The 115,343-nt window shown below is 43.4% G+C and carries 99 protein-coding genes, 1 pseudogene and 2 riboswitches (2 of these 102 running past the window's edge); of the genes and pseudogenes, 46 read left to right on the forward strand and 54 right to left on the reverse strand.

All coding sequences use genetic code 11. From position 1 onward, the window contains the following. On the forward strand, positions 1-233 hold the final stretch of the coding sequence (locus CXF80_RS09320; protein WP_101032614.1) for a substrate-binding periplasmic protein. It extends 577 nt beyond the left edge of the window; the window shows 233 of its 810 coding nt (coding positions 578-810); its start codon lies off the left edge, out of view; its stop codon occupies positions 231-233. 64 nt (positions 234-297) lie between these two features. Here CXF80_RS09320 and cobO read toward each other — a convergent pair whose 3' ends face one another. From cobO to CXF80_RS09380, 13 genes are all read right to left on the reverse strand, one after another. Further along, positions 298-936: a cob(I)yrinic acid a,c-diamide adenosyltransferase gene (gene cobO, locus CXF80_RS09325; RefSeq protein ID WP_101032615.1), complete on the reverse strand. Its 639-nt coding sequence runs from the start codon at positions 934-936 to the stop codon at positions 298-300. Further along, positions 933-2,504, reverse strand: coding sequence for a cobyric acid synthase (locus CXF80_RS09330; protein WP_101032616.1), 1,572 nt, complete (start codon positions 2,502-2,504; stop codon positions 933-935). Before CXF80_RS09330 ends, cobO begins: the two co-directional genes overlap by 4 nt. Then, positions 2,504-3,034, reverse strand: a complete 531-nt coding sequence (cobU, locus tag CXF80_RS09335; protein ID WP_101032617.1) for a bifunctional adenosylcobinamide kinase/adenosylcobinamide-phosphate guanylyltransferase — start codon at positions 3,032-3,034, stop codon at positions 2,504-2,506. The genes CXF80_RS09330 and cobU overlap by 1 nt, the downstream gene beginning before the upstream one ends. Beyond that, a complete protein-coding gene (locus CXF80_RS09340) occupies positions 3,034-3,819 on the reverse strand; it encodes an adenosylcobinamide-GDP ribazoletransferase (protein ID WP_101032618.1) in 786 nt (261 codons plus the stop codon). The genes cobU and CXF80_RS09340 overlap by 1 nt, the downstream gene beginning before the upstream one ends. A 9-nt stretch (positions 3,820-3,828) precedes the next feature. Continuing rightward, positions 3,829-3,954: a nicotinate-nucleotide--dimethylbenzimidazole phosphoribosyltransferase gene (locus CXF80_RS20675; RefSeq protein ID WP_332871102.1), complete on the reverse strand. Its 126-nt coding sequence runs from the start codon at positions 3,952-3,954 to the stop codon at positions 3,829-3,831. Positions 3,955-4,224: 270 nt separating this feature from the next. Then, positions 4,225-4,374, reverse strand: coding sequence for a hypothetical protein (locus CXF80_RS20425; RefSeq protein WP_232772073.1), 150 nt, complete (start codon positions 4,372-4,374; stop codon positions 4,225-4,227). 11 nt (positions 4,375-4,385) lie between these two features. Continuing rightward, on the reverse strand, positions 4,386-4,637 hold the full coding sequence (locus CXF80_RS09350; protein ID WP_101032619.1) for a nicotinate-nucleotide--dimethylbenzimidazole phosphoribosyltransferase: 252 nt from the start codon (positions 4,635-4,637) through the stop codon (positions 4,386-4,388). Positions 4,638-4,693: 56 nt separating this feature from the next. Beyond that, on the reverse strand, positions 4,694-5,800 hold the full coding sequence (locus CXF80_RS09355; protein WP_101032620.1) for a FecCD family ABC transporter permease: 1,107 nt from the start codon (positions 5,798-5,800) through the stop codon (positions 4,694-4,696). Then, entirely contained in the window at positions 5,793-6,602 is an 810-nt protein-coding gene (locus CXF80_RS09360; protein WP_101032621.1) for an ABC transporter ATP-binding protein, read from the reverse strand. The genes CXF80_RS09355 and CXF80_RS09360 overlap by 8 nt, the downstream gene beginning before the upstream one ends. 79 nt (positions 6,603-6,681) lie before the next feature. Next, a riboswitch (cobalamin riboswitch) is annotated at positions 6,682-6,802 on the reverse strand. A gap of 174 nt (positions 6,803-6,976) precedes the next feature. Beyond that, complete coding sequence (locus tag CXF80_RS09365; RefSeq protein WP_157822206.1) at positions 6,977-7,180, reverse strand: hypothetical protein; 204 nt, start codon at positions 7,178-7,180, stop codon at positions 6,977-6,979. 348 nt (positions 7,181-7,528) lie between these two features. Continuing rightward, complete coding sequence (locus tag CXF80_RS09370) at positions 7,529-10,636, reverse strand: efflux RND transporter permease subunit (RefSeq protein WP_101032623.1); 3,108 nt, start codon at positions 10,634-10,636, stop codon at positions 7,529-7,531. After that, a complete protein-coding gene (locus CXF80_RS09375; RefSeq protein WP_101032624.1) occupies positions 10,633-11,982 on the reverse strand; it encodes an efflux RND transporter periplasmic adaptor subunit in 1,350 nt (449 codons plus the stop codon). The genes CXF80_RS09370 and CXF80_RS09375 overlap by 4 nt, the downstream gene beginning before the upstream one ends. Next, positions 11,972-12,628 carry a TetR/AcrR family transcriptional regulator gene (locus CXF80_RS09380; RefSeq protein WP_101032625.1) on the reverse strand — a complete coding sequence of 219 codons (657 nt, stop codon included), beginning with the start codon at positions 12,626-12,628 and terminating at the stop codon, positions 11,972-11,974. Before CXF80_RS09380 ends, CXF80_RS09375 begins: the two co-directional genes overlap by 11 nt. Before the next feature lie 172 nt (positions 12,629-12,800). Between CXF80_RS09380 and CXF80_RS20105 the strand changes: the two genes are divergently transcribed. Both CXF80_RS20105 and metH read left to right on the forward strand, forming a co-directional pair. After that, positions 12,801-12,980, forward strand: a complete 180-nt coding sequence (locus CXF80_RS20105) for a hypothetical protein (protein ID WP_157822207.1) — start codon at positions 12,801-12,803, stop codon at positions 12,978-12,980. Between the two features lie 497 nt (positions 12,981-13,477). Then, positions 13,478-17,194, forward strand: a complete 3,717-nt coding sequence (metH, locus tag CXF80_RS09385) for a methionine synthase (protein WP_101032626.1) — start codon at positions 13,478-13,480, stop codon at positions 17,192-17,194. Between the two features lie 422 nt (positions 17,195-17,616). On the opposite strand, the gene CXF80_RS09390 is transcribed toward metH, so the two are convergent. From CXF80_RS09390 to CXF80_RS09400, 3 genes are all read right to left on the reverse strand, one after another. Continuing rightward, complete coding sequence (locus tag CXF80_RS09390; protein ID WP_101032627.1) at positions 17,617-18,063, reverse strand: DUF3465 domain-containing protein; 447 nt, start codon at positions 18,061-18,063, stop codon at positions 17,617-17,619. 110 nt (positions 18,064-18,173) lie between these two features. Then, on the reverse strand, positions 18,174-18,596 hold the full coding sequence (gene trxC, locus CXF80_RS09395) for a thioredoxin TrxC (protein ID WP_101032628.1): 423 nt from the start codon (positions 18,594-18,596) through the stop codon (positions 18,174-18,176). Between the two features lie 637 nt (positions 18,597-19,233). Next, the gene (locus CXF80_RS09400) at positions 19,234-19,752 is read right to left on the reverse strand and encodes a hypothetical protein (RefSeq protein WP_101032629.1); all 519 of its coding nucleotides are present in this window, start codon (positions 19,750-19,752) and stop codon (positions 19,234-19,236) included. A 189-nt stretch (positions 19,753-19,941) separates the two neighbouring features. Here CXF80_RS09400 and CXF80_RS09405 point away from each other — a divergent pair, with 189 nt between their 5' ends. Both CXF80_RS09405 and CXF80_RS09410 read left to right on the forward strand, forming a co-directional pair. After that, a complete protein-coding gene (locus CXF80_RS09405) occupies positions 19,942-20,952 on the forward strand; it encodes a substrate-binding domain-containing protein (protein ID WP_101032630.1) in 1,011 nt (336 codons plus the stop codon). 542 nt (positions 20,953-21,494) lie between these two features. Beyond that, positions 21,495-21,833: a cytosolic protein gene (locus CXF80_RS09410; protein ID WP_101034730.1), complete on the forward strand. Its 339-nt coding sequence runs from the start codon at positions 21,495-21,497 to the stop codon at positions 21,831-21,833. 714 nt (positions 21,834-22,547) lie between these two features. Here the strand turns inward: CXF80_RS09410 and CXF80_RS09415 are convergent. From CXF80_RS09415 to CXF80_RS09430, 4 genes are all read right to left on the reverse strand, one after another. Next, entirely contained in the window at positions 22,548-24,254 is a 1,707-nt protein-coding gene (locus CXF80_RS09415) for an amidase (protein WP_101034731.1), read from the reverse strand. 79 nt (positions 24,255-24,333) lie between these two features. Next, positions 24,334-25,446, reverse strand: coding sequence for an agmatine deiminase (aguA, locus tag CXF80_RS09420; RefSeq protein ID WP_101032631.1), 1,113 nt, complete (start codon positions 25,444-25,446; stop codon positions 24,334-24,336). A 986-nt stretch (positions 25,447-26,432) separates the two neighbouring features. Beyond that, positions 26,433-27,719: an acetyl-CoA hydrolase/transferase family protein gene (locus CXF80_RS09425; RefSeq protein WP_101032632.1), complete on the reverse strand. Its 1,287-nt coding sequence runs from the start codon at positions 27,717-27,719 to the stop codon at positions 26,433-26,435. Between the two features lie 517 nt (positions 27,720-28,236). Continuing rightward, positions 28,237-28,878 carry a YitT family protein gene (locus CXF80_RS09430; RefSeq protein ID WP_101032633.1) on the reverse strand — a complete coding sequence of 214 codons (642 nt, stop codon included), beginning with the start codon at positions 28,876-28,878 and terminating at the stop codon, positions 28,237-28,239. A 1,383-nt stretch (positions 28,879-30,261) separates the two neighbouring features. Between CXF80_RS09430 and CXF80_RS09435 the strand changes: the two genes are divergently transcribed. From CXF80_RS09435 to CXF80_RS09445, 3 genes are read left to right on the forward strand one after another with little or no spacing between them, the layout of a single operon-like run. After that, on the forward strand, positions 30,262-33,135 hold the full coding sequence (locus tag CXF80_RS09435; RefSeq protein ID WP_101032634.1) for a xanthine dehydrogenase family protein molybdopterin-binding subunit: 2,874 nt from the start codon (positions 30,262-30,264) through the stop codon (positions 33,133-33,135). Continuing rightward, positions 33,132-33,668: a (2Fe-2S)-binding protein gene (locus CXF80_RS09440; protein WP_101032635.1), complete on the forward strand. Its 537-nt coding sequence runs from the start codon at positions 33,132-33,134 to the stop codon at positions 33,666-33,668. Before CXF80_RS09435 ends, CXF80_RS09440 begins: the two co-directional genes overlap by 4 nt. Further along, a complete protein-coding gene (locus CXF80_RS09445) occupies positions 33,665-34,936 on the forward strand; it encodes a cytochrome c (protein WP_101032636.1) in 1,272 nt (423 codons plus the stop codon). Before CXF80_RS09440 ends, CXF80_RS09445 begins: the two co-directional genes overlap by 4 nt. 217 nt (positions 34,937-35,153) lie before the next feature. On the opposite strand, the gene CXF80_RS09450 is transcribed toward CXF80_RS09445, so the two are convergent. From CXF80_RS09450 to pbpG, 6 genes are all read right to left on the reverse strand, one after another. Then, positions 35,154-35,630 (reverse strand): hypothetical protein, encoded by a 477-nt coding sequence (locus CXF80_RS09450; protein ID WP_101032637.1) that lies wholly within the window; start codon positions 35,628-35,630, stop codon positions 35,154-35,156. A 315-nt stretch (positions 35,631-35,945) separates the two neighbouring features. Further along, complete coding sequence (locus CXF80_RS09455; protein ID WP_101032638.1) at positions 35,946-36,296, reverse strand: HopJ type III effector protein; 351 nt, start codon at positions 36,294-36,296, stop codon at positions 35,946-35,948. A 365-nt stretch (positions 36,297-36,661) separates the two neighbouring features. Continuing rightward, positions 36,662-37,960, reverse strand: a complete 1,299-nt coding sequence (locus tag CXF80_RS09460; protein ID WP_101032639.1) for an MFS transporter — start codon at positions 37,958-37,960, stop codon at positions 36,662-36,664. Positions 37,961-38,065: 105 nt separating this feature from the next. Then, on the reverse strand, positions 38,066-38,683 hold the full coding sequence (locus CXF80_RS09465) for an FMN-binding negative transcriptional regulator (RefSeq protein WP_101032640.1): 618 nt from the start codon (positions 38,681-38,683) through the stop codon (positions 38,066-38,068). 87 nt (positions 38,684-38,770) lie between these two features. Then, positions 38,771-39,415, reverse strand: coding sequence for a cupin domain-containing protein (locus CXF80_RS09470; RefSeq protein ID WP_101032641.1), 645 nt, complete (start codon positions 39,413-39,415; stop codon positions 38,771-38,773). Between the two features lie 184 nt (positions 39,416-39,599). Next, positions 39,600-40,511, reverse strand: a complete 912-nt coding sequence (gene pbpG / locus CXF80_RS09475) for a D-alanyl-D-alanine endopeptidase (RefSeq protein ID WP_101032642.1) — start codon at positions 40,509-40,511, stop codon at positions 39,600-39,602. An 854-nt stretch (positions 40,512-41,365) separates the two neighbouring features. Between pbpG and rpiA the strand changes: the two genes are divergently transcribed. Then, positions 41,366-42,028 carry a ribose-5-phosphate isomerase RpiA gene (rpiA, locus tag CXF80_RS09485; protein WP_101032643.1) on the forward strand — a complete coding sequence of 221 codons (663 nt, stop codon included), beginning with the start codon at positions 41,366-41,368 and terminating at the stop codon, positions 42,026-42,028. A 554-nt stretch (positions 42,029-42,582) separates the two neighbouring features. Beyond that, positions 42,583-43,152: an RNA polymerase sigma factor gene (locus tag CXF80_RS09490; RefSeq protein WP_164839521.1), complete on the forward strand. Its 570-nt coding sequence runs from the start codon at positions 42,583-42,585 to the stop codon at positions 43,150-43,152. Between the two features lie 283 nt (positions 43,153-43,435). Here CXF80_RS09490 and rsuA read toward each other — a convergent pair whose 3' ends face one another. Beyond that, complete coding sequence (gene rsuA / locus CXF80_RS09495; RefSeq protein WP_101032644.1) at positions 43,436-44,125, reverse strand: 16S rRNA pseudouridine(516) synthase RsuA; 690 nt, start codon at positions 44,123-44,125, stop codon at positions 43,436-43,438. A 292-nt stretch (positions 44,126-44,417) separates the two neighbouring features. Between rsuA and CXF80_RS09500 the strand changes: the two genes are divergently transcribed. From CXF80_RS09500 to CXF80_RS09515, 4 genes are all read left to right on the forward strand, one after another. Beyond that, positions 44,418-46,505 carry a M13 family metallopeptidase gene (locus CXF80_RS09500; RefSeq protein WP_101032645.1) on the forward strand — a complete coding sequence of 696 codons (2,088 nt, stop codon included), beginning with the start codon at positions 44,418-44,420 and terminating at the stop codon, positions 46,503-46,505. A gap of 147 nt (positions 46,506-46,652) precedes the next feature. After that, a complete protein-coding gene (locus CXF80_RS09505) occupies positions 46,653-47,432 on the forward strand; it encodes a GTP pyrophosphokinase (protein ID WP_101032646.1) in 780 nt (259 codons plus the stop codon). A 115-nt stretch (positions 47,433-47,547) separates the two neighbouring features. Beyond that, entirely contained in the window at positions 47,548-47,949 is a 402-nt protein-coding gene (locus CXF80_RS09510; RefSeq protein ID WP_101032647.1) for an SMI1/KNR4 family protein, read from the forward strand. An 80-nt stretch (positions 47,950-48,029) separates the two neighbouring features. Continuing rightward, complete coding sequence (locus CXF80_RS09515) at positions 48,030-48,530, forward strand: DUF4447 family protein (RefSeq protein WP_101032648.1); 501 nt, start codon at positions 48,030-48,032, stop codon at positions 48,528-48,530. 60 nt (positions 48,531-48,590) lie between these two features. On the opposite strand, the gene CXF80_RS09520 is transcribed toward CXF80_RS09515, so the two are convergent. Together CXF80_RS09520 and CXF80_RS09525 are read right to left on the reverse strand one after the other, a co-directional pair. Continuing rightward, positions 48,591-49,223 (reverse strand): glutathione S-transferase family protein, encoded by a 633-nt coding sequence (locus CXF80_RS09520; RefSeq protein ID WP_101032649.1) that lies wholly within the window; start codon positions 49,221-49,223, stop codon positions 48,591-48,593. A gap of 96 nt (positions 49,224-49,319) precedes the next feature. Continuing rightward, the gene (locus CXF80_RS09525; protein WP_101032650.1) at positions 49,320-51,887 is read right to left on the reverse strand and encodes a TonB-dependent receptor; all 2,568 of its coding nucleotides are present in this window, start codon (positions 51,885-51,887) and stop codon (positions 49,320-49,322) included. 756 nt (positions 51,888-52,643) lie between these two features. Here CXF80_RS09525 and CXF80_RS09535 point away from each other — a divergent pair. From CXF80_RS09535 to CXF80_RS09545, 3 genes are all read left to right on the forward strand, one after another. Further along, on the forward strand, positions 52,644-53,909 hold the full coding sequence (locus CXF80_RS09535; RefSeq protein WP_101032652.1) for an NRAMP family divalent metal transporter: 1,266 nt from the start codon (positions 52,644-52,646) through the stop codon (positions 53,907-53,909). Between the two features lie 395 nt (positions 53,910-54,304). Next, positions 54,305-54,769 carry a DUF1456 family protein gene (locus tag CXF80_RS09540; RefSeq protein ID WP_101032653.1) on the forward strand — a complete coding sequence of 155 codons (465 nt, stop codon included), beginning with the start codon at positions 54,305-54,307 and terminating at the stop codon, positions 54,767-54,769. A gap of 228 nt (positions 54,770-54,997) precedes the next feature. Further along, the gene (locus CXF80_RS09545) at positions 54,998-56,686 is read left to right on the forward strand and encodes an NAD-dependent malic enzyme (RefSeq protein ID WP_101032654.1); all 1,689 of its coding nucleotides are present in this window, start codon (positions 54,998-55,000) and stop codon (positions 56,684-56,686) included. A gap of 147 nt (positions 56,687-56,833) precedes the next feature. Here the strand turns inward: CXF80_RS09545 and CXF80_RS09550 are convergent, their stop codons facing one another. Further along, a complete protein-coding gene (locus CXF80_RS09550) occupies positions 56,834-57,268 on the reverse strand; it encodes a DUF3069 domain-containing protein (protein ID WP_101032655.1) in 435 nt (144 codons plus the stop codon). 340 nt (positions 57,269-57,608) lie between these two features. Then, positions 57,609-57,758 (reverse strand): hypothetical protein, encoded by a 150-nt coding sequence (locus tag CXF80_RS20110; protein WP_157822208.1) that lies wholly within the window; start codon positions 57,756-57,758, stop codon positions 57,609-57,611. Between the two features lie 238 nt (positions 57,759-57,996). Between CXF80_RS20110 and CXF80_RS09555 the strand changes: the two genes are divergently transcribed. Then, a complete protein-coding gene (locus tag CXF80_RS09555; RefSeq protein ID WP_101032656.1) occupies positions 57,997-59,883 on the forward strand; it encodes a tetratricopeptide repeat-containing diguanylate cyclase in 1,887 nt (628 codons plus the stop codon). 40 nt (positions 59,884-59,923) lie between these two features. Continuing rightward, positions 59,924-61,159, forward strand: a complete 1,236-nt coding sequence (gene queG, locus CXF80_RS09560; RefSeq protein WP_101032657.1) for a tRNA epoxyqueuosine(34) reductase QueG — start codon at positions 59,924-59,926, stop codon at positions 61,157-61,159. 12 nt (positions 61,160-61,171) lie between these two features. On the opposite strand, the gene CXF80_RS09565 is transcribed toward queG, so the two are convergent. Together CXF80_RS09565 and metE are read right to left on the reverse strand one after the other, a co-directional pair. Continuing rightward, positions 61,172-61,384, reverse strand: coding sequence for a dodecin (locus CXF80_RS09565; protein ID WP_101032658.1), 213 nt, complete (start codon positions 61,382-61,384; stop codon positions 61,172-61,174). A 215-nt stretch (positions 61,385-61,599) separates the two neighbouring features. Continuing rightward, positions 61,600-63,891 carry a 5-methyltetrahydropteroyltriglutamate--homocysteine S-methyltransferase gene (metE, locus tag CXF80_RS09570; RefSeq protein WP_101032659.1) on the reverse strand — a complete coding sequence of 764 codons (2,292 nt, stop codon included), beginning with the start codon at positions 63,889-63,891 and terminating at the stop codon, positions 61,600-61,602. A 153-nt stretch (positions 63,892-64,044) separates the two neighbouring features. Between metE and CXF80_RS09575 the strand changes: the two genes are divergently transcribed. Next, positions 64,045-64,950, forward strand: coding sequence for a LysR family transcriptional regulator (locus tag CXF80_RS09575; protein ID WP_101032660.1), 906 nt, complete (start codon positions 64,045-64,047; stop codon positions 64,948-64,950). On the opposite strand, the gene CXF80_RS09580 is transcribed toward CXF80_RS09575, so the two are convergent. From CXF80_RS09580 to CXF80_RS09605, 6 genes are all read right to left on the reverse strand, one after another. Then, entirely contained in the window at positions 64,930-65,670 is a 741-nt protein-coding gene (locus tag CXF80_RS09580; protein WP_101032661.1) for an HDOD domain-containing protein, read from the reverse strand. The genes CXF80_RS09575 and CXF80_RS09580 overlap by 21 nt on opposite strands. A gap of 119 nt (positions 65,671-65,789) precedes the next feature. Then, the gene (locus CXF80_RS09585) at positions 65,790-67,769 is read right to left on the reverse strand and encodes a TonB-dependent receptor (protein ID WP_101032662.1); all 1,980 of its coding nucleotides are present in this window, start codon (positions 67,767-67,769) and stop codon (positions 65,790-65,792) included. A gap of 143 nt (positions 67,770-67,912) precedes the next feature. Continuing rightward, positions 67,913-68,127: riboswitch (cobalamin riboswitch) on the reverse strand. A gap of 302 nt (positions 68,128-68,429) precedes the next feature. Then, positions 68,430-69,095, reverse strand: a complete 666-nt coding sequence (locus CXF80_RS09590) for a hypothetical protein (RefSeq protein WP_101032663.1) — start codon at positions 69,093-69,095, stop codon at positions 68,430-68,432. A gap of 126 nt (positions 69,096-69,221) precedes the next feature. Beyond that, on the reverse strand, positions 69,222-69,545 hold the full coding sequence (locus CXF80_RS09595) for a DUF3622 domain-containing protein (RefSeq protein WP_101032664.1): 324 nt from the start codon (positions 69,543-69,545) through the stop codon (positions 69,222-69,224). 194 nt (positions 69,546-69,739) lie between these two features. After that, positions 69,740-71,653 carry a peptidase U32 family protein gene (locus tag CXF80_RS09600; RefSeq protein ID WP_101034733.1) on the reverse strand — a complete coding sequence of 638 codons (1,914 nt, stop codon included), beginning with the start codon at positions 71,651-71,653 and terminating at the stop codon, positions 69,740-69,742. A gap of 175 nt (positions 71,654-71,828) precedes the next feature. Next, positions 71,829-72,395, reverse strand: a complete 567-nt coding sequence (locus tag CXF80_RS09605; RefSeq protein ID WP_101032665.1) for a phosphoribosyltransferase — start codon at positions 72,393-72,395, stop codon at positions 71,829-71,831. 374 nt (positions 72,396-72,769) lie between these two features. Here CXF80_RS09605 and CXF80_RS09610 point away from each other — a divergent pair, with 374 nt between their 5' ends. Both CXF80_RS09610 and CXF80_RS09615 read left to right on the forward strand, forming a co-directional pair. Continuing rightward, complete coding sequence (locus tag CXF80_RS09610; protein ID WP_101032666.1) at positions 72,770-73,429, forward strand: DNA-J related domain-containing protein; 660 nt, start codon at positions 72,770-72,772, stop codon at positions 73,427-73,429. Positions 73,430-73,873: 444 nt separating this feature from the next. Continuing rightward, positions 73,874-74,530, forward strand: coding sequence for a thiol:disulfide interchange protein DsbA/DsbL (locus CXF80_RS09615; RefSeq protein WP_101032667.1), 657 nt, complete (start codon positions 73,874-73,876; stop codon positions 74,528-74,530). A gap of 383 nt (positions 74,531-74,913) precedes the next feature. Here the strand turns inward: CXF80_RS09615 and CXF80_RS09620 are convergent, their stop codons facing one another. The 3 genes and pseudogenes from CXF80_RS09620 to CXF80_RS09630 all read right to left on the reverse strand — a co-directional run. Then, the gene (locus tag CXF80_RS09620) at positions 74,914-75,444 is read right to left on the reverse strand and encodes a cytochrome b/b6 domain-containing protein (RefSeq protein WP_232772074.1); all 531 of its coding nucleotides are present in this window, start codon (positions 75,442-75,444) and stop codon (positions 74,914-74,916) included. Positions 75,445-75,447: 3 nt separating this feature from the next. Beyond that, positions 75,448-75,969, reverse strand: coding sequence for a menaquinone-dependent protoporphyrinogen IX dehydrogenase (gene hemG, locus CXF80_RS09625; protein ID WP_101032668.1), 522 nt, complete (start codon positions 75,967-75,969; stop codon positions 75,448-75,450). Between the two features lie 130 nt (positions 75,970-76,099). After that, positions 76,100-76,455, reverse strand: a pseudogene (locus CXF80_RS09630) (di-heme oxidoredictase family protein); the annotation flags it as partial. A 20-nt stretch (positions 76,456-76,475) separates the two neighbouring features. On the opposite strand from CXF80_RS09630, the gene CXF80_RS09635 reads away from it, so the two are divergent. Both CXF80_RS09635 and CXF80_RS09640 read left to right on the forward strand, forming a co-directional pair. Further along, positions 76,476-76,616, forward strand: coding sequence for a hypothetical protein (locus CXF80_RS09635; protein WP_198554748.1), 141 nt, complete (start codon positions 76,476-76,478; stop codon positions 76,614-76,616). 66 nt (positions 76,617-76,682) lie between these two features. Then, on the forward strand, positions 76,683-77,516 hold the full coding sequence (locus CXF80_RS09640) for a TIGR03899 family protein (protein ID WP_101034735.1): 834 nt from the start codon (positions 76,683-76,685) through the stop codon (positions 77,514-77,516). Here CXF80_RS09640 and CXF80_RS09645 read toward each other — a convergent pair. The 4 genes from CXF80_RS09645 to CXF80_RS09660 form a co-directional block, all read right to left on the reverse strand. Further along, the gene (locus tag CXF80_RS09645) at positions 77,506-78,105 is read right to left on the reverse strand and encodes a hypothetical protein (RefSeq protein ID WP_101032669.1); all 600 of its coding nucleotides are present in this window, start codon (positions 78,103-78,105) and stop codon (positions 77,506-77,508) included. The two genes, CXF80_RS09640 and CXF80_RS09645, sit on opposite strands and share 11 nt — an antisense overlap. A 320-nt stretch (positions 78,106-78,425) precedes the next feature. After that, positions 78,426-79,046, reverse strand: coding sequence for a glutathione S-transferase family protein (locus tag CXF80_RS09650; RefSeq protein WP_101032670.1), 621 nt, complete (start codon positions 79,044-79,046; stop codon positions 78,426-78,428). A gap of 123 nt (positions 79,047-79,169) precedes the next feature. Further along, the gene (locus CXF80_RS09655) at positions 79,170-79,847 is read right to left on the reverse strand and encodes a type 1 glutamine amidotransferase domain-containing protein (protein WP_101032671.1); all 678 of its coding nucleotides are present in this window, start codon (positions 79,845-79,847) and stop codon (positions 79,170-79,172) included. A gap of 43 nt (positions 79,848-79,890) precedes the next feature. Beyond that, positions 79,891-80,919: an NADP-dependent oxidoreductase gene (locus CXF80_RS09660; protein WP_101032672.1), complete on the reverse strand. Its 1,029-nt coding sequence runs from the start codon at positions 80,917-80,919 to the stop codon at positions 79,891-79,893. Positions 80,920-81,123: 204 nt separating this feature from the next. Between CXF80_RS09660 and CXF80_RS09665 the strand changes: the two genes are divergently transcribed. Next, positions 81,124-81,570 (forward strand): MarR family winged helix-turn-helix transcriptional regulator, encoded by a 447-nt coding sequence (locus tag CXF80_RS09665; RefSeq protein ID WP_101032673.1) that lies wholly within the window; start codon positions 81,124-81,126, stop codon positions 81,568-81,570. A gap of 214 nt (positions 81,571-81,784) precedes the next feature. Here the strand turns inward: CXF80_RS09665 and CXF80_RS09670 are convergent, their stop codons facing one another. Next, complete coding sequence (locus CXF80_RS09670) at positions 81,785-82,750, reverse strand: sensor domain-containing diguanylate cyclase (RefSeq protein WP_198554749.1); 966 nt, start codon at positions 82,748-82,750, stop codon at positions 81,785-81,787. Positions 82,751-83,416: 666 nt separating this feature from the next. Here CXF80_RS09670 and CXF80_RS09675 point away from each other — a divergent pair. The 5 genes from CXF80_RS09675 to CXF80_RS09695 all read left to right on the forward strand — a co-directional run bounded on the left by CXF80_RS09675 (position 83,417) and on the right by CXF80_RS09695 (position 90,226). Beyond that, entirely contained in the window at positions 83,417-84,382 is a 966-nt protein-coding gene (locus tag CXF80_RS09675) for a 2-dehydropantoate 2-reductase (protein ID WP_101032675.1), read from the forward strand. Between the two features lie 204 nt (positions 84,383-84,586). Next, a complete protein-coding gene (locus CXF80_RS09680; RefSeq protein ID WP_101032676.1) occupies positions 84,587-87,871 on the forward strand; it encodes an nSTAND1 domain-containing NTPase in 3,285 nt (1,094 codons plus the stop codon). A 28-nt stretch (positions 87,872-87,899) separates the two neighbouring features. Further along, positions 87,900-88,274, forward strand: a complete 375-nt coding sequence (locus CXF80_RS09685) for a DP-EP family protein (RefSeq protein WP_101032677.1) — start codon at positions 87,900-87,902, stop codon at positions 88,272-88,274. Positions 88,275-88,462: 188 nt separating this feature from the next. Continuing rightward, complete coding sequence (locus CXF80_RS09690; protein ID WP_101032678.1) at positions 88,463-88,645, forward strand: hypothetical protein; 183 nt, start codon at positions 88,463-88,465, stop codon at positions 88,643-88,645. A gap of 471 nt (positions 88,646-89,116) precedes the next feature. Further along, positions 89,117-90,226 carry a sensor domain-containing diguanylate cyclase gene (locus tag CXF80_RS09695; protein ID WP_198554750.1) on the forward strand — a complete coding sequence of 370 codons (1,110 nt, stop codon included), beginning with the start codon at positions 89,117-89,119 and terminating at the stop codon, positions 90,224-90,226. 63 nt (positions 90,227-90,289) lie between these two features. Here CXF80_RS09695 and CXF80_RS09700 read toward each other — a convergent pair whose 3' ends face one another. Next, on the reverse strand, positions 90,290-91,459 hold the full coding sequence (locus tag CXF80_RS09700; protein WP_101032679.1) for an alkane 1-monooxygenase: 1,170 nt from the start codon (positions 91,457-91,459) through the stop codon (positions 90,290-90,292). A 9-nt stretch (positions 91,460-91,468) separates the two neighbouring features. Continuing rightward, positions 91,469-91,798, reverse strand: a complete 330-nt coding sequence (locus CXF80_RS09705) for a 2Fe-2S iron-sulfur cluster binding domain-containing protein (protein ID WP_101032680.1) — start codon at positions 91,796-91,798, stop codon at positions 91,469-91,471. Between the two features lie 149 nt (positions 91,799-91,947). Between CXF80_RS09705 and CXF80_RS09710 the strand changes: the two genes are divergently transcribed. After that, positions 91,948-92,961: an AraC family transcriptional regulator gene (locus CXF80_RS09710; protein WP_101032681.1), complete on the forward strand. Its 1,014-nt coding sequence runs from the start codon at positions 91,948-91,950 to the stop codon at positions 92,959-92,961. A gap of 379 nt (positions 92,962-93,340) precedes the next feature. On the opposite strand, the gene CXF80_RS09715 is transcribed toward CXF80_RS09710, so the two are convergent. Then, complete coding sequence (locus CXF80_RS09715) at positions 93,341-94,168, reverse strand: class II aldolase/adducin family protein (protein ID WP_101032682.1); 828 nt, start codon at positions 94,166-94,168, stop codon at positions 93,341-93,343. Between the two features lie 91 nt (positions 94,169-94,259). Here CXF80_RS09715 and CXF80_RS09720 point away from each other — a divergent pair, with 91 nt between their 5' ends. From CXF80_RS09720 to fdhF, 3 genes are all read left to right on the forward strand, one after another. Beyond that, positions 94,260-95,165 (forward strand): LysR family transcriptional regulator, encoded by a 906-nt coding sequence (locus CXF80_RS09720; protein ID WP_101032683.1) that lies wholly within the window; start codon positions 94,260-94,262, stop codon positions 95,163-95,165. Positions 95,166-95,324: 159 nt separating this feature from the next. Further along, positions 95,325-96,041, forward strand: a complete 717-nt coding sequence (locus CXF80_RS09725) for an oxidative stress defense protein (RefSeq protein WP_101032684.1) — start codon at positions 95,325-95,327, stop codon at positions 96,039-96,041. Positions 96,042-96,638: 597 nt separating this feature from the next. Then, positions 96,639-100,844 (forward strand): formate dehydrogenase subunit alpha, encoded by a 4,206-nt coding sequence (fdhF, locus tag CXF80_RS09730; RefSeq protein ID WP_101032685.1) that lies wholly within the window; start codon positions 96,639-96,641, stop codon positions 100,842-100,844. 249 nt (positions 100,845-101,093) lie between these two features. On the opposite strand, the gene CXF80_RS09735 is transcribed toward fdhF, so the two are convergent. From CXF80_RS09735 to CXF80_RS09745, 3 genes are all read right to left on the reverse strand, one after another. Further along, entirely contained in the window at positions 101,094-101,951 is an 858-nt protein-coding gene (locus tag CXF80_RS09735; protein WP_232772075.1) for a universal stress protein, read from the reverse strand. Between the two features lie 29 nt (positions 101,952-101,980). Further along, entirely contained in the window at positions 101,981-103,471 is a 1,491-nt protein-coding gene (locus CXF80_RS09740) for a SulP family inorganic anion transporter (protein ID WP_101032687.1), read from the reverse strand. An 815-nt stretch (positions 103,472-104,286) separates the two neighbouring features. Next, complete coding sequence (locus CXF80_RS09745) at positions 104,287-104,574, reverse strand: hypothetical protein (RefSeq protein ID WP_101032688.1); 288 nt, start codon at positions 104,572-104,574, stop codon at positions 104,287-104,289. Positions 104,575-104,824: 250 nt separating this feature from the next. Here CXF80_RS09745 and CXF80_RS09750 point away from each other — a divergent pair, with 250 nt between their 5' ends. After that, positions 104,825-105,667 (forward strand): sulfotransferase domain-containing protein, encoded by an 843-nt coding sequence (locus CXF80_RS09750; protein WP_101032689.1) that lies wholly within the window; start codon positions 104,825-104,827, stop codon positions 105,665-105,667. Between the two features lie 156 nt (positions 105,668-105,823). Here CXF80_RS09750 and lgt read toward each other — a convergent pair whose 3' ends face one another. After that, positions 105,824-106,600 carry a prolipoprotein diacylglyceryl transferase gene (lgt, locus tag CXF80_RS09755; protein WP_101032690.1) on the reverse strand — a complete coding sequence of 259 codons (777 nt, stop codon included), beginning with the start codon at positions 106,598-106,600 and terminating at the stop codon, positions 105,824-105,826. A 180-nt stretch (positions 106,601-106,780) separates the two neighbouring features. On the opposite strand from lgt, the gene CXF80_RS09760 reads away from it, so the two are divergent. From CXF80_RS09760 to CXF80_RS09810, 11 genes are all read left to right on the forward strand, one after another. After that, on the forward strand, positions 106,781-107,626 hold the full coding sequence (locus CXF80_RS09760) for a pseudouridine synthase family protein (protein ID WP_101032691.1): 846 nt from the start codon (positions 106,781-106,783) through the stop codon (positions 107,624-107,626). A gap of 62 nt (positions 107,627-107,688) precedes the next feature. After that, positions 107,689-108,369 (forward strand): DUF2057 domain-containing protein, encoded by a 681-nt coding sequence (locus CXF80_RS09765; protein WP_157822209.1) that lies wholly within the window; start codon positions 107,689-107,691, stop codon positions 108,367-108,369. Positions 108,370-109,097: 728 nt separating this feature from the next. Then, entirely contained in the window at positions 109,098-110,003 is a 906-nt protein-coding gene (nhaR, locus tag CXF80_RS09770) for a transcriptional activator NhaR (RefSeq protein WP_101032693.1), read from the forward strand. A 157-nt stretch (positions 110,004-110,160) separates the two neighbouring features. Next, the gene (locus CXF80_RS09775; RefSeq protein WP_101032694.1) at positions 110,161-110,733 is read left to right on the forward strand and encodes a Na+/H+ antiporter subunit E; all 573 of its coding nucleotides are present in this window, start codon (positions 110,161-110,163) and stop codon (positions 110,731-110,733) included. Next, the gene (locus CXF80_RS09780) at positions 110,730-110,987 is read left to right on the forward strand and encodes a monovalent cation/H+ antiporter complex subunit F (protein ID WP_101032695.1); all 258 of its coding nucleotides are present in this window, start codon (positions 110,730-110,732) and stop codon (positions 110,985-110,987) included. The genes CXF80_RS09775 and CXF80_RS09780 overlap by 4 nt, the downstream gene beginning before the upstream one ends. Continuing rightward, positions 110,984-111,295 (forward strand): cation:proton antiporter, encoded by a 312-nt coding sequence (locus CXF80_RS09785; protein WP_101032696.1) that lies wholly within the window; start codon positions 110,984-110,986, stop codon positions 111,293-111,295. The genes CXF80_RS09780 and CXF80_RS09785 overlap by 4 nt, the downstream gene beginning before the upstream one ends. Further along, positions 111,292-111,603, forward strand: a complete 312-nt coding sequence (locus CXF80_RS09790; protein WP_101032697.1) for a hydrogenase subunit MbhD domain-containing protein — start codon at positions 111,292-111,294, stop codon at positions 111,601-111,603. The genes CXF80_RS09785 and CXF80_RS09790 overlap by 4 nt, the downstream gene beginning before the upstream one ends. Continuing rightward, positions 111,596-112,342, forward strand: coding sequence for a hydrogen gas-evolving membrane-bound hydrogenase subunit E (gene mbhE / locus CXF80_RS09795; protein WP_101032698.1), 747 nt, complete (start codon positions 111,596-111,598; stop codon positions 112,340-112,342). The genes CXF80_RS09790 and mbhE overlap by 8 nt, the downstream gene beginning before the upstream one ends. Next, a complete protein-coding gene (locus tag CXF80_RS09800) occupies positions 112,339-112,638 on the forward strand; it encodes an NADH-quinone oxidoreductase subunit K (RefSeq protein WP_101032699.1) in 300 nt (99 codons plus the stop codon). The genes mbhE and CXF80_RS09800 overlap by 4 nt, the downstream gene beginning before the upstream one ends. Continuing rightward, positions 112,635-114,149, forward strand: coding sequence for a complex I subunit 5 family protein (locus CXF80_RS09805; RefSeq protein WP_101032700.1), 1,515 nt, complete (start codon positions 112,635-112,637; stop codon positions 114,147-114,149). Before CXF80_RS09800 ends, CXF80_RS09805 begins: the two co-directional genes overlap by 4 nt. Then, a protein-coding gene (locus CXF80_RS09810) for a complex I subunit 5 family protein (RefSeq protein WP_101032701.1) crosses the window boundary here: on the forward strand, positions 114,146-115,343 show its 5' portion. It continues 1,958 nt past the right edge of the window; only the first 1,198 of its 3,156 coding nucleotides appear in the window; it begins with the start codon at positions 114,146-114,148; its stop codon lies off the right edge, out of view. The genes CXF80_RS09805 and CXF80_RS09810 overlap by 4 nt, the downstream gene beginning before the upstream one ends.

A 115,343-nucleotide genomic window follows, 5' to 3' on the forward strand; every position in this document is an offset into this window, starting at 1 on the left:
TTAATCATGCCGATTTTACTCCGGCATTTATTGTTAGCAAAATTTCATTAGGGCTAGCAACTCACAAAGACACCCGCATTGAGTTATTTAATCAAATGCAGCAAGCGTTTGACACCATCAAAGAAAACGGCGAATTTAACCATGTTGTTGCCAAGTGGTTTCCTGGCTCTGATACCAAAAAAGTTAACTTAAGTGCTACAGCAAGTATGGATATCCCGCCCAATCTTAACTAAACGATGAGTGAGCGGCTAAATCAAAAGACTAATTTGAATAGCCATCAACAAACCTACATTGTTGTTAGTAATCAAAACCCAACTGAGCTTTAATCCCATCATTAAACGCGTGTTTTATCGGTTGAACCTCACTAACTGTGTCGGCTAATTCAATGATGTCACGATGACAAGCGCGGCCAGTAATAATCACGTGTTGCATCGCAGGGCGATTTTTTAATGCCGTTAATACCCGCTCAAGCTCGATATAGTGATAACTGACCATGTAAGTCAGCTCATCAAGTAACACCATGTTAATCGATTCATCTTTAAGCAGTTTTTCTGCTTCTAGCCAAGCTTCCATTGCGGCTTGGGTGTCTTTTTCTTTGTCTTGGGTGTCCCAGGTAAACCCCGTGCCCATCACATGAAATGGCACCCCTGCGCCTTCTAATAAATTACGTTCGCCACAAGCCCAAGAACCTTTAATAAATTGCACTACCGCCGCTTTATGGCCATGGCCTACAGCACGAGCAACGGAGCCAAAACCTGATGTCGATTTACCTTTTCCGTTACCGGTTAGTACCAGCAAAATACCTTTTTCTTCTTGGGCTGCGGCAATTTTAGCATCAACACCCACTTTGACTTTCTGTTGGCGGGCTTTATGACGTTCAGCTTTGCTTGCATCAATAGCGCTAGCTTGTTCGTTGTCGTGGTGATCAGTTGTCATGAGATTATTCCTTTCAATGTATTCATATCCAAATGCGCTTCTAATACATCGGCAAGACGATTTAGTTGCTGCTCGCGGATCTGGTTAATATCGATAGCATGGTGACTCGCTAAGCCTGCCCATTGCAAAATAAGTTGGCATGCAGCGGGATGATCGAATAATCCATGCACATAGGTCGCTAAAATTTGTTGGTCATTGCTCACCATGCCATCGAGCTTGGTGATCGGCATTGTCTGCTGTGCATCTTGTTCAATCGATAGCGGCTGCGTTACATCACTTTGAGTGAATGAAGACTCACCACAATGGATCTCATACCCACTAAACTCTGCCCGCTGGTGTTGTAAGCGTAAGTGACCCCTTACTTGAGTTAAGGTTTTACTAACCGTTAATACGGTAGTAATAGGTAATAAGCCCAATCCTTTGCTGCAACCGGCAATGTCTTCAATGCCTAAAGGGTCATCAATTAGCTCACCGAGCATTTGATAACCGCCACAAATCCCGATGACTTTACCGCCGTAACGTAAATGGGTTTTGAGTTTAATATCCCAACCTTGTTGACGCATAAAAGCCAAATCTGCGCGGACATTTTTACTGCCTGGCAAAATGATGACATCGGCGTTAGGCCATACCGTCGAGCTTGCATCGCTTTGCATACTCACATAATGAAAATCAATATGCGGGTGTAAACGCAGCGGATCAAAGTCGGTATGATTACTGATCCTTGGATACACTAACACCAATACAGACATACGCTGGCTGGTAGATAATGCTGTCGGTAATGAGCTTTGATGATGATCAATTAACGCATCTTCAGCGTCTAAATGTAGGTCGTGTAAATAAGGTAATACGCCTAATACGGGTTTTTGGGTATAGGCTTCAAGCCAGTCAATACCCGGTTGCAACAAGCTGATGTCACCGCGAAAACGATTTATCACAAAGCCTTTTACCCGTGCTTGTTCAGACAGACTTAACAAGGCCAACGTGCCAACCAAATGGGCAAATACGCCGCCTTTATCAATATCGGCAATAATAATCACTGGGCAGTCGGCCACTTCTGCAAAACCCATATTAGCAATATCGCCATCACGTAAATTGATTTCTGCGGGACTGCCCGCCCCTTCTATGACCACCAGCGAGTATTGTTGCTGTAAGCGTCGGTATGATTGCATCACGGCCGCTAAGGCTAAGGTTTTATAACCTCGACTCTCAGGGCCGAAAAAAGCCTTCGCTTCTAATGTGGTTAACGCTTTACCGTGAATAATCACTTGCGCGCCAGTATCAGAGCTGGGTTTTAACAGCACGGGATTAAAATCGGTATGAGGGGGTAATTGACATGCGATGGCTTGCAGTGCTTGAGCGCGACCTATTTCACCCCCATCAATGGTTACCGCACTGTTTAATGCCATATTTTGTGGCTTAAAAGGCGCAACATTGACTCCTTGGCGGGCAAATAAGCGACATAGCCCTGCAACAAGAGTGCTTTTACCGGCATCAGATGTGGTGCCTTGCACCATTAATGCCCCGGACAATAGGTCAGCGGTTGGCAGGGTAAAATGCGGCAATGACATTATGCTTTTAAGGTCAAAGGCAGGCCCGCAACCACCAAAGTGACTTGGTCTGATATTGCCGCTATCGATTGGTTAAGCCAACCGGCTTCATCAACAAAACGGCGATTTAACTCGCCCATGGGAACAATACCCGAGCCCACTTCATTGCTGACTAATACCACTTCACTTTGCAACGCGGGCAGACTGTCGATGAGTAATGATTTTTGAGAAGCCCACGAGGCACCATCATCTAACAATAAATGATTGGTTAATAATAACGTCAAACAATCAAGCAATATCACTTGCTGGGGTTTATCGATTGCCACCAAGGTTTGTGCAATATCGTAAGCTTGTTCATGCAGTGTCCAGCCATGGGCGCTAGACACTCTATATTGATGATGTTGCTCAATACGCTGCGACATTTCATTGTCTAGCGCCGTTGCCGTGGCTAAATACACGCATTGGTAACCAATAGCAGCGTATTCGGCTACACATTGCTCTGCAAATTGACTCTTACCGCTGCGCGCACCACCCAACACCAAATGGATCATCAGCTTAATCCCACCGCTAAAATGACAAGATAACAACACACTTCGCTAATTTGCTGTGCTGCGCCTAATGTGTCACCAGTATAGCCTCCAATCTGTTTACGGAAGAATCCGCCTAACAAAATACGCACCAGCCATAAGGTGATAAACAGTACAAATGCCACTAGGCCATTAAGCCATAACAACACAAAAATACCGCTAGCAATTAATATAAGCAAGTCATTGAGCTGCTGATTTTGTGCTACAGGCATTGACTTACTGGTCTGTTCATTTCGGACATATTGTTCACTGAAAATTAAGCTCGCCGACACGACTCGACTTAAGGTGTGACCCACGACAAGTGCGCTGACCGCCGCCAGTGGGCTGTATAAAGCTAACTCTACCAATAATTGCCATTTAAGTAGTAACACCAATCCCAGAGATAACGCCCCATAACTGCCCAAGCGCGAATCTTTCATAATCCGCAGCTTATCTTCAATCGTTCTACCACCACCAAACCCATCGGCGGTGTCGGCTAAACCGTCTTCATGAAATGCACCAGTGACTAACACACCCGCCACCATCGCCAGTAAAATAGCGATACTCGCGGGTAAAATGAGTTGTGCTAACCAAAACAACAGCGCACAAATTAAGCCAATCACTAAGCCGACCACACCAAAATATCGGCTTGCCTTGCTCTGCTTATCATTGTCGATAACCACCCAAGGCGGCACCGGGATCCGAGTAAAAAAACTCATTGCCACAAAAAATAGATTCAACTGCCGTAACCACTTTATCTCGCCAGACATCTTGTACCCTTAAACCGCATTATTAACACCAGCACCATAGAGACTGGCCATTTTATTGTGAAATTTCAGTGTAGCTTGAATTAACGCCAATGCAGCGCCAGTGCCCTCTCCAAACCTTAATCCCAGCAACAACAATAGTGGGGTTAAGGCTGTTGTAATAGAAGCTTATGTCCTTGCTCTTGCCACTGATGAGCAAAGACTCAATAATCTCTTGATTGTGGAAATAATGTTACCGCAACTCATGCTGCAGCAGTAGCGATAAAACCATCAATCATCACTCATTTTTTTTGTTCCCTAGCCACTAAAATCGCCCCAATCATTGACACGATTCTAACGCCAGCTAAAGGGCTAAAATGGCCCATGAACAGACTTACTCATGACGATGTAAGTCTAACGCTTGGTTAATTAATCGGGGTTTAGTGACCAAGGTTGCATCATCAATTCCCGTGCATCGACCAATACACGGCTCAATAAATTGCTCAATACATTGCTCAATACATTGCTTAATACACTGCCTAACACATTACTCAATACACTGCTCAACATATTGCTCAACACACGGCACATTACGCAATAATGATATTCAGCATAGCTGACATTACCGCAGTTGCGGCACAAGTATTGCTTATAACCATTTTACCCAAAGCAATAACATTGCAACCAGCACCAACAAGACGTGCACCCGCTGACGAGTAAGCTCTATCCCTTAGGCGACTTTTCAAGCCCATTGCGGCCGCTAAATGTATCGCCTGAGTACCTGCGCCTAAACGTTGAAGATAACATTGGCTTGGCCCGTTAGCGGCTGTAATATCGGGCAATCAATTATCTCAAGCTCAAAACCGACTTAACGACACTTGTCAGTCAATGAGATCGTTTAACGGCGTTGACGCAAAATAAACAAGAAAAATACACTACCCAAAGCGGCAGTGATAATACCGACAGGCAATTCTTGGTTCGATAAAATACATCGCGCTATCACGTCAATCCACACCATAAATAATCCCCCCAACATCGCGGTTAAGATCAGCGGCTGACGTCCGGAAAACAATAGCCTAACCGTGTGCGGGATCATCAACCCCACAAAACCAATGCCCCCGCACGTCGCCACCAACATCGCGGTGATCAGTGAACACAGTAACAACATACTTAAACGCAATTTAGCGACATTAATGCCTAAGGTGTGAGCGGTTTCATCACCCGCTTTTAGCGCCATAATTTGCCGTCTAAACGCCAACATAATTAACAAACTAATACCAACTGTCACACTGGGTAATAGTAAATTAGACCAACTGGCTTTGGCAAAACTGCCTAAGCTCCAAAATAATACTGATGCCGCGGCCTGTGGGCTAGAGAAATACAACAGCAAACTAGTTAGTGCGCCGAACAGAAACGAGGTCGCCACACCAGACAACAACATACGTTCAACTTGACTACTTTGACCAGAAGCCGACAATATAAACACAATCAATACCGATAAACTGGCGCCAATAAATGCCCCAATCGGTATGCTTAACGTCGACCAAGACCACCAAGGTTGTGCCGTAAAGCTTGGTTTTATCGACAATGCGCCTGAAAATATCTCCGCAAACAAGCCTGTTTGGCTGAATAATGACACCACCAACACAGCACCAAATGACGCCCCAGAGCTAATGCCAAATAAGTAAGGGTCGGCTAGCGGATTACGGGTCACGGTTTGCAATACGCTGCCCGCGATAGACAAGCCAGCACCAGCCACAAAGGCTAACAAAATCCGCGGCAAGCGTAATTCAAGCACAATACGTTGGCTCAACTCGATAGCATGCTCACTGCCATCAATAGAACTCGGTATGTCATCCCCCCATAAAGTATTGAAAATGGTCAATACGTCATTAAGATCAATATTGGCTGCACCAAAACTGGCCGAAAAAATAGGGGTAAGTAGCGTGGCAAATATCAACAAACTGAAACACACATAATACCGACGTTGCGATGCATCAATCATGATCAGAGCATCCTTTCTTGCTTGCCCGGTAACCATAGAAATAACTGATGAGGGGGTTACCATGTTGTGGATGATCGTTGACGTGGCAGCAAACGCCAAACACCTCACTAATTTGCCGCTCGGTGAGTACTTCTGTTGGGGTACCTTTAGCAATTAACCGCCCTTGGTCGAGTAGCAGTAATTTATCGCACATCGCACTGGCTAAATTCAGGTCATGTATAGAAGCAATAACACTGATCCCTAGTGATACGACGAGTTCAAGGATTTGAATTTGATAACGAATATCTAAATGATTGGTAGGTTCATCTAATATAAGAATATGTGGCTGTTGCACAATGGCTCGGGCAATAAGTGCACGTTGTTTTTCACCACCAGATAATAGCTCATACTGTTGCTGCGCTTTTTGCTGCAATCCCACTTTGGTTAATGCACTTAAAATACGTTCTCGGTCTTGCGCTGTGTTGGGGTCAAACAAGTTTTTATGCGGTGTTAGCCCCATTGTCACTAACTGCTCAGTAGTCATATCAAAATAATGCGGGGTATCTTGTTGCACCACAGCAATACTCTGCGCTAACGATTTAGAGGAAAAACCACTGATGGGTTTGGAAAAAATTTCAATATTGCCGCTAGTTGGCTCAATATAACGATACAAGCAACGTAACAGACTCGACTTACCCGCACCATTGGGGCCAATGAGCCCTAGCATTTGGCCTCTAGGCAAACTGAAATCAATATCAGCTAGAATGGTTTTATTATCGACTGTCCAAAAGAGATGATTGACATCCAATACTGATTCAGACATGTAAATGACCTCGCCATGTCCAATTAATTAACACATACATCTATTTAATAACTCCCCTAAGTCACCCGCTTAGGCATGGATATTGAGGCAATTCAAAGCTGGTATCTGACTTGTGCACCAATGGTTAATTGGTCCATCTACAGTTGCGGGTACAGTTTGGGCTTATCCCAATTCCCAATACCTTGAAAGGCACTATGATTATGGCGCTATGGTTCTGATGAGTCGATTATAACGCTATGGTTATTAAGCTATTAATATGATGCTTCGATTATAACGCTATCAATATAAAACTATGATTATAACAATATGATTATTACGCTATTAATATGACGTTATAGTAATAATTCTATGACTATCAATATGACGCGTTAAGCCTATGTAATGCTCACTTTAGCTACCTTGCTATCTATTACAACAGATTGAAAACAGTCAAGCTTATCAATATCGTCAAGCCAATAGACATCGAGCACCATAATAGCAGCATAGGGGATCGCTAGGTTAGCGAATAATCCGCTACATTGGCCAGCCTTAAGCACATATTCCATTAAGCAACGCATCATGCCACCGTGAGTCACCAATAACGCACCGGGGCAATTGCCAACTTGAGCAGCTTATTTCATCTCAAACGGGTCATTTGTTTGACTAACAAGGCGCATTGACCCGTCAATAGCGAGCCTATTGCAAGTTAAGCAACGCAGTTAGCAGGATAAAGGATTGTTGGATAAGCCGTTATCTCCCGCCCTGAGGTTAACGAGTACGGCTATGTTACCAAGACCACCACAGAAGATGGCAATGTCGTTTATGCAGGAGTAATTAACGACCTTGAACGCAGTCACTTCTCGACATGCTGGCTCCTGCATGTCGAGGTCGTTTGGGTATGTGACCATTGCCATTACAAGATAATGGCAGTAATTTACTCCCTCTCGCTAAATTTTTTGATGTTTCTTCACCAAGCCAAAGTCAGCCAAAATCGCGTAGGCACAAGGAATAATAAATAACACCATCAAGGTAGAGGCAAAGATCCCGAATACGATTGAGACAACCAAGGGCTGTACTACTTGCGCCTGAAGACTCGTTTCGAGCAATAGGGGTAACAGACCTGCGGCCGTCGTCAGCGACGTTAAAAATACCGCCCTAAATCGTTCCCGACTGGCACTTACAACGGCTTCATGAACGCTATCACCTTCATCGACATGATGACGTATATATTGCACCAGCAAGATAGAGTCATTGACGACTATGCCTGCAAGGGAGATAAAGCCCATTATCGATGGCATAGATAGGTTATAGCCAAGTAGCACGTGCCCCCAAAGCACGCCTATCAAAGACAAGGGTATTGCCAACATCACCACCACAGGCTCGAGGTAACTCCTGAATTGAAAACTGAGTATGACAAAAAGTCCAAATATTCCGATAAGGAATCCCTTACCAAGAGAGGCGCCCGTCTTCGCCGTCTCTTTTGCCGAGCCTTCGAAGTCGACCTTAACCCCAGGATAATCTTCAGTGGCTTGCGGCAGCCAATCGGATTTTATCTTAGCTAATGTTTCGGTGGAATTACCCTTGCGGTTGTCAACATCGGCCATCACGGTAACCGAACGTTGGCTATTGATCCGCTGAATACGGACATAAGATCTTTGATGCTCTAATTTGGCGATCGCCGACAGAGGCAACTGCTCCCCATTGGCTAACATAATGGGAAAGTTAGCCAATGCATGAAGATCGCCTGCTTGCTCCTTATTCAGCCTAACTTCAATTTCGATATTCTCGGGCCCAATTTGGATCTCATCGGCCCGTTGGCCAAAGAAAGCACTTCGCAGTTGACTGGCGACCAACTGACCATCGATGCCGAAGACTTCCGCTCCGGGCCTCAGACTGACCTTAATTTCCTCTTTCCCCGGACGCATATCATCGAGAATACCGTTGATACCGTCAAACTGGGCAAGATAAGATTGCAGCGAAACCGAGGCCTGCTTTAGCATATCCAGATCATCACCTAGCAGGCGAACCTCGATATCACGACCCGCAGGCCCCATTGTTGGCTGCTTAAAGACCATAGACAAAGGGGCTGCTAGCTCAACCGTACCGTCGCGCCAATCTTCGATAAAATCTTCTATCAGCGTATTTCGAGTTTCGGCCGACAAGAGATCTAACCTAACCGTCGCCACATGAGGCCCTTTCTCGCCCGCATCGGCATTAAAATTAAACTGTGCGGTAATATCTTCAATAAGCTCAACGCCCTCTTCCACGTCTTGGGTATAGCGAGCAGCCGTCTCTTTAGCACTGAGGATCACTTGTTCGACAACCTCCTGAGTCGAGCTCAATGGGCTGCCAGGTGGCAGGATAATTCTCACTTCGGCGATATCACCATCAAGCTCCGGAAAGGGCAAGAATTTCAACACGCCACCTGCGACCAGCGCCACAGATGAGAGCAAGATACCTAAGGTTATGCCAACGCTGGCGTAGCGCCAATGCACCACAAACCTAACCGCATTGACGAGTGTCGTATTACGAAACGTTTCGAATGCGGCTAAAAAATCTCGCTTAAATTTAAGCTCAGGCCTAGGCGCTTTCTTGGGGACATGGCTTAATGAATGGTTTAAATGGTTGGGCAAAATTAAAAATGCCTCAATCAAACTGATACTGAGCACCATAATCAGCACCGTCGGGATAGCCGAGAGTACGGCGCCCATCTGACCATCGAGACCAAGTAAACTACTGAAGATTAAAATGGTGGTCAGAAACGAGGAGACCACGCCTGGGGCAACCTTTTTAACCCCTTGAACCACGGCATCATGTGGCGCTAAGCCCCGGTCGACATGGGAGGCGATAGACTCGGCGATAACGATGGCATCATCCATCATGATCCCGATGGCCATAAGCAAACCGACTAAACTCATGATGTTAATGGAGACGCCAAAGAGACTCATCAAATAGATGCCGCCTAAAAAGGCAACAGGAAGACCTGCCGATACCCAAAAAGAGTAACGCAAAGAGAAAAATAACCACATGCTAAAGAAGACTAGGATGATCCCTTGCCAGCCATTGGTTAACATCATATCCAGACGATCTTTAAGCAGCGACGAGAGATCGTTGGTCAAGGTCAAACTCACGCCATCGGGCACACGTAAACGCTCTTGCTCGATAAAACGGCTTACTTTCTGTTTTATTCTTAAGGCATCATCGGCTTTGTTCTTCTTCACCTTGAGTATGGCGGCGTGCTGCCCGTTGAAAAAGATGTGCTCTTCATCGAGTTCAAATCGGTCAGTCACGGTGGCAATATCGCCGAGTCGGACCACGCTGCCGTCGCTGGTAGAGGCCACGATGGTTTGCTTTAACGCCGCTGGCGTGACTTTGCGCTCATCGAATCTGAGCAGCAGATTTTTATCTTTTAACTCAATATTACCGGCAGGGATCTTCACATTTTGCCGACCCACTTCATCGGCAATGTCGGTTGCAGTCAGCCCCAAACGGCGCATATCGATTTGATTAAGCTCAACCCGCAGTTGATGATCGGAAAAGCCAACAACGGATACCAGACTCACTCCGGCATCGATTTTCAAGCGACGTTTGAGATCCTCGGCATAATGCTTCAGATGGGGCCAGCTGGCATCGGCCGAAATAGCGATATCAACAACAGGTTCGGCCCAATCGAGCTCTTTAACGATCGGCGGTTCAATTTGTGATGGAAAGTTTTTAATCCCATTGATCTGGGTTTGCACATCCACAATAGCGCGCCCAATATCGGCTTTACCGTCCAGCTTGATAGTCATGGACGCGACGCCTTCTTGTGCGTCACATTTTACTTCTTCGACATTGCCTAGCCCATCGACCGCATCTTCCATACGCAGACATAGACTTTCTTCCACTTCTATCGGCGACGCGCCGGGATAAACCACGGTAGCGGTAACATAGGGAGGCGCAAACTCTGGAAAAGTCTCACGTTTTATTGATCCCAAACTCAATAATCCGAGCAAGAGTAGGCTGAGCATCAACAAATTAGCTAAGGTCGGATGACGGGTGATATAAGCGATCACTGACCGGCCTCCTCTCGGTTCACCTGAGATTGCTCAGCAGCATTAACGTCGAGGTCTGATGAGATATCTCTTAAAGACATCCCCGGGATAGCGGGAATAAGATCGTTGAGCACAATGTTATCACCAACGATAACGTCTGCTTTAATAGCCACTTGATCTTGATTACGGAACAAAATGGTCACCGGTTTTATCATCAGTTTATTATCCGAGCTCATCAGATATAGCTTGTCACCGTGAAGCGCCTTCTCGGGGACGATAAAATGTGGCTTTGCCTGGCCGTATATCCGCGCTGAAACAAACATTCCCTTGGTCAGAGGAGGCCGACTGAATGGCTTAAGCTGACGAATATCCTGCTCAACCTCAAGATATAAGCCGATGGTAGCCTGATTCGGATTAACCGTTTCTGCCACCCGGGTGACTTTAGCTGGCCAAGTAAAACGATTGCTTCCTACCTGAAACTCTACATCGGCTTGTAATGCTAAGAGCTCAAAAGAAGGTAGACTATTTTGTTCAGGGATCATTTCAATACTGCTGACTAAAGTGCGCATGTCCTGCAGTGATATTTCAGCCATTATCTCCGCAGTACCGAGTTGGTGAGCGATCAACATAGTTGATCCCATGGCAACCACCTGATCTTGCTCAATGTTGATATCGGCCACTCTGGCATCGAAGGGCAGCACAACCTTGGTTTGTTTCAGTCTTCTGCGGGCATCTTTTAACTGTGCAACATCGACGCTTTGCTGTGCTTGGCTCACTTTTCTATCGTCGGGAAGGAGCTTAATTGAGTTTTGCAGATCTTCCACCAGCTTGGTTTGTACCAACAAGGACTGATGCTGACTTTCAAGTTCAGAAATCGACACCAAATTACGCTTTTTGAGGGTGAGCTTACGTTGATATTCCTGCTTAGCCAGATCCAGTTTCTGGTTCTCTATCTGCAGGCTGGTATTGAGATTTCGCTCCTGCTGATCGAGCCTTGTCAGTTGTGCCGACGTAGCATTGAGACTCGCTTGTGCCTGTGCCAGCTTCAACTCATATTCCAGAGGGTCTATCTCTAGCACCAAGGTATCCTTTGGTAACATTCGGCCCGTTTCAAGCTGAGGGTGGCGGTAGATAACTTTGCCACTCACTTCGGCGACGGCTTGCCATATATGCTTAGGTGTCACGCGACCAAACCCCTGTATTCTTGGGGCCAGCAAGGTTTTGTCCAGGGTGAGAATGTCAACCGCCCTGGCTTTATCATAACTCTGGACAACCGAGGGTGATGGTTTTAGGGCTATAGCTAAAAATAATATCAGCATTCCGCATAGGACACCGGGGAGCAGAAAACGTTTCTTATTACTGGTCATTATTTTTGTCCTTTGTCGGCATCAAGCCTCTTGCAAGCAGATTGGTATTTTGCTGTGCAAGTTTCATTAAAAATTCTGGGGTGATTTGTATACCGAGTCGACTCAAGAACCCTTCGGGCACAATAAATGGAAAGATCATCATCGAAAAAAAACTCAGTTGAGCGCAATGGATATCAACATCATCGTGCAACAGTCCCTTAGCTTCGAGTTTATCAAACATCATGATGTCATCCACATTGACAATTTCGTTAAACACCTTGGTTATCTCTTTATTTTCAGGAATACTTTGATCTAGGCCTGCCAGACGGAAAATTAATCTTGGGAAATGGGGATGCGCTGACATCACTTGATAGTAGGTCTGCATCAAGCTTGCCGGGCCATGGGCTTGTTTTTCTTTATTCACCTTGTAGAGCTCTTGTTTCACTGGAGCGGCCGTCTCTCGCAACATCGCGATAAACAGATTTTGTTTAGAGCCAAAGTAATAGCGAATAAGCCCGGGATCAGTGCCTGCAAGCGCCGCGACATCACGAACGGTAACCTGAGAGTAGTCACGTTCGACAAAAAGAGACCTTGCAGCCTGAATAAGCTTATCGCGATTTTGGGTCTCTCCACTGGGGCGTCCCACTTTATTCTTGGTATCAGGCATACAGAATTCCTCAGTTAAAGAATTATTTTAAGAGCAGAGCACATTAATTGGCAGTGAAATAATTCCACAAAATCAGCGGTAACGAAGAATACAGCTATTAACAAGTTGTTAAATATGAATAAAAAACTATAACAGCATGAGTATAACCCTTTATGTTTAGCGGGGAGGTGATTTGGTTAATGCTTTAGAACCTTTGTATAACCATGTAGGTTTTTTATCTAGTGCCTTCTGGCAGAAGACGGTATCTGTCATTAAACGTTTCTCCCTATGCTGCAATATTGGCTACATCGTAGGCTTTACCGCTTTTCAAGCTTGTGACAAAAATTGGCAATATGTTGCTGAAACAGCTTGAGTTCCGCCCTATAACTCAACTCGGTTTTAAAGCCATAGTATGTTGTAATTTGGATGCTCAGGTGTTCGGCCTCATTGGGCTTGTCATCCTCAACCTGTTTGACGACAAGCAGCCTGAAGCAATCGAATAAGATAATAAACATATATTGATAATAAATTTTTATTAAACATAGGCTTAGATCAATAAAAAACACCTACTATTATGTTGATTGGTTGAACATTTCTGCGGCTAACTGACGTCCCCCATCGCTTAACCCAAGTAGAAGTTAAATCAGCCTTGCTCTGGCGGTGAAAACTCGCGTAGTATAGACGTCTATACGTTTATATGTCCAAAAGGCTATCTTAAAAGGTAATCATTTAGAAGATGCGCATTGTAAGCAGCAATTGTAATCAACAGTTGTACACAGCAATGATGTTATCGCCCTATTATTGTAAAAATAAGGGTATGCTTATCTCAATCAAGGTATCAAGCAACATAGTGATCAAAAGGTAACTGTTATGGCTAAATCGACTTCTTACAGTCAAACACTTGAACAACTTAATGCATTGTTAGCGCAGCGTATTGTGATTTTAGATGGCGCCATGGGCACCATGATCCAAGACCATAAGTTGGAAGAAGAAGATTATCGTGGTGAGCGCTTTAAAGATTGGCATTGCGATGTTAAAGGCAACAATGACTTATTAGTACTCAGCCAAGCGCAAATCATTAAAGATATTCATACTCAGTACCTATTGAACGGTGCCGACATTATTGAAACCAATACCTTTAACGCTACCACCATTGCTATGGCCGACTACGACATGCAGTCACTGGCCGCCGAAATTAACTTAGCCGGTGCCAGAATTGCCCGCCAAGCTGCCGACGAAGTGGCTGCGCAAACAGGCTTGCCACGTTACGTTGCCGGCGTATTAGGGCCAACTAACCGCACCTGTTCTATCAGCCCAGACGTGAACGACCCAGGGTTTCGTAATGTCAGCTTTGATCAACTCGTCGAAGCCTATGTCGAATCGACCAGCGCCTTAATCGAAGGCGGCGCCGATATCATTATGGTTGAAACCATTTTTGATACCTTAAACGCCAAAGCCGCCCTATTTGCGATTGAAAAAGTATTTGATCAACTTGGCGATCGCTTACCGGTTATGATCTCCGGCACCATCACCGACGCATCGGGCCGCACCTTAACCGGCCAAACTACCGAAGCGTTTTATAATTCACTGCGCCACATTAAGCCGTTATCCATTGGCCTAAACTGCGCCCTTGGGCCAAAAGAGCTGCGTCCTTACGTTGAAGAATTATCGCGTATTGCCGAATGTTATGTCTCAGCCCACCCAAATGCGGGCTTACCCAACGAGTTTGGCGGCTACGATGAAACCCCAGAAGAGATGGCTGAAGTCATCAACCAATGGGCCCAAGAAGGCATGCTCAATATTGTCGGCGGTTGTTGCGGTAGCACCCCCGCCCACATTAATGCCATTCGTGAAGCAGTACTCAGACATGAACCAAGGCACATTCCAGACATTCCTGTGGCGTGTCGTTTGTCGGGGTTAGAGCCACTGACCATCGATAAAAACTCGCTATTCGTCAACGTCGGCGAGCGCGCCAATGTGACAGGCTCAGCCAAGTTTTTACGCTTAATTAAGCAAGAAAAGTTTGAAGAAGCCCTCGATGTGGTGCGCGAGCAAGTCGAAAACGGCGCCCAAATTATCGACGTCAACATGGACGAAGGCATGCTCGATGGCGTGGCTTCCATGGCGAAGTTTTTAAACTTAATTGCCTCTGAGCCAGATATTTCACGCGTGCCGATCATGATCGACTCGTCTAAATGGGAAGTGATTGAAGCGGGCCTTAAATGCGTCCAAGGCAAGTCGATTGTTAACTCGATTTCGATGAAAGAAGGCGAAGCCAAATTTATCGAACAAGCCACCTTAGTGAAACGCTATGGCGCCGCCGCCATTATAATGGCCTTTGACGAAGACGGCCAAGCCGACACGCGTGAACGTAAAACCCAAATCTGTACCCGTGCTTACCGTATTTTGGTTGATGTGGTCGGCTTTCCACCAGAAGATATTATTTTCGACCCCAACATCTTCGCCATTGCCACCGGTATTGATGAACACGACAACTATGCTGTCGACTTTATCGAAGCAATTAAAGACATCAAAACCACCTTGCCACATGCGATGATCTCCGGTGGTGTGTCTAACGTGTCATTCTCGTTTAGGGGTAACAACCCAGTACGCGAAGCGATTCATGCGGTATTTTTATACCATGCCATTCAAGCTGGCATGGACATGGGCATTGTCAACGCGGGTCAGTTAACCATATACGATGATATAGATCCCGAGCTTAAAAAACGGGTTGAAAACGTAGTACAAAACTTACCTTGCCCGGTTGCCGACTCAAGCAACACCGAACAGCTACTCGACATCGCCGAAACCTTTCGCGGCGATGGCTCCCAAGTGGCCAAAAAAGAAGATTTAGCCTGGCGTAGCTGGCCGGTGTCCAAGCGGTTGTCGCACGCCTTGGTCAAAGGCATTACTGAATTTATTGACCAAGACACCGAGGCTGCACGCCAAGAAGCCACCCGCCCACTTGATGTGATAGAAGGGGCATTAATGGACGGCATGAACGTAGTCGGTGACTTATTTGGCGCGGGCAAAATGTTCTTACCGCAAGTGGTTAAATCGGCTCGAGTGATGAAAAAAGCCGTTGCTTACCTTAATCCTTATATCGAACTAGAGAAGGTTGCGGGTCAGTCAAACGGACGAATTTTAATGGTCACCGTAAAAGGTGATGTGCACGACATCGGTAAAAATATCGTCGGCGTCGTGCTCGCTTGTAACGGCTACGAAGTGGTCGATCTTGGGGTGATGGTATCGGTTGATAAAATTCTCGATGCCGTTAAAGAGCATAATATCGACATCATCGGCATGTCAGGGCTCATTACCCCAAGCCTTGATGAAATGGTCCACAACGTGAAAACCTTCCACCGTGAAGGCTTAACCATTCCGGCCATTATCGGCGGGGCGACTTGCTCTAAAATTCATACGGCTGTGAAAATAGCGCCGCATTATCCACACGGCGCCATTTATATTGCCGATGCATCCCGCGCCGTGCCTATGGTGTCGAAACTGATTAACAATACCACCCGCCAAGCCACCATCGACGAAGCCTATGCTGAATACGACATGATGCGTGAAAAACGCTTATCGCAAACCAAGCGTAAAACCTTAGTGTCGATTGAAGCGGCGCGTGAAAACCGTTGCCAACATGACTGGGAAAACTACCGCCCATTTACGCCTAACGTGTTAGGTCGCCAAGTATTTGATGACTACCCGCTAGATGATTTAGTTGAACGTATTGACTGGACACCGTTCTTTAGAAGCTGGGAACTGCACGGTCATTACCCTGAAATTTTACAAGACAAAGTGGTCGGTGAAGAAGCGGTTAAATTATTCGCCGATGGCCAAGCCATGCTGAAGCAAATTATTGCTGAAAAGTGGCTTACCGCCAAAGCCGTCATCGGTTTATTCCCAGCCAATACCGTTAATCACGACGACATTGAACTGTATACCGATGACACTCGCACCACATTGGAAATGACCACCCATCATCTGCGCATGCAACTTGAACGCGTGGGTAACGACAACTTCTGTTTATCAGACTTTGTTGCTCCTAAAGACAGCGGCGTTGCCGATTACATGGGCGGGTTTGCGGTGACAACAGGTCACGGTATTGATCAACATGTAGCCCGTTTTGAAGCTAACCATGATGACTACAATGCGATTATGCTCAAATGCTTAGCTGACCGTTTAGCCGAAGCCTTGGCCGAGCGTATGCACGAGCGCGTCCGTAAAGAGTTTTGGGGGTATGCCGCCGATGAAATACTCGATAACGAAGCGTTAATTCGCGAACGTTATAAAGGTATTCGTCCAGCACCAGGTTACCCAGCGTGTCCGGATCATACTGAAAAAGGTTTGTTGTGGGATTTACTCAAACCCGATGAAACGATTGATTTGAACATCACCGAAAGCTTTGCCATGTACCCAACCGCTGCAGTGTCTGGCTGGTACTTTGCCCACCCAAAATCACGTTATTTTGGCGTGACCAATATTGGTAAAGATCAAGTTGAAGATTATGCTAAACGTAAGGGCATGACCTTAGCAGAGACAGAGCGATGGTTGTCACCGATATTGGACTATGACCCAGAATAGAGAGTGATCCTGAGCAGAGAGTGACCCAGAGTAGAGAATGCTCCGGAATAAAGAGTAACCTTGAGTAATCACGGTTACTCTTTTTTATGTCCAAACTTCGTTTGGATATAGGTCGAAAGGTTTATACATTTTATGGCCTGCGGCCACACCTATTTTAGAAACAAGAGTAGATCGCAAGGATCCACCCTGCACGGGCAAAAAAAAGGGGAACGTTTTGATTCTGTAATTTCGGCAAGGTTGGAGTTATATAATGGTTATAACTATGACCACGTTTTGTATTGTAGCGCTTTAGTATGTAATTCAGCACATTAAGCTTCACTTCATCAAAGTAATTCTAACCATTGCTTAATCTATGATTCTGACATGGCTAATGCTTGTTATGCAGTAAGTTTGCCTTGTTTGAATATCATTAAAACTGCGATTTATTGATAGGTGCTGCCATTGTGTTTTAGCCAGCCGCTTTGGTGTTGTCCGCGTGGATCGTGGTGAGTCCAATGGATGACGCCGCCTTTATTATTGAATTCATAAACGCCAAAGAACTCGACCGTATCGCCAACAGTTAAGCCGTCTATGCGCGGGGCCAAATCAATATTATGGGCAACGAGTAAGGTACTGCCACTGGCTATTTTTAAAATAAACCGCTGGTGGCGACTGCCTTTTAGGTCGTCGGCAAGTATTTTTATCACCTCGCCTGAACCACCAATTTGAAGGTTACTCTGCCTATTCTCAATGGCATTTTGTAACGCGTTATCACTGTCAACGGTGTAACCAGCGTAAACGTTTTTTACAATTTGAGTGGTTTGAACCTTTTTATCTAAAAAACCAAATAATGCCAAGCCAAGTAAACAGATGACTATTATTTTTTTCATGTTTATCAAATCCCTTTGTAATAACAATTAAAATGATATTAAGTGAAAAACGCGAGTTATTGTCGCGTTTTCTATTAGCTAAATTCTATCTATATCTACTGCCCAACAGTTTATTTCAGCGACTCTAGCCATTGGTTAAACGATGATGCGGGCATAGCGCCAGATTGTTGGGCGATTGTTTTGCCTTGTTTAAATACCATCAAAGTTGGGATCGAGCGGATATTAAACTGCGCAGCTAATGCTTGTTGCTCTTCGGTGTTGAGTTTGCCAAAACGAAATGCAGGTTCCCACGTTTTCGCGGCTTGGGTAAATACCGGCGCAAAGCTTTTACACGGACCACACCAGCTAGCCCAAAAATCAACCACCAGCGGCAATTCTGATTTGTTAGCATGGTGGCTAAAATTGGCTGCTGTCAGTTCAATCGGCACACCAACAAAAAGGTTTTGTTTACACTTACCACAAGTTGGTTGTTGTTCAAGACGCTCTTCAGGGACGCGATTTAACGTATCGCAATGGGGGCAAGCTATGATCATGGTTAGTCCTTATCCACTTCATTATTGAGACTATTCAATCATAAACCTAGTTAGTGTGTTAAACGAATAATCGTTTAATTTTCTCTATCATTTATGGCCTGCGGCCACCAACGCTTAAGTTCGCAAGGTTCCACCCTGCACTGGCTAATTCATTATGGCCTGCGGCCACCAACGTCGTGGCGCTTCACCCACACCAGACCAAGAGGAAACCAACGGCAGTTCCCTCTTTACTCTTTATAAAAGAATTGGCCCAGCCGCCTCGCAGGATTTTTCCTAATGACTTAAATAACAGCAGCGAAAAGTCGCCATGGGGATCGATCCAGCTTTTGACTTCATTTGTAATCGGCTTCGGCCCATTTTGTTGTAAATAGTTAAAATGCTAACGCTTCCGATGGTACATCCTGTACCGCGAAAGCTAGCTGGCATCTGATAGACAGGATGTCTGAATGCCTTGAAGCACATGGATGTGCGGGAAAGGCCATGGCCAGCTCACGCTATTTTCTTCAACGGCCTCAAGTTCAAAGCTGAATTTAGACATTTTCAAGCAGAGACTAGCTCGTTTTTGGACAGAAACGTTTTAGAGTTTTAGCCTACTGCCATTAGGAAAAGTATGACTATGAGAGTCGTTAACGCCTTGCTAGCAGTTCAATGCCTGCCAAAGTGTTTCTGTTACTTTTTTGAACTTAATTTCACCCACTTTAATTGGGCTACAATTAACCAGAGGCGTAGGGGGAAATACTATAACCTCCGAAGATTCAACCATGTTTGGAATATCTACACTCGAATGATAATGCTGAATTGAGTCACAGTTAAAGCTTTTCGTAAAGCCTCCGCAAGGCTCTCTGAGATAACTAGGTTCAAATTTACTAACTGCCAACGAATGGGAAACACCATCAACAATTATAATAACTTCTGATAATATCCATTTAACTTCGTCTGTGCTTATTGCTTCAAATCCGAAAAGCACTCTGCTTCCATGCACACTAATTTTGAAAGATGATTTTTCAGATTCGTATCTAAAAGTATTTGGATTTTGTCCACAACCGTCAATCGTGGTTTTACCAAAGTTACCTTCTGGTTTCATGAATGTTGATGTCGAAGGTGCACACCCAAGTAAACAAAAACTGAAAATAATTAAAACTAGAATCTTGCTCATGACATTCCTTGTTTAATTTCTTGTATGGTGTTGCGATCCTGACGCATGGGGGAGTTCAAAACACAACAATATCGATTAGCTCACACTGATATGTTCAGTAATACCGTTTCAGCTCGTATCTTTAAATGAATTTCTTTGATATGTTTTATTGTAAGCAGAGTCGCACTATGATTTATTTCAGGAGGGAGTGTGAGGAGATCACTTTTATTGTTTGTTGCCTTTAGTCTAATACCCATATCTTCTGTCTATGGAAAAGAATTAAAACTTGCCGTGGTACCTAAATTTAATAGTGTTTTTTTTGATCAAAGCAAAGCTGGCTGTATAGATGCTGCTGCTCAAATAAAAGGCGTTGAATGCATATATCGGGGACCAGATATAAGTAATGTTAGGATGCAAGATCAGGTAATAAATCAACTGATTGATGAAGGTATAGATGGTATCGCTGTAGCCGTTACACAATCTAAATATCTCGTTAAAAATAGCCTCAAGAGAGCTAAAGAAGCAGGTATCCCGATTATTACCTATGACTCTGATATTGATGCTTCAATCAACGAAGACCCTAATAGTTTACGCCTAGCCTATATAGGCACTGACAATATTGAATTGGGTAAGTCATTAGGTGAAGAGTTAAAAAAACTTCGGCCCAATGGGGGAACGCTAATAATGCAATCTGGGCGACGAGATTCTCCCAATCTGAATTTAAGACTGATGGGGGTCCGTTCCGCATTATCGGGAAAAAAATATGATGTACCTCCTGGAGAATTGCTTAATAACGATTCGGGATGGACTGAAGTTAGAGAACCTTTCTTTAATTTTGATCAACTGGCTCAATCTGTTATTCAAATGGAGTCTGTAATGAAAGGTAGGCCTGTAAAAGCAGACTCTTTTATTGCTGTTGGTGGTTGGCCGCAAAATGACCAAGCACTTTACCGTAAAATGATTGCCCCGTATCAGGCAAAAATTAATAACAACGAGGTCATCATTGTTATGACTAATACATCATCTGAACAATTAACTATGTTGGAAGATAATCTTGTTCATATCAATATTGGTCAAGCCCCATATGAAATGGGAAGACAAGCCATTTTGACACTGTATAAAATTGTAACAGAACAAAAATATGACAGAATAATTTACACACCTATCACATTTTGCACACCAGAGAACGTTGATACATGTACCAAGGTTTCGGGATTGTAATCATATTTAAACAGCATGGTATAAAAGCTAACGAATAATTATTTATAATACTTTCCAAATATCTTTTGGACAAAAGTGAGTTTGAGGTATTAATTAACTCAGCTTACTTGGTATTGGTTTAGCTTGATTTATAACGTCGCTTCATTTGAACTTATTGCCTGCAGCATGTGAGCTACAGGACGTAGTAAATGTCGCGATCACAGGGATGTGAAGGAGTGACCTTAGTGCAGATGATTAAGCGAGACGCCAGCTCTTGATTTTAAAATCAGCATCCCTGTGGGCTTAACCAAAACATCCCTGTTTTGGATACTCGCTGACTCATCTACACCTGTAATTTAACTCTCTTCGATTTAGCCGCATAGTTGTCTATAGATGAAAGCTAAATAGGAAAAGCTCAAATCTAATTAGCTGACTTATTTTGGGGCAACGTGTTTCAAGGTGACCTAGTGAATGACCGTAAATTGCACAGAATTACTAAATCTCTACTACGTTCTGCCCCTGATAATGTTAAAATCTCCGCATCAGAATTACCGAGAAACTCAATGTTTATCCATCATGTTAACGGCATCGACTGGCTAGTGATCACAGCTTTTGAAGAACTGAAAACTATGTTTATCGAAGAAGCCGGTACGATACCCTCTTGCTTCTCTACCGCCAGCGAATTGAACCTGGTTGATCAAGCAAAGCGAACTTATAGATATTTGCCTACTCTCAGCGGCGTAATCACCGATATCGGCACATATCAAAGACAGGGTAACGAAGAAGATTTTAGCCCACAGCTTGCCTGCTTAGTTGAGGGGCGTGGTCGGGTATTTATCTATCACGGCGGCTTTGTAGCTTTTGTGGATGACGAGCAAACCTTTATTACCCGAATAGACTGAAAATTATTCAGTAAGTTGAAATCGGCGAATTGGCATCCCTAGCAAGGAATGGGGCATAAATGATTTACGCTCCGTGGCACATTTTTGGACAAAAGTGAGTTTGAGGTATTAATTAACTCAGCTTACTTGGTCTTGGTTTAGCTTGATTTATAACGTAGCTTCATTTGAACTTATTGCCTGCAGCATGCTGATGTGCAGATGATTAAGCGAGACGCCACGAGCACATCCCTGTGGGCTTAACCAAAACATCCCTGTTTTGGATACTCGCTGACTCATCTACACCTGTAATTTAACTCTCTTCGATTTAGCCGCAATAGTTGTCTGTAGATGAAAGCTAAATAGGAAAAGCTCAAATCTAATTAGCTGACTTACTTTGGGGCAAAAATGAGTTAGTAATACTGGCTTAAAAGGTATTGATTCAACTCTGAACTTAAGAACGTTGAAGACTCTTTATAACAGAATGCGTGAGCCTGAAAGGCCTTTCTCGCACATCTGACCTATATGGATATTGGAAAGTCGGCAACATCATTGATCATGTCCTTCAAGGCATTCAGGCATCCTGCCTATCAGAATCAGGCTAGCTTACGCGGTACAGGTCGATTGGCATCTAACCGATATGGATATGGGAAAAATGAGTTAAACAAGTATTTACGTTGGAGTTAAAAAAACGGAATTGGCGTGTAAGATCCAATCCCGTTTGTCACTTCTTGGTGCTTATCTGCTAAGCGCTGGCGTGCGTGTAGGGATCAGGCGCTTGCTGCCTGTAGCCTCAAATGCACCCGCAAACCTCAGCAGGTTGTTGTCGTCATAAGCACGGCCCGCGAAAGTTAACCCTACAGGCATGCCAATATCGGCCATTGCCCCCATCGGCACAGTAACCGTTGGTACACCTAAGTGACGAATAGCAAGGTTGCCGTTAGCGACCCAAATACCGTTGCTCCAAGCGATGTCGGCGGAGGCTGGATTAACATGCGCATCTGCTGGACCCACGTCAGCCATGGTTGGAAACAGCACGGCATCGAGTTTGAGTTCGTCCATCCAGTCTTCCAGATCCAGCTTGCGAGTCTTCTCTAAGCCGCGCAGACCATCCGGTATGCTGTCGATTTGGTTATACGACTTGAGACCTCTTTTGGCCATATTGACGTACTCATCCATGCCAGCAGCAAGATCGCCCTCACGGTTCGGCAAGGTGCCAAGATCGTGCGGGAAAATCAAATGCCCATTAACGTCAGCTAATTTGTTCAGTTTAGGGTCATTGTTGGCTCGTAAAAATTCATCTAAAGCCCACCCCGATAGTGCCCATAGCTCATCATCAAGAAACTCAGGTGTGACTAAGCCACGGTTAAATACCGTCGGCGCACCAGGTCGGTCACCTTCACAGTTAGAAACCAGCGGGAAATCAACCTCAATCACTTCGGCTCCGGCAGATTCCAGTGCTTTGCGTGCCGCTTCCCAGAGGTCGATCACCGATGCTCGAGTATTGATGCGCTGACCGGTCGGGCCTCCGATACCGGGGTTTTCGCTAGTGCCAGCCAATTCATCCTTGTTAATGAACATGCGTGGCACCCCGAAACGCTTGCCTTTAAGCGTGTCAGCTTGGGCGGCAAGATCCAGATAAGAGTCTGGACGAACTGTTGATGCTTTTGGGATCTCAACCCAAGGTTGTAGACGCCATAGGTCGCCACGGGTGATAGGGTCGTCTGCCACGATAACGTCAAGTACTTCGAGCATGTCGGCAATAGTACGGGTATAAGGCACCACTACATCCATGGTCGGTGTCAACGGCCAGTTGCCGCGCACAGAAATAACCCCCCGTGACGGGGTATAGGCGCACAGACCGTTGTTTGATGCAGGCCCACGACCGCTCGACCATGTCTCTTCGGCTAGACCGAAAGCAGAATAACTTGCGGCGGTCCCAGTACCCGCGCCATTGGAAGAACCAGAGGCGAAGGGAGCTGTAAGGTAGTTAGCATTGTATGGGCTTTCGGCGCGACCGTAGTGACCACGCTGCATACCACCATTGGCCATAGGTGGCATGTTGGTTTTACCTAAACAAATGGCACCCGCTTCGCGCAGACGTTCAACGGCAAAGGCATCGTATTGAGCAATCAAATCCTTAAACGCTGGGCTACCCGAAGCCGCAGTGAGCCCCTTAACAAGATAGCTGTCCTTGGTGGTATAGGGAATACCATCGAGTGGGCTAAGTGTTTCACATTGAGCTCGGCGTGCATCAGAAGCCTCAGCTTCCTTGATCGCATCTGGATTGTGAACCACCAGCGCATTCAGCTTGGTCTGTGTCGCTGGGCCGTCGTAAGCATCAACCCGTGCGAGATAAGACTTCACCAGTTCAACCGCTGTGGTGCGACCGGATTCGAGCGCTGTACGCAGCTCGGCAATAGAAACCTCAGTGACTTCGAACATGTTACGACCTCTTATTGAAAGCCAATTGTGTTGAAACAACAGTGACATACATGGTCATTGTGTTCTCCTTAGTTTTTACTTACTGTCCAGAGGGGATCTGTTGGGTGATGCAATGGATGTTACCACCACCTAATAAGATCTCGCGGGCAGGTACTCCGACAATTTCATACTTGGGGAAAATCTCCTGCAATTTTTGTGCAGCGATATCGTCAGTTGCCGGGTCGAGTAGTGGAAAAACGATACGATTGTTGGTAATTAAAAAGTTCGCATAAGAACCCGCTAAGCGTTCACCCGCCGTGCGTGGAACACCAGTCCCCTCAGTTACGCCTTGCGCTTCCTCTGCTGTGCAATACAAAGGACCTGGCTGTGGTAATAAATGGATTTTTAATTTACGGCCTTTTGCATCCACAGTATTTTGTAAAATATCCAAAGCGGCTTTTGAACGAGGATACTGCGGATCGGTTTGATCATCAGTCCAGTGTAAAATCACTTCGCCTGGGCGAGCAAAACAGCACATATTATCAATATGTCCGTCGGTCTCATCCATGTACACACCTTCTGGCAACCAGATAAACTGCTGCACATTTAAATAATCACACAGTAATGCTTCTATTTGTTCACGATTAAGATCTGGGTTGCGATTGCTGTTAAGCAAACATTCAGCCGTCGTCATGCAGGTGCCTTCACCATCGACATGAATTGAACCACCTTCGAGGATCAGCTGAGCCTGATAACGCTCAAAACCATGCTGCGTGAGCATCTGTTGTGCGACTTGCTCGTCCTTATCCCATGGAGAGTACAAACCCCCGTTATGACCGCCCCAGGCATTAAAGCCCCAATCAACACCACGGCATTCGCCCTTCGCATTCACGACTACAGTCGGCCCTGTATCGCGAGCCCAGCAATCGTTGCTATCTATTTCGACCAAAGTAACGTGGGAAGGCATAACCGTCTTGGCTTGAGTCAAAAATTCCTTAGGTACCCCCATATAAACAGGGGTAGCAGCACCAATGGCATCGGCCACTTTAGCAAAGGTTGCCTGAGCATAAGCCCCTGCAGAGCGCCAGTTATCAGGACGATATGGCCAAATCATCCACACAGCTTGCTGCGGCGCCCATTCGGCGGGCATGCTAAAACCATCTTGAGATGGTTTAGTGGTTAACTGCGTGGCATCCACATTCATGTTTGTCATGAGTTTTGTCTCCGGTAATGCTGAAAAACTATAAGGGAGTGCGCCCTAACATAGGACGACAGAATAAAAATACGCCTAACATTAATCAAATGAATAAATCGAATTACCACATTCATCACGCAAATAGTTAGGCCGAAATTGCCACGTCTACACTAGGTGAGCTTTAGCTTCGATGAAATATCACTTTATATCATATCATTTAAGACTACTTGCGCTAAATACTTGTATGCAGGTGATAGATAAGAATTTATACGGTAAAAAGCTTGCAAGTTTATTGCAAGCTAGATTAAGTGCAATCACAAAATGGGCCAAAAACGAGTGAGATTTATTGACGTTAAAATGGACAAATTCAACTCTGAACTTGAGGACGTTGAAGACTCTTTACAACAGAATGCGTGAGCCTGACAGGCCTTTCTAGGACATCTGACCTATATGGATATTGGAAATATCATAGTGATGTCGGCAACATCATTGACCATGTACTCCAAGGCATTCATGCATCCTGCCTATCAGATGCCCGTTAGCTTTCAAGGTACAGGTCGTTCTTTGGCATCTGACCCATATGGACATGGGGAATGTCATTTGATGTCGGCAACATTATTGACCATGCCACCACGACATTCGTGAATCCATTCACATCAGATCCCCATCGGAAGCGTTAGCATTTTCACTCTTTACTGCAAGATGGGCCAAGGCTGGATTCAAATGCGATTAAAAGCTAGAACAATCCCCATGGCGACTTTTCGCATCTGTTATTTAAGTCATTAGCGAAAATATTGCGGGGCGGCTGGGCCAATTTTTTCATAAAGAGTAAAGAGGGAACAGCCGTTGGTTTCCTCTTGCCCCGTGCAGGGTTGAATCTTGCGATCTACTCTTGTTTCTAAAATTGATGTGGCCGCAGGTCATAAAATCTAGACAATAAAAGAAGAGCTGGATTGCGGCTCACAACCATTACCGCAATGACAAGATTAATAAATCCACAGTATTTAAACCTTCAGTCGCCACATATCAAAAGCTTCTTGGCAAAGCTGCTGTCTAAATTTTGGATGGGCGATGTCGATAAGTGCTCGAGCTCGCTCGCGCAATGACTTACCCCGCAAATAAGCCGTTCCATACTCGGTGACAATATAATGCACATGTGCACGGGTAGTCACCACGCCAGCCCCTGGGGATAATACTGTGGCAATGCGCGAAACGGTGCCATTGGAAGCTGTACTTGGCAGTGCAATAACCGATCTCCCACCTTCAGACAGTCCGGCGCCGCGGATAAAGTCCATTTGCCCGCCTACGCCTGAATAAATTTGAGTGCCCAGTGAATCGGCACACACTTGGCCTGATATATCGACCTGTAACGCGGAGTTTATTGCCATTACATTAGGGTTTTTACGAATAATGGCAGTGTCATTAACCTGCTCAATATCCATAAATATCACCGACGGATTGTCATCAACATAGTCGTAAAGTCGTTGGCTGCCCAACGCAAAACCAGTGACAACTTTACCGGGATGTACTTTCTTACGGCTGTTATTGATGACTCCAAGTTCAACCAGATTAAGTACCCCATCTGAAAATAGTTCGGTGTGTACGCCCAAATCTTTGTGCTCGGTTAAGCACGACAGCACCGCATCTGGGATAGCACCTATGCCCATCTGCAAGCAAGCGCCATCAGGCACCAGTTTTGCTACATGCTGGCCGATGGCTAAACTAATGGCATCGCTTGGGGCTAATAGATGTTGTGGTAACGGCTTGCTCTGTTCATACACAGCAGCCAGCTGATTATAATGAATAAAACCATCACCATGGGTGCGAGGCATCATAGGGTTAATATGGGCAATGATCCGCCCCGCCATTTGGCACGCCGCTAAGGTTGCCTCAACCGATATGCCTAAAGAGCAGATACCGTGTTTATCGGGTGGCGACACTTGAATAATCGCAGTGTCGATATGCTGTTCGCCGGAACGAAACAACTTGGGCACCTCAGAGAGAAAAATCGGAACATAATCGGCATCACCTTGTTGTAACAGCGACCGCGTGGGTGAACCAGTAAAAAAGCAACGATGGCGAATATGATCTTTTAAACAGGGATCACTGAGCGATTCAGCGCCCTCGGTATGCAGCTGTAATAATGTTAAGCCATGCTTAGTTAGCGCATGTTCGGCTAATGCATCGAGCAACAATGTTGGCGTAGCGCCCATGGAGTGTGTCCATAAAGTTTCACCGCTTTCAATTAAGGATACGGCCTCTAAAGCACTGCTACAAATAATTGGTTTCATTAATATTACTCAAGGTAATTAAGCTATTTGTAGTGTAAGCGGTAAATTAATCCGTTAATAGCATTGGCCTTTGTAACATTGATCTAACACAAAAGAGTGGCGTAATTGAGACATTGCAGGGCATTTTTTATTCAGCTAGCATTGAGCAGGACTATTAAGCAGGAGTATTAAGCAAGAGTATTGAGCGGGATCATTTTGTTGGAGCAATCCCTATAACCCCCTTTGGGGTTGTGATTGTGAATGTCGCGCTGAAAAATACGCCGGAGGCCAATATGACACTGTATGGCACTGATAGGTGGGGCTGAGAGATATATGACCAAAACAGCAGAGGCCACTCATTTATAAACAATATTGCGAGGTGTCTGTTGAGCCCATTTGAGCCATGACGCAGTTGGAGTCTTGCGATATTTATTTACTGTGGCCCAAGGCCAGCCTATTAATTTAAGCAAGCTTAATGTAAACCAGGTTCGTTCAAACGAGGTTTACATTAACCAATAAACAGGGTTAAGCACAGTGTTTATACGCCAACGCGGGCATGTTTAGTGTTAGCTTTCGTTTCAACATAAGCTTGGTAACGGCCAGGTTTATGATTAACCGCAATTAACACATTTAACGCAATTGCACCCATCACTGACAATAACACCAACTCAAAAGGAAACAGCAACAGCGAAGAGCTTAAAATTATCGTATCAATTAGCAAGCCAAAGTTACCGGCACGAATTGAATACTTGTTTTGTAAGTAAAGTGCCAAAATGCCTAAACCGCCTAAGCTCGACTTATGTCTGAACATAATCAACACACCGACCCCGATCAACATACCGCCGACTACCGCTGCAAATAATGGATGGACATTATCGATATGAATAAACATCGGCATATAATCCGTCATTAGCGAGACTATTGTCACCGAAATGAAGGTATTGATGGTGAAACGCTTAGAAAGCTGAGTCCAAGCGATATAGTAAAAAGGCACATTGATTAAGAAAAATAACACCCCAAAACTTAACGATGTCAGATGCATCCCAATAATCGCCAAACCTGCGGTACCACCAGTAATAAGCTGATTACTGTTAAACAGAGTCACGCCAAAAGACACCATTACACCGGCACAAAACAAAGCCATAATGTCTTCGTAAAATCGGTGTGTTGGAAATTGCATGCGATTTGCCATCCTGTAGTGAGTAGCGGTTAGTTATTAGCAACCTAGTGATTACATCATGCTGCTAATGCACTGGCCATTGTGCAGTGCTATAAAACAGCAACATATTAAGGGCGCGCAGTGTACCGAATCAACTTGGATTAAACAGTTAGCTAAATGAGACAAATGCTGCGATTTTTGCCATGAGTGTTCACTCAGATTTACGACTTTAGGCAATTTGGTAAACGAAGTGTTTATTAATTGTTACAGTATCGATTAGGCTGGGGTCTAAGAGATGCGCTTGATCAAACTTCAGCCGAATATTAGCACTGTATAAATAGATGTAAAAGTTAACCGCGGCAACGATTCTAGACAACCTTAAGTAATCAATTGCTGCCACTTAAGCATGACATGGTTTGGCCAACATAACCTCGGTTTGGGATAATAAACGGCTTTGAATTAACCCTTGTCTGTTACCAAAAAAAGGCATAAATGGCAGTATAAATAAAGCTCAGACTTAAGCCATGCCCTCCCCCAATAACATTGAGGCCATAGAAGATAATTAACTCCGAAAGTAATGCTAACGACCTGTGGGCTTAGGCGCACATTTACCCATATGCAGGGAGTAAAACCTCCATGATGCCTGGAATATCATGGACTGAGACAGCGCAACTTATCGACCAAGAAATGACAACTTATTGGCGAAGGTGTAACAGCGCGGCTAAGTCACTTCACATATGTAGTCGGGTAAATTGTCGCTGTAACCGATCAAAAATCATCACTCAGCATAATATTGACCGTGCCCATCACCGCGAAACCATTAACTTGACTAATGATTAAACGCTCAACATAACGACACAAGCAAAACAAACTGGTAACTATAGCCTTACAAATCAAACAATTAATTAAAACCTTGATCAAAAAATTCATTATCGAGCACAATTATTTTTTATACTGACTAAAATTGAATAATCAATCTTGGTTGTAAGCTGGTCATACTGAGTTAAACCGATAACGATATGCTGTCTATCTGCTTAATTAAATAGTGAAAAATGGCAATAAGCTCAATCAAACACCACACAACTAAGCGCGATAATGTTGACTAACCTGCAGATAAACATAACCCTTTTTATAACATTCTCGACTGCTAAAAAGGAATATTTGCAGATTAAATCAGCAACAAATTAAGTTGATCAACATCACAGTTCCCATTTGAGAAGTCCTATAACAATCGAGAATATGCATGTTTATATCATTATGTTACCGTGGCGCAATGCTAAATTAGCCTATACACAAGAAAATTAGTCAATAAAAATTAGTTATTACAATCAAGTAAATGAGCCTAAATCGGGCGGCAACTAACCCGGCGTCTGATTTTCCCCTTAAGACAAACTGAGGTGAAATATGGATATATCTAACACGTCGCGCCGGACCTTTATTAAGCAATGTGTGATTGGTGGAGTCGCCGTTTATTCAGCGCCTTTACTGTGGGAAATGAGTCGGGCCAATGCGTCTATCGTTTCTCCTGAACTGGCAGCCCAATGGCAAACTCAGATTAATGGTCAATCCAAACCCAAGTTTCGCAACGATGGCATAGCCAAAGTGACAGGCCAAAAAGTATATGGCCGAGACTACCGCGCAATGGACATGGCAGGCTGGCCAAAACAGCAAGGCTACGCTTTTATCTTGCGCGCCGCCGATGCATCCCATGTTTATCAAGGATTTTCCCTCGACCACCTCCCGGCTTCGGCTAAACCCTATAAAGTGATCACTGCGGCGGATCTTATTCGCGACAAGGTTAAGCTGCCCGAGTTTTACGGTGACAATATGTTACTGTCAGAGGGACAAACCGCAGATTATCTTGGTCATGCGGTTGCGATATTATTATTCGATAGTTTTCCTGCATTTAAACAAGCTAAGTCATTGTTGCAGTTCGACAAGACCTTATTGCGTTTTGGTGAAAAAACGCCCTTTGTGTCAGACACTAAAGACCCTTATGCCAGCTGGCGTCTTATTCGGGTTGAAGGCGAAAATGGTGCCCGTGAAGATACTTATAGCCCACTACACGATGGACTATTTTTCCCCAGCGTTAAGCACCACAAACCGGTATGGTCAGGTGATGCTAATGCTCAAGGCTCGGTTTCTGAGCGCGGGCTGTATTATGCTGGCGAGATAGAAAAACAGATTTCGAGTGCCAAAGCAGATCAACAGTGGCAAGTATTAGAGCGCGAATATCGCACTCAAATCATCGACCCGATGATGATGGAACCAGAAGCCTTTAACGGCTGGTTTGATGCTGCTAGCCAAACCTTTCATACGGTTATTACCTCGCAATCGCCACAAGACTTTCAAGAGATGGCCGTACACATGCTGTCATCTGGGCCACTGGCGGGCAAGGTTAAACATCTAGTGGTGCATTCGCCTTATATTGGCGGCGGTTTTGGCGCCAAAGATCATTCGATATTTCCTTATTATGGCGTGCTCGCAGCCATCTATGCCAACGGCCCTGTGCGCTTAGCCAATGACCGCTTTGAACAATTTCAATCTGGTCTTAAGCGTCACCCTTTCACGATGAAGAGTCGCTTAGCCGTCGATAAAGCGACCCTAAAAATCCAAGCATTAACCTCACAGATGACAGTCGATGGTGGCGGTCGAGTCAATTTTAGCCCGTCGGTGACCTCCGTTGGGGCGACGGCGATGCAAAGTATTTACTACACGCCACGCAATGATATTATCGCCACCGCCTATGCATCACGTAACCCAGATGCAGGCTCGATGCGCGGTTATGGCACGTTGCAATCGATGACGGCAATGGAGGGCATGATCCACGAAATGGCAGCCGAGTTAGATGTTGATCCGTTTAAACTGCGCGCGGCTAACGTGATGGAGTCTGGGCAGCGTAATACCCAAGGCGCTATCCCCAATGGCACACTAAGATATCGTGAAATGCTCGACATGGCAGAACAAGACGCGGTGTGGCAAAACCGCGCAGCCAATAAGACTCGTTATGAGGCTAAATACCCTGGCATGCGTTATGGCGTAGGCTTTGGCATTGCCACAAAAGATTATGGTACAGGTGCGGCGGCGCCAAGTGCGGCGGTTAGATTATCTAAAGACGGTAAAATAACCCTGGATATCGGCTTTATCGAAATGGGCACTGGTACCCAAACATCTCAAGCCGTGATCGTCAGCGATGCCTTAGGCAACTTTGCCCATGAGGTAAACCTCGCCAAGATAGACATCTGGGATGCCATGCAATTAGTGCAAACCGACAATCCTTATATTATTTCACAGCAACGTCAAGATGAAATGACGGCTAATCCACGTTGGACGCCAGTAAAAGCAATGGCATCGTCGGCGTCTATGTCGGCCTATTACCAAAGCCATGTGACCCGCATTGCCGCCGAGATTATCTATCGCCACGGACTCTGGCCTGCGGCTGTGTCTATTTGGAACGAGTTGTATTTTAACACCCCAATGGGCGCAACCAATCTCAATCACGCTCGCGACGGCCGCTGGGTCGACGGTAAACTTACCGCTATGGGCTTCCCGCCACTGGCGATCGATATTCTCGCTAAACGCGCCCACGACATGGGCTTAGTGGTTGGCGTAATGGGCCATGCCTTTAATCGCTGGGCTTGGGCCGAAGCTGATTTTGAGATCCTTGGCACCAAAGAACGCATTGCACTGGATGCGTTGGCGCTGCAATACGGCGAAAGTAATCAATATCATGGCAATGCTGCTCGCCAAGCCAGTATGAATTCCAACGGTTATCACTTAATCGACCGTCAAGCTATGCGCTACCCTAAGGCCGAGCTTAATAATGCCATGGTGACTTACTATGCCCCGTGCGCAACCTTGGTTGAAGTGGCGGTAAATGAAGGTAATGGTGAAGTCACACTGCTGAGCTCTCATACTTGGTTAGAAGCCGGTAAAGTGATTGTGAATGAGTTAGTTGAAGGACAGATTCAAGGCGGTCTTGCCATGGGGATTGGCCATGCTCTGCATGAGGAATTACCGCCATTTGAAGCTGGGGCAGGTAATGGTACTTGGAACCTCAATCGTTATAAGGTGCCGTTAGCAAGGCATGTTGGCGTTTGGAGCCAGAGACATACCATCTTAGCGCCATTATCCGAAACAGATCCGAATCGCGGCATTGCCGAGGTGGTGATGATCCCTGTCGTTTCCGCACTGGTTGAGGCCGTTTATCAGGCTACCGCAGTGCGCTTTTACGAATTACCAATGACAGCGAAAAAAATTAAGGAGGCCATGGCATGAGCCAGTCAATTGAACTAACTATTAATAACCAAGCCGTTGGCCCGATTGAAGTCGGCGATGGCGTCATGATGATTGAATTCTTGCATGAATATTTAAACCTTACCGGCACTAAGTTTGGCTGCGGCGCAGGTGTATGCCATGCCTGCACTGTGATAGTTGACGACAACCTAGGAGTGAGTGAGGTTGTACGTACTTGCATCAATGGTGTCGAGCGTTTCAATGGCAAACATATCCGCACAGTAGAAGGTCATGCCAAGCAGAACGCCCAAGGCGAGATCACCGCGCTTAGCCCTGTGCAACAAGCCTTTTTGGAACATTTCTCGTTTCAATGTGGTTGGTGTACCTCTGGCTTTGTCAATGAATCGACCGCACTGCTAGAACGACTTGAGCGTAAACCTATCGCCAAAGATCAAGTTGAACACGTAATAGAAGAGGCCTTGAGTGAACACGTATGCCGCTGCACTGGCTATGTAAAATATTATGCGGCGATGAAAGATTTGATCCTCAAGACTGAGGGGCTAACCCTGTCATGAAACCATCATATTTGAGTTATTTAGCTCGCTTTAACAAGGCTCGACATCAGCTAAGTCAGGATCTATTACTAACCTTGGGTTTGAGTTTATTGGCATTTTCCTGCAGTGCTGCCAATGACGCAGGCGAAGGCGCAATAGAACGTGGCGCTTATTTGATGAAAATAGGCGACTGTGTGGCCTGCCATACGAGTGTTGGTGGCCGTGAATTAACCGGTGGATTGCCATTCGAAACCCCGTTTGGGGCGGTGTATTCGACCAATATCACCCCAGACAAAGATACCGGTATTGGTCAATACAGCTATGATGACTTTTTTGATGCCATGCATCATGGTGTCGGCATTAACGGCAATCTGTATCCTGCGATGCCCTACACTTCTTATAGTCTGTTAACGAATGAAGATACTAAAGCGATTTACGCCTATTTGATGAGCACTAAACCCATCAAGCAAGCTAATCTCGACAATGATGTCTCTTTCCCCTTTAACGTACGATTTGGCCTCAAGGCATGGAATTTAGTCGCCCACGATGCCGAGGTATTTGCCCCTAAGCAAGACAAGAGTGAATCTTGGAACCGCGGTAATTACTTAGTCAATGCTTTAGGCCATTGTGGTGAATGTCACACGCCAAGAGACAGCCTATTTGCCATGGAGCAAGACAAACACTTTCAAGGTGCTGTCATTGAAGGGCTAGAGGCATCGGACATTACGCCAGCCGAGCTTAATCGACAAAATTGGACTCATGACGATTTAAAGTCTTTGTTTACTGAGGGTTATTCTCGCAAGGGCACCGTCTTTGGTGGCATGTATCCCGTGGTGTATCACAGCTTTAGTCATTTAACCGATACAGACATGTTTGCCGTTAGCAGTTACCTGCTCGATACCGACGAAAAGATCGAAGCGAAAGCGCTTACCTTTAACGGCCACCAGCGTGAACTGCCAGGGTATAAGCTGTACAAGGGATACTGCGCCGGTTGTCATGGTCAAAAAGGTGAGGGTCGACCTAATGTTGCTCCGGCAATGGCCGGTAACGCCACATTAGGTAAAGCCAGCCCACACAATATCGTTGCTGTGATGCTAAAAGGGATAAAGAGTCAACATTACAACACCACCACCAGCTTTTATGCCATGCCAGCTTATGCTGATAAGTTAAGCGACGAGCAGCTAAGAGATTTAGCCAACTATCTGCGAGTGACATGGAGTACTCAGCCAGGGGATCTAGATATGAACACTATCAATGATTTGAAAGAAGTGATATTCGAGCATGGTTAAGCGTTTGAATCATTGGTTTTGAATCATGTGAAAAGTAGGTGTTTACACAAAAGCCGACATCAAGTCGGCTTTTTATTTTAATAGCGATAGCGCTAAGCAAACTCTTGAGCAGTTATCGGCAAAGGGCAAAAATTCATTTTGGCTAAAGCCATGAATCTATACTAAGCCCGATTGACCTTGTCATGGCTTTCGCCTAATAAGATATTAGCCAAAAAGATTACAACACATCGTTAAGATCTTGTATTGCATCGATCACCATACCAGTACCAATGCTAATCAACAGCAAATCAGTACCCACACGGACAATCTTCTGTCCTTCTGGTGTGCGCCCTAGCTGAACGGTAAGTGCTGGAGGCACATCATAGTACACAACATCCGCAGGCAGATGTTGACCTTTATGCCATTGCTTAACATTACCCGGTGGTTGGCAGCCATTGTGTTTCTTGGCTAACCCTGGAGGACAATGTTTAGCATCACGGGTGGTATAATAGTAATTTTTAATCACTACCTGGCGATCATTACTAAAATAGACCTCGTAGTTACTGTCATTGTGATGTTCATGCTTTTTTTGATGTTTTTCAGATTTGTGCTTGCCGCTATTACCATGTGACTCGTGGTCTTTAGCAACACTTTGACCTGTAGAAAACACCATTAACGTGCTAAAAATGATAAGTGGTATTACATGACGATTCATAAAATTGATTCCTTTGCGATTAAATAGGCGCTTGTCATAATGCTTAACGAGCGATAATGCCTTACCGATAAAAAAAACCAAATACGATTAGTGATACGGTTACTATAGGTGCAAATGTAGTCGTATTCAGCGCAATTGTCGACACTAATTTATATTATCGATATCAGTGTTAAAACCCGCATCGGCGACAACAAAAAACACCTCTGTTTTAACGTTATATCATCCCTTAACTCATACCCATTTAATTAAACCACAATACAAAAAAGCAGGTAAAGCCCGGGGTCAATATCTAACCAGGTTTGAAAAAACCAACCATTATCTTTGTTGCAATGCCAATTGTGAAAACAAGACCCCTTGCCAGCCATGTTGCATAAATTGACGAATATTATGGTGGTCAGTGCCCTTTGGCGTCGCCATAACATCTCGATAATGTTGACCAAACATAGTCAACGTTTGTGGTACAGTTAATTGGTGAATTTGCCCAAAAGCCAATACCTTACATGAGCCAGAGTTCTGTCCTGCCTCATTAAGTTGAGCGCCATTTTTAAATGCACTTGGGCTGTAATCATAATGGGCATCAATCAATAGCATAGTATCTTCAAAGCGCACCAGATCAGCTCGCTCAGTTAAAGAGGATATAAATTCACTAATTTGTGTTGCTGCCATAAAGCACACCCTACCCTTGATAAAATAAAACTTAACTCATCCAAATCATATTCCACAAAACAATAACAAAATAGCGGCACTTACTATAGTGAATAAGCCTTAATCTAGAAGCATGAGCGCCTAAAAACAAGTCAAACCGTTGATTTAAAGTTAATTCACTTGAACACAGCAAAGCTAAATATTAATGGAATAAAAAAATAACGAGACGATTGCGATATTGGCTCAAAACGGCTAATGAAAAAAAGCGGCAGCGACCCCCTTGGCGACCTTGTCGTTTTGATAGCGCTTAGGAAAATGATGTGCGGCTGGGTCAGTTCTTCTATATAGAGTACAGAGGCAACAGCCATAAAAGAGAACCCTAACCGTTAACTTAACTTCATTGCAGCAAAATCTGGCCTGGGTAGCTTATCCAAAATACTGTATAAATACATCACCACCAAGGACAATATAGCACCGATAATAAATAACCAATATCCACCGAGATGATCCAAAATAATCCCGCCACCCAATGGCGCAAACGCAAAGCCAATTTCATAAAATGATGCCGCGCCAAAATACGCACCACGCAAATGCTTAGGGGCTAGCCTGTCAATGTGCACATTCATAGTCGGGAACAAAATGGTTTCGGCTAGGCTCATGACAATAACGGCGCCAATCCAGCCCCAAAATAAATCGATAGGGTTATACGCTAACCAAACTTGTGAGCACACCAATAGTATCAGTCCAAACTGAATACGATGAACCAAACTATAGCCGGCCATTAATCTTAATAGTAAAAATTGGGTTGAGATGATCACCAATGCATTAGTAAAAATCATCGCTGAAATCAATGTCAGTAAATTAGGTGCATTCGCGCGGGTGAGGTATTGGATAAGCGAACTGTCCATTTGCGCATAAATGAACATACACAAAATATTGGCAACGATAAGACATTGGAGCAATTTATCTTGCTGTAAAATAGTTATTATTTGCTGCCGACTGATGAACGCAGGTTTACGCTTAACCGCAGACGTTGCATCACCCATGGCAGGGATAAGCTCATCGGGCACCTGTTCTGTTGTCGATGGGATGGTTTGACAAGCTTGGTGCCTAAAGCCCCAAAATAACAATCCCAGCAATGCGGCAAAAGCGACGGCAGTAATATAAAAGCTCGATTGTTTACCCGTTAAGCCTAGCCAAACACCTAACATGGGGCCGACAGCGCAGCCCACGTTAACGACGAAATACAATGACTGCATCGCCAGTTCACGAGTTTTAGGGTCATCAATGATGTCACCAATAGTAGCCGACGTGAGTGGTCGCCATAACGAGGTGGCAATCGAACACAGTGTCATCACCACCACATAGCCTTTGACTGAATCAACTTGTGCCAGCAATGAAAACGAGATGATATAAAGCACACCCGTAAGATACATGAGCTTGTGGCGACCGATCCGGTCAGACAATGCACTCCCCATAAAACTGGTAAATACCGAAATAATCGCTGCACTCGACAGTACTAAGCCTACTTCAGTGGCGGTTAAGGCAAATTTTTCATACAAGATAACAGCCAAAAAGGGCCACACCATGTAATAACTGCCACGGGTAATAAATGACCCAAACAATAATATCCACATTAATCGTGGAAATTGCTTAAACCGCGCTAAAGAAACATCGCTATGCACTTTTTATCCTTAAAGAGTGATGCTGAAATGGATTATGACAGACTAAATTGATGGGACTGATGTGACTATAGGGCTAATCCTAACGGCATTTACGCGGGTGAACCACTATTTATTACCTAATCCTATGTTATTAGTGATCATATAATCTAATAGCTGTTTTTCATCGGTTCTATTTGACAGCGATAAGCCTTTAACCACACCTTGTTGATCGCTTTGGTTACGGTGCTGCCCTAATTTTTGCTTACCTTGTAACTCATCGATGACAATCTTAAAACCAACAATACCCTTGGCTAATTTTTGTTGGTAATCATCGGGAATAAAGCCACCACTTTGTAGCAATGCAGGTTCATATTGTTGAATGGTAGATTCGAGTACTTGTGCGGTGGTCGCATCATCGGTTAATTCAATGATGCCTTTTGCATGTACTACGCTGTAATTCCAAGTCGGAACGGCTGGATGTGAGTCATACCAGGTGGGGGAAATATAAGCATGTGGACCATTGAAAATGCACAGTACTTTTGTGTTTACTATGTTTTTCCAATGGGAGTTACTACGAGCAAAATGGCCATACAAGGTACCATCTTCACCTTCAGAAGACACAAGCAACAGAGGGAGGTGAGATCCATCTAAATCAGTTGAAACCACTGAAGCAAAACCATATTGACGAATAAACTGGTGTATTGACTCTTTAGATCCCATATCCCACTTATCCGGTACTTGCATAATTCACTCTTTACTAAAATAATCGATAACGTCTTTATAGTGAATCTGACGACTAAATACCATCGTTTTATGGGTTTATATCGATTATTACAAATGGCCGACTTTAACTAAAATCACCGTGTCTTGTTCCACATAGGGATTGTGCTGACTTAAATGCGGGCTGCGGATCCACGTACCAGCAGGATAACGGCCAAGCTCATCGATAAACTCTCCGCTAATCACGTAAATCTCTTCACCGCCAAAATGACGATGGGGTTGAAAATGAGTCCCTGCTGGCCACATCACTAATGCCGTAGATTCGGTGCCATGTTGATGTAGCGGCATAACCCGTAATTGGCCTTGACCCGGCAACCAATCAGCGTTGTTGGTATTAATAGCCACTTGCTCAGAGTCACTCTCTTGAAACTGGTGCAGCTTAACCAATAGCGTGCAGCCTTGTACGCTAAATGGCGCATGAACAAAACCTTCAGGATTACGCAAATACGTGCCGGCGGGATAATCACCGGTTTCATCAGAGAATACACCTTCGAGCACTAAAATCTCTTCACCTAATGGATGAGGATGTGAGTTAAATTGAGCACCTGCTTGATATTTAACAATACTGGTGGCATGTCCGCGCTCGGCTTCTTCGCGCGCTAAGCGTTTACGTAAGACCCCTGCAGCAGGACTGTTTTGCCATTCAAGTTCAGCGCTATTGATCACAACTCGCTGGCTAAAATCCATGTTTAACATATTGATACCTTTACAACCATGATTGCTAATAGCTTAGAGCGAAATCAACTCAATGAACAGCGAGTACCAAATGGTTTAATAGGTACTTTAAGGTGCTTTTTATTGATTAATAAGAAGAAATTTTCTATAAAAAAACCTGCAAATACAATTTACAGGTTTAATGATGAACGAATGCTTGAATTGGTTAACTTGCTGAATTATTGGCTGCCATTTGGCGTTGTTTTTTATACGCTTTAGCCGAGGCAGGAATGGGCGTCGTTCTGCCAGTTTCCAACCATTTCTTAAGTCGATTAGCATCGGCCATATGCGTATATTTGCCAAACGAATCTAACACCACAACCGCCACTTTACGTTTATCCATTTCCGTTAACATCACTAAGCAATGCCCTGCTTTGCTGGTATAACCGGTTTTGGTTAACGCAATGTTCCAATTATCTTTAAAGACCAGTTTATTGGTATTTTGAAAATCCAGTGCATAGCGTGGGCGTTTAAAAATAACGTGTTTTTTATTGGTTGAACTGAGCTTACCTAAAAGCGGATATTGCTGGCTGGCTTTAAGTAATAAAATAAGGTCATTCGCACTCGATACGTTTTCAGGTGATAAGCCGGTAGGTTCGACATAATGCGTTTGGGTCATTCCTAATGCGATTGCTTTATCGTTCATCGCTCGAACAAATGCCTTAAACCCTCCAGGATAATGATGAGCAAGCGAGGTTGCAGCACGATTTTCAGAAGACATGAGTGTCATTAACAACATGGTTTCACGGCTAACTTCACTGCCTAATCGTACACGTGAATAGACATTACGCATCACGGGTGAGTCAGTAATTTTAACCGATATTTTTTCATTTAACGATAATTTGGCGTCAAGGGTCACCATGGCGGTCATGAGCTTAGTCACTGAAGCAATGGGGACCGCTTGGTGTGGATTACTGGAATACAGCACTTCATTGGTTTTTAAGTCGACTAACATCGCACTGCTTGATGCTAACTCTTGTAATGATTGTTTTTGAGACACGGGTTCAGCAACTACCGAGGAGCTAATAACGGTATTTGAACATAATAAAGCGCAGGCAAAAAAGAAACGGAGTTTCATTATTCTCACTTGAAAAATAAACCTAATAAGTCCCTTGAGTATACGATAAAGGATTAGTCCGACAATAGATAAATAATCACTATTAGTGGGTTTGTAGTGAATGTTAGTGCATTTGTTGCCGCTCCAGCAAAAAACATAAATAATAGCGAGTACTGAGTTATGTTCACACAAGCCAAGATACACACTATCGAGCAATAATGTACTCGCCAGATGAGGCATATCAACAATATACTAGTTAAGCATTTGTCATCGTTTCGCGGTACGTGAACGACCCCGCGACATCGCTTCGCTCGGATTTCGCTCAAGACCATAGCAAACCAATATCCGCTTAAAGCTTGTCGAGACCCTATGACTTAAGTGACATTATCTGGCTATTATGGTGAAGTCATTAAACTGGAATGGAGCGTGACGTGGCTGCGCACCTTTGACGATAATTCCGCGATAATAATTCCGTGATGGTGCCCAATGCCGAGGCATTAAAAACCGCAATATGTAACGCTAATAGCGGTGCTTTAGATGAAATGGTTGTCGTGAGTTTTACGATTCCGATAAATGCAGATCACCAAAAAACCATTGCTTTGGCTAGGGAAGCCACTCAATGCTCACCTTATACCTTTTTAAATAAACCTATTGTCGTCAATTTGGGTAACGAGCACGGCTTTGGGCAGTTTTTTACACACCATTACCGTTAAAGCGTATGTGATGGACGTGAGGTTAGAAAAAAAGTTTATGAGTGTCATCAATATACGAGTACTTTCAGCGTTTAAAAATGCTAAATTTTATGATACATAACAAACGGTTCTTCAGTGATTTACGCTATAATAGACCCAATTGTTAAAATGGAGAATATGACTATGACACAAGATGAAATGAAAAAAGCAGCAGGTTGGGCTGCACTACAGTATGTCAAAAAAGACACCATCGTAGGCGTCGGAACTGGTTCAACGGTTAATCACTTCATTGATGCATTGGCAACAATGAAAGACGATATTGAAGGTGCAGTATCAAGCTCTGAAGCATCGACTAAAAAACTCATCGGACTTGGCATTGAAGTGTTTGACTTAAACAGTGTTGATTTGATTGATGTCTATGTTGATGGCGCGGATGAAATTAACGACCGCATGGACATGATTAAAGGCGGCGGAGCCGCATTAACGCGCGAGAAGATTGTCGCAGCGGTAGCAAAACGGTTTATTTGTATTGTGGATAATACCAAGCAAGTACCTATTTTAGGTGAGTTTCCATTGCCGGTTGAAGTGATCCCAATGGCACGATCTTATGTGGCACGAGAATTAGTCAAATTAGGTGGCGATCCGGTTTACCGTCAAGGCGTGGTGACCGATAACGGCAATGTGATTTTAGATGTGTACAACATGAAAATTTTAGATCCTAAAGTGATGGAAACTAAAATTAACGCGATTGTAGGCGTGGTAACCAACGGCTTATTTGCTAACCGCGGCGCCGATGTATTGCTAGTTGGCACCCCTGATGGCGTTAACACAGTAACCTTATCATAACCGACAGTGGTGACTTTTTGTGTTGCCACTTAAGCAATACCAATCCTATTGAATATGTGATCGTTCAGCGGGAGTTCAAAGTGCTGTAAGTAAGGCAGATGATTGAAGCGAATAGTGATTCCATTTCTAAAGCATCTAACGAAGCATAACGTACTTTGAAACCCGCCAGAATAGAGTCACTCCGTCGTTCCACTTCCGCGTTGCATTGATTTAAATGGGATAATCATTTCGGCATCAATGCGCCTTAAATCAAACCCCTTAGCGACCCCGAACTGATCAGATATTTAATCAGCTTGGTATAGCACAATAGTCAAAACATAAAACGGCCTAACTTCAATGCTAGGCCGTTTTATGTTATTGGTTCACCCGTTCAAACCCTACAGACTAATCAAAAACAACCTCATTAATTAACTCATTGTTTAACTCATTGTTTAACTGATTATTTAACATCAACGCGACTGGCATAAACTTATTTAAAAGCCAATATACACCTTTTGCCTACTTGAGAATGTCAAATATTAGTCAATTATATTGTATGTGTTGTGACAATAAGGATGCTCCCCATTAAGCCGCTAATCACAGGGCCGTTAACCCAGCTAGCTGCCGCAGCCCTTGACGATAATCAGTTAGTCGCCATGGCAAAAACCGGTTGCGAACAGGCCTTCGCACAACTTTTTCGGCGCCATCACCAGCGGGTGTATGCCATCTGTTTTCGATTAAGCGGACAAGCTAGATTGGCAGATGATATGACGCAAGCGTGTTTTATTCGTTTATGGTTCAAACTGGATCAATTTAGAGGCGACAGTCGATTCACTACCTGGTTGCATCGCTTATGTGTCCGCCAAGCCATTAACGAATTAAAAGTGCAACAATCATGGTGGCAACGGTTTTTACCCATGGAACAACTTGACCCACTTGACGCACCTACGGTGGATTTTGATGACTATCATCAGCTCGATAAGTACATAGCTAAGTTGCCCCAACGCACTCGCATTGTCTTTGTTCTTTGTGCCATCGAAGGCTATCAGCATAATGAAGTCGCCGCATTGCTCAATATTGCCGAAGGCACGAGTAAAGCGCAGTACCATAATGCTAAACAATTATTACAAGAGATGCTTGAATAAGTCATTCACAGCAAGACCTTGAAAGCTTAGTCAAATCGATGTCATCACAGATGAAGCCTGTAAAAGATTGATAGCCAGGTATTGCATCGCAATTAAGCGCTAAACCTCAACAACAAAAATTATCTCTTGGGCTTTGGCTTATAGCGGCAAGTATTGCAACCCTGACTCTGATGGCCGTGTGATTGTCGCAACAACCGCAAATACGGCATTAATGCAGCAAACTGGCGCAATAAAGACAACCGGCATTTTTATAGATATAAACTAATAGATTCAAAAAATACCGCTACACGGATTTTACTTCGGCTGCGGTTAAATGACGCCATTCACCTGCCGCTAAGTCAGCGTTTAACTCGATACTACCCACAGCTTCACGGTGTAAATTAACCACGTTATTACCGACAGCGGCAAACATGCGTTTAACTTGATGGTACTTACCTTCGCTAATCGTCAATCTCACATGGGTGGGATCAATAATATCGAGCAAGGCAGGCTTAGTGAGTCCATCTTCATTGCGCAGCTCAACACCATCGGCAAATATTTTTATCAAACTGTCATCAATGGGATCGGCTAATTCCACTAAATAGCGTTTGCCACAATCTTTCTTTGGAGAGGTAATTTTATGTGACCACTGACCATCGCTGGTTATTAAGACTAACCCGGTAGTATCAACATCTAATCGACCTGCAATGTGTAACGTGTCCATTTTTTCAATATCAATCAAACTCAATACCGATGGATATTGTTCATCAATGGTTGAACAAATGGTGTCTATTGGTTTGTTTAACATGATGTAACGCTCGCCAATCACGCTAATTAAGGTACCGTCTAAATGCACCGCCATTTGCGGAAGTACCTTAAAACCAGAATTTTTCACCACCACACCATCGCAGGTAACGTCACCACGATGCAGGGCTCTCTTGGCGAGCGACCGAGTCAGTTCGGTACTTTCACAGATAAATTTGTCTAAACGCACAATGATTACTCAATCAAAAAATATTGACACTATTATGCTGCTTACGCACTTAAATAGAAATCAATCGCAGATATTTTTCACCTCCACGGTAATTTTTAGTTACACATACTCACAAAAAACCCTGTAAAAATCACTTTGTTTGGCTTGTTTTATAGACGGTTAAGGCCTTAACATACAATTCACAATAAAAGTAATAGCTTTTCCCTTTGGATAAAGGGGTTATTACTCAATTATGCAACACAGTCTGCAATACCCCATTGAAGGGTTCTTTAAATAAAGCAAAGGAAACAACATGAGAAAACTGGTTATTGGAGGTCTATGTGCCTCGTTAATTGCAGGCTTAAGCGCTTGTAATAATGAAAAGGCAATAGTTGCACCTGCAGCAGACGTGGCTAAAACAGCCACTGCCACTGCGGTAGCACAAGCCCTCACTTCAGGCATCAACTTTGACAATATCGACAAGTCTGTTCGCCCTCAAGACGATTTCTACATGTATGTTAACGGCGCGTGGTTGAACAAATCTGACATTCCAAGTGACCGTACCAGCATCGGCGCTTTTTACGACTTACGCGAAAACGCCCGTGATGACGTTAAAGCGATTATCGAAGACTTGAGTGCAACACCTAACTTAGTCGATGGTACTGACGAGCAAAAAGTAGCTGATTTATATCGCTCATTTATGGACGTTGACACCCTAAATAAATTGGGTATTGCACCAATTCAAGCTGAATTAGATCACATCGCCGCCCTGAAAGACAAACAAGAATTAACCGCTTTTTTTGGTGAAAACCAAGCTAAGGGTGGTGGTACACCTTTAGCCTTTTATGTTGACATCGATGCTAAAGATTCAAGCCGTTATGCCACACACATTTATCAGTATGGCTTAAGCCTGCCTGAGAAAGATTATTACTTTAACGACTCAGAGCGTTTCGTTAATATCCGTAAAGCTTTTGTTGAACATGTGGAAAAAATGTACAGCTTAGCTGGCTTGCCAGACGCAAAAGCCAATGCTGAAGCTATTTTAGCGCTAGAAACCCAAATTGCAGAAAAGCATTGGGACGTCGTTGAAAATCGCGACAGCACCAAAACCTACAACCTATACCAAGTTAGCAATCTGCCAGAATTGGCCTCAGAAATTAACTGGGATGGCTATTTAGCAGCGTTAGGCGGCGACAAGCAAACTGATATCATTATCAACCAACCAAGCTATATCCAAGGCTTAAACGAGGTCCTTAAAAACAACGACCTTGCGACTTGGAAAAACTACATGACTTGGATGACATTGACTCACAATGCCAACAATTTATCTGAAGCATTAGATAACGAAAACTTTGCGTTTTTCTCTAAGACTCTAAACGGTCAAGAAGAGCAAGAACCGCGTTGGAAGCGTGGCGTTAGCACCGTTAGCGACACGTTAGGCGAAGTTGTCGGTAAAGTGTATGTGAAACGTCATTTTGCGCCAGAAGCCAAAACCCGTATGGAAAAGTTAGTTAGCAACCTAAGCGGCGCTTATAGCTCAAGCATTGATTCATTAGATTGGATGAGTGCAGGCACTAAAGTGGCAGCAAAAGAAAAACTGGCTAAATTTAATCCTAAAATTGGTTATCCAAATAAATGGGCTGATTACACTAAATTAACCATTCAAGCAGACGATTTAATCGGTAATGCTAAGCGTGCCGCAGTGGTTCAGCATAACAAAGACATCGCTAAGCTAGGTCAACCAATCGATAAAGACGAGTGGCACATGACCCCACAAACGGTTAATGCTTACTACAACCCAACCATGAACGAAATCGTTTTTCCAGCGGCAATTTTACAGCCTCCGTTCTTCAATCTTGAAGCCGATGACGCGGTAAACTATGGTGGTATTGGTGCGGTTATCGGCCACGAAATGGGCCATGGTTTTGATGATCAAGGTGCGAAATTTGACGGTGAAGGTAACATGCGTGACTGGTGGACCGAAGCTGACTTAACAGCATTTGAGTCAAAAGGTAATGCGTTAATCGCTCAGTATAATGGCTATCAAGTATTTGACGACCTAAACGTCAATGGTAGCCTAACATTAGGTGAAAACATTGGCGATTTATCAGGTGTCACTATCGCCTATAAAGCTTACAAAATGTCACTTAATGGCAAAGAAGCACCGGTCATTGATGGCTTAACCGGCGATCAACGTTTCTTCATGGGCTTCACCCAAATTTGGCGGGTAAAGATGAAAGAAGAATCACTGCGTAACCGCGTTGCAACTGATCCGCATTCACCTGGCCACTTCCGTGCTCTTGGTTCGCTATCGAACATGCCTGAGTTCTACAGCACTTATGACCTGAAAGAAGGCGACAAGATGTATATTGAACCTGCTAAACGTGTAAAAATTTGGTGATTCAGACGCAGTGAAAACTGATTAACGTCACAATTCCTCATAAAAGGGCATCATTTGATGCCCTTCTTTATTAAACCTTGTTCATTCAGCCCCTATTCAGCCAAAAAGCGGTACATTGAGTTACAGACATTACGCTGGAGCTATTCAATGAATAAGTTATTTCGTACCTTTTTTATCTTCTTAATTTTACTGTCTACCCGTGGTGCTATTGCTCAACCTAACGAGGTTAAATATAACAAGTTAGCCCAGCCTTCAGACTTCAGCCAAAAATCAACTAATGATATTGAGCAGCTATTGGCGCTATATGAGCACGACGCTGACATTGTCGTACAAGATACCGATAACTTACATGCTCTGATGACACGAGCACCATTAGCGCAGCAAGAACTCATTGACCTACTGCACGTTATTAGCCAGTCAAGCAACACTACAACCATTATTCCTGCCATTAAAAGTTATCAGCGTGCGGCCCAAAAAGTGCAAGCAAAATTCAATGGCGACGCCAGTCAGCTGACCGATATAGCGCGAGCCAGTGTGGTGGCCAATGACGTTAAAAGCTTATTATCAAGTTACCATCAACTGCGTCAACACACCGAAATAGTGCAATTAAAAAACCGCTTTTCTCGCCCCAAAATGTCAGGCTATCGTGACTTAAATGTATTAGTAAAATTGCCCGCAAGCCAAATGGTGGTTGAAGTACAGTTTCATTTAAATGATATTGCCGACATTAAAAGTGGTCCAGATCATCATATTTATGAGCATATTCAACAGATAGAGTCACAAGCCAAAGCAACCTCTAGACGGTTAAATGATATAGAACAAGCCATGATAGCCAAGCTTCGTCAAGACTCGCACAAGCAATATCATAAAGCGTGGTTAAGTTATAAACGTCAAAGTTTATATGCTTCACACAGACAAGTTGCCTAATATTAAGACCCTCCTTAAGCGCTCATATGAGCGCTTTTTTTTTGCCAAATAAGATCCACTACAATCACATCTGCTATACTCGCGCCCATTACGATACGATCTGCTGGACAATGCTATGAATGACATTATCGAACTGCTACAAGAGTTAAGTGAAACTGTACCCGTGCCACTCGAATTGCCCACCTTTGAGCAACTTGTCGAGGTTGAAGAACAGATCTTAATTGGTTTGCCCAACGATCTAAAAGAATTCTTATTGTATGGCAGTGATGTTATTTATGGCACGCTTGAACCCGTTACCGCTGCGGATCCTTACTCGCACACTTATCTACCAGAAGTCGCCTGTTATGCTTGGTCTATTGGATTGCCCCGTGAACAAATTGCCATTTGCCAAATCGGCGATAGCTTTTATTGTATTGATGAAGAAGGCCAAGTGAAGTTTTGGAAAAAAGGCCGATTTAGCGACAAAGTCTGGGAATCATTTTGGCATTGGGCCGAAGATGTGTGGCTTAATCGATAAGCTAATCTGTTAACCCTATCTGTTAACCTTAAGTTACGGTTAAATAAACAAATAAATAAACACTAATGATGAGAACGATCATGTCGAAAAATACCGGTTTAAATGCGATTGAAATCCAATGTTTGCGTCAGTCTTTAAGCCTAACAACAGAACAAGTTGCTAGCATCACTAAGACCAGTAATGAAGATGTGATGTCATGGGAGTCTGGTGAGAAAGAAGCGCCTATTCCCGCTCAGAAAAAGTTGTTAGACATCGATGATATTATCGAAATGCAAGTGCTCAATACCTCTGATGGCATTGAAGAGCTATTTAAAAAAGAGCCTAAACGTCGTTTAGCGTTTGTGGTCTATCCAACTCAGGCTCTCTATACCCAATACAATCCTGAATTTTTAAGCTCTTTGCCATTAACTGAACTGTACAATGCAGCAGCTTGGCGTATTAAAAAAGAATGTAAACTCGTACTTGAAGTGGATGTAAGCTTAGTCGCACTCGATGCCGAAGCCTATAAAGCTTATCGTGCTGATAACGGCATGAGCGAAAGCCGAGAAAGCCGTGCTAAATGGGCGGCGACTCAGTTATAAAAACCTCCATTTTGACGGTCAATAACTAAAAGGAAGCTTCGGCTTCCTTTTTCATAACGCTTATTTAGCGACATCGGCAAGTGCTACTGTTTTGGCTAGCGCAGCGGCCAAAGCAGGACGTTGCTTTAGTCGATCGCGATAGGCGGACAACTTTGGCGGCAGATGTTGCTCGAATCCCAAAGCCCAACCTAAGGTTTGTGCGAGTAAAATATCGGCAACCATAGGCTCGCTGCCACATACAAACCCAGACTCTGGTATCCAAGTTTCAGCAACCGCAGCCGCTTGATCAAACTCCCATTTGGCCACAGCAAACATCGCGTCTACGCGCAGTTCTTTTGGTAACGCAAAACGATGCTTACCCATACTCCACAGCGGTTGTTCAAGCTCACTAATCACAAAACTCATCCAGCGTTCATGAATACCTGACTCTTGAGAACCTGTTTTTGGCAACCATTTACCTTGGCCGTACTTTTCCGCTAAATAACGCATAATGGCCGCAGATTCGCTTAACACGAAATCACCCTCTGTGAGTACTGGCATTTTGCCACTAGGGTTAAGGGCTAAAAATGCGTCACCTTTATGTTCACCATTAGCAAAATCGATAGCATGAAACTGCCATGCAATACCTAACTCTTCTAAAAGCCAAGATACCCGTAGCGCACGACTTTTTTGGGTTCCGTATAACGTAATCATTTAGGTTCCATATTATATAGTGAGGTTAATGAGGATAAAAAAAGCCACATTGCACCATGAGTGAATGTGGCTGTAATTTATCTTATGACGTTGTGATTAGAAGTTCATTGTAACTTTAGTATAAATATAACGGCCTAATGGGTTATGAACGCCCATTGCATAACCATAAAGGTCGGCATCACCGTCACCAATAGCAAATGATGGATCTTCATCAAACACGTTATTAACCCCTACAGATAACTTGACCGTGTCATTGAAACGATATGAACCAGACATGTCCACTAACAACTGGGCATCAACGGTACGGGTTTTATTGAAGTCTTCAAATTCGCCGATATAACTTAAGTTAACGTTGGCAGCAAAGTCATCCATGTTCCAGTTAGTTGTTGCTAACCAACGGTGCTGTGGATACTCATACTCACCAGTGTAATCAACAATATCGCCATCAATTTCTTTTTCAAAGCTGATTAAGTAGCTGTACTCTACACCAAACTTAACCGTGCCGTAGCCGTCTAATTCAAGGCCATAATGAGTCGATAAATCCACACCTTGTACTTCTTGTGAACCAATATTGACGAATCCAGATTTAATCACATCAAGCGGACCAAATGTCTGACCTGCTTGCGGTGCATTTCGCAAACAGACCGTACTGTTTTGATCATTACAATTTTCATCATAAAGAACCTGGTTTTGCAGTGAGTCAATCTTGTTATCTTGGAGAATATTGTATATATCAACACCAATATCAAACTGCTGATCTGGGGCCCAAATCATGCCCACATTCCACGTTTCAGACTCTTCAGCTTTGAGGTTAGGGTTTCCAGCGAATATAAAGTTGTAATCCAATAATTCACAATCTACGTTATCAGCTTCACAACGATAGCTATCAATTAAAAAGTCACTCTTCTCAGAAGGGCCTAAGCCGATTTGTGCTAACGATGGGGCACGGAAACCAGTAGACCATGAACCTCGAGCAGTGACCTCGTCACTAATGCCCCATTGGAAAGCGATTTTAGGATTCGTGGTTGAACCAAAATCACTGTAGTTATCGTAACGACCTGCTAACTGCAACTCAAAGTTATCTGCAACAGGGATAGAGAATTCTACATAGGCAGCATGTTGGTCTCGTGAACCAAACGCAGATATCGCTTCAGTACCAAAAATCAGACCTCGTTGAAACTGCTCATCTGGCACGTCACTGACGCTTTCTTCGCGGTATTCTGCACCGGCAGCCATCATAATATCGCGATCAGCAATCGTAAATGCTTGGCCTGTAATACTGGCGTCATAAGCGGTGATGCTCGACTTACCTTGTCTTACTAGGCTAGTGGTGATGCGATCAATCACCTCTGGCGAGTTGATAGTAGCGCCAAATGGGTTGTAGTTACCGGCATCTATTTCAGCTTGTAAATAATCGGTTCTTACCCAACCCTGTGAACGGTCACCGGTTTGGGTTGACTCACTGCGACCACGTTGCGCTGATACTTCCCAGTCCCAATCGTTTATGACGCCACGAAGGCCGGCAACAATACGCATGGTATCTGATTCGATATCCCAACGACGAGGGCCAGCATCAACCGTACGGTAGCGGCCGATATCGATGTCTTGTCCAAAAGGATTGTTAGGATGAGTACCAGGCACGGTTAAAGCTGCATCTTCATCTAATGGCGTTGGTGCACCGCCAGCCTCAGACGTGTTGTGTTGTACTGACAACTCTAAAAATGCGGTTAAATCTTCACCTAACATGTAATCAAACTGGCCAATAGCACCGACACGCTCAGACGTTGGGATCGTTAAGTTGTATGGACCGTAATCAAACAAACAGCTGCCACTTGCTGTCGCATTCTCAGCGGGGCAATCTGGGTCAATCGTTTTAACACCATTGACATAGAAATAACCCGGGAAGCCACGTGATGAACGATAATCTTCACCGCCATAAACTGATTGATTAGCGGTGCCAAAACGGCCCATTTCGTCTGCAGACAAGGTCCCATTGGTAAAGTAATCAAGGATAATTGACGCACTGCCTTTTTCGGCTTTTACGCCCCATACTAAGCTGGCTGTCGTTTCGTCATAACCGGTACCACTGTCATCACCATAACCTAGGTTAAGTTCGATACCTTCAATGTCTTTTCTTAAGACAATATTGACCACACCGGCAATCGCATCAGAACCATAAATAGCTGATGCACCGTCTTTAAGAATATCGATACGCTCAATAGCCGAAACAGGAATATTATTAATATCAACAAACGAATTTGAAATCCCTTCAGCAAACGCACTCGATCCAACACGGCGACCATTAATAAGTACCAGAGTCGCATCAGGGCCTAAGCCACGTAAACTGATTGATGCTCCACCGTTTGCAGTAGAGTCTTGGCTATTTCCACGCGTTGAGAATGCACCAGAACCGTTTGCAGGCATACGCTCTAGCAATTGTTGTAGGTTGTCAAAACCCATGTTAGCAATATCGTCTTTATTCAAAGATTGTACTGGTGAAGGTCCTTCAATATCGGTGCGTTTGATACGAGAACCGGTCACTTCAATTCGTTCAACCTTTGCATCGGCACCTGCATCAGCAGCTTGTGTAACAAAGGCGATAGGTGCAAGAGATAGTGATACAGCGATAGCGCAAGCGCTGCGTAAAAGGTTAGTTTTTTTCATGATCATCCTTAACGTTAATTTATTGTTTTAAATCCATGACTACTGCAAACTGCGGTAACAACATTACCGCCTACTACTTTGTTGGATTCTAATGTACCTGTTCAAGTTAGGTTAAAACTTAACAAAGTCAAAACATTTTATTAATGTAAATGCAACAAGATACTTAATCAACAATAAATAGTTAATAACAGTGAATTTAAATTTTTTGATATGGAGATCAGATGAGGGATAAAACACTCGTGAGTGGCCACTTTAATACCAACCTAGCTCGGTACTGGTTATGGTCTACCTACGTAACATTCTGCTTCAACGTTATGGCTATTACATTGTTACTATCATGGTTTCCATTAAGAATTTTAGTGACAAAACGTTACATCACAAATATGAGTGCTCAATTAATCGAGCAGAAACTCATTGTGCGTGCAAACTTACTCACTAATTCTGAACATACTGACAGGGCATTTATTCAAGCGCACATGATGCACATCTTTGGCCTAGATAAACTCAGCGTAAAAAAACACAATTGAATCCGCTATAAGAGCTCTAATTAACCTAACAGGTGTTATTGATGCAACGGGATTTAGAGCACAAATACGGGTACGAAAATCATTCCTAAATGGGCTAAAAAAATAACACATCGACCACCCCTAATACGGATGCATTGCTCCTCAACTATCTACAAAAAATGCACGCAAGCTTATTATCGATAAAACAGTCATTAACCGTTAAACAATCAAATTAGGTCGTTTTTTTATCATGCTAAATCAACAAACTGCATTAGCCCTACCGTGGATGTCTCGTGTTAGCACCCTCTTTAAAGCTACAGGACCGGGAATATTAATGGCCGCTGCCGCGATTGGCGCCTCTCATTTAGTCGCCTCAACCCGAGCGGGAGCCGAGTTTGGTTGGCAGCTTGCGTGGCTGATTTTATTAGTTAATATCGTTAAATATCCTTTCTTCGCCGCAGGCGCTCGCTACACCGCAGCAACGGATGAGAGTTTATTGCACGGCTATTATAAGCAAGGTCGTGGCTATTTAATGCTGTTTACCGGGCTTAACGTTATTGCCGCCATTGCCAGTACGGCGGGGGTATGCATGTTAACGGCAGCAATGCTAACCCAGTTTATTCCGCTATCGATTGATGTATTAGCGCTAATTGTACTGGTCAGCTCATTGGCATTATTGATTTTCGGCCACTACAAACTGCTTGATAAAATGACCAAGATCATCATGTTGGCACTTACTCTAACCACCTTAGTCGCCGTAGCATTAGCCTTTAATCGGCATACAGGATTCGGGGCATCAGACGTTGCCGAATCGCCTTGGCAATGGGCTTATGTGGGCTTTTTAGTGGCGATGATGGGCTGGATGCCCGCGCCAATTGAGGTCAGTACTTGGAACTCATTATGGTTAATAGAAAAACGTAAAACCCAAACGGTGACCGCCAAGCAGGCTATTTTTGATTTTAATCTAGGCTATGTCACCACGGCATTACTGGCGATTGTATTTTTAGCCTTAGGCGCATTAGTGATGCACGGCAGCGGTGAACGATTCTCAGATTCTGGCGCGGTATTTGCTTCACAATTGATCACTCTTTACAGCCAAGTGATGGGCAATGAAAGCCGTTATTTGATTGGGATTGTGGCGTTTCTATGTATTTTTAGCACCACAGTGACGGTAATTGATGGTTATAGCCGCACACTCGATATGGGCTGGCGATTGCTGACCAATAAGCCTGCTCAACGCTCGCACCTAACGGCAATGATGCTAGCCATCAGCGCCTTAGGGTTATTACTGATTTTATTTTTTAAAGGCGCATTACTGCCTTTACTAGAATTTGTGATGATATTGGCCTTTATGACCACAATTATTTTTGCATGGCTTAACTTCCGTTTAATGACCAGTAACACTTTAGCTGAAAAACATCGTTATGGCCGTGTTATGGTGGGCTTGTCGTGGATTGGTTTAGTGTATTTAGTCGGCTTTGCCGGACTATTTATTTACTGGTATCTAGCTAAATAATCTCACTAAAAGCCTAGAACGCTGCGCTGCTAGTACGCTTCACGGCTAGAGGCTATAAAATCAACAGCCTAGCAGCGAAGCGATACTAGCAGACCGAAGGTCGCCCTAGCAGCGAAGCGACACTAGCAGACCGAAAGTCGCCCTAGCAGCGAAGCGACACTAGCAGACCGAAGGTCGCCCTAGCAGCGAAGCGACACTAGCAGACCGAAGGTCGCCCTAGCAGCCAAGCGACACTAGCAGACCGAAGGTCGCCCTAGCAGCGAAGCGACACTAGCAGGGATAGAAATCGATTACCGTTCTAGCAGGATTAATCTGACTAATGAATGATTACCCGTTATAATAGCAATTAGTCAATTGACCTAAACCATTAATGCGCCGCCGCGCCAGAGAACCTTATGATTAACAATGATATTCTTCGCCGTATTCGCTTTGTGTTTGATTATTCAAATGCCAAGATGACTAATATTTTCAGTCAAGCCAATGTAGAAATGTCTTCAGAGCAAATTATAGCGCTGTTGAAAAAAGAGGAAGAAGAAGGTTATCAAGCATGTAATGACACATTAATGTGCCAGTTTTTAGACGGTTTGATCATTAATAACCGTGGCTTAAAGCCTGGGACAGAAGTGCCGACACCGTTAAAGCAATTGACTAATAACCTTATGTTCAAAAAATTACGCGTCGCGCTCGAAATGCGTGAAGAAGATATTATTGCCACATTAGCCTTAGCTGATTTTGCGATGACTAAATCTGAGTTAAGCGCGCTGTTCCGTAACCCTAATCATAAAAACTATAAGCCTTGTGGCGACCAAGTATTAAGAAACTTCGTCAAAGGTTTATCGATCAAACACCGCGGTAAGTAATATATAACTTGATATTGATATAATACTATATTAATGCGTAGCTTAGGCTGCGCATTTTTGTTTCTGGTGTTTACATTAAAACAACACAATAGTGAGCGATGAATAAAAGTACTTAATAAAAATGTGATTTAACTCACTTAACCGACCACAAAAAAGAACAGACGTGATAATCTACAATTACAAAAAAAGCCCTATTCTAATAACGATCTAACACATTAAGGTTTCCCCATGGACGATAACAAACGCCCCCTCTATCTTCCTTTTGCCGGCCCAGCGATCCTTGAATCACCTCTGCTTAATAAAGGCAGTGCATTTAGTGAAGAAGAACGCGTATTTTTCAACCTTGAAGGCCTCATTCCTTGGGTTATTGAAACCATTGATGAACAAGCTTCACGTGCATACGAACAATTTAAAAGCGTCACCAATGATCTTAATAAGCACATCTATCTGCGCAATATTCAAGATACTAACGAAACCTTATTTTACCGTTTAGTGCGTAATCACATCAGCGAAATGATGCCGATTATTTACACCCCTACGGTGGGTTTAGCCTGCGAGCGTTTTTCTAAAAATTATCGTCGTAACCGCGGATTATTCATTTCATATCCAAATAAAGATCGTATTGATGATATTTTGAATAATTCCACCCGTCAGAAAGTCAAAGTCATTGTGGTCACTGACGGAGAACGTATTCTCGGCTTAGGTGACCAAGGCATTGGTGGCATGGGGATCCCGATCGGTAAATTATCGCTATACACTAGCTGTGGTGGGATCAGTCCAGCATACTGTCTTGCGGTGACCTTAGATGTAGGTACCGATAACCCACATTTACTTGAAGACCCTATGTACATGGGCTGGCGTCATCAACGAATTGGCGGCGAAGAATATACTGAATTTGTTGAAGCCTTTATGCAAGCAGTAAGTCGTCGCTGGCCTGATGCATTGATTCAGTTTGAAGATTTTGCGCAAAAAAATGCTATGCCACTACTTGAGCGTTATAAAGATCAATACTGTAGTTTCAACGATGATATTCAAGGCACTGCTGCTGTTACTGTCGGCTCACTACTGGCCGCTTGTAAAGCCGCTAACAGTAAACTTAGCGAACAACGTATTACCTTCTTAGGTGCAGGTAGTGCAGGTTGCGGAATTGCCGAAGCCATTGTGGCCACAATGGTGTCAGAAGGCATTAGTGAACTACAAGCGCGCTCACAAGTATTTATGGTCGATCGTTGGGGCTTATTACTCGACAACATGCCTAACTTATTACCCTTCCAACAAAAGCTGGCTCAGCCTTGTGCTTCGATTGAAGCATGGGACAACTACAGTGACAATATTTCGTTACTTGATGTGGTTAATAATGCCAAACCGACAGTATTGATTGGGGTCTCTGGCTCACCAGGCCTGTTTACTGAAGAAATCATTCGAGCAATGCACAGTCATTGTAAACGCCCTATTGTATTCCCATTATCGAATCCAACCAGCCGCGTTGAAGCAACACCCAAAGATATTATGCATTGGACATCAGGCCAAGCATTAGTGGCAACAGGCAGTCCATTTGAACCTGTGGTCATTAATGGTGAAACCTTTGAGATAGCACAGTGTAATAACAGCTTTATCTTCCCAGGTATTGGCTTAGGTGTTTTATCTTGTGGTGCAAGACGCGTGTCCGATGAAATGTTAATGGCATCAAGCCGCGCCTTAGCAGAATGTTCGCCATTAGGTAAAAATGGCATCGGTTCGCTGCTGCCACCTCTAGAAGAGATTCAATCTGTCAGTAAGTATATTGCTTTTGCCGTTGCCAAAGCGGCAATTGATCAAGGTTTAGCCTTACCTTGTACCGATGATTTGCTGCAGCAATCAATTGAAGCTAACTTTTGGGAACCTGAATATCGTCGTTACAAACGTACTTCATTTTAAGGACTGTTAAGCTTCATTGAGCACTTTAGTATTGTAAAGCGCTGATCGTTTATAGAAAAACGACTGATTTAAAAGGTTAATCGTCTTTTAAACCATAAAAAATCCCAACCTAAGTTGGGATTTTTTGTCTCTATCATCACGACGAACTTAGGCAGACATCACTTGTCTAAAGCTGTTTAATAATGGACGATCGGTGCGAGCTTTTTTTAGCTTTCGTAAGCACTCTTTCAGTGATTGCTCAGCTAAGCGTCCAAATACACCATCATATTCGTTATTATTCATCTCTTCTTCAGACTCAGCACTATCAGCAATCTCTTGCGCTGCTCGACTTAATTGCATCCATGCATTGGCAATATAAAAACCATGAAATTCGGCTTTAGTCATCAATTTCTGTGCACTTGCTGGCAAGGCATTCCATGCATTGGTAAATGCGTTCGCTTTGTCATCCATTAACTCTTTAAACAAGCCTTCGTAAGCTTCAAGTAAGGTTTCGGGTAACTTGGCCATAGGTAATACTTTATTAGCAACGTTATACGACACTTGCTTAACCACTTGTTGATACTGTTGATCTACTGCTGTCATTGTTTATCTCTCGATTAAAATCGGCCTCTAATATACCTAAGCCACTTCAAAATACTCGTTTCAGACTCCCAAAGGGCAAGCCGAGAAACGACATGTTTCTGCGCAATATACAAGCTAAAAGCTACAAGCGAAAAGCCTAGAGCCTAGGACGCTACGGGGCTAGATCCTATACAACCTTGTTAGCAAGCGGTGACGAGCGATATCAATAAATGTCAAGCCAAGAGCCCAGGTGCTAGACAGTTCTATCCGTGATCGCAGCGTTCGCTTGTTATCGCTTCTGTAGCGGTACCTAGCAGGAGGCTGTCCACCCTAGAACCTAGTCGCTGTAGGCGCCCTATTCCTAGACCCTTGAAATCTGGTCATTTGGGTATACAACATACGCCGCTGCATATTTAACATCACCTGACGTTGCTAAGCTTCCTTCTGCACCACAAGGTAATAATACTGCCAGCATACTTAATAGGATAATTTGCGCAATTCTTTGCAGCATGTCTTTCTCTGTTTATCCCGAGAGGCGTCTTTATACTCGTGAAGATGACTGAATGCAAATCGGTTAATATCGCCAGATAAAATAGCAGAAAAGAGCATGTGGTCACATTATTGATAAGACAAAAAATATCATTTAACCTATCTAAAAGGCTATAATTTCATCACAAGACTTTTCCCGCTGAAGTCTGTACGATTCAAGAACAGAAGTTTCATAATAATAAAATTGAGAAATTGTAGCCTTGTCAGTCTTAAAGTTAACTCGCATTATTAGTGTCATTATGCTCGTTTGTACCATTGGATTAACCAGCATCGCTTATGCTAATCCGATAGAGAATGCCCGTGCCGATGAAATTTACCAGCTATTTGACAGCGGCGGTTTTATTTCTGATAAAGAAAATCGTAAGTTACTCGACGAATATAAAAGTATACTGTCCACCGACGATATTGTTCGGCAAAAACTCTATATTCGCCTTAATTGCTGGAGTTTACCGACTAACACAACCGAGAAAATAAAAGCGGCAGTTAACTACGCTGATGAATACCTGCAGATATACAGTCAGCCAACCCCATCATTAATCGGCATTGACCTGCAATATTGCAAGGCGTGGTATCTGCACGCACAAGGAAAAAATGACAGCTTATTCGCCGACCTTGACGCGGCCATCACCAGCGCTTATCTACTTGAAGATCCTCGTTTAATTGCCGATGGCCGTAGTATTAGAGGTTCAATTCTGTCCTATTTAGGCAATTTTTCTGCGGCACTTGAGGATCTGATCACTGCGCAAAACTTATATGAGTCGCTTAATTTAACTTATTGGGCCAATGTCAATTTAGGTGACCTAGCAAATAGCTATCGCCGCTTTGGCGATGCTCAAACCGCGTTAAAATATCAAATAAAGCTTGAAAAAAATTACCTACAAAATAAACAACGTTATGAAGCCAATCTAACCAATAACCAAATAGCACTGTCATTGGAGAAACTTGAACGTTACGAGGAAGCCATTGCGCGCTACCAAAAAACTCACGATTTTTGGTTAACAGAAAATCACCCGATTGCTGCTGCCGATGCATCTATTAGTATTGCTGGCAATTTCATCAACTTAAATAGACTCAACGAAGCCGATGATATTCTCCAACGGGCTCAAAAGTTGATTACACCAGATAATGATAATAGTTATAGCTACATGAATTTATTTATGGCCGAGGTGCATTACCTGCAAAATGATTACGACCAAGCCATAATCAAGATTAATAACGCTGAAAAGGCATTTAACTTTAGTAATAACATCCGTGGACTCAATCAAGCATTACAACTAAAGAGTAAAATATATCAAGCTTCCCAGCAGTGGCAACAAGCCTATGAGGCGCTGGCGTTATTTGTAGAATCTCATTTATCACTCGATAAACAAGTCTTTTCAGAACGTAATGCAGAGATGCAAGCTCGATTTAATACCAACAAAATTCAAACCGAAAATGAATGGCTTATTCAGCGTGATAAAGATAAAGAAGCGCAATTAAATATTATGCAGCGCAATGAGCAGATGCAGATCGTTATCATCATCTTAGTTGCGATTATTTTATTGATTGTGTCAATCTTCGCCTACAAGCAAGTGATAAGGAAACAACTCTTTAGACGCCTAGCACTAACCGATGAGCTCACCAAACTCGCCAATAGACGTGACACATATGCTCAAGGTAATCACTTCTTATCATCATCAAAACAATCGGGAAGACCTTTTTCGATTATTTCTTTTGATGCAGACCATTTTAAAACAGTGAATGACAAATTCGGCCATAACATGGGCGATAAAGTACTGGTAAAACTGGCGTCAATTAGCGCAAGCATGATGCGAGAAACCGATATTGTAGGTCGTGTTGGCGGTGAAGAATTTTTAATTTTATTGCCTAATATTGATAAAGCTAAAGCCATTGAAATTGCCAATCGCCTAGTGCTCACCATCGAAAAATATGATTGGTCTCAAATATCAGCCGGACTGCATCAAACCGTCAGTGCCGGTGTGGCTAGCTATAGTAACGAGGAAGACTTGTCACCCTTGTTACTCAAAGCCGACAAAGCGCTCTATTGTGCCAAAGCTGCTGGGCGAAATTGTGTTAAAGCAGCATAAACGAGTATAATTTTACCGTGTTTACTTAATAATAGTGTTTATGACTGCAACGACCTCAGCGTTAACGCCAGATCTTGGCTCTGCTAGCTACTCAATCAATGAGCCAACACCCGAGCCATGTCCGTTGACAGCGGCTCAGCTTGATGTGCTCAATCGCCAAATAAAACAATGGGGTAAAGAGCTTGGCTTTGCCCATATTGGCGTCGCAGATATTGACTTAAGCCAACATGAGACAATATTACAAGACTGGTTAGACAAGGGTTATCACGGTGATATGGCTTATATGGCCGCGCACGGAATGATGCGCGCGCGACCCGCTGAACTGCATCCCGGAACCATTAGAGTGATTTGTGCTCGGATGGACTATCTTCCCCCTGATGCGGGTTTTGCCAGTAATTTAACCGACCCCAATCTGGGCTATATTTCTCGCTACGCCGGTGGGCGTGACTATCATAAATTAATCCGTCAACGGCTTAAAAAACTCGGTGATAAAATTAACCAGTATTGCCAACAACTCGACTTTGGCGCGACTGATTTTAGACCCTTTGTCGATTCAGCGCCTATTTTAGAGCGTCCATTGGCCGACAAAGCGGGGCTAGGCTGGACAGGAAAACACTCGTTACTGTTACATCCTGATGCGGGAAGCTGGTTTTTCCTTGGCGAGTTATTAATTAACTTACCGTTACCATTAGACATACCAATCGAAGAAGGCTGCAATACTTGTGTCGCCTGCATAAAGTCATGCCCAACGGATGCCATTGTAGCGCCCTATGTTGTCGATGCTAAGCGGTGTATCTCTTATTTAACGATTGAATTAAAAGGCGCTATCCCAGAAGAGTTTCGCCCACTAATGGGCAATCGTATTTATGGCTGTGATGACTGTCAGCTAGTGTGCCCAGTCAATGCTAAAGCACCACTGACCCAAGAGACAGATTTCCACACTCGCAGCGCCCTTATTCAACCTGATTTACTGACCTTATTTGCTTGGTCTGAAACTTATTTTCTCAGCCAAACAGAAGGCAGTGCGCTGCGCCGAATGGGCCATAAACGTTGGTTACGTAATATCGCGATTGCATTAGGTAACGCCCCTGCTAATCCAGCTATTATTACTGCATTAGAGCAACGTAAACACAGTGAAGAAGTGGATGATATGGTACTTGAACATATTGAATGGGCATTAGGACAACAAATACAAAAAGCGCCACAATCGGCGCTTTCACGTAAAACTCAACGAGTGATCAGATCAATACAAAAGGGTTTACCCAGAGACGCATAAACTAAAAAGCCCCTAAGCATTAGAGTCTAAGGTAAAACCCACTTTAACGGTTACTTGCCAATGAGCAATTAAGCCTTCTTCTAAGTGGCCACGGGTTTCGATAACTTGAAACCAGCGCAAATGTAGTAAACTTTTATTGGCTTCTGCAATCGCATTTTTGACCGCCTCATCTGAACTGATTGGTGATGACCCGACCAGTTCAATCACTTTATAAGTGTGGCTCATGATAACTCCTATTGTCAGCTGAACATCCTTACTTTTATTGTAGTCAATAATGGCTCAACTCACACATTATCGATGAAGAACCAATGAAACCACCGTTACTACACTCAGCGGTCAACAACTAAGCGCTGCAACGAAGTCTGCATTAAACCGCTCAGACGACTTCAGTAAAGCGACTATTAATCAGATGGATATCTATCAGGCTTATATCATGCCAATTAAGATAAACGCCTAAGCACTTTAGCCGCTGCAATCATATTCCGCAGCGCTGGCTCAACCTCATCCCAGGTACGGGTTTTTAAACCACAATCAGGATTAACCCATAACTGTTTCACCGGCACCTTTTGCGACGCTTTAGTCATTAAGTCGACCATTTCATCAACGGTTGGAATATTTGGCGAATGAATGTCATACACACCGGGACCAATTTCATTAGGATAATGAAAATCTTCAAAGGCACTCAGTAGCTCCATACGCGAACGTGACGTCTCAATGGTGATGACATCTGCATCCATCGCCGCTATGGCATTAATGGTGTCATTAAACTCGCTGTAACACATGTGTGTATGGATTTGAGTTGCATCTTCAACACCTGCAGCCGATAACTTAAACGCATCCACCGCCCAGGTTAAATAATCTGCCCATTGGCTTTGTTTAATCGGTAAACCTTCACGAAATGCTGGCTCATCAATTTGAATAATGCCAATACCTGCGCTTTCTAAATCGACCACTTCGTCACGTACTGCTAATGCAAGTTGGTTGGCAATATCTTTACGAGGAATATCTTCACGAGCGAACGACCAATGTAAAATGGTCACCGGACCCGTTAGCATGCCTTTAACGGGCTTGTCGGTTAAGCTTTGCGCATAGGTAGCCCAGTCGACCGTCATTGGTTTTGGACGAGACACATCGCCATAAATTAACGGTGGCTTAACGCAACGAGAACCATAACTTTGCACCCAACCAAATTGAGTAAACCCAACACCGTCTAATTGTTCACCAAAATACTCCACCATGTCATTACGCTCAGCTTCGCCGTGGACTAGCACGTCGAGACCCAATTTAAGTTGACGAGAAATGGTGTCTTGAGTAACTTGCTCAAGCTGTGATCGGTAATCAATGTCATTGATTTCGCCTTTACGCCAGCGACTGCGTAACCCCCGAATGGCTGGCGTTTGCGGAAATGAACCTATGGTGGTTGTGGGTAATAATGGCAGCGTTAACTTTTTTTGTTGGGCAATGATACGGCGGGCAAATGGACTGTCACGTTCAAAATCATCCGCGGTTAACTGCGACACACGTTCAACAACCTGTTGATTAGCTGCTGCAGCTTTTGCCAAGCGGCGTTGCTGGCAACGATCAATAATCGCTTGGCTAGTTGCTGAACCTTGCCCAACGATTAATTGATAAATTTCGTTAAGTTCAAATAATTTTTGTTTCGCAAAAGCTAATTGGCCAAGTAATGGCGTAATTAATTGGCTTTCAACCTCGACATCCACAGGACAATGCAACAATGAACATGAAGGTGCAATCCACAAACGATCGCCTAACCTGGTCGCTAATTCGGTCACTTTATCAGCAATCAAATCAACATCAGCAGCCCACACATTGCGACCATTAACCACTCCGACAGAAAGTACCTGTTGACTAGAAAGCGCATTAACAAACACATCAAGCTGTTCTGGCGCGCTGACTAAATCAAGATGTAGTCCCTCAACCGGTAATGCACTCACCAATGCTTGATGATGGGCAATAGAACCGTAATAACTGGCGAGTAAAATATTTAGAGATGCTGGCTTTTGTTGCGCTAACGTTTGATAACTTTGACGAATAGCTTGCTGCCACTCATCGGTTAAGTCTGCCGCTAATACCGGTTCATCAAATTGCACCCAACTCACACCTTGGGCTGCAAAACGAGACAAAATTTGCTGATAAGCAACCAGTAACGGCGGTAATAACACCAACTTATTAAACTCAGTGAGGCTTTTAGATAAGTATAAATACGTCACTGGACCGAGCAGCACAGGTTTTGCTTGATGACCTAATTGCTGCGCTTCTGTAACATCATCAAACAGTTGGTCGTAGGCTATTTCGAACGCTTGATCAGCGCTCAATTCTGGCACTTGATAATGGTAGTTAGTATTAAAAAACTTGGTCATTTCTGCCGCACACGCATGTTGGCCGGTTTGCGAACGGCCACGAGCCACGCGAAATAAGGTGTCAATATCGACAGGGGCTTGGCTGCCATCAGCTTGAGTGACCCGATGACGAGCGGGGATCACATTTAAGGTCGCACTCAGGGTTAACACTTGGTCATAATAAGCAAAATCCCCTACAGGCAGTAATTCAACACCTGCATCTGCTTGCCACTGCCAATGGGTGCGTTTTAATTCACAGGCAACGTTTTTCAACTCCGTTAATGTGGCTTCACTGCGCCAATAGCGTTCTAAAGCAAACTTCAATTCACGCTGACGTCCTATGCGAGGAAATCCTAAACTTGAAATTTTCATACTGTTTTCCTTTTCATTAAGCAAAAATTTATACCATTTATGCAGAAAATTTGCATAGGCGTCTGGACGTCTAGAAGTTTATTGTGTTATTCTGTTGTCAAGCAATCGAATTGATTTCATCAAATAGTTGAGCAAGATTCATGTGGAGAGAAAATGATAGAGCTTAGACACCTTCGTACCTTGATGGCGTTAAAGGAAAGTGGCAGTTTAGCGGGTGCGGCTAAAAAACGATTTGTCACCCAGTCGGCGCTTTCTCATCAAATAAAAGAGTTAGAGACACGGATTAACTCAAGTATTTTTGTTCGTAAGAGTAAGCCGTTAACCTTTACTCATGAAGGCTCACGTCTGCTGAATTTAGCAGAAGAAATCTTACCGAAAGTGATTGCAACCGAGTCGGATCTTAAACGCGGTTTAGAGGGTGAAAGCCAACAGCTTAAGCTCGGCATTGAATGCCACAGTTGTTTTCGTTGGTTAATGCCCGTTATTGAGCAATTTAAGCAACATGCGCCAGCGGCTCAAATTGATATTTCAAGTCGTCACTTATTTGATTCACTCAATGCATTGCAGACGGGGAGTTTAGACATAGTGTTAACCTCAGATCCAGTGCCGGGACACAGCGTCGCTTACCAGCATCTATTTGATTTTGAAGTTAAATTAATTGTAGCCAGTGATAACGCATTAGCTCAACAAGCGTTTGTAACGCCAGCCCAATTGGCAAAGCAAACCTTAATTAGTTACCCCGTGCCGTTAGCGCGTTTAGATATATACAAACACTTTTTAGAGCCCGCGGGTATTGAACCTGGCGAGCAAAAGCAGTGTGATTTAACCTCAATGTTATTGCAGCGTGTTGCCTGTAATGACGGCATAGCAACCCTGCCAACTTGGTCTATCAGAGAAAGTCAGGGGCTGAATCTTACTGCGGTTAAATTAGGGGCAGAAGGACTAAAACGTCCATTGTTTGGTGCTTATCGCCGCGATGCCACTAATGCAAATTTAATCCAAAAGTGGCTCGAACTTGTAGCAAATGAAGGCATAATACTACAGCGGGTTGATCAGTAATTGTCGTTTAGATAACACGCGTCGAAGCACAAGTCCTGGAGAATCAGGGTTTTGTGTTTGGCGTAAGTTATGGGCAATTAAAAATTCATCGCGTAAATCATCATCCAAACCTAATGACTCAAATGCATCAAGTGATAACTGTTGTTGTTGCTTATCAATCAGTGATTTTATTACTGTCAATGATACGGGCCGAGATAACTCAGCATTTAAATAAGCAAAAGCCGTTAGCGCAATCACCTGACCAAACACACTAAATAATGCTAATGTTTGCATTTCATCCGCATCAATTTTAGTACCAACACCGATTTTATTATCTTCACGTAACTGTACTATACAATCCATCGCAATTATTTCATTTAAGGCCCAATAGCCTTGGACTAATTTTTTGTACGGTTCTGAAAGCTCATCAAGCCGTTCTTTAAGATAAAACGAAAACGCATAACGATAGATGTTCACTTGGCCTAAACGGATTAAGGCATCCTTGACACTTCGGCTTTTGGTCGATATCACCCCTGCTGTTTGTGCGGTATTACTGCGCAACAACAAATGGGCTGCCAACGCAGGGTCGGCAGACACTGTGTCGATAACAACTCTAATATCAGCTTCGTTAATCAAGGCTTTTTTTAATGGAAGTAATATGCCACGACGACCAATGACCTGTTCTTCATTGCCAATAATAGCTTGAACTTGAGTAAAAACTTGTTGCTCAAGATTAGTCATATCTATCGATTACCTTTTTAAGAATAAACACGCTATAAATTAATTTAACGATATATTAAAACGAAAGCCAGTAATAGTTTACTGGCTTTTATGGGTAACTATTTATTAAGCCAAATTATCTAGAAACGATAACCCGCAGTCAGTCTAATTGAGCGACCCGTACCAGAATAATAACCACTGCCAAACGCAGAGTAATAACCGGTACCAACATAGTCTTCATCAAGTAAGTTATCAACACGTAAACTGCCATTCCAACCAGCATGAGCATAGTTTAATGCAAGGTTGGTTAGCACGTAGTGGTCTAACTTATCACCGATATTACTGTTATCGCCTTCCATATAGCGCTCACCCGTATAAACACCTTCAACAAATGCTTGCCAATGATCGGCAAAGTCATAGCTCATGTAAGCCTTACCCGAATGCTTAGCCACCCAAGATAACGCTTTGCCGTCGTTTTCACCTTGAGTGAACTCTGCATCAATATAGTCGTACGAAGCACCTAGCAGCCAGTCATTTGATAACTGCACATCATAAGCCGTACTCACCCCCAAACGACGAGATTGATCCGCATTAACGTTAGCGCCACCACCATAAGGGCCGTCAGTTCTTCCGCCTTCATAAACAATCTCATCTTCTAACTCAAGTTGATAAGCATTGATTTTTAACGTTTGAGTGGCGGTAGTATAGTCCCAACCCGCTTCGTAAGAGCGGCCAGTTTGTGGATCTAAACCTTGTACCGTCAGCGGCGTAAAGGCTTGTTCATCTACTTTTGCAAAGCGGAAGTTATCATTGGCACGGACATAAAAACGATTTTCACTGCTTGGGCGATAGTTAAACCCTAACTCAAATGCATGCGCGTCGTTATCGATTTCAATACGGTTAGGATAAAGTAATTGGTCGTATAAATCGTCTGTTACTTCTGAATAACGCCCCCCGACGACATAGGATAATGTCGGCGAAATAGGTACCGATGCTTGCACATAGGCGCTGCTTTGTTGTTGTTCATTATTGCGTTGAATATAAAGCGTATCAAAATCGGCTTCACCTTTGCTGACATCAATACCTGCAACAAAATTTAAATCACCGCGATCTAAATGATAATTGGCGCTAGCTTTAGGTGAAAAACTCAATAATTCACGTTCAATTCGCCCTGCACCGCCGAACAACACGCTGGTCGTTAACGAGTCTGAATAGGTTAAATCCGCGCCTAAGGCCCAAATATTATTTAACTGATATTGATAACCACTTCGCAGTGCGGTGCTCATTTCATGAGAGTATTCGCCCTCAGAAAAAGCCGCGGCTTGGCGTGGATCGGCCTCATATTGTGCTAACGTGAGTGCACCCGGCGTTTTACGATCGTTATCAAAATAATTAACTTCAACATAAAAATCTTCGTTAGCGGTTTGATACTGTACCCGACCTAAAATAGATCCGGTTTCATTATCATTATTGTCGCGGTAATTGTCGCTTTCTTTATAGCTTGCCGCTAAAAAATAACGCCATTCGTCGTTAATGGAACCTGAAATATCGCCTTTAGCTTCATAGGTATCAAAACTGCCGCCACTGACTTGTAAGCCACCACTGGTTTCTGTTGGTGCCTTAGTAATGATGTTGATAACGCCGCCAACCGCTTGGTCACCATACAACACCCCTGCACTACCGGATAAAATCTCAACCCGCTCAACTAAGTTAAGCGGAATGGATTCAATACTCGGCGCAGCAATATCAATATTATTCAATCTGCGTCCATCAACTAAAATCAGCGTGTTGTTGGCCGCTTGTGATGCAGAAAATCCGCGCATAGAAAATACGCTACCCGAATTATTATCCGACACCTGAATGCCAGACTGTCCACGTAATAAATCGGTTAAATTGGTGACTCCGCTCATTTGAATATCGGCGGCATCAATAACATTGACGTTGGCCGCAATGTTTAGTGGATTGGCAAGATTACGCCCAATGACCACAATGGTTTCATCCATGCTGATAGCTGAAGACCCGGGGGATGTATCGGTTGACTCTGCCGCAATAGCATTAACCGTTGCCACACTGAAGACAGCACTTAATAGTAGTGCAATTTTTGTTGGTTTAGTACCCATTTACCTTTAACTCCTGAAAGGAAAAATGGGGCAATAGCGCCGTAATATAGATAACCACTGTCGCCCTAATCTACAGAAAAAAATCGTCAGAATAAGTCAACAAGCGGTATCACATCACATTTCGAGATCTGCCCACCGAAATCATCGAAATCACCTTTAAGGCCGGTCTCCGGACTGAGGTTGTGGCGTTATACCGATGGCATAACCCGCGCGAGTCTAGATGATTAACGCAACCCTGTTGCGCACCTGACTCTCACCAATCACCGTTGCGGGGGCAGTACCAGATTTACACTGGTTTCCCGATTATCTTGCTTTGATCTATCGATCCACTGCAAGCACCGTAAAGATTGACTAACTAATCTCAACCCGGGCTAATAAGCCGAGTTGAGGTTAACGCTTGAAATAACGTGAGTTGAGGTTCAACCCATCATTAAAAATATCTGTTTCGTTATGCCAGCATTAGCATCTAGTACCATAGTACCGTTTAATTATTGCTGACATCATAAAATAATAACGCAGAGATTATAACGGATCTAAAGGTGAACTTGATACCAACAAAAGAGTAACCTGCAGATTATTCAGCATGTAGAACAGTCAACTTGTTGGTTAGTGGCACCTAAGAGGGTTATCAACCACATGACGCCGCGCTAGGATTCGACGCTAGGGATACGTCATGAAGTCACGATAATTATCGATAGTGATAGGAGTCGTTTCGGTAGTAAACACGTCTGTTCGAATAGATTTATGGATTAGGTAGACATTTTCGTCATCACTTATTACAGAAAAATAGCCCATTTCGCCTTGTGGACGGCTGATATAAGACACATCTTCCACTGCTGAAGTGTCATGAATATTAGGCATACTGGTGCAGCCTAATAAACCATGTACCGCTTCGAGCCCGTCAACTTCAGAACTGCCAAGCTGTTGATAAACAATTTCCCCTTGGCAATGTTGTTGATAAGTCGCCGCCATTGAATCTAAAAAGCGTTCCGGCTCAACATCATTGGCTAACCCTTTGAACCCCTGCATGCAGACTAAACTAGACCAGTCATTTAATGACTCATTGGTTGGAATAAACTCAGCCATCGTCATGTCGCCACGTTTATCACTGAATGCAAGTTTCCAATCTAATGGCGGTAAAAAGCCGAACTTTGCAGACAAGGTTATGAGTTTCTGGACATCATCAGACATCACCATAACACCTGATGACTTATCAACGTCGCCAAATGCCATCTGTGCTGGAGGGGTAGCAGATGCACTACTGGGGAACAGGAACATTATTCCTAAACACCCCGAGCAGCCTATAATTGCAGCAATCTTGTTCATCCAAATGAATCCTTATTTGGTCAAGATAGAGATAAGTTGATCAAAAATCATGCTAATTTAGTACGTCCTATCCTGAACATACAAAAATTGAAACTTATCTATAACCTATACATAGTGGGTAAAATATTAGTTAAGCTCGTCTTCATCTTCATCTTCATCTTCAGCATCGAACAGCTCTTCTTCGTCAATGGCCGATTCAGCAGCAATAGCAGCCGCTAAGCTTTTAGCTTTAAGGTGCTTCTCTGTTTTACGCTGGTTACGATCAGCTTGCTTAGATAAAAAACCTTGCAGTGCTTGCTCGCCCCATGCAATGGCTTCTGCTTCTGATGCAAAACCATCTTGGCTTTTTGATACTATGGTTTTAGTCGATGTCATACGACGAGTGATTTCAGTTTTCCAGGTGTTTTCAATTTGAATAACACGTAAAGCATACTTTTTGCTATCGCTCATAATCTATTCTTTCCTACTTAAGGTATCACAGGCTAAAACCCATGAAATTTCAGCCGCGCAGTGTACTCGAAACACACGAGTTTGGGCAGCTATTTAATGGTTATTTTTGCAGCTTATTTGAAAAACTAACCCAATGGCAAGCTTAATACTGCCAGCGGAAAAGCAATGATGGTTAAAATCACGCTGTGGCGCCATTATTGTTTCACTAATTGGTTGGAGCCAACAATCATCATTTCACATTTATGGCAGTCAAAAATCAATTTCAATTTATCTTTACCTACCTCTAAAAACATAGGATCCGCTTTAATACCTTCAACTTCTTTCGGGCATAAATTAAAACTGTAACGCAGACAATGTTTAGTGACCATTAACGGAGCATCATGCAAAACGTTATTTTTCTCATAGGTGTCTTCAATTTGAATCACCCCATGTTGATGGTAAAAAGATTTCGCTTTTTCATTCGCCACATTAGATAAAAAGCTCAGTGCCTTTTGCGGGAAACGTGCTGTTTTATCATGCACCCAACGCTCTGGTCGTTGGTAACTGGCAACTCTTGCCGTCATTAATGCACTAACGGCATCGCGGCGTAACTCATTAACAACCGAGATGGGTAAAAACCACATCTGCTGCGTGAGTAAATTAACCTTGTTCAATACAAAGTCACTGCTGCCAAGTTTACTGAATTGTTTTTTCAGATTTTCGGCGGTCTTGACTTGGTCATTAGCGGGGGCTTTATCGCACGCTAACATGACTGTCGCACTGATATTATGCCGATCTGTAATCGTTAATCCCACCCCGTCATCGGTATCAAAAAATTGCATATCGACAGTCATTTTACGGCTAGCAGAATCTTTGTTAAGGCTAGCTTCGAACTTATGGTCAAAGTTACGGAACATCATCACCCCAATTTTAAGATCTTTGGGTACCTCGGTTAAATGCAAGACATTCCCCTCAGCACGGTTGATGCGCACGCCAGAGAGTTTATCGTCAGACAAACGCTGTGTTTCGTAGTGTTCAACAAAAAAACAGAGGCCATCACCATTATTAAAGTGAATGTCTTTGCCACTTTCACGGGTATCGATTTTAATAAAGTCTTTACCCACTTCGGTGATACGGCCCACTTTTTCACCAATGAACTTAGGCGAACTAAAATGCTCAATGGCCTCAGTACGTTCATTAACAAAATAATCCGTTTTACCGCGGTTAAAACTTTTATCAGGATCGGGGATAAAGTTAAACGTGCAACGACCATGAGAAATTGATTCTAAATCATCACGTTTAGCCATAATCGCATCAAGCTGCTGGCGATAATGAGCGGTGATATTTTTAAGGTAAGTAATATCTTTTAAGCGGCCTTCAATTTTAAACGAACTAACACCAGCATCAATTAACGCTTCTAAATTATCGGTCTGGTTATTGTCTTTTAATGATAATAAGTGCTGATTTTCAGCTAAGACGTCACCTTCGCGAGTAGTCAAATTGCACGGTAACCGACACATCTGTGAACATTCACCGCGATTAGCACTGCGATTAGAATACGCATGGCTCAAATTACATAAACCGCTATAACTGACACATAATGCGCCGTGAATAAAGAACTCTAACTTCATTTTTGTGCTAGCAGCAATATCGCGAATTTGTGGGATATTGAGCTCACGGGCTAATACGACTTGCGAAAAACCAACTTGCTCTAAAAAGACCGTTTTTTCAGGGCTGCGGTTATCCGTTTGCGTACTGGCATGCAACGCAATAGGCGGCAGATCAAATTGTAAAACACCCATGTCTTGAACAATCAAGGCATCAACCCCCGCTTCATAAAGCTGCCAAATAAGCTTTTGGGCTTTATCAAGTTCGTCATCCATTAAAATGGTATTTAACGCCACAAAAACCTGGGCATGATAACGATGAGCAAATTCTGCCAAACGAGCAATGTCTTCAACACTGTTGCCAGCATTATGGCGCGCGCCAAAGGCAGGACCACCAATATAAACCGCATCAGCACCATGGCGAATAGCCTCAATGCCGTAATCAGCATTTTTAGCAGGCGCTAATAGTTCTAATCGACGTTTTACGGGTGCCTCAGGTGTAAACAATTCTACAGTAACCATAATGTTAACTAAATTTCGCATTAATTCGGATAAAAAAGTGCGCCAGCATACTAATATTGTCACATTGACATAAGTATGTTGACGCATTCAAATAGCGGTATACTTTAGCAAACTTTACATAAAGTTATACATAAATTCGTTGTTATCAACGCCTAAAATGGCTGCAACGCTAGGCTTATAAAAACAGATCTTGGATATTTTTAAAGTCAGTTTTACCTTCAGCAATTTCTTGTGGGTTTAAACCAGACACTTCATGTGGGAACACTAACCAATCTTCAGATGAATGAATAAAATAATCTGGCTTTAGATCGACTTTAGTGTTTTTGGGTTTGTAGTAAGGACATGCTATGCGAATATCGGTTGGCATGTTCAAACGCATAAATTTTCTTAATTTACCAATAAGCGCATCAACACTGCGCCCCGAGTCAAATACGTCATCAACAATCAACAAACCGTCGCTAGCATTGGCATTTTCGATAATGTAATGCAAACCGTGCACTTTAATATTTTTATCTTGTTTGTCAGTGCCAATACCATAATAAGACGAGGTTCTAACTGCTATATGGTCTGTTTCGATTTTCTTAAAATCAAAATACTCTTGGACCGCAATGCCGATAGGTGCTCCACCGCGCCAAATACCCACAATAAACTGTGGTCGAAAGCCACTGTCATATACTTGTGCAGCGAGTCTAAATGAATCTTCCAAAAGTTGTTGCGCACTAACAAAGAGTTTATCTGTCATTGGTTAAAGCCCCAGTTATTTTATTGCGGCGAATTTTATATCAAATAAGCTTTTCTTGCCTGCAAGAAAAGGAATTAATTGATCAAAAGCAATAAAAAAATCAAAACGTTCGCCACATCGCCATTATCTCAAGCGCCACTAGTAGCGTCAACAGATCCGAATATGAACAATAATCCACCTCATTAACAAGTATCCGTTATCAATACAATATAGAGTAGGCGTTAAGTTTGCCATCTCAAGCTTGAAGGCAAAGTTCAAGGTCAATACCTGGGCCGTAATGACAATAAAATCTACTTGTCATTAAAAACGACTATGGCATAGTGGGCTGCCATGAAAAGCAGATTTTATCGCCAATTCAGGACCCATACGCCACTATGCTAGTCAATAAAACCTTACACCATGCCTATGGAACTGAACTGGCAAACACCACAGACAACAACGAACTCAAGGTGCCTAAAAGTGATAACCCGCTCATATGGCCTGTGCTGAGTTTATTGCAATCAACAAACCAAAGTTGGAAAGTACATCATTTGGCGAGCGAGTTACAAGCCAAAGGATTAATGCATAATCTTGACCCTTTACCCGAAAAAGACCTCTTTAAACGCAACTTTCTACTGATGAACGCCTTATATGAATTACAAGACATATTAATCCCCAAACAGTGGTTACAAGTAAAGGCAATGGAAATCCAAATATTTAGGATTATTCCGGCCAATGCTGATGTGCAAAATATTTGCGATGGTGCATTACGCGATTATTATCTCGATTGGGCCAATTATGATGCCAGCGTTAACGTTGTACGGGAAATGCTGGAGTCATTCTGGTCAAGTTATCAAGAGTATATTGGCGTCAACACCCAGTTAATGCACCAAGGTCATGCCTTAACAGTATTTGAACTTGATGACACCGCCACCGATAAAGACATTCGCAAACAATGGCGCAAACTCGCGCTTAAATGGCACCCCGACCGCGAACAAGGTAATGCCGAACGTTTCCGTGAAGTATGCGAAGCATGGCAAACCCTAAGAAATTAAACGTAGACTGCCAATGATTTACAGGCTCACTATCTTGGTCGAACACTCATAGGCCATGATAGCTATTGTCCACAGAACTCTGCATGACTAACTGTGCTTTAGTTATTTAGCGATGCGCATTAGCCATTTAATCGTTAGCTATTTACAGCCATCAATAAACAGGCCTTGGTTAATTATCCAGATTAACCTTCTATATCGCATCATCTAGATTGAACAACTCAATGCCACTTTATGATGACATTCCTTAATAATCATTAAGTTCACTTCAATATCTTGCCTTAATTCAGAGGTTAACCTCATAAAGCACGCACGGATCACGAAATTAACGCCTTTTTAATTGATGATTTAAGCCATAATTCAGCTTAGAAACTTACCCTAATTAGCTCAAGCAGATTAATCTAATCCTATTGATTATTCGCTAATAACATTGATCTGAGGTTTTACATGATTAAATATTTCGCCGTTGCATTGACGCTCATAGCAGCCTCATTTAGCACATTTGCTGCGCCATTTGTTGCAGGCAAGCATTACACTCAAATTTCCAATAATATGGTTACTAGCACGCCAAAAATCACTGAGTTTTTTTCATTTTACTGCCATAACTGCTTTAATATGGAAACTCAGTATCTTGCTGAGATTAAAGCAGGATTAGATGAAGAGGTCACCTTCGACACTAAGCATGTTGACTTTATGAACAGCGATTTAGGCACTGAAGTGATGCGATCACTGGCTGTTATTCATGAGGTTGGTCAAGCAGAAAAGCTCAACCACGCAATGTTTACGGCTATCCAAGGTGATAAAGGCGCCAATGGGCATGATCACAATGCTCAAGGCCACCAGCATGAATCACAAATAAATAGCCGTGAAGACATTAAAAAAATCTTCAGCCAATTTGGTGTCGATGCCGCAACCTATGACACATTGGCCGACAGCAGTACTACTGATAAAGCATTGACTTTATGGCGTCAGCAACAAACGTTATATAACGTTAATAGCGTACCCGCATTTATCGTTAATGATAAATACGCTATCAATATGAATGAAATTAGCACTTTAGATGAACTAATTGAGTTGATGAACTATTTAGCCACCTCAAAATAACGGCCGCATCTTGATGGGTAATCAACACTAATGAAAAAAATGGCTATCAATTGATAGCCATTTTTTTCGATTTATCCCATCTGTAATTCAGAGATAAGAACCTATACTCAAATGACCTCGAAATGCAGGATTACGCATGTCCAGAAGTGCAGACTGCTAGGTTCTAGGGCTGACTCCGTCCTGCTAGGGTCGCTACGCTTCTAGATCCTAGGACCTAAGACCTAAGACCTAGCACCTAGAAGGAGCGAAGCACCGTCCTCTGGCGAGCTTGCGAGTTCCTAGCAGCGCAGCTGCTCTAGGCTCTTCCTACGGGAGCGCTGAAACGAGCATGTTGAAGTGGCTTGGGAGGATATAACCAGATCATCAGAACCAGACCACGCTCTCTAATCAAAAAAATCACGTAAATGCAGTAGTCCAAGTAACGCATGTATGAGTAATAAGCCAGCAAAACAGTTTGCAAATAAACTATGGTAATAGCGTAAACTCAGTGCATATTCACCACCTTGAGCCAACCACCACCCCACACCTGTGACAGATACCATCAGCAATAACAATAAACATATCCCGGCAATCACACTCAATAAGCCTTTACCGCCAGATAGCGGTAATTGTCCTTTAGACAAGCCCTGTAGGTCTTGCTGACATTGACGCCATTCGCCTACTATCCAAGGGTAAAACTGACGCCATTGACCTTGCCTACAGACATCAAAAGCAAAAGCTACGGCTAACAAAGCACAACACAAACCGCCATAGACATGCCAGCTATTCCAGCCACTGCTATTAGGCGGCAAACGCCGCCCCATTAATATCCACGGGCTAGTGGCAATAAGCAAAACGCTCAACACCCCTGTTACGGCGTGCAATTTAGTGGCTATCGCATCGTACCACTGCGATGCTGTCATCGCTGGCTTCATCAATTATGCCTCAATGATCTGCTGAGCAAATTCATCGACTTTATGCCAGTCGGTAAACTCTACCTTGGTATTAGGATCGGTAGGGCCTTTGGTTATCCACATAATAAACCGAATAATATTTCGGTCCATCACACCGTAGCCTTGGTAGTCTAAATTACCACCAAACACTTGTAATAATGTTGGTTGCCAAACACTTTGCTGTAAAAATTGCTGCATATAGCTATTAGTTTGCGGGGTGTTTTTTTGCGGTTTACGCGCCACTAAGCTAACCGAGAAAAAACCACTGGGTTTGTTTTCCAATTCAGTACGATGAGCTTCAATAAATTGATACAACGCTGGACGATGTTTGCCATGACGAATACTGGCACCAATGTACACTTTATCAAACAGGGCTAAATCGGGAGCATCTGCTAAAGATGCCACCGTGACCTGCTGATCTTGCGCAACTAGCTGACGTTGTAAATACTCACATATTTTTTGAGTGTAACCATGGACACTTGAATGGATCAGTAAAATCTGACTCATGCTGACCTTCATTGAAATCATTTAAAGTAATTCAATATTTTAGTCCACTAGTGCTAAAATTTACATGAAATAGATCACGTCATCAAGATCCACAATGGCGGCAATGTGAACTATTGCGCAAAAAAATGCCCTAGAAATAAATAACTAGGACATGTTGAGCTTTACTGTGAATGGATAAAGGCTGTAAAAAAGCGCTAACTTGATCGCGCTCAACTTGAGTTATTGCCATAAAATCTTGCTTAGCGGTTTAGCTTGCCCATCATGCCACACAATGGCTTCTTCTAAGGTTGCCGCACGGCCACCATGTAAAAAACCACTTGTAGATTCTGTTTGGGTGAGTCCTATGTCCCATAATGGCCGTTGGCGCCATTCATTACCATCGGCTAAAAAGTCGCCACAATCATCCTCCGGCCCATCATTAATATCATCCAGTAACATGTCACTAAACGGATAAATAGTCTGACCTTTTAGACTGTCGCTCATCGGGATCACCAAGCATCGGCATCTTGTGGTTAAGCTCACCTAAAGCAGTATTCTTTATTGGTACTGAATTGGCGTTATGCTCAATGGCATTAGCATTCCATGTGGCGCGTCATCCTCTACCGAGTAAAGAAGCCTTATGGTCATGGTTGAATATAAAACACTAAACGATTCAGCGCAGATGTCATACCATACAGACATGACGCAAGCGCAATGCATAAAGAGGTTTAATGATGGCTGATGTTGATGTTACGCAAATCCAAGATGGCAACACTCAAGTGTCCGCTCGCAAAAAAACCTTATTGCTCGGGCGCATTATCGGTTTAGCAAGCGAAGAAGATTATCGGCCTTCAACAGCATCCGTTGCAGAGCGTGCAGAACACCGTCAACGCAAACAACTCAGCCAGCATCAGGCCAACCTTGAAAGCATTTTTGCCTTAGCGCTCACTTACACCCCATCGGATGTTACTGGTGTGGAGTTAGATCCTGATTGGCGCTATCAATTCTTTCAAATGGCAGAACAAATTCATAATCGTAAGATGCAAGATTTATGGGCCAGAATTTTGGCCAGCGAAGTCGTCAACCCTGGTAATTTCAGCCTTCGCACCTTGGCGCTGCTCACACAATTGACGCTTCGAGAAGCACAGATCTTTGAAAAAGCGCTAGGTATGTCAGTCAAAATTAATACTGAACCCAGATTTAAATTACTCAGCAGTTATCGTATTAATGGCGGGATAAAACAATATTTTCGTAAGCATACTCAAACCAACTTCGGCCTGTCACAGTTCGGGTTACCTTATTCGAGTATTTTAACGTTAGTCGATGCGGGGTTGTTACATAAAAGCGAATTTGAAACTGGGCTATTAAGCAGTAATGAAAATATTCAGTTAACGATGTGTAATGCCACTTTGACCCTAAAACCCGAAGATCAGCACTTGCTGTTTACCTATTATCGATTTACCACTGTAGGTGATGAGTTATGCCAATTAATTCAGCCAAAAAGTGATAATGAATTTATCCATACGCTTCAAACCATCTTAGCCAAGGACTTTATCGTTAGCGGTTAATATTTTTATAAAGGTGCGAATACTTGGCTTTATGTTCGCTAAATAAAAATTGGCGCAACATTTCACGCGACTCACCCTCGGCACTAATTTTTGCCGCCATGATCCCGTTCTCGGTCCTTACAGGTTCAAAGACCATATCAAGGTGCACACCATTAGGTAAAATAAGCTGGGTTAAATGGGGCATTTTGGCATTAAGTTCTTGCGGCACTTTAATCGTCATCCCCGAGCTAGACAAAGATAATACCTCAACATATTTCGCGGAGTCATTATCCATCACCTTGATGTTTTTGACATGTTCAAGCCGCCAGCTACGTTCTCCACCGCGCATATCAATCACTTCAGGGACGCCCAACTGTGGTGAAAATTGCCCTAGGTCATCTTGTTTTAAGGTTAACGGAAACCACAACTGATAATAGCTTATCTCAGCGAGCAAGGTTAGTTTGGCATTCCCCAGAATATGAGCAAGTACTTGAGGTATTTCAGTCGCGACACTTAATGAATGTTTCGCTAATGAATTATCGGTACTGTCATCTTCCGGTGCAAAAACATCGCTAAAGTAAGCGAGTTCTTCATCAGATAAAGTAGACATAAGGTAACCTTATTTCAAACAAGAACACTTTTATTATACTAACACCTTAGTATGATAACGAACAAATTTTAAACAAAAATGTAACCTTTAATATGTAGCAAGCTAATTAATACCCAACAAAAACAATATAAATAATGTATTTCTAGCTTGTCGCTAATATCAACACCACAAAAACCTTATAAATGATGTATTTCTAGCTTGTCGCTAATATAAACACCAACAAAAAAATTATAAATAATGTATTTCTAGCTTATTGCTAATATCAACACCAACAAAAAAGACGAACTGAGTTCGTCTTTCAAAATGCCACAAGATAATGATTAACGATCGTGCTCAGCTTCTATTTGCAGCGCTTTTTTAAATGACGTATGGCTCATTAATTGCTGATAATAGTTTGCAATATTTGGATATTTTTCAAACTCGCCATTTTGACCGACAATCTCTGCAATAAACGACATCATAATATCAGCACCACTGAGACTGTTGCCGACTAAATATGACTTACCATCAAGACGGTCATTAACATAACCGATAACTTTGGCGGTTTCAGCATCGGCATATCCACCAATAAACTGGGTTTCAGCCCCCTCCATTTTGACAAACATTTTCAACAATAATGGCAGTGCGGCTGAGCTTTCAGCAAAATGCATCCATTGTTGATAATCAATATAATCAGCCGTGCCTGGTGCTGGCATTAATCGATCCGCGGCATACGTTTGGATCAAGTAATCGGTTATCGCACCAGATTCGGCAATAGTATATCCGCTGGCTTCTAATACCGGAGACTTGCCTAACGGATGCACTTTTTTAAGCGATTCTGGTCCTAAAAATGTGCTTGTATCACGTTGGTAGGCGACTAAGTTATAGTCAACACCCAATTCTTCAAGTAACCAAATAATGCGTTTTGAACGTGATTTATTTAAGTGATGTAAGGTAATCATTTAGATATTCTCTCTAGGGTAAAGGCGTTCGCAAAAGAAGTCATTACAGTCCACTTCAATGCCAATCCTGTGATAAAAAAAGAGACGCTAGATTGCTCTAGCGTCTCTTAACTATGAACAATATTACGCTAATAACGCTAACATTTTTTCTGCCACTAACTCTGACGACGCTGGGTTTTGACCAGTAATTAATTTACCGTCAACCACAGCATATGGATGCCAATCATCACCCTTAGAATAGGTAGCACCGTTTTGCTGCAGCATATCTTCAACTAAAAATGGCACAATATCGGTGAGTTGTACGGCTGCTTCTTCGCCATTGGTAAACCCAGTCACATTCTTACCTGCAACTAATGGGGTGCCGTCTGGCTTTTTAGGGTACTTAAGCGCAGCAGGTGCATGACATACCAAGCCTAAAAGCTTGTCGGTTTTGTAGCACTGCTCAATTAACGCAATCGAGTCTTTATCATTGGTTAAATCCCATAACGGACCATGACCACCAGGATAAAACACCGCGTCATACTCAGCTACGTCAATTGATGCCAATGTGTGCGTATTGGCTAATAACGCCTGTGCTGTAGCATCGGTTGCAAAACGACGTGTTGAGTCAGTTTGAAAATCTTCTTTATCACTTGTCGGGTCTAATGGCGGTAAGCCACCTTTAGGTGACGTCAGCACAACCTCAACACCTTTGTCTGTAAATGCGTAGTATGGTGCCGCTAGCTCTTCTAACCAAAAACCGGTTTTCTCGCCTGTGTCGCCTAATTTGTCGTGCGATGTTAATACCATTAATACTTTCATTGTTATTCCTTAAATAGAGTTTGTTTATCCGTAATCGGTTAGATTACAGAGGATTGTTTACTTTAATGACAACCTTGCCGAAGTTTTCGCCCTTTAGCAGCCCGATAAAGGCTGAGGTCATGTTTTCAAGACCATCGACAATTTGTTCACGATATTGAATTTTGCCTTGTGCCAACCACTGCCCCATATCATTGGCAAATTCTGGATAGCGGTCGCCGTAATCGTCAAAAATAATAAAGCCTTGCATCTTAATACGCTTAACCAGCAAAGTGCCCATCAGTAATGACAAACGATCAGGGCCATCGGGTAACGAGGTCACATTGTACTGAGAAATTAATCCACACAATGGCACTCGAGCACCGGTATTTAATAACGGTAAAACAGCATCAAACACTTTACCGCCAACGTTTTCAAAATACACATCAATGCCGTTACCACAATGTTTTGCCAGTTGCTCCGCAAAATCAGCCGCTTTGTGATCAATACATTCGTCAAAACCTAGCACTTCTTTGGCGTGACGACATTTTTCTGCGCCGCCGGCAATACCCACCACTCGACAACCTTTTAATTTACCAATTTGGCCAACCGTTGCACCAACAGGGCCAGTAGCGGCTGCCACTACAATGGTTTCACCCGCTTTAGGTGCACCAATGTCCAATAAGCCCATATAAGCGGTAAAGCCTGGCATGCCCATAATACCCAAGGCATAAGAAGGATTGCTTGGATTATCGCCCAACTTCATTAAGCCTTCGCCATTTGATACCAAGTAATCTTGCCAACCACCAAACGATAATATCCACTCACCCACTTTGTAATCTGGATGATTAGACACTTCAACTTGTGATACCGCCGCGCCCACCATAACATCGTCAATGGCGACGGGCTCTGCATATGATTTGCTATCATTCATGCGGCCACGCATATAGGGATCAAGTGATAAATACACCGCGCGCAATAACACCTCACCTTCTGCCGGTAAAGGTTTGTTGACGGTTTCTAAGCGGAAGTTGTTGGCAACAGGTTCCCCTTGAGGACGGCTGGCGAGTACGATGCGACGATTTTGAGTGTTCATTTTGTGTCCTTTAAATAACATAAGCACCATAAAATGGTACTGAGAAGACAATATGACCTCGGTTGTTAAAAGCTATTTACAGCAGTAATACTGATATCTTGCAAACACTGCTACCATAAACAACCAAGGCCAAATAATACGTTTCTTTTACTTAAGTTGATCAGTCCAAATCTGATCAGTGACTTTGAGAGCTAAATAACTGATATGAATAAAAATAAATCCCTATTACTCGAAAACCAGTTGTGTTTTGCTGTTTATTCAACGTCATTGGCCATCACGCAGCTGTATAAACCGTTACTTGACTCTATTGGACTAACCTACACCCAATATTTGGTGATGTTAGTCCTCTGGGAGCAAGATGGCTTAAGCTTAAAAACCTTAGCCTGTAAACTCGGTCAACAATCAGGTGCATTAACACCTGTGATTAAACGTCTCGAAACCGATGGGCTACTGACACGCATTCGCGATACTCAAGACGAACGGATGTTATCCATGCAATTAACCGAAAAAGGTCACCAACTTCAAGCCCGAGCTGAGCAGATCCACAAATGTGTTATTGAACAATGCGGTATCGAAACATCTGAACTCACCGAACTTAAACAACAATTGGACCAATTTAAAGCAAAACTCCCATCACATATTGAGCTCTAACGCACAAAATGACTAAAAACTTGCACTAAGTTTGCTTTGCACTTGCTATATGATAATCACGATAACCAATTGCGTGCAACTTAAATTAACAATTTTTAAGATCAATGAGCTATTTAATATGATTATTACATCGGATTGTCACATTAACTGATGGCCATGATACTCAATGTGATCCGCTGCGACGCACAACGCATCAGTCATTAAGTACATATTATTACGCTATATTGACACTATTACGTCCGATATTTTTTGACGAATATAACGCCTTATCTGCCCGCTTAAAAAGCTCTAAAAATGTCTTATCTTGAGGATGTATTGTTGCTACACCAATGCTAATGGTTATTGGCGGTGCCAGCGGTTCATCATATTGTTGTTGAGCTTCCCTTAAGCGTTCTGCCATTATATAAGCAGAATCAATATCCGTATCGGGTAATAAAATGGCAAATTCTTCGCCGCCAATTCGAGCCAATACATCGGCCTCGCGGATCTGGTCATGACATATATTGGCGACGCGCTTAATCACCTCATCACCCACTAAATGGCCATAAGTGTCGTTGACCGCTTTAAACAAATCAATATCAATAATCATTAACGAAAAAGGTTGGAAATAGCGGCTAGCACGCAAAAACTCGTGTTCGCAGAATGAGGTAAATGAGCGCCGATTGAATAAGCCGGTTAACGGATCAGTATTAGCCTGCAGCTCTAATTTTGATCGTAAATGATACTCAGCGGTGACATCGGTAGAAATACCAATGAGACCAATTAGTATGCCTTTTTGATTATATAAGGGTTGCTTAACCTCGTGGTACACAATCAAAGAATCTTCAGTATCAACAATAATATCATCAGCTATTTTACTTTGTGAATTAAGCACTTTATTGTCATTGTGATGTAAAATATCAGCGATATTGGCAGGGAAATAATCTCGTTCTGAAGTGCCTTTTAGTTTCTCAAGCGTAACGCCAAAATAATCGAGGGTGAGTTGATTGGCAAAAATATACTTACACTGGGTATCTTTGACATAAATATAGACATCGACTTGGTCTAAAATAAGTTCATAGGTATCTGACATCATCTTTCTAGCTTGTTGCTGACGATATTGATTAAGATTCAAAAACAGCAACAAGGCAATCAATGATAATAAGATGAAAATCAATAATCCGATGGTTTCAATCGACACGAGCATTCCTTAGCTACTATCCACATCCATGTATGTCATTAATAGTGTTAACCACAAAAAGTAAATAACATCTATTAATAACGATATAGTCAATCATACTGTTTAAATAAGTATGAGAGCATCCGCAGTAAAAATCAAACCATTAAAGTTTTTTTATCAAGTTATTGAAAATAAAATAAAAATGTATCAATTCCATTGTACTGTGATCGACAATATAGATAATCTCGCGTCAACATATATTATCGATATCACTGACCGACTATGATAAATAACATAACTGCTTATAAATAACGCTGGCTTTCATCACAAAAGGCACCTCTAACAATGCCTCTATTTGCTCAACAGGGCTCACTGGTATCGACATACTATCGCTATAGTATCGCTACAGTATCGCCATAGTTGCCCACTTCAAGCGTAACAAGCTATCGTCTACCCCATCGTTAATCCAAGCACCGCCAAGGCAATGGTGCTAATAGTATTTTTATCCATGGATACTCCCTTTTTTATTTTAATGGGCTAAATTTTTACACTGGCAAAAAATCTGTTATGTTACAAGCAAGTAAAAGGTCATGTTACCTTTATAGCGATTTAAAAAATCGTTTCGTCATGAATAAGCGATTAAATAATAAGCCGCTAACTAACTAACTAACAGTGAATTAACCCACAATGGAAATTGCAATTTTTGGCGCAGGTTCAACAGGATGTTATTTAGCAGGACAATTGTGCCTATCGGGTTTAAAAGTGACGTTAATTTGTCGCCCAGCAATTAAGCAAAAAATCATCGCCAATAACGGCATTACCTTGAGTGATTATCAAGGGTTTAATCAGACCGTGATGCCGCAAGCGTTAATCACTGACATTACTCAACAATCATCAATTAATGGCAAATTTGATGTGGTATTTGTTACCCTAAAATGCCATCAAGTCAGCACTATTGCCAATCAGTTAATGGCCATTACCCATGACCATAGCAGCATTATATTTATGCAAAATGGCTTCGGCAGTTTTGACAGCATTAAAGACTCGCTCGATCATTACGCCTTACTCCAAGGGATCACGCCGTTTAATGTACTGCAACTGCCTAATGGCGTGTTTCACAAAGGCACTGAAGGCGTATTTACCTTGCAAAAAAATCCTCATACTGTCGCGATTCAGTCGGCATTAATTTGCCAAGGATTTGGTTGCGACATAGCAGCAGACTTCACTCCGATGATTTACGGTAAATTATTATTAAATCTCAATAATGCCCTTAATGCTGTCACCAATTTGCCGATTAAACAGCAGTTAAGCCATTATAAAAATCGCCGCGTACTGACTAAGGCAATGAAGGAGTGGCTAGCAGTATGCGAGGCAGCAGATATCCAATTACATCAATACACTAAGGTCAAGCCCACTTGGTTACCCACCATTTTATCACTGCCAAATTGGTTATTTAAGCTAGTTGCTAAACAGATGCTCGACATCGATCCCAAAGCGCGTTCCTCAATGTGGCAAGACATCCAAGCTAAACGTAAAACTGAAGTCGATTTCATCAATGGTGCAGTCGTCAGTATTGGGGAAATATATGGCGTAAAAACGCCAGTTAATCGGGCAATAGTAGAACAAATTAAACAACTAGAACAACGACATTGACCAGAAGTTATATGCGATATCGTTGTCGAGGCAAATGTAATTCACTGTTATTTTTGCACCAAAAATACAACTGACGTAATCGCACCCTACAATCAAACGCGCACAAATAGTATGACCCAGGCTATCTCTGGATGAGTGTGATCATGGTGTAACTTAAATTGGCCTAAAACTTAACCCGATTAACGTATTGGAAAACAATCAAACATGAGCAACAGCAGTTTCTTTTTTGGCGAATGGCAAATTAATCCGCAAAGTAACAGTGTTCAGTCGGGTGATATCATTCGCAGTCTTGAACCCAAAGCCATGGATGTATTGCGTTTACTGTGCCAACACCAAGGGGAAGTGCTCACCGCTGATGATATTATCAATCATTGTTGGAACAATATTGCCATTGGCGACAACCCACTGCATAAAGTCATCACCCAACTGCGTAAAGCCTTAGGCGACCAAGCATCAAACCCCAGTTACATTGAAACCATCCGCAAGCGCGGTTACCGCACCCTTGCCAAGGTTGAGTTTCCCCTTGGTCATCACACCCGAGTTATTACTGAACCATGGCAAGGCCAATCGCCCTTTCCCGGCTTACGCGCATTTGAAGCTAACGATGCCGAGGTGTTTTTTGGTCGGGGTGAACAAGTCGATACCTTACTCAATCGTATTACAACACAAATCAAATTCGGTCGCGCATTTTGCTTAGTACTTGGCCCAAGCGGCACAGGTAAATCGTCGTTAATTAATGCCGGTGTTATTCCTAACCTAAAAAGCGCCAGCGGCTTTAATGGTGTCGGCGTGCTCGATTATGCCAGCATAGATTTAGCCGATGTCACCCAAGATAGGCTGCTTATTGATATTGCCTGCGCCATGCTCGACTGGGAAGTTAACCACATTGCCGTTTTCAGCGAGTTAAGTGCACAAGATCTTGCCCAGCAGCTTGAACAAGATATGCCTAGCGTCATCGCCCAATGCCAACAGGCAATAACCGCGGCTAAACCAAGTTATCAATACAGCCAAGCGCAGTTTTGCTTGTTCGTTGACCGTTTAGAAGTGTTGTTATCATCGCCTATTTATAGCGAACAACAGCGCACAGATGCCTTAGATATTCTCGAGCGTTTAGCCACCTCAGGGGTTGTACTGGTGCTCAGTGCTTGCCGCAACGACTTTTACCCCCAAGTGGTCAGTCATCCAAGCTTAATGGCAGGCAAAGCCAATGGCTCACATTTCGATTTATCTGCGCCAACCCGAACCGAATTGATGCAAATGATCCGCTTGCCGGCCAATGCCGCTAACCTCACCTGGTCAGTAGACCCTAATACCGCCATGCCATTGGACGAAATGCTCTGCAGCGACGCCGCCTCAAACCCCGATGCCCTGCCCATGTTGCAATACACTTTAGAAGCCCTGTACCTCAAGCGCGATGAAAATGACCAGCTATTAGTCTCGGTTTATCACTCACTAGGCGGTTTAGAAGGCGCTATCGGTAAAAATGCTGAACAAGTGCTCGCCAATCTTAGCGACGCTGAACGCGGCGCATTACCTAAAGTGTTATCCATGTTAGTGACCTTATCCGAAGATGAAAAATCGGTCACCAGCCGCGCGGCAAGTTTGGAAAGGCTCAATAGCGAAGCGGAACGAAATCTGGTTAACGCCATGGTCAACAAGCGCTTATTTGTGTCACATCTGCAATACGACCAAGCCTGTTTTAGTATTGCCCATGAGGCATTGCTAAGACGTTGGCCCCGTGCGACCCAGTGGATAACCCAGCACAGCGACAGCTTAGCCATTAAAAGCCGCTTACAGCATCAGTCACAGCGCTGGCTAAATGAGTCAAAAAGCCCCGCCTATTTACTCACCGAAGGTAAGCCCTTAATAGAGGCACAAAGCTTAGTCGCCAATCCGTTATTTACCTTAGAGCCACACGAAGCCGCCCTGATCCAAGCGTCAACCAAACAGGCCAATGCTGGCCGGTGGCGTCGCCGCGTTACCATGCTGACCCTGGTTACCTTAACGATTATTGCTATCACCATGAGCGCACGCAGTATTCAAGCCGAAAACCAAGCCCAGCAAAAACGCCTTGCGGCAGAAAACTTACTTGGTTTTATGGTGGGCGAATTCGCCGATAAAATGCGCGGCATTGGCCGCATGGACTTGCTCGATGGGATCAGTAGCAAGGCGCTGGAATATTTCAGCGACTTTTCTGCCGACGATGTCAGCACGTTAAGCTTTGAAGCCCAGTTTCAACACAGCCAAACCTTAGAGGCCATGGGCGAAGTGGCCTATTCGCGCGGCAATACCGACGAAGCCCACAGCGCATTAATCGCCGCCCGTGAACGCATGCTGCCGTTACTTGAAATACAGCCTCAACACCTCAATTTACTTAAAACCTTAGGCGCCAATGCCTTTTGGCTCGGCCAGCTTAAATACGATCAAAGTGATTGGGCTGCGACGCAGCCATGGTTCGAACAATACTTAACCTACAGCCAAGCCATGTATCAATATGCGCCAGAGGACAACGATGCACTAATGGAGTTGTCCTATGCCCATAACTCCTTGGGCTCGATTTATATGAAGCAGCAACACTTTACCGCCGCCCGTGAGGCATTTGAACAATCATTGCAACTTAAGCTTAAATTATGGGACAAAGACCAAACAAATAGCCAGCTAATTGCTGATATTGCGGATACACGCTCGTGGCTTGCCAGTGCAGCGGTTTATCAAGGAGATGTTGTTGCGGCAATAAAAATACATCAACAAATTCAACAACAATTGGCTAATAAAGCATTAGAAAAACAACCTTATTTACTTGAGCGATCATCGAGTAGTTATGCTCTGCAGGCTAAATTATTAAATTACCAAGGCCAACGCCAACCAGCCTTTGAAAAATCAAAACTTAGCTTAGCGGCGATTACCAACGCCCTTAAACAAGACCCCAAAAATGATATTTGGAAGACCCAACAATATTACGCTTACCTTGATATGTTGACCTTTAGCACTGAGCCCATTGAGCACACCATGGATCAGAGTATCGACTCTTTGGCAGCCATGATTAATACCGATGTAACCTTAATAACCTCAAACAAAAAAAATGACCTATGGGCTAAATATCAGCTGGCTGCGGCAAATTATTTAGCATCACAAGGACAATTAGCAGAAAGCTTAATCTATACCCAGCAGGCAATTGCTTCTTTTAACCAATTAACTACTGAGTTTGGCCAAAACACGACTTATCCTGCAGGATTAGCCCAAAGCAACATGCTTGCGGCAACATTGCTAACATCCTTAGGGCAGCCGCAGCAAGTTAACCTACTGTGTAAGCAATCAAAAGCGCTACTCGCCTCTATTGTCGATAACAACAGCGCCCCCAAGTTTACCGTCCCTTACGCTCAGGCCCTCGACTGCCTCAAAGAGCTTAATCAACACCCTGATTTAATCCAGCTGTTACAACGAACGAGCATAACTGATTATAGATTTAGCCCAAAAGCTAACCCCTAACCCCTGAACAAAAAGTATGGAGAATATAATGTCAAATACTCAAGGCCAAGCAACGTTTTTTAACCTCACCGTCATCCTCGACAATGATGTGCCAGTATTTACTTACACCAACCTAGATGGCACCGCAGTATGTGGCAATGTGGTCATTAACCAATACAGCACCATTTCTTACCAATTGATAGATCAAACAGGTAAGGGGCTTAAATTTGTTGGTGCGGCATTCACCACTCCTTTTGATAAAATTATTGATGCCATCACCATTAGCAGCGATGGCAGCTTAATTCAATTAACCGATTTAGATGAAGTACCAGGCAATACCAGCTTTCAATTTGTACTATCTAACACCACCAATACCTTAATGCTACTAAGTCCAGACCCACAAGTGGTCAATCGCCCAGACTAAATATTAAATACATTTAACATTAAAGCTCAGGCTTGCCCTGAGCTTTTGATGTTGTTCGACATAGCTAAACCAAGCAATAGCTAAATCAATCCATAGCATAATCATGGCTAAAACGGCGTGTGTTATCCATTAACACACTGTGTTATTGTTTTTTAAAAGTTAACTTATTATATTTAAAAGGAATTAGTATGAAATGTTCTATCTCTTTGGTGTTCGCCGCCATATTGTGTGCCGCTCCTGTTATTAGCCAAGCGGCAACCCAACAAGAAATCGATTTAGCACTGGCCCCGGTCAAAAACAGTGCTCAACTGCAAGTGCTATTAAGCGACGCGTCAGGGTTAGATGCCCTCGAAGATACCTTGCTCAACTAAACTAAATTAAACTAAACTACAGTACTGCCTATGTTGTTCAGCAAAACTACCTCATAGAATGCTTATCCTGATGCAAAATATATCGCAGCTCAACAATCTTTAGCCTTATAAAAACCAATCATCTCTCACTATCAAGCCGCTAGTATCAAGCCGCTAGTATCAAGCCATGAGTATCAAGCAACTAATATCAAGCCGCTAATATGCCCCTATACAAGGTTTTTTTACTCAGTCATATCTCTATTTTGGATCAACTCACACCTGCAGATCGCTGTAACACTCAAGCGCTAACCAATAACATTTAGCCAATAGCAATACTTTTACTCAATAAACATCAATTTGCAATCCATTTAAATATATTTAAATCAACAGGTTAAAACCAGAAGATTACCGAAAGGTAAACAGGCATTATTCCTAATAGAGTATTTGACATCAGCACCGAGTCGACAGTAGAAACACACAAAGGAATGCACCATGTTTAACCATGACAAATTAACTGAACTCAATGACACCATTTCCCGAGTGACTAAATTAACAGACTCGTTTGCTAAATATCCTGGCATAGTCAAAAAGCAGATTTCAAATAACCTTATGACTCGCGAAAACGTTATGTATAAAAACATGGTGACTGCAGAACAACATGGTCAAATCACCACCGCAGAAAACCTACAAATCACCACTTTGCTCAATGTGATAAGTGCGATATCAGAAGCGATTTTTGTGATTAATTCTACTGGTGTGATTGAGATGATAAATCCATTGGCGGCTAAATTATTTGGTGCACATAATGAGATGTTAATTGGCCAAACTTGGACCGATTATTTACAAAGCCCGTTTAAAGATGAATATCAATCGTTATTTGATGTTTGGAATAAGGCAAGTGCAAGCAATAAACAAACCGCGCCGTTTAATCACGGTCCAAAAGAAATTATCATTAATCGCGGTGACAGCACCTTACTCGAAGCCGACTTGTCATTGTCATGCTTACCCTCAATGCAAATGGGATCTGAACCATTATTCATCGGTATCATGCATAACTTAACCAGCCATAAAGCTGAGTACCATAAACTGCGCCACTTGGCTCACACAGATAAATTAACTGGCCTTGCAAACCGTCACGCCTTTGATGATGCCCTGCAAACCAACTGGAATGACAGTATTAACCACGACCAACCCTTGTGTTTAATCATTATCGATGTCGATTATTTTAAAATATTTAACGACCAATTTGGTCATGTGAATGGCGATAAATGTTTGCAAAAAATTGCCAAGGTGCTTTTGGATGCATTGCCATCAAGCAATGCCATGGCAGCCCGCTATGGTGGCGAAGAGTTTGTGGTCATTTTACCCAACAGCAACCCATTAACAGCTGAATATATTGCTCAAAAAATTCAGCGAAGTATTAATCAATTAACCTTTACCGACTTGGGGTTGCCTGCGCAAACTAAAATCAGTGTCAGCCAAGGTATTGCCTGTGAACGCGGCGGTCAATATCGCACCCCAACAGCACTAGTATGCGCAGCAGATACCGCACTTTACCGCGCAAAATCAAGCGGGCGTAATCGAATCAATATCAGTGGCTAACCGTTAACGACTAACAATTAGCCATTAGCGAATAGCCATTGGCAGATAAATCCGCCTACTGGTTCAAATACTTGCTTTAGCACAGGTTTGATAAGCTGCAATACCACTGTTTGCATTGGCTTGCAGGGCAAGTTGATACTCGATAGCTGTGGCAAAATGTGCATCCCAATGCTGCAATTTGGGCAACATAAGTTGATGCCACAATGGTGGAATAAGCGTAAGGACAAAAGTACTCAGATACCCGCCAATCATTTGCGGTGCGTGCGGATACGGCGACAATTGATGATAAGGTAATTGGCCTTGGGCGTGATGATGCGAATGGCGAGTTAAATTAAACATCGCCCACGAACTCACCCGTTTATTGGTATTCCAAGAATGGTGTGGTTGTACTGGCGAGTTGACCGCTCGAACTAAGCCATAATGCTCCATGTAATTGACTATTTCTAAGGTCGCTTTAGCCCACAACGCCATTAGTACAAAAAAACTTACCCCCTGCCAACCCGCTAGCCAAAACACCCACCCCATAATCACTAAGCTCATGGCATATCCTCTTAAGGCTTTGTTGTGCCAACTCAATAGTGCAAGCTGTTTACGCATAAGCCTTTGTCGCTCAATATGCCAGGCACTTATATTGCCTTTAATGGTCGACATAACAATGTGCGCATACACATTACGGCCACGGGGCGCAGTCGCAGGATCGTCCAAGGTACTAACATACTTGTGATGCCCATACACATGCTCAATGGCAAAGTTAGCGTCAAAGCTAAAGGCCAATAACCAGCGGCCAATCAATAATGACACCGGCTGCCAAGTTCGGTGGCTTAACTCATGGCCGGTAATTGTTGCCATTACACCAACCACTAAGCCTAAATAAATCACCATTACCCCATACTGGATCAGGCTGGTATTTTCTCGCGCCAATAACACATCATAACCACTGATACGGGTGATCAAAGCGCCATATTGACCGATATCCTGGCTGGCAAACTGCCAACTGCTAACAAACACCAACATCACGGTTAAGGGCAGCGCCAGCCATAATTGCCACGTCAGCAAGGCCGGAAACTGATAGCTCGGCGTGTGTACATCATCACCAAATAAAATATCGCCACCTAAATACACCGCCACCCATATAGCAAAACCTATACTGATGTATGACTCACCCAAGGTAATACTGGCAATGGCAATCAGCGCCATAAGGTGAAACGACATAAACTTAAGATATTTAAACATCACAGTGTCCTACTCTTGCGGCTCATCAGCCAGCTGACGCTGACGAAAATTCAGTTTAATACTGACATTAGACCTTGGCACACTTTGGCACGCCAAAATCATTCCTTGAGCTATCGCCTTGGCTGATAACACGTAAGCACTGTCGGTTAACTGTTTAACCTCACCAGACACTAACTGGCACCGACAAGCGCCACAGCTGCCCACCTGACAATGGTGAGGAAAGCTAATGTTGGCCGCCAGTGCAGACGTTAAAATGGTTTGCTTTACGCTGACTCGCTCAATCACTTTCTGGTCATTAATCGTTAGGGTCACAGGTTTGGCCGTAAACATTGACAACATAAGCCGTCCTTTAAAGGTTAAAGGTTAAAGATTAACTTTACGCCAGCATCCAAGATAGAAAAGAGGGGGAGATGGACATAAAGGGGTCATTAATAGACAAGTGCAACAAAATCCGTTACAACTAAGTTAAATCCATTGATAAGAATGTTATGCAGCCACTGCCAATTTTTTACTTAAACCAAGTTTATCAACAACTAAGCCTGTGGGAATGTAATGTTAACATTTGGCTGAGGCATAACGGCATCACACTTGAGCAATTACAAGACCCGTACTATCAAGTGAGTTTTGATGATTATCAACGGCTAATAAACTCTGCAATCAATCTTTCGGCCAGACCAGACCTAGGTTTACATGTCGGCAATCGAATAAGCATTAACACTCATGGCATGATGGGTTTTGCCATGCTTAACAGCAGCACGCTTAAACAAGCCATTGATACATTGAAGCAGTTTATTAACACCCGCACGCCGCTGGTTAAGGTAAATATCCACGAAACGGCCGACACCATGGTCATAACATTCCAAGAAGTACAACCACTAGGCGTAATACAACAACCGTTTATGGATGCACTCTTGGTGACTATTGCTAAGTTGCTGCAACAACTCAGTCCGCACTCTCCGGCGTTATGTCAGATTAATCTGAGCTTCCCTGCGCCAACTTATTGGCAGCAATATTCGGCATTAACTAAGGTGCCAGTTCATTTTAACCAAGCCAGCACCCAGTTTATATTAACCCAAACATTGTTAACCCAACGCCTTGAGATGGCCGATCCCAGCTCATTTATGCAAGCCAGACAATGGTGCATTAACGAACTCGATCTACTTAACGGGCAGCAGAGTTTGAGTGATAAGCTGTATCAGTATTTATTGCCAAGCCCGATGCCATTACCCAGTTTGAGTGACACCGCAGCGCATTTTCACATGACACCACGCACCCTGCATCGCCATTTAGCTCAACAGCAAAGTAGCTATAAAACTATTGTGGCGTCAGTGAACCATCACATTGCTAAGCATTATTTATCGCAATCTCAAGGCAGCATTAAACAACTGGCATATCAATTAGGTTATGTGGATGTGACTAATTTTCGGCGGGCATTTAAGCGCTGGCAAGGCATGACCCCAAGTGAATACCGCCAGCAGCAAAAGACAGGATCCGAAATATGAGTTTTTAAGATGAGTATCTAATGTGAGTATCTAATATGGGTCGCGAATGTGAGTTTCTAATATGGGTCGCAAGTGTGAGTATCTAATATGAGTCGCGAGTGTGAGTATCTAATGTGAGTCACGAATATGAGTCGCGAATGTGAGTCGCGAATGTGAGTCGCGAATGTGAGTCGCGAATGTGAGTATGCCATAAACGTAAAAAAGCAAACTGCGTTAACCTTAAACCCATGCCCAACATCATCAAGACAAGCGCCAAGGGTCGTCGTATCCCGCTAATAATCAAACCTGTCATGGGCGCATTCTTGTTCGCTAAGCAAGCTTAGCGAACCTCAGAACACCATAATAAACGCGTATTAAACTGCTTTGTGGCTAAACAAGCTTAGTCTAAAAAGCTGTTATCTTGAGCCAGCATGACTTGATACATAGGTTGAAAATTACCCCAAGTGACTAAGTCAGACCCATTAAATTGACGGGTTTTTGTGGCAATATCATGGCCAATCAACTTAAGTTCACCTGCCGCTTGTGCCAGTAATTGGCTATGACAACAACTGTCTAGCATAACAAAGTTGGCCGTGGCCGCATCAACTGACTTCCCTACGGTCAATAAACCATGATTTTGTAAAATCACCGCCGCATGGCCTTGCAGCGCCTCAGCAATCATGTCGCCTTCAGACACCTCGGCAACCACACCGGTAAAGGTATCAAACACACTGTGGTTGTCATAAAACATGCAAGCATCTTGTGAAATCGGTTTCAGTAATTCACCTAATGCCGAAAACGCACGACCATAAGTGGTATGGGCATGGGCTACCGCATTCACGTCTGGGCGCGCATGATGAATACGTGAATGAATCGCAAACGCGGCATTATTAATCGGGTGCTTACCCTCCAAAATTTGACCTTTATGGTCAACACGTACTAAGTCTGATGCCCTAATTTTAGAAAAATGCACCGCCAAAGGGTTTACCCAAAATGAATCGGGATCAATACAATCACGCAAGGTAATGTGGCCCGCCAAACCTTCATCGAATCGATAATGAGCAAACACTCTAAATGCAGCGGCTAGGCGCTGTTTTTCAAATTGTTGTTGCTGTTGTTTGCTGTCAAATTTTGGCGGTAACGGCATCGGATACTTATCGGTGCCAATGGTCATTTTTTTAATTTGTTGGGCTTGTTGTGCTTCGTGTTCGTCGTGTGAAATGGTCATCTTGAGTCTGCTTATATTGGTTTAGTTTGACTTTAATTTAACCAAGCCTAAAATAAATTCAAATGATACTAACTTATAGATAACTATTAATATGCTGCATAATAAGATTGATTTGAATCTATTTCTGGTCATGGTCACGGTTTATCAGCAAGGGAGTATTACTGCCGCAGCCACTAAGTTGCACTTAACCCAACCTGCGGTGAGCCATGCTATCGCCCGCTTACGCAGCAAATTTAACGACCCATTATTTGTCCGTCATGGCCGTAAAATGGTGCCAACAGCCTTGTGCCAAAAAATCATTCCCGATGTGCTGCAAGCGATTAATTTACTTAATAACACCGTCAGCCAACCTGCCACATTTGATATTCAGCAGCATAAACGGGAAATAAAACTCGGTTTAAGAGATATTTTAGAGTCGATGTTTTTCCCAATATTGGTGCCAGACTTACTCAAAAACACCCCTAACCTCACCATAAACAGTCGTCAAATTAAGCGGACAGAACTTGAACCCTCATTGGCTCAGCAAAGCTTAGATATTGTTATCGACGTGCTGATGCCAACCCATAAAGACATACGCAGTAGCTTAATTTGTCATGAAGGTTTTTCGCTTATTTGCCGCAAAGATCACCCCATACTGCAACAGCTAACCCTGGAACATTACGCTAAAGCGTCACATGCGTTAGTCAGCTTAAAAGACTTTACCATCGACACCGTCGACATGGCATTAGCCACCCAAGGGATCACCCGCAATATTGCCTTGCGCTGCGAGCACTACTTTGCCGCCATTAACGTTGTTAGCCAGTCAGACATGATAATGACCATGCCCAACAGCTATGCCATGTTGCTGCAACAATCTATGCCTATTGTGGTGTCACCCTTGCCATTTGACGTACCCGATTTAGCCGTACACATGTATTGGCATAAACAAGCTGAAGAAGATCCAGTAAATCAGTGGATAAGAACTAAACTGCTTAATATCTCAACGCAGTTGTTCTAGTGGTCTTTAAAATAACAAATAGAATAACAATAAAAATAATCACCCATAAAACAATCACCCATAAAAACCCTTTTTTAATCTAGCTCCGTTTACACACATAACAGACCAAGATTAGCGGTTTAAAAAATAGCATAAAGCGAACTATTAGCGGAGTCATCAATGAACAGACCATTACTTATTAGTATTCTCTCGGGCGTATTATTCACCTTAACCGCAGCCAGCAGTTTATCGACACTGCAAGCGGCTGAGTTAAGTTTCGCCCATATTGAAACAGAAGGAACCAGCACCATAGAAGCCCCGGCAGATATGGCCATCATCAATGTCCAAGTATCAATAGAAGCGGATAGTGCCAAAGCGGCTAAAGACAAAGCCGACGATGCCGTCAGCCAATTTATGCAGCGATTACTCAACGCGGGTATCGACAAAAAGCACATTCAAAGTGCTAATTTACAGCTCAATCCACAATACAGTTATGTGCAAAATGAACCACGAAAATTGACCGGCTATAGCGCAAATCGTCAAATGACGGTAACCGTAATGGACCTCAACAGCTTAAATGAATTACTCGATAGCGCTTTGGTTGAAGGGATTAATAACGTTAATAATATCGAGCTGAAATCCAGCCAAGAAGCACAAATCATTGCCCAAGCTCGCCAAGCCGCCATTAACGATGCCAAGCAAAAAGCCCAATCGCTCGCCAAAGGCTTTGGCGAACAAATCGCTGGCGTATGGCAAGTAAGGTACTTTCCACAGCAATCACATCAGCCTGAAATGTACCGTGCCAGCATGAAAATGAATGCTGATGTGGCGCAAACCTATCAACAAGGTCAAGTGACGATTAGCGACAGAATCGAAGTGGTATTTAGACTCAAATAGTCATACTGCCGGAAGTCGCTAAAGGCAATGTGCCAGAGCTTATCGCTACGCTGGCACATTACCTTGCAGCCAAGCAACAAAACCAATGGTGATAAGCATCCGTTAGGGTAACTGAACGAGTCTACTCTTTAAAACAGAGCAGCTTGGTGGATTAACACAGTATATTTCACCTCAGATCGGATAATAAACAGTTATCAAACAGCCCTTTGTACGGCTAACTTCATTATATTTATTGGCAATAGGATCGTCCAGAATCATAAACAATGGCAATAAACATTCACTTTTATCTGTAAAAATAACAAGCTCAAACAAGTAATAACCTTATATTTATTAAGGTTTTATTATAAAAATTTCATTTAATTGCCACAAAAATGATCTGAGTCACATATGGATCTCGCTCCTCAAACTAAACTTAATGAATTGAATGTGACTGTGGATGCGAGAAAAAGGTTATCAAGATTAATCTGCATTACTGACATAAAAACCACTATAGGCATACTCCATTTACGCTGTTGTACCCTAATGATGTCCTACTCGTCGCATCCTCAAAGGCATTAAGACTTAGCCAGTGACTCCGAAAAATTAAAAGGCCTTGCAATGATTGATATCACTATCGACGGCACAACGCTATCGCTTCCCCAGACAAACAACTTGTTAAAGGCAGCCATTGACGCCGGTATTAATATACCTAGCTTATGTGACTTCTCCCACAATCAAGAGAAGCAGCACTGTAATTTATGCCAAGTACAAATAAAAAACCATGATGGCAGTTTACGGTGTGTTCGTGCCTGTGAGACACCGCTGGAAGCCGGTTTAGATGTGATTACCAAGTCGAGCTATTTAAGCAAAATTCGTCAACAGGCACTCAAAGATATTCTTAGCGATCATTTTGCTGATTGTGAAGCCCCTTGCCAAACTGCCTGTCCAGCCGGCGTTGACGTGCAGTCGTATCTGTATCATATCGGCAGAGGCGATCATAAAGAAGCTGTCAAGGTCATTAAAAAAACCTTGCCTTTGCCACTGTCCATTGGTCGTGTTTGTCCGGCATTTTGTGAAGCAGAATGCCGTCGTGGACTGGTTGACGAACCCGTGGCTATTCGCCAACTCAAACGTCATGCAGCCGATCTGGATTTACATGATTTGGAATCTTATGTTCCGCCAAAAGCACCCGCTACCAATAAGCGCATTGCGATTATCGGCAGTGGCCCTGCGGGATTAACCGCGGGTTATTATCTGTCTAATAATGGTCACGATGTGACCATTATGGAATCTGCACCTAAAGCTGGGGGCTGGTTACGTTATGGCATCCCAGAGTATCGCTTACCTAAAGATATTCTTGATAAAGAAATTGAACTGCTCACCCGTAACGGACTTAAGATCCAAACCGGAGTGGCACTGGGTCGTGATACCAATTTAACCGAATTAGTGGCCAATTATGATGCAGTTTGCCTTGCTATTGGGGCACAAAAAGCCGTACCAATGAACTACCCTGGCAGTGATTTAAAGGGCTGTTATTTAGGTGTAGATTATTTGCGCGATTATTGCACCGACAAAAAACTTATCACAGGTAAAAAAGTAGCCGTGATCGGTGGCGGTAACACGGCTATCGATTGCGCCCGTACCGCGGTCCGAGATGGCGCTGATGTGAGCTTAATTTATCGCCGTAGCCGTGATGAAATGCCAGCAGAACCCTATGAAATACATGAAGCCGAAGTGGAAGGGGTTAAGTTTCATTTTCTCACCAATCCAATTGAAAACCACAGTGATAGCCAAGGCCAAGTGAAATCAGTCACGTTTGCTAAAATGGCGCTGGGTGAACCCGATGCTTCGGGCCGACGCTCTCCCAAGGCTACAGGCGAAACGTTTGAGGAAGAATTTGATACCGTCATTCCCGCGGTATCTCAACAAGTGGATTTAGCCTTTTTAGACCAGCCAGAAAATCAGATAGACAGTGGTCACATTGCCCTTACTCGCTGGCATACTTTCCTTGGCTGCGAACAGACCATGTCTGCCGGGGTGGAAAAGTTATTTGTTATCGGTGATTCACGCACCGGCCCCTCGACCGCTGTGGCTGCGGTTGCCGATGGCCGAAAAGCCGCTGAGGCCATTGAGGGATTATTAACTGAAGGGTTAACTTGCCATTTAGAACCCGCAGCGTTTAACTCGATAAAAGCCAAGAAAACGTCTTCATTGTCTGCTGAATTATACCCTGACACGGCCAAACGTCCACGCTTGAAAATGCCAGAATTAAACCAGTTAAGTCGAGCGCTTAACTTTGCCGAAGTCGAGCTAGGATTCATTCCCGATGCCGCAATGAAAGAAGCTATTCGTTGCCTAGAATGTGCTTGCCAAGCCAATACAGATTGTCAGTTACGCGACTATGCCACCGAATATAAAGTAGACGGTAAAGCACTTGATCAGAGTCAGGCACGTAAATTTAAAGTCGATAACAGTGCGCCTTTTATTACCTTTGATGCCAATCGCTGCATCAGTTGCGCCGCTTGTGTTGAAGCCTGCCATCAACAAAGTGGTCATAACGTTATCAGCTTTGAACCCAATAGTTATCAAGCGCTGCCAAATGCGACCGCTGCCATTAGCCGCAATGCCCCTCGTGTCGGCTTCACGGTTTCAATGAGTGACAGCGATTGTGTTCAATGTGGTAACTGTGTTCAAGTCTGTCCAACTGGCGCCTTGGTTGATGCCAGAGATAAGACCCAAGGCCGTGATATAGCGTTAACCAAAACCTCAACGGTGTGCACCTATTGTGGTGTCGGTTGCCGTGTTGAACTGCATGTTGACCAAAGCAAGAATCACGTTATGCGGGTAACCGGTGACAGTCATTCGCTGGTAAATGAAGGCATGTTGTGTGTAAAGGGCCGCTCTGGCTTTGACTTTTTGAACAGTCCTAAACGCCTGACTACGCCATTAATTCGCAAAAATGGTCAGCTCCAACCGGCCAGTTGGGCTGAAGCCTTAGGCTATATAGCAGAGCAACTTCAACCGATTAAAGATGCTGCGGGCCCAAGTAAGTTCGCCGCATTGTCATCGGCTAAATGCACCAATGAAGAAAACTATTTAATGCAAAAGTTCACCCGTAGCATTATGGGTACCAATAGCATAGATCACTGCGCTAGACTGTGTCATTCATCGTCGGTTGCAGGCTTATCCGATACCATTGGCGGCGGGGCCATGACCAATGATATTCCCAGTATTAAAGATTCAGATGTCATTTTTATCATCGGCTCCGATACGACCACTGCCCACCCGATTATCGCCTCGCATATCAAAAGAGCGGTCAATCAACATGGCGCGCGCTTAATCGTCGCGGACCCAAAGAAAACCACTATCGCAGACAGTGCCAATTTATATGTATCACATAAACCTGGCACAGATGTGATGCTACTCAATGCCATCATGCAACAAATTATCATCCATGATTGGCAAGACATGGAATACATCAACAAGCGTATTGAAGACTATCAATTGCTAAAGCAAGAAGTGATGAAGCCTGATTATAATTTAGTCAATGCGGCGTTAATCACTGGGGTGAGCGCCGAAGACATTGCCGCCATGGCAAAAATGATCGGCACCGCTAACAAAACCGCCTTGTATTATGCAATGGGAATTACCCAACATACTTCAGGTTATGACAATGTCGTGTCCACTTCTAACTTACAGTTACTGTGCGGCAACATCGGCGTAAGCGGCGCGGGACTGAATCCATTACGCGGCCAAAGCAATGTTCAAGGCGCTTGTGATATGGGGGCGTTACCCGACTTTTATCCCGGTTACCAGAAAAACAATAATCCCGTCAATAACGCTAAATTTGCCAACGCATGGGGAAATACTTCGCTGCCGTCAGAACCAGGACTGGCGGCGACTGAAATCATGCAGGCTATTGTTAAAGGCAAACTAGATGCACTTTATGTATTGGGTGAAAATCCGGTACTAAGCGATCCGGATCAAGCCCATGTGATAGCAGCACTGTCAAAAATCAACTTTATGATTGTGCAAGATATCTTTTTAACCGAAACCGCCCAGATGGCCCATGTGGTATTACCCGCAACCGCCTTTGCGGAAAAAGATGGCCATTTCACTAACACCGAACGTCGAGTACAACAGTTACGCGTGGCATTAACGCCACCGGGTGAGGCGATTGTAGACTGGAAAATTATCCAAATGATTGCCAACACTCTTGGTGCCGATTGGCACTACCACAGCACAAAAGATATTTGGCAAGAAATTAACCAGCTCACGCCACAATATCAGGGCCTGACTTGGCAACGACTTGAACACAAGGTAGATGGTTTACAGTGGCCATGTTTTGATGAAAACCATCCTGGCACACCGATTTTGCATACCGAGACGTTTTTGCGCGGCAAAGGTAGAATGATCCCGGTGAGTTATCGTCTGCCCGCCGAAATGCCAGATAGCGAGTATCCATTAATCCTGTCAACAGGTCGCTTGCTGGAGCAATTCCATACCGGCACCATGACACGCAAAACACCTGAACTCGATATTAAAGGTTCACCCAGAGTAATGATTTCTGTTTATGATGCAGAGCAGTTAGGCGTGGGTAACGGTGATATGTTAAAACTCAGTACCCGCCGAGGTGAAATAGAAATAGCCGCCTTTGTGACTAAACGAGCCCAAGTAGGGGTATTATTTTTACCCTTCCACTTTGCCGAAGCCGCAGCCAATAAACTGACCATCAATGCATTGGATCCTATCGCTAAGATCCCCGAGTTTAAAGTGTGTGCCGTTAAAGCTGAAAAGTCACTGCAACCAAGCACTATGGTCTAGGTCTAACCGCACGTGTCTTAGCGCCGTCCGCCCTAGCAGCGAAGCTGTCCCTGCGGTGACGAGCGATATCGGGCGAAAGAGCCTAGAGCGCTACGCTGCTAGGACGCTTCGCGGCTAGAGGCTATAAAATCTTAGCAGCGAAGCTGTCCCTAGCAGCGAAGCGATACTAGCAGGACGCAGTCCGCCCTAGCAGTGACGAAGTCACGCCCTAGCAGCGAAGCGACTCTAGCAGGACGCAGGCATGATTGCTTAGCGCAACAATAACAATGGAATATGACTTTTACTGATCATCCGTGTCGTATTGCTGCCTACAAAAAATTCACGAATACGTGAATGACCATAAGCACCCATGACCATTAAATCAATTTGGTTTGCTAGTTGGTAAGCTTCAAGGGCGATTTGCACCTCTCCCTGACAAACCGCTGTTGTCACCTCAAAACCTGCCTCGGTAAGAGATTGTGCAACCAAGGTCAATTCGGTCATTGCTTGAGATTGATGGTCAGATGCCATCACCAAATGGCATTCGAGCCCTTCAAGTAGTGGACTGCTTACCACTCGATTAAGGACTGTTTTAGAGGTCTCACTGCCATCGTAGGCAATCATAAAACGTGTTGGTATTTGAAACTCAGCCATGACAACTAAAATAGGCTGTTTAAGAGTTCGAATAACACTTTCTAAATGAGTTCCAATCGCCTGCGCCTGATCTTGATGTTGCTCTCCTTGACGCCCGATAACCACGAGTCTGGCATCGGATTCTTGCTCTAGCAGCGTTTCAACCAAATCCCCATGCCGCTGTAGCGTTTCAACCACAACTAAAGGTTGTGCGTCAATAATGCGTGTTTTGGCATCTTGAAGCATATATTTGCCTTGTTCGAGTGCAAGCTTGCTCATACGCCCTTCAAGTTCAACCATTTCAGCAAGTAGATGTTCTCGGCTACCAAGGCCAATATTTCCCGACAGGTTTAACTCTGTAGGATAGCCCGATTTATCCAATACATGTAGTAAGGTTACCGGGGCATCTAACTGCATGGCCGCCCATCCACTGGCATCGGATACGGCGAGTGTGGCTTTTGAACCATCGATACAGGCAATCACATTTGTCATCATTATTATCCTTTTATGCTGTTGCTATGGGCTTAGTGACCAGACATTATGTTTTCAACGTCTTCAGGCTTATCATGCACACCAAATTTATCCACAATGGTCGCACTTGCTTCGTTAAGACCAATCAATTCAACCTCAGTCCCCTCTCGGCGGAATTTAATCACCACCTTATCGAGTGCAGATACGGCAGTAATATCCCAAAAATGTGCTTGAGATAAATCAATGGTGACCTTATCGACCACTTCTCTGAAATCAAATGAATCAACAAATTTTTCAGCTGAGGCAAAAAATACCTGTCCGACAATTTGATAATGACGCTCAGCTTCGGCTGTCGTCGAGGTGCTCTTAACAACCATGAAACGGCCAACTTTATTGGCAAAGAATAGCGACGCGAGTAACACGCCAACAAATACTCCAATGGCTAAATTATGGGTTGCCACGACAACAACTACTGTGGCGACCATCACAAGGTTAGTCGATAAAGGATGATGTTTAAGATTACGAATAGAATCCCAAGAGAAGGTTCCTATAGACACCATGATCATCACGGCAACGAGTGCGGCCATAGGGATCATTTTTAACCATTCACCCAAAAATACGATTAACACTAATAGGAAAATACCCGCTGAAAAGGTCGACAAACGTCCACGACCGCCAGATTTAACATTGATAATTGATTGACCGATCATGGCACAACCCGCCATTCCGCCCAGTAAACCGGCACCGATATTGGCAATACCCTGCCCTTTACATTCGCGGTTTTTATCGCTTGGCGTATCGGTTAAGTCATCAACAATGGTGGCAGTCATCATCGATTCTAATAAACCAACAACAGCCAGTCCTGCAGAATAAGGAAAGATAATCATCAAGGTTTCAAACGTTAACGGCACATCAGGCCAAAGGAAAATAGGTAACGTATCAGGAAGTTGCCCCATATCACCGACAGTACGGATATCTAAACCAATAAATGCAGCAAACACAGTTAGCGCGACAATACAGACTAAAGGCGAAGGCAGCGATTTACCAATCACAGGAATTAATGGAAATAAGTAAATGATACCCAGGCCTGCTGCTGTCATGGCGTACACATGCCAAGTCACATCAGTGAGTTCAGGCAACTGAGCCATAAAGATTAAAATGGCTAACGCATTCACAAAACCCGTCACCACCGACCGCGAGACAAAACGCATCAAACTGCCAAGCTTTAAGTAACCTGCCGCAATTTGGAGTATGCCCGTCAATAGAGTCGCTGCTAATAAATACTCAAGACCTTGTTCTTTAACTAAGGTCACCATCAATAGTGCCATTGCACCCGTGGCAGCAGAAATCATTCCCGGACGACCACCCGTAAAAGAAATCACCACAGCGATACAGAACGAAGCGTACAAGCCAACCTTAGGATCAACCCCAGCAATAATAGAAAAGGCAATCGCCTCAGGAATTAACGCTAGCGCAACGACAATACCGGCTAACAGATCTCCACGGATGTTCGAGAACCACTCTTTTTTCATGCTTTGTATCATGTATTTTACTCTGTTTAAATTTTGGCCAATATATCAACAACATAAGCTAACGCTCGATCTATATCTGCGTGTCACCAGTGAAATTAACTCATTAATACGACAAAATGATATTGGATAATGAGATACGACAAAAACTACCAAGAAGGCAGCGATTACGGACGGATCTAAGCGATCCAAATAGGGAAGGAAATACTAATGCGGCTAGTGCTCATTAATGAAAAAAACCTCGCTATTTTGGTGTTAATTAGGTTTAACATTAATTACACAAGCACTCTATAAAAAGCGCTGGCGGCAGTATAAAGGGTTGTTTAACCAAAATCAAAGAGCGTAAAAGTAACCTTGCAGACGCTTTTACTAAATGACTGTCTCGTCAGGGCTGTATAAAGTGCCACAAGATATTGATAGCTCAGGTCTAGTTTCATTGAGACAGATGTTGCAAATCGATAGAAAATGATAGTAAGAAAAGCTTTAACCCAGTTTTAGATTTACCATAACAAACTAACCAAACCAATTAGTCTCGCCGATTAATTGTTGCGAGACTAGTATGTAGTCTATCAATAAAGCGCTTAGTATTTAGAAGGCTCACGCATCGTTGCCGCTACTCAATGATCTCCATTTAAGAGAGAGGCGACTTCTGAATAGTTTTCTTTTATGTCTAACAATAGCGCACCTGCATAATGGCTATCTTTAAATGTAGGCTAAACAAGTTTGCATCCGATGACCCATGTACCCGCGTTCGTCATCTGATTATCTAAGGTATTGAAACAGGTAGAATTAGCAATAAATTCTTTAACAAAGCTTCTGATTTTTATTGATTAAAAACCATAACGTTCGGACGTAAAATAAATAATCTCAGCTTCACAGGTTTGAAACACGGCCTCAATTTTTTGAGTTTTTTCATTAATCAGTCGATATGCAAATTGATGCGTTAAACGCTTTTTTTCAATAGGATCGTTTTGAGCATCTAATTCAACTAAATGTACTGATATTAACGTCTTGGGTTCATTTTCAGCATTAGCCTGAGCGCTTACATTTGCTGATAACACAAATGTAGCAGCACACAATAATAATTGACTGCCGAACAATGTTGAATTGAAAACCACGTTAACTCTCCTTGTCGATAAAACAAAACAACTTAAATCGCATAGCGCTATTAACTCAAGCATAATGTAATAATCATGCTATATCTGCAGAAGGGTAAGCGGTAAAGCATTAGGTCGTTAGTGCCTTAAAACCGCATCTTCATCAGGGATTTAAAAACTAACCAACCCTGCGCTAAACTTGCCATTTTGCTCAATTATCGGTACTTTTAACCCTATTGAAAGACCTAAAAATAATAACAAAGGATTACGGATGGGAAACATACTTTGGGTGGCCTCTTACCCTAAATCGGGTAATACCTGGGTGCGTGCATTTTTAGAAAACTACATTCAAAATCAAGATCTGCCCATAGACATCAATACCATGCACACCATTTCGACAGCAGAATCGGCGGCGCATCGTTATCAAGCTTATTTACCAAAAGGTAAAACCGCCACCACCGAGCTTACGTTAGAAGAAGTCAGTCTACTGCGGCCAAAGGTTCAAGCCGATATTGCTCAGCAAGCTAATGGCACTACGTTTGTAAAAACCCACAACTACTTAGGCGAATATAACGGCCAGCCACTGCATAATTCTACTGTCACATCAGGAGCCATCTATGTGGTTCGTAACCCGTTAGATGTGGCAATTTCAATGGCTAATTACTTTGGTTACAGCATCGACGAGGCCATTGCTTATATGGCAGAAGAAATGACGGGTACCCCAAATGAAGTACCGCATGTGCCGCAAATTATTACCTCTTGGTCTATGCATGTATCTAGTTGGACAGCCGATGATGCCTCAAAGTTGATTTTACGTTATGAAGATATTTTGGATGACCCCAAAAAAGCCTTCAGAAAAGTTGAGTCATTTTTGGGGTTGAAAAAAGATCCTCTACGGTTAAAAAATGCCATTAAGCATTGCTCTTTTGCGCAATTAAAAGCCCAAGAAACCAAACGCGGCTTTGTGGAAAAACACGAAAATGCCAATGCTTTTTTTAGAAATGGCGCCAAACATCAGTGGAAAACAAAACTCACCGCTGAACAAGTGCAAAAAATTGTCGACACTCATTATGAACAAATGAAGCGCTTTAAGTATTTACCTGGGGGCAAGTAGCCTTATTGAATAAATGGCGCTTGAAACAACTGACCTTTAAAATAAGTCACTCTTTCGCGCAATCGCGCCGATAAAAAATGTCCTATGCCATCAGCCATAGGACATTTTTATTGGATGTTATTTAGGGTATCGAAGTGATTAATTGTATTTACGCGCTTAACTGGGTTTACGGTAAGCCATGATCAGCAGCACTACACCGGTGAGTAGAAACGGTAAGCTTAACCACTGGCCGGCACTGAGTATCGACTCATGGTAGGCCGCTTGACTCACTTTAACGCTTTCAATAGCAATACGGGCGCTAAAGACTGACACTAAAAACACACCAAAAATCGCACCGTGTTTTTGCTTCATGTTGGTATATTTATAAATGGCGTATAAGCCAATAAATATCAATAAATAAGCAAACGATTCATACAACTGTGCAGGGTGGCGCGGTAACATATCAATACGCTTAAAAATAATTCCCCATGGCAGAGTCGTTGGTTCGCCCAAAATCTCTGAATTAGCAAAGTTGGCTAAACGGACAAAAAAGCCAAATATCGCAGTGGCGATCGCTAAACGATCAAGCAAAAACAAAAACGGTAACTTCACTTTGCGTTGGTAGTAATACAAGCCTATTATCGCCCCGAGCCCACCACCATGGCTGGCGAGTCCGCCTTCCCAAATTGCAAAAATTTTCAGCGGATGAGCAAAGTAATAACTCGGATCGTAGAAAATGCAATGGGCTAAACGCGCACCAACAATAATGCCCACCACACAATAAACCAATAGGTTATCGAGTGATTCAATATCTAAGCCTTCTTTTGTGTAAATTCGCTTCATCACCTGAAAACCAGTCGCAATCGCTAACGCAAATAACGCCCCATACCAATGAACCTTTAACCCCATAAAAGAGATCAATACAGGGTCAAGATCCCAAATGATGTGTTCCAAATTACCTACTCCAGTTAATGCTGTGTTTTATCGCATTATGCTAAAACAACTTTGCTGCAGATGATACCCAGATACGCTGCACAAGAGAAAGTTTCATTAACTAATAAACATACTGCGGCTAAATAAGGTAACATTTAGCGCTTATTGACCGTGTGCCAAATGAATGTGTAGAGTTATCTAATGATTGCTGATAAGACCGAATACCATATTGATATAACAGAGCATGGTACTGATGCCATTAATTTGCTGGCGCAAACCAGTGGCTTAAGCAAACAAGTGTTAAAAGGTGCCATGCAAAAAGGTGCCATTTGGCACAGTCACGGCAAGCAAACCAATCGTATTCGACGCGCAAAAAAGCCTCTGCAACCCGGTGACAAACTACACCTTTATTACAATCAATACATTTTAGACGAACAGGTTGCACCGGCAGAGTTACTGTTTGATGAAGGTGAATACAGCATTTGGTACAAACCTTATGGTATGCGTTGCCAAGGCTCAAAGTGGAGCGACCACAGCACCATTAATCGCTATGCAGAGTTGCATTTACAACCGCAACGTAATGCCTTTATTATCCATCGCCTTGACCGCGCAGCAACCGGTTTATTGCTGCTTGGTCACAGTAAAAAAACCACCGCTGCTATCACTCAGTTATTTCAAAGCCGCGCACTGGAAAAATATTATCAAGTGATTGTCGAAGGCGAGTTTCCTAGCCAACCCATTAGCATTGATAGCCCAGTCGATAATAAACCAGCACTGTCACATGCGACTCGTCTGGTCCATAATCCAGTGCTTAATCAATCAAAGGTGCAGGTAAAAATAGACACTGGCCGTAAACATCAAATTCGTATTCACATGGCTAGCCTTGGTCATCCAGTGGTGGGGGATCGTTTACATGGTCATGGTGACGAGCATTCACCTGATCTGGCACTGACATCGTGTTTTTTTCGCTTTGTTTGCCCTGTCAGTAACACCCTAAAAACCTTTGAATTACCCGAGCATTACCGTCCAGCGTTTATCGTCACCTAAGCAATAGCAATGTGATTCATAACCACAATCATTGTTCATCAACAGTCATGGAACCACACACTATGCGTCACATTATCATGTTACTTTGCCTTACTTTCAGCCAATGGAGCATAGCCGCCAGTTTACAACTGCCCGACAGTACTGAAACGGTAGTCGTTAACGGTAAGGCCTCTGAGCAATCTAGCGTGAAACTCGACTTAACCCTGCCGGGTGGCATGCAACAGATAGCCTTTCGCTATCAAGCCCGTTACCGCGATAATGGCCGTCAAGATAACTTTATCTCTGACGTCGTTATCTTACGCTTTCAGGCCGAAGAACAAACCTATCAGTTAACCCTTCCGGCCATTAACTCAGCCTCAGACGCCAATCAATTTAATGCTCAACCCGCTTTAGGGTTAATCGATCAAACAGGCAAAACCATGGCGTTTACCCAAGATAAACTGATGAAATCTGGCTTACAAATTGGACGGGATTTTGCCCAAGAAATTGCTCAGTATAATGCCTCTGATGCCATAGCTGCTATCGCACCGAATACAGCCATAATCAGAAGATTAGCAACAGCAGCCCCAGCCATGGCAATAGCAAGCGAACAGGGCTCCCAAGTAATGAGCAATTCCGCAGTTCCATTGGTTAAAAAGCCTGAAGATATAACCCAAGCAGAAGTCAGTAGAATGCTAGATTATTGGTATCAAAAAGCGAATAACCACACCCAAGCCGAGTTTAAAGCTAAAATAAATCAATAATGATAGATTGTTATAAATCGAGTGTTGAGTTTAGATAGCTTGAATTTAGATAGCTTGAATTTAGATAGCCACAAACATATCGATGATAATCGATTGGTTAGGAAATATATCGAAATATTATTAGTGCTAATGTCAAAAATTAGCACCCGCCTGTAGTTAAAGAATTAAAAAACGAATATCCGCTTTATCGAATTAAGCCACAAGGTAATAATTGATAATAATGACTGCATTGTCGGAATCGCTGCCGTTGGTTACCCCAGCGCTAAAGTCAGTAAGATACTTTGAAGCCCCTTATGTGGATATATCCTCAAGAGTATTTAGAATCAATTAAGACAATCAATTAAGATAATCAATTAAAAATCAATTAAGATAATCACCTAGGCTTGCTTACATACCATATCTCCAGCTTTAGACACGCTTAATTATCTAATAAATAGTCAGTCGGCTTTGTAGACCTCTTTTATATCGATTATTTATAGAAAAAATAGTCCACGGTTAGCCACATGGTCACTGTTTTTTTCTTCAAATTTACAACATACATTTTATCAACATTCATGTTCTACAAAATACATTTAGGCTCAACGTCTTGGCTGGTGAACCTTTGCTATCGATTCATTTCAATGAATTAAAATCATGTCAACCTTGTTATTGAGTTGTTAAATTGATGATGCCGCTGTCATCGCACTGCTATACTCCAATTTACACTATTAAAAGCCTTGAGGTACTCTTTGTCTGAGCTAATTAACTATAAGCATTTGCGTTACTTCTGGGCTGTTGCACATGAAGGAAGTATAGCCAAGGCAAGTAAAAGCTTACATATAACACCCCATACTATTAGCGGACAACTCTCTTTATTAGAGGCTCGCATGGGCTGCGCATTGTTTGAAAAACAAGGGCGAAACTTGGTTTTAACGGAACCCGGTAGAACAGCGCTGAAATACGCTGATGACATTTTCAAATTAGGTCATGAACTCAGTAGTGTAATGCGAAGTTCTGCTTCATGTAACCAGACTGATTTTATGGTCGGTGTGGCAAGCTCTTTACCTAAAACGATTGTATGCAAAATTATTGAGCCCGCATTTCTCATACCTGATGGCATCAACCTGATAAGTACAGAGGGCCCAGTTTCAGGACTATTGGCTGATCTATCCATGCACAAATTGGACATGGTTATCAGTGATGCGCCGACTAACACAACCCAGGGAACCAGCGTTTTTAATCATTACCTTGGTGAGTCTGGATTAACCTTTTTTGGGGTTCCTGAACTCAAAAAACGATTAGCACCGAACTTTCCAAAATCACTTCATCATGCTCCAATTTTATTGCCTACAGAACAATTTGGAATACGGCAGTTATTTGATCAGTGGATTCATAGCCAAAAAATATTTCCTGATGTCGTGGGCCAATTTGATGACAGTGCCTTAATAAAGTCATTTGGACAACGAGGTCTTGGGGTCTTTTTTATGCCTACAGCGATAGCAGATGAAGTATGTCAGAACTTTGGTGTTCAAGTTATTGGGCAAACTAATGAGGTGAAACATAGGTTTTATGCGATTTCGGCTGAACGTAAAATCAGTCACCCTGCGGTTTTGGCCATTTGTAAGACGGCAAGGACCTCTATATTCTCTGATTGAGCTGCACATGTGTAAAGCATATCCCTGCTTTAATGCTCCTATTTTATCGATAAATTCTACTTAAAATGTCGTTTTATTCGACTGTTAATTAATCCCCCTGTGGTTAACAATCTAGGCTTATAAATACACCTGAAATTGACCTAGGTATTAAGAAACAATGAAACGTCTTAATGAGGGAAATGAAGCGCCGCGTGCACAGCGCACCTTTAGTTTTCGCTCGGTGATCAGCTGGGCGTTCTTGATCCGAGTCGTCTTTTTCAGCATTTTTTGGGCATTACTGGTGCGTTGGCAACAAAGTTCGCTGGGGGTAGGCATTGTTTTTATTACCATTGTGAGCCTGCTCAGCCTCTATTTGGCACAAGGAATACAGCAGAAAAATCAGTGGCTAAGAAGCCCTCTCAATCTATTATCCTTTCTACAATACTTCATTGTACAGTCCTTACTTGGCGGGTGGACTATCGCAAAGCTGGCACTTACCGCTAAGCCTAACCTTGCACCTGGTTTTATAACGTATTACACCAATTTGGCAAACGAGTCCCAAGTTTTGACCTTTATGCAAGTCTTAAGTTTGTTGCCTGGTACGGTAAGCGCCAAGCAGAATGGTCCGGTGATCACCATTCATGTGATGAATATGAACGAATTTGATCATGCCGAAATCGACGATTGCCAATTGCGCATAAGCAAGCTTTTAGGTACTCCCGTTCAACCATTCGGTGAGGAGAAAAAATGATGACCTTTTTATTAATAGTCGCCCTAGCGTTGGCCATTTTATTGCTATTGAGTCTGCTGCGTTTATTGCGCGCGCCAAGTTACGCCGATTGCCTTTTGATAACACAGTTGGTGGGAACTATCGGTGTGGCTGTACTCGCGCTATTGTCAGTTATTCAAAATCAGCCTTATCTGCTCGATGTCGCCTTGGTACTTGCGTTGCTAACGTCAATGACGATTGTAACCTTTACACAACTTCGAGGAACACCTCAATGAATATAGCTGACAGCTTCAGTTTAATATTTTGCCTAGTAGGTCTTTTCTTCTTCTTTGCTGGCACGGTCGGCTTAATCCGGTTCCCGAACGTATTAAGTCGCTTACATGCCATAACAAAAGCCGACAATCTGGGTCTTGGGTTAATCGTAATAGGGCTATTACCACAGTTATCTTCGCCTACTGATGCATTGAAATTAATACTCATTTGGGGATTAGTCATTTTTTCAAGCGCAGCCTGTAGCTATTTGATCGCATCTCAAGTGATTGAGGAGCAATCGCCGCCGCATTCAGTTGAGGATAAATCATGAACCTTATGACAATTTTCGATGCACTGTTAATACTAAGCATCCTCACGCTTGGCTGGATGAGTATCTTTTCGATATCTCTGTTTCGCTGTATCGTATTTTTTGTTTGTTTAGGGCTTTTAGCCACCATTGTTTGGGGACAGCTCGGGGCATTCGACGTAGCTATTGCCGAAGCCGCTATTGGTGCAGGAATTACCGGCGCTCTGCTGCTGGCGGCATGGAACCGTATTCGGCCTAGCCATACAAAGGAAGTCGACCCAGGCCCTGCTTCGGCGAAGATCAACCCATCGGATACTAAAGAACATGTTTAATAAAATAGATATTGAATATGCAGGAGCCGCAGTCGATCAAAATGCATCAAACTTGATTGCCTCACTATTGGTCGCCGGGCTTTTATTTGTACTGATTCTAATAGTACTTAGCTATGACGCCCATTACGCCGGGTTAGAACCCTTAGTGACGCAGAGTATCGACCTCAGTGGTGTGACGAATCCAGTTACCGCAGTGTTACTCAATTTTCGCGCTTACGACACCTTGCTTGAAATCGCAGTGCTGCTGGTTGTAGTCATTGCTGTTCTGCCTATTAACGATCGTCATGCATCGTTCTTTAAACGCACCGTGGAAACAAAAAACAACCTTGTTCTATCGGCACTGCAGCGCTGGATTACGCCTGCAATAGTGCTCTTTGCCGGTTATCTACTTTGGGCTGGTGCTTCTCAGCCTGGTGGAGCATTTCAGGCTGGCGCTTTGTTAGCAGGCGCTAGCGTGCTGCTTTTCCAAAGTAACACTTATCACGTCAACTACACGTCTATCATGGCACGCATTTTGTTGACCATTGGTTTGGCCGTCTTTGTCATCATAGGCACAGGGCTAATTTGGTTTGAAGGCGGCTTGCTTGCTTATCCATTAGCATTTTCAGGCATGCTTATACTCCTTATAGAGGCATGCGCTACCGTGTCGATAGCGCTTGCGCTAGCGTCGCTCTATAGCAGCCTTATTGATACTGCATATTCCACTGTCAGTAACATTACACATAGGCCTGCAAAATGACTTCCACATTACTTTACAGCCTTGCTGGTTTAGGTTTATTTGCTATTGGTCTTTTTGGCGTTGTTGTTGCTAGCCATGTGATGCGAAAAATACTGGCGTTAAATGTAATGGGCGTGGGTATCTTTATGTTCTTAATTGCATTGGCCAAGCACAGTCCAAATGTGTTCGACCCAGTGCCTCACGCCATGGTATTGACAGGCATTGTCATCGCCGTAGCAGGAACCGCACTGGCGCTTAACCTGATGGTTCGAATTCATAATATGGATGAGCCTAGCCAAGAGAAACCCAAGTTATGAATAGCCTAACCTCATCGCTGTTCTTACCGGCCATCGTATTTTTGCCGCTAGTGGCATCGATAATGGCGTTTCTGATAAGTCGAAATAGGCAGCAAGGCCGTATCAATGTGTATTTTGCCATTTTGCAGTTTTTGGTGGTTATTTTAATGACCATTCTGTTTTTAAATGAGCAGACTTATCAAAGCGACCGCTATGTGATTGGTGGGTGGGGAGCACCTCTTGGCATTGACCTAGTCGTCGATGGCTTTTCAATCCTGATGATCGCGCTTACTGGATTGCTTACGCTCTTAATAACGATCTATAGCGCATCGTATTTTTCAGAAAATTATCCTTCAGCTGAAAAAGGCGTGCGTTTTTGGCCTCTATGGTGGCTATTAATCTCAGGGCTCAATGCGCTATTCGTGTCAGGAGATGCTTTTAATATTTATGTCTGCCTAGAAATTATTGGACTTTCTGCCGCTGCATTGGTCGCTCTGCAAGGCACTAGAGCGGCTTTAATAGCCGCGTTACGATATTTGTTAGTCGGTCTATTAGGTTCACTGTTCTATCTGTTGGCCATTGTAATTCTCTATCGTAGTCATGGAACGCTAGATCTCATGCAAATCGCAGCCAGTACGGATAATGGACTGCCTGATAAAGTCGCGATGATACTTATCACTATTGGACTGCTGCTCAAGATAGCCTTATTTCCGCTGCACTTTTGGTTACCCCAAGCACACGCAAACGCCCCAACACCAGTGAGCGCAATACTTTCTGCGCTAGTAGTTAAAGCTTCACTTTATATATTGATAAAATTTTGGTTTGACGTATTAGGTGAAACGACGACTTTTGGCGCTTCCCAGGTATTGGGGGCATTGGGTGGTGCTGCAATTATTTATGGGTCATGGAGCGCATTTCGTGCCACGCAGTTAAAGGTTCTTATTGCCTATTCTACAGTCGCCCAACTTGGCTACATTTTTTTATTGTTTCCGTTAAGTGAGTATTCCATTGGTGTTAACTCGTTTTCGGGTTCAGCATCACAGGCAGCCATTTATTTCATCGTCGCACATGCATGCGCAAAGGCGGCGATGTTTTTATCGGCAGGTAATTTGATCCTATCACAAGGTAACGGCGAGATTGCTCAACTCAAGGGTATCGCGATGCGCGAACCGCTTAATGTTTTAGTGTTTGCGATCGCGGGGATCAGTCTAATTGGCTTACCACCAAGTGCGGGCTTTATCGCCAAATGGTTACTACTGACAACGTCTATCGAGAGTGGTCTATGGTGGTGGGTGATCGTAGTGATTGCAGGTGGTCTCTTAGGGGCTATGTATTTGTTCAAAATATTAAGTGTGGCGTTTTCTGGCAACACAGTTGATGCAGAGCCAGCCTACCAGCAACCGAAAGAAAAAGTCTCCGGAGTAATGACCACGGTCGCACTGATACTTGCATTGATTACCTTAGTGTTAGGTTTCAACTCAGAGTTTATTCTTAATATCAGCAATACAACAAGCGAGGTCATTGGCATATGAACCTAAGCGCACTATTACCCGCATTGATTGTAATGTGTCCAATTTTGGTGGGCTTTGCTGTGATGGCGACGCCGGAGCACAAAACTACCTTGCGTCGAAGCCTAAATATTGGCGGCGCACTGATCACACTCAGTCTAATAGCCATGCTGTTATCAGGTGTATCCAATGGCTTAGATTTTGAAACGCGTCTGCCACTATTACCCAATATTGATTTTGTACTCCATGGCGACTCACTGTCACTTCTCTTTGTCAGTTTGTCTGGATTCTTATGGTTATTTACCACTATCTACGCCATCGGCTATTTTAAAAACACACTTAATCGAAGCCGATTTTTTGCCTTCTTTAGCTTATGTGTAGGCGCGACAATTGGATTAGCGCTTGCAGGCAATTTAGTGACGTTTTTGATCTTTTACGAACTACTCACACTCGTTACCTATCCGTTGATTGCTCATAAAGGGAACGCGGCATCAATCAAAGCCGCACGGATCTATCTTGTTTATACCATGATTGGCGGCGCATTGCTTTTAACCGGCGTGGTATGGCTAAAAGTGATAGCAGGACCTCTCGACTTCACGTCAACCGGGGTGTTGGAGGGAGTACCAGGCCTAGATAGAACACATTTACAGATAATTTTTGTACTACTTATTACGGGGTTAGGCGTTAAAGCAGCGCTGTTTCCATTGCATGGCTGGTTGCCTATCTCGATGGCCGCCCCTGCACCGGTCAGTGCCTTGTTGCATGCCGTTGCGGTCGTCAAAGCCGGCGCATTTGGTATTGTGCGAGTCGTTTACGATATTTACGGTGTTGAATTTACCAGAGACTTGGGGCTGACCATTTTACTGGCAGCTATCGCCGGGTTTACCATTATCTACGGCTCTATTCGTGCCTTGAGTCAAGATGATCTAAAAAGACGACTAGCCTACTCAACGGTAAGTCAGGTGTCGTATATCGCACTCGGAACGGCAATTGCGGGGCCAATTGCGACTATTGGTGGCCTTATTCATCTGGTTCATCAAGGGTTAATGAAAATCACGCTGTTTTTCTGTGCGGGTAATCTCGCCGAAACGATTGGCGTTCACAAGATTAGCCAAATGAACGGCGCAGGCAAGCGCATGCCGCTTACCATGGCGGCGTTTACCATCGCTTCGTTTGGTATGATCGGCGTGCCTCCAATCGCAGGCTTTGTTTCAAAAT

Origin of the sequence: Shewanella sp. Actino-trap-3, from assembly GCF_002836275.1 — a bacterium.
GTDB lineage: Bacteria > Pseudomonadota > Gammaproteobacteria > Enterobacterales > Shewanellaceae > Shewanella > Shewanella psychromarinicola.

Bases quoted from the DNA above. Each gene is read 5' to 3' on its own strand.
- CXF80_RS09545 (WP_101032654.1), top strand. From the start codon at position 54,998: ATGGACGATAACAAACGCCCCCTCTATCTTCCTTTTGCCGGCCCAGCG.
- CXF80_RS09705 (WP_101032680.1), bottom strand. From the start codon at position 91,798: ATGTTGTCAATGTTTACGGCCAAACCTGTGACCCTAACGATTAATGAC.
- CXF80_RS09735 (WP_232772075.1), bottom strand. From the start codon at position 101,951: ATGATGACAAATGTGATTGCCTGTATCGATGGTTCAAAAGCCACACTC.
- CXF80_RS09615 (WP_101032667.1), top strand. From the start codon at position 73,874: ATGATTAAATATTTCGCCGTTGCATTGACGCTCATAGCAGCCTCATTT.
- CXF80_RS09800 (WP_101032699.1), top strand. From the start codon at position 112,339: ATGACTTCCACATTACTTTACAGCCTTGCTGGTTTAGGTTTATTTGCT.
- CXF80_RS09450 (WP_101032637.1), bottom strand. From the start codon at position 35,630: ATGAATCGTCATGTAATACCACTTATCATTTTTAGCACGTTAATGGTG.
- fdhF (WP_101032685.1), top strand. From the start codon at position 96,639: ATGATTGATATCACTATCGACGGCACAACGCTATCGCTTCCCCAGACA.
- CXF80_RS09425 (WP_101032632.1), bottom strand. From the start codon at position 27,719: ATGAAACCAATTATTTGTAGCAGTGCTTTAGAGGCCGTATCCTTAATT.
- CXF80_RS09690 (WP_101032678.1), top strand. From the start codon at position 88,463: ATGAAATGTTCTATCTCTTTGGTGTTCGCCGCCATATTGTGTGCCGCT.
- CXF80_RS09610 (WP_101032666.1), top strand. From the start codon at position 72,770: ATGCTAGTCAATAAAACCTTACACCATGCCTATGGAACTGAACTGGCA.
- CXF80_RS09650 (WP_101032670.1), bottom strand. From the start codon at position 79,046: ATGATTACCTTACATCACTTAAATAAATCACGTTCAAAACGCATTATT.
- rpiA (WP_101032643.1), top strand. From the start codon at position 41,366: ATGACACAAGATGAAATGAAAAAAGCAGCAGGTTGGGCTGCACTACAG.
- CXF80_RS09330 (WP_101032616.1), bottom strand. From the start codon at position 2,504: ATGTCATTGCCGCATTTTACCCTGCCAACCGCTGACCTATTGTCCGGG.
- CXF80_RS09415 (WP_101034731.1), bottom strand. From the start codon at position 24,254: ATGTTCGAAGTCACTGAGGTTTCTATTGCCGAGCTGCGTACAGCGCTC.
- CXF80_RS09490 (WP_164839521.1), top strand. From the start codon at position 42,583: ATGCTCCCCATTAAGCCGCTAATCACAGGGCCGTTAACCCAGCTAGCT.
- CXF80_RS20110 (WP_157822208.1), bottom strand. From the start codon at position 57,758: ATGCTGCAAAGAATTGCGCAAATTATCCTATTAAGTATGCTGGCAGTA.
- CXF80_RS09715 (WP_101032682.1), bottom strand. From the start codon at position 94,168: ATGACCATTTCACACGACGAACACGAAGCACAACAAGCCCAACAAATT.
- CXF80_RS09355 (WP_101032620.1), bottom strand. From the start codon at position 5,800: ATGATTGATGCATCGCAACGTCGGTATTATGTGTGTTTCAGTTTGTTG.
- CXF80_RS09695 (WP_198554750.1), top strand. From the start codon at position 89,117: ATGTTTAACCATGACAAATTAACTGAACTCAATGACACCATTTCCCGA.
- CXF80_RS09720 (WP_101032683.1), top strand. From the start codon at position 94,260: ATGCTGCATAATAAGATTGATTTGAATCTATTTCTGGTCATGGTCACG.
- CXF80_RS09775 (WP_101032694.1), top strand. From the start codon at position 110,161: ATGAAACGTCTTAATGAGGGAAATGAAGCGCCGCGTGCACAGCGCACC.
- cobO (WP_101032615.1), bottom strand. From the start codon at position 936: ATGACAACTGATCACCACGACAACGAACAAGCTAGCGCTATTGATGCA.
- CXF80_RS09455 (WP_101032638.1), bottom strand. From the start codon at position 36,296: ATGGCAGCAACACAAATTAGTGAATTTATATCCTCTTTAACTGAGCGA.
- CXF80_RS09535 (WP_101032652.1), top strand. From the start codon at position 52,644: ATGCTAAATCAACAAACTGCATTAGCCCTACCGTGGATGTCTCGTGTT.
- CXF80_RS09785 (WP_101032696.1), top strand. From the start codon at position 110,984: ATGAATATAGCTGACAGCTTCAGTTTAATATTTTGCCTAGTAGGTCTT.
- CXF80_RS09665 (WP_101032673.1), top strand. From the start codon at position 81,124: ATGAATAAAAATAAATCCCTATTACTCGAAAACCAGTTGTGTTTTGCT.
- CXF80_RS09430 (WP_101032633.1), bottom strand. From the start codon at position 28,878: ATGCAATTTCCAACACACCGATTTTACGAAGACATTATGGCTTTGTTT.
- CXF80_RS09380 (WP_101032625.1), bottom strand. From the start codon at position 12,628: ATGCCTGATACCAAGAATAAAGTGGGACGCCCCAGTGGAGAGACCCAA.
- CXF80_RS09680 (WP_101032676.1), top strand. From the start codon at position 84,587: ATGAGCAACAGCAGTTTCTTTTTTGGCGAATGGCAAATTAATCCGCAA.
- CXF80_RS09440 (WP_101032635.1), top strand. From the start codon at position 33,132: ATGAGCCAGTCAATTGAACTAACTATTAATAACCAAGCCGTTGGCCCG.
- CXF80_RS09580 (WP_101032661.1), bottom strand. From the start codon at position 65,670: ATGACTAATCTTGAGCAACAAGTTTTTACTCAAGTTCAAGCTATTATT.
- CXF80_RS09360 (WP_101032621.1), bottom strand. From the start codon at position 6,602: ATGTCTGAATCAGTATTGGATGTCAATCATCTCTTTTGGACAGTCGAT.
- CXF80_RS09505 (WP_101032646.1), top strand. From the start codon at position 46,653: ATGAATAAGTTATTTCGTACCTTTTTTATCTTCTTAATTTTACTGTCT.
- CXF80_RS09400 (WP_101032629.1), bottom strand. From the start codon at position 19,752: ATGAGCAAGATTCTAGTTTTAATTATTTTCAGTTTTTGTTTACTTGGG.
- CXF80_RS09565 (WP_101032658.1), bottom strand. From the start codon at position 61,384: ATGAGCCACACTTATAAAGTGATTGAACTGGTCGGGTCATCACCAATC.
- CXF80_RS09805 (WP_101032700.1), top strand. From the start codon at position 112,635: ATGAATAGCCTAACCTCATCGCTGTTCTTACCGGCCATCGTATTTTTG.
- CXF80_RS09470 (WP_101032641.1), bottom strand. From the start codon at position 39,415: ATGTTAAACATGGATTTTAGCCAGCGAGTTGTGATCAATAGCGCTGAA.
- CXF80_RS09750 (WP_101032689.1), top strand. From the start codon at position 104,825: ATGGGAAACATACTTTGGGTGGCCTCTTACCCTAAATCGGGTAATACC.
- pbpG (WP_101032642.1), bottom strand. From the start codon at position 40,511: ATGAAACTCCGTTTCTTTTTTGCCTGCGCTTTATTATGTTCAAATACC.
- CXF80_RS09500 (WP_101032645.1), top strand. From the start codon at position 44,418: ATGAGAAAACTGGTTATTGGAGGTCTATGTGCCTCGTTAATTGCAGGC.
- CXF80_RS09740 (WP_101032687.1), bottom strand. From the start codon at position 103,471: ATGATACAAAGCATGAAAAAAGAGTGGTTCTCGAACATCCGTGGAGAT.
- aguA (WP_101032631.1), bottom strand. From the start codon at position 25,446: ATGACAAACATGAATGTGGATGCCACGCAGTTAACCACTAAACCATCT.
- CXF80_RS09725 (WP_101032684.1), top strand. From the start codon at position 95,325: ATGAACAGACCATTACTTATTAGTATTCTCTCGGGCGTATTATTCACC.
- CXF80_RS09605 (WP_101032665.1), bottom strand. From the start codon at position 72,395: ATGACAGATAAACTCTTTGTTAGTGCGCAACAACTTTTGGAAGATTCA.
- CXF80_RS09760 (WP_101032691.1), top strand. From the start codon at position 106,781: ATGATTGCTGATAAGACCGAATACCATATTGATATAACAGAGCATGGT.
- CXF80_RS09675 (WP_101032675.1), top strand. From the start codon at position 83,417: ATGGAAATTGCAATTTTTGGCGCAGGTTCAACAGGATGTTATTTAGCA.
- CXF80_RS09435 (WP_101032634.1), top strand. From the start codon at position 30,262: ATGGATATATCTAACACGTCGCGCCGGACCTTTATTAAGCAATGTGTG.
- CXF80_RS09655 (WP_101032671.1), bottom strand. From the start codon at position 79,847: ATGAAAGTATTAATGGTATTAACATCGCACGACAAATTAGGCGACACA.
- hemG (WP_101032668.1), bottom strand. From the start codon at position 75,969: ATGAGTCAGATTTTACTGATCCATTCAAGTGTCCATGGTTACACTCAA.
- CXF80_RS09710 (WP_101032681.1), top strand. From the start codon at position 91,948: ATGCAGCCACTGCCAATTTTTTACTTAAACCAAGTTTATCAACAACTA.
- CXF80_RS09700 (WP_101032679.1), bottom strand. From the start codon at position 91,459: ATGTTTAAATATCTTAAGTTTATGTCGTTTCACCTTATGGCGCTGATT.
- CXF80_RS09375 (WP_101032624.1), bottom strand. From the start codon at position 11,982: ATGACCAGTAATAAGAAACGTTTTCTGCTCCCCGGTGTCCTATGCGGA.
- CXF80_RS09765 (WP_157822209.1), top strand. From the start codon at position 107,689: ATGCGTCACATTATCATGTTACTTTGCCTTACTTTCAGCCAATGGAGC.
- CXF80_RS09465 (WP_101032640.1), bottom strand. From the start codon at position 38,683: ATGCAAGTACCGGATAAGTGGGATATGGGATCTAAAGAGTCAATACAC.
- CXF80_RS09600 (WP_101034733.1), bottom strand. From the start codon at position 71,653: ATGGTTACTGTAGAATTGTTTACACCTGAGGCACCCGTAAAACGTCGA.
- CXF80_RS09520 (WP_101032649.1), bottom strand. From the start codon at position 49,223: ATGATTACGTTATACGGAACCCAAAAAAGTCGTGCGCTACGGGTATCT.
- CXF80_RS09595 (WP_101032664.1), bottom strand. From the start codon at position 69,545: ATGAGCGATAGCAAAAAGTATGCTTTACGTGTTATTCAAATTGAAAAC.
- CXF80_RS09585 (WP_101032662.1), bottom strand. From the start codon at position 67,769: ATGGGTACTAAACCAACAAAAATTGCACTACTATTAAGTGCTGTCTTC.
- CXF80_RS09685 (WP_101032677.1), top strand. From the start codon at position 87,900: ATGTCAAATACTCAAGGCCAAGCAACGTTTTTTAACCTCACCGTCATC.
- CXF80_RS09515 (WP_101032648.1), top strand. From the start codon at position 48,030: ATGTCGAAAAATACCGGTTTAAATGCGATTGAAATCCAATGTTTGCGT.
- CXF80_RS09390 (WP_101032627.1), bottom strand. From the start codon at position 18,063: ATGAAAAAAATAATAGTCATCTGTTTACTTGGCTTGGCATTATTTGGT.
- CXF80_RS09550 (WP_101032655.1), bottom strand. From the start codon at position 57,268: ATGACAGCAGTAGATCAACAGTATCAACAAGTGGTTAAGCAAGTGTCG.
- CXF80_RS09445 (WP_101032636.1), top strand. From the start codon at position 33,665: ATGAAACCATCATATTTGAGTTATTTAGCTCGCTTTAACAAGGCTCGA.
- CXF80_RS09660 (WP_101032672.1), bottom strand. From the start codon at position 80,919: ATGAACACTCAAAATCGTCGCATCGTACTCGCCAGCCGTCCTCAAGGG.
- trxC (WP_101032628.1), bottom strand. From the start codon at position 18,596: ATGATCATAGCTTGCCCCCATTGCGATACGTTAAATCGCGTCCCTGAA.
- CXF80_RS09340 (WP_101032618.1), bottom strand. From the start codon at position 3,819: ATGTCTGGCGAGATAAAGTGGTTACGGCAGTTGAATCTATTTTTTGTG.
- mbhE (WP_101032698.1), top strand. From the start codon at position 111,596: ATGTTTAATAAAATAGATATTGAATATGCAGGAGCCGCAGTCGATCAA.
- CXF80_RS09640 (WP_101034735.1), top strand. From the start codon at position 76,683: ATGGCTGATGTTGATGTTACGCAAATCCAAGATGGCAACACTCAAGTG.
- CXF80_RS09620 (WP_232772074.1), bottom strand. From the start codon at position 75,444: ATGAAGCCAGCGATGACAGCATCGCAGTGGTACGATGCGATAGCCACT.
- metE (WP_101032659.1), bottom strand. From the start codon at position 63,891: ATGAAAATTTCAAGTTTAGGATTTCCTCGCATAGGACGTCAGCGTGAA.
- CXF80_RS09780 (WP_101032695.1), top strand. From the start codon at position 110,730: ATGATGACCTTTTTATTAATAGTCGCCCTAGCGTTGGCCATTTTATTG.
- CXF80_RS09790 (WP_101032697.1), top strand. From the start codon at position 111,292: ATGAACCTTATGACAATTTTCGATGCACTGTTAATACTAAGCATCCTC.
- metH (WP_101032626.1), top strand. From the start codon at position 13,478: ATGGCTAAATCGACTTCTTACAGTCAAACACTTGAACAACTTAATGCA.
- CXF80_RS09410 (WP_101034730.1), top strand. From the start codon at position 21,495: ATGTTTATCCATCATGTTAACGGCATCGACTGGCTAGTGATCACAGCT.
- CXF80_RS09510 (WP_101032647.1), top strand. From the start codon at position 47,548: ATGAATGACATTATCGAACTGCTACAAGAGTTAAGTGAAACTGTACCC.
- CXF80_RS09575 (WP_101032660.1), top strand. From the start codon at position 64,045: ATGATAGAGCTTAGACACCTTCGTACCTTGATGGCGTTAAAGGAAAGT.
- CXF80_RS09590 (WP_101032663.1), bottom strand. From the start codon at position 69,095: ATGAACAAGATTGCTGCAATTATAGGCTGCTCGGGGTGTTTAGGAATA.
- CXF80_RS09645 (WP_101032669.1), bottom strand. From the start codon at position 78,105: ATGTCTACTTTATCTGATGAAGAACTCGCTTACTTTAGCGATGTTTTT.
- CXF80_RS09540 (WP_101032653.1), top strand. From the start codon at position 54,305: ATGATTAACAATGATATTCTTCGCCGTATTCGCTTTGTGTTTGATTAT.
- CXF80_RS09525 (WP_101032650.1), bottom strand. From the start codon at position 51,887: ATGAAAAAAACTAACCTTTTACGCAGCGCTTGCGCTATCGCTGTATCA.
- queG (WP_101032657.1), top strand. From the start codon at position 59,924: ATGACTGCAACGACCTCAGCGTTAACGCCAGATCTTGGCTCTGCTAGC.
- cobU (WP_101032617.1), bottom strand. From the start codon at position 3,034: ATGATCCATTTGGTGTTGGGTGGTGCGCGCAGCGGTAAGAGTCAATTT.